We start from the raw sequence: 112,412 nt of genomic DNA, 5'->3' as shown, positions 1-112,412 counted from the left end.
TACAGAGAGGGGGCCTCGTAAGCCGTCTGCACGCGGGCCAGGCGTTCGGCGCTGTGCTCGTGCGGCTTGAGCATGGCGGCGTTTTTGTTGCCCAGGCTGAATTCGATGCAGCGGTACTGGAAGCTCTGGAAGCCGCTGGAGCGGCCCAGATAGGGGCGGATGGCGCTGTACTCGGGCGGCGTCATGGTGGCCAGCACGTCCCAGGCGTGCACCAGCTGTTCCATGATGCGGCTGACCCGTGCCAGCTGTTTGAATGCCGGGTTGAGGTCGTCCGTGGCGATGTGGCGGATGGCGGCGGTGAGCTCGTGCAGCATGAGCTTCATCCACAGTTCGCTGGTCTGGTGCTGCACGATGAAGAGCAGTTCGTCGTGCGCGGGCGACAGGGGTTTCTGCGCTTCGAGGATGGCGTCGAGCTGCAGGTAGTCGCCGTAGCTCATGTCGCGGCTGAAATCGAGCTGCGCCTTTTCTTCTTGGACGATGTGTTCGGGCGTGGTCATGGCGGTCGGGGGTCAGGAAAGGGCGCGCAGCACGGCGCGCACCGGGCTGGCGTCGGCGGTGGTGAGCTTCAGGGGCAGGGCGATGAGTTCGTAGTCGCCCTCGGGCACGTCGTCGAGCACGAGGTTTTCGAGTACGCGCAGGCCCCGGCGGCGGATCACCTGGTGGCTGGGCAGCTGTTTGCTGCTGGCCGGATCGATGCTGGCGGTGTCGATGCCGATCAGCAACACGCCCAGGTCGGCCAGGCGCTCCACGGTCTCGGGCGCGTAGGCGGTCAGCGCGTCGTCCCACCGGTCGACCGGCATGCGTGCACAGGTGCGCACCAGCACACGCGGTGGCAGCGCCGCAGGGCGGGTGTCGATGGCGTGGGCGATGTGCTGCCATGCGATCAGCGCACCGCAGCCGATGGCGTGGATCACGCGGCACGGGCCCAGGAACGGAGCCAGTGCAAGCGCCCCCACGGGCGCACCGTCGGCGTCGTAGTGCAGCGGGGCATCGGCGTGGGCGCCGACGTGCGGCGAGAGCGTGATCGCGCTCACGTTCACCGGGCAGCCCGGGCCGATGGTGGCGCCCCAGGTCTGGCTGTAGGGGGTGTCTCCGGGAAACACCGGGCTGCCGGCGTGCACCGGCGGCGAGATGTCCCAGATCGTGCGGGCGGCCTCAGGCATGGGGCGCGGGAATCATGGCGTAGGCCACGATCTCGATCTTCATGCCCGGTACCACCAGGCCGGCGACGGCCGCGCTCGACCGGTTGGGCCAGGGCGCTTCGAAGAATTCGCGGTACACGGCGTCGATGGCGGGCATGTCCTGCACGTCCGTCATGTAGATCAGCACCTGCGTGACGTCGGCCAGTGTGCCGCCCGCGGCCTGCACCGCGCGCTGCAGGTTGGCGAAGGTCAGGCGGGCCTGCTCTTCGATCGGGCCGGTGTCAATGCTGCCGTCGCTGCGCACGGGGCCGTGGGCGGTGAACAGCATGCCGGCCGATTTCACGGCCCAGGAGAACGGCTGCTTGAGGGGCGGCAGGCCGACGTCGATCACTTCTTTCATGGGCAGATTCCTTGCATATCCGATGCCAGCCTGGGCCGGGTGCTCTCAGTTCATCACCGCGGCCATGGCCTCGGCCACGCGCTCGACGTTGCGGCGCGACAGGCCCGACATGCACATCCGGCCCGAGCGCACGAGGTACACACCGTGCTGCTCGCGCAGCGTGTCGACCTGGACCTCGTTCAGGCCGGTGTAGCTGAACATGCCGCGCTGGGTCAGGAAGTAGCCAAAGTCGCGCTGATCGCCAAAGCGGGCCTGCAGCACCGCATGCAGGCGGGTGCGCATGTCCTTGATGCGCTCGCGCATGGCGGCCAGCTCCTGCTCCCACAGGGTGCGCAACTCGCCGGACTGCAGCACGGTGGTGATGACCCGTTCGCCATAGGTGGGCGGCGACGAGTAGTTGCGCCGCACGGTGGCCTTGAGCTGGCCCAGCACGGTCTGGGCCGCTGCCGCATCGCTGCAGACCACGCTCAGGCCGCCGCAGCGCTCGCCGTAGAGCGAGAAGTTCTTGGAGAACGAGTTGGCCACGAAGAACTGGGCGCCGGCATCGGCCAGGGCGCGCACGGCCCAGGCATCGTCATCGAGGCCGTCGCCGAAGCCCTGGTAGGCCATGTCGATGAAGGGGATCAGGCCGCCTTCGATCAGCACCGGAATCAGTTGCTGCCACTGCCCGCGCGTGAGGTCCACGCCGGTGGGGTTGTGGCAGCTGGCGTGCAGCAGCACCACGCTGCCGCGCGGCAGGCCGCGCAGGCTGGCCAGCATCGCGTCGACGTCGAGCTGGCCGGTGGCGGCGTCGTAGTAGGGGTAGGTGCGGACGGCAAAACCCGCGCCTTCGAACAGCGCGTGGTGGTTTTCCCAGGTCGGGTCGCTGACCCACACGCCGGCTTCGGGGAAGTAGCGGCGGATGAAGTCGGCACCGACCTTGAGCGCGCCCGAGCCGCCGAGCGACTGGATGGTGGCGATGCGGCCGCTGGCCACCGCTTCGTGCGCCGCGCCAAACACCAGTTTCTGCACCGCCGCACGGTAGTCGGCCGCCCCTTCCATCGGCAGGTAGGAACGTGGCCCGATGGCCTGGGCCAGCGCGGTTTCGGCCCGGCGCACCGATTCGAGCACCGGCAGGCGACCCTCTTCGTCGAAGTACAGGCCGATGCTCAGGCTCACCTTGTCGGTGCGCGGATCCTTCTGGAAGTCTTCCATCAGGCTGAGGATAGGGTCGCCCCCGTAGGCGGGCACGTGGCTGAACAGGGAAGAGACAGGCTGCGTCATGGTGTCGAGGTCGAAGAATCGGAAAGTGCGCAAATTCTAGAAAGCCCGCCCGATAGCGGTAAGTTCTATTTGCCATTTCTTCAAAAAAAGAATAATTTCATTCAAAAATCAACTTGAAACGGAAAACTTATGCCCGTTGAGCGCGATGCCACCGATCTCCGGCTGATGCAGGCCCTGCAGGACAACGCCCGCCTGACCTCGGGCGAGCTGGCCGACGTGGCGCACCTGTCGCAGTCGCCGAGCTGGCGGCGCGTGCGCCGGCTGGAAGACAGCGGGCTCATCCAGGGTTACCACGCGCGCCTGAGCCGCCAGGGGTTGGGTTATGGCGTGATGGCGTTCGTGATGGTCACCATCGACCACCAGAACGAAGCCAGTTCGGTGGAGTTCGAGCAGGCGGTGATGGCGATCCCCGAAGTGGTGCTGTTTCACGGCATCTCGGGGCCGCAGGACTTCATCCTCGTGGTCGTCGCGTCCGATCTGGGGGCGTATTCCGCGCTGCTGCAGAACAAGCTGCACCGCCTGCCGCGCGTGCGGCATGTGCACACCTATTTCTCGTTACAGGAATTCAAGGGTGCGGTGGGGCCTTTGCCGATACCGCCGGGGTAGGCCCGGGCACACGGCTGGCGAGGGCATGGGCCGGCACCGGCCCCCGTTGGAATTTCCTTGATGTGGCGCAAATGAGAAGTCATCGCATTCTCTACAGTGCGGTTTTTCCTTTTCCGGAGATGCCCCATGACCGATGCCTCGCTGGTGCTGCCGGCGCCCCTGGCCCAGGCGAGCCCCGGGCCGGTGAGCGACACCGGTCTTGATACCTGGCCGCTGCACCAGCCGGCCGTGCTGGTGCGCCTGGCGGCCGACCCCGACGGCACGCAGGCGGGCACCCTGCGCCGTCTGGCCGAGGTCGGGTGCCTTCCTGGGGAGACCTTGCGGGTGGTCTCGCGTGGCTGGCTCCGGGGCGGTCCGGTGGCGGTGCGCGTGGGGCAGGCCACTTTTGCCCTGCGGGCGCACGAAGCCGCCCTGCTGCGGGTGCGGCCCGTGCCTTCGTCGCAGGGCTGACCATGGATACCCCCGTTCCCCGCCTGGCCTTGCTGGGCCAGCCCAACTGCGGCAAGACCGCCCTGTTCAACCGGCTGACCGGCGCGCGCCAGAAAGTGGCCAACTACGCCGGCGTCACCGTCGAGCGCAAGACCGGGTGGCTGACCACCCCGGCCGGCCGCCGCGCCCAGGTGATCGATCTGCCCGGCACCTACAGCTTGGCGCCCCTGAGCCAGGACGAAGCGGTGACCCGCGATCTGCTCACCGGTCGCCTGGCGGGCGAGGCGCCGCCCGATCTGCTGGTGTGCGTGGTCGACGCCACCCATCTGCAGTTGCATCTGCGGCTGGTGCTGGAAGCGCGCGCGCTGGGGCTGCCGATGCTGCTGGTGCTCAACATGGCCGACGTGGCTGCGGCGCAGGGCGTGCGCATCGACACCGCCCGCCTGGCCGAGCGTCTGGGCCTGCCCGTCGTCACGGCCGTGGGGGTGCAGCGGCACGGCGCCCAGGCCCTGCTGGCGCAGATTGACGATGTGCTGGCTCACGCGGTGGCGCCGCACCCCGAAGGAGTGGCCGATCAGATCCCCGATCCGGCCGAACTGCACCGCCAGGTGCGTGCGCTGCTGGCCGATGCGGTGCACACCCCGGTGCAGCGCTGGGCGCTGAGCGACCGGGTCGACCGCTGGGTGCTGCATCCGGTCTGGGGCTATGTGGGGCTCGCGGCGCTGCTTTTTCTCATGTTCCAGGCGGTGTTTGCCTGGGCTGCCTGGCCCATGGAGGCGCTGGACACCGGCATGGCGGCACTGGGCGAATGGGTGGGCACGCGCCTGGCCGACGGGCCGCTGCGCAGCCTGCTGGTCGACGGCGTGATCGCCGGCGTCGGGGGCGTGCTGGTATTTCTGCCGCAGATCCTCATCCTGTTTCTGTTCATCTTCGTGCTCGAAGACTCGGGCTATCTGCCGCGCGCGGCCTTCCTGATGGACCGGCTGATGGGCACCGTGGGGCTTTCGGGCCGCTCGTTCATCCCGCTGCTGTCGAGCTTTGCCTGCGCGGTGCCGGGCGTCATGGCCACGCGCACCATCGGGCACTGGCGCGACCGCTGGCTCACCATCCTGGTGGCGCCGCTGATGACCTGCTCGGCGCGGCTGCCGGTGTACGCGCTGCTGATCGGGGCCTTCGTGCCCCGGCGCAGCGTGGCCGGCGTGTTCAACCTGCAGGGGGTGGTGCTGTTCGGCCTTTACGCACTGGGCATCCTGAGCGCGATGGGTGTGGCCTTCGCCGTCTCGCGGCGCACGGGGGGCGGTGCCCGCACGCCCCTGCTCATGGAACTGCCGGCTTACCGCCTGCCCCATCTGCGCAACATCGCGCGCGGCCTGTGGGAGCGCACCACGATCTTCCTGCGGCGGGTGGGGGGCGTCATCCTGGCGCTGATGGTGCTGCTCTGGTTCCTGTCGAGCTACCCGGCGCCGCCCGCTGGCTTCACCGGGGCGCCCATCGAAGTGAGCTGGGCCGGGCGGCTGGGGCACCTGCTGGCGCCGCTGTTCGCGCCGCTTGGTTTCGACTGGCGCATCGTGGTGGCGCTGATTCCGGCCATGGCGGCGCGCGAGGTGGTGGTGGCCGCGCTCGGGACGGTTTACGCCCTCAGCGCCAGCGGCGACCAGGTCGCCGACGCGCTGGGTGGGCTGATCGGCAGCCAGTGGTCATTGGCGACGGCGCTGTCGCTGCTGGTGTGGTTTGTCTATGCGCCGCAGTGCGTGGCCACGCTGGCTGCGATCCGGCGCGAGGCGGGCGGCTGGCGCCACGCCGCGGTCGTTGCCGTGTATCTGTTCGCCTTGGCGTACGGCGCGTCGTGGCTCACCTACCGGCTGGCGCTGGCCTGGGGCGCGGCATGAGCGCGCAGGGCCTGGTGGTGGGGGTGTGCGTCGTGGCCGCGCTGGGGTACCTGCTGTACCCGGCCTGGCGGCGCTGGCGCGCGCGGCGGTCGTTGGCGAACCCGCCGGCACCGGCGTCATCGCCCGCTTGTGGGGCTTGTCAGGGCTGCGGCCACCGCGGCGGCTGTCACTGAGCCGGTGCGAGCGGCGGCAGGCGCACCACCAGCACCTTGAGCGCGCGGTCGGGCGAAGCGTCGGCGAACGCGGGCGGGTTGGGCAGGCGCTGCTCGATCAGCAGCTCGGGGGCTTGGGCCGCCAGGTGTTCATGCAGGAACGCCTCGGGGATTTCGGGTGCGTTCAGACAGAGCAGGGCCCGGCCGCCGGGCTTGAGCAGGTCCGGCAGGCGGCGCAGCAGGCGGGGCCAGTCCTTGTTGGCCACGAAGCTGCCCTTCTGGTAGCTCGGCGGGTCGGCCACCACGAGGTCGTAAGGCCCCATGCGCGTGACCTTGCCCCAGGAGCTGAACAGGTCGTGGGCGAGAAATTTGGCGCCACTGGTGAACCCGTTGAGCGGGTGGTTCTGCTGGCCGGTGGCCAGCGCGCCCTGGGCCATGTCGATGTTGATGACCTCCCGCGCACCGCCTTGCAACGCGGCGACAGAAAAGGCGCAGGTGTAGGCAAACAGGTTCAACACCTTGGCGTTTTGCGCGTGGGCGCGCACCCAGCGCCGGCCTTCGGCCATGTCGAGGAACAGACCGTGGTTCTGGCCGCGTTGCACCTGCACGCGGTAACGCGCGCCGTCTTCGGTGACGGTGTGCGGTTCGGGCACCGTGCCGGCCATCAGGGTGGTGACCGGGCGGCTGACCGGGCCGTCGGGCTGGCGGCGCTGGAACACCCAGTTCAGCGGCAGCTCCGGTGCGAGTTGCGCCTGCCGCGCGGCGAGCGCCTCGGCGATGCGTTGCGTCTCTTCGTCCGTCGCCTCGCCGAACTTGGTCAGCAGCCAGACCGGCGCGAACCAGTCCAGCGCCCAGTCCTCGCAGCCAGGGAACAGGCCGCCGCGGCCGTGGAAGAGGCGTTGGGCGTCGGGGCCGGGCGTGGCCCGGGCAATGGCATCGAGCAGGGCTTGCATGGTCAGAAGAAAGGGGAGGCGTCTGTCAGCGGCGCCAGCCCGTGGCGGCGCCGTGCGGAAGCGCAGGCGTCGCTGCCTTCCTCAAATTCGCGGCAGGGGTTGGGGCGCCACTCGTAGATGCCGCAAGTGGCCTTTTCGCCGACCTTGCCAGAGAGCGCCGCGCAGCGCGGACGCACGTGGTCGGTGCCCCGCAGGCGCACCGTGCCCTCGGTCACCGGCACCCACAGGCCGTCGGGCACCGTGCCGCCTTCGGACTGCGTCTCGAAAACCGAGAAGTCGACGCGGAAGCTGGCGCAGCAGGCGCCGCAGGTGGTGCAGGCGCTCACGGCTGTGCAGCGTGGGCCAGCGCGGCGATGCGCCGGAGCAGGCGCTGGCGAATGAGGCCGCTGACCGGACGGATGGCGTACCAGTAGGGCGCAAAACGACGCCGTTGCAGAGCACTGGGGCAGTGCACGCGGGTGTGGGTCACCAGCTGGCAGCGGTGCGCTGCCAGCGGTTGCACGCCAACGGTCAGCACCAGCCGCGGCTGGTCGGTCAGGGCCATGAACGCGGCGGCATCGGCCAAGGGGAGCAGGCCGTAGTCCAGTTGCCAGAAGCGGCCGGCCAGGCCGAACGCGACCTCGCGTCCCGGTGTTTCGCCGAGCCACTGAAAGCTGTGGAAGCCGAAGGGCTGGGCGGGCAGGGCGTTGCGGGAAAGGCCCAGCGCCCGAAGCAGGCGGCCAGGCACTTCGCGCAGCGCTATGGCGCGGGCGATCAGCGGGTCTTCAGCGCTCAGGCCGGGCACGATGCTGGCGTAGGCCTGCGCGGGCGAGACGCCGTCCAGCACCAGCGCATGCCGCTCACCGAATTGCCACTCGGGCAGCAGGCGGTTCATCAGCTCCATGCAACCCGCCGGATGCCATCAGGCCAGGCGGCCCAGCAGCAGGTATTCCATCAGCGCCTTCTGCACGTGCATGCGGTTCTCGGCCTCGTCCCAGACCACGCTCTGCGCGCCGTCGATGACCTCGGCGGTCACTTCCTCGCCGCGGTGGGCGGGCAGGCAGTGCATGAACAGCGCGTCGGGCTGGGCCACGGCCATCATGGCCTCGTCCACGCACCACTGCTTGAACGCCGCGCGGCGGACTTCGTTTTCGGCCTCGTAGCCCATGCTGGTCCACACGTCGGTGGTCACCAGGTCGGCGCCGCGGCAGGCTTCCTTGGGGTCGCTGAAGACCTTGTAGCAAGCCGGGTTGCCGATGCCGGCGAGCTTCGTGTCGACTTCGTAGCCGCTGGGCGTGCTCACGTGCACGGTGAAGCCCAGCAGTTCGGCCGCCTGCAGCCAGGTGTTGGCCATGTTGTTGCCGTCGCCGACCCAGGCGACCACCTTGCCTTGGAGGGCGTCGAGCGGGTTGCCGCTGGCGGCCGGGCGGTATTCGACCAGGGTGAACAGGTCGGCCAGGATCTGGCAGGGGTGGAATTCGTTGGTCAGGCCGTTGATGACGGGCACGCGCGAGTACTCGGCGAACTTCTCGATCTTGTCCTGTCCGAAGGTGCGGATCATCACGATGTCGACCATGCGGCTGATCACGCGGGCGCTGTCTTCAATGGGTTCGGCGCGACCCAGCTGGCTGTCGCCGGTGGTCAGGTGCACCACCGAGCCGCCCATCTGGTACATGCCGGCCTCGAAGCTCACGCGGGTGCGCGTGCTGGCCTTCTCGAAGATCATGGCCAGCGTGCGGTCCGGGTCGGCAAAGGGCTGGTACTTCTCCACGGCCTTGAACTTGGCCTTGATGAACGCGGCGCGGCGCAACAGATAGCCGTATTCGTCGGCGCTGAAATCCTTGAACTGCAGGTAGTGGCGGATGGGCATGGCGAGGACTCGTCGATCAGGGGTGGGAGCGGCACCGGGCGAAATGCCCGCACGGCGCCGGCTTCACCGGGCCGCTGCGGCCCGGGGCTTTATTCCGCGAGGAAGGCGTCGATGAGGGGCAGCAGCTTGCCGAGGATTTCGTCGGCTTCGGCCATGCTGATGATCAGCGCCGGCACCAGACGGATCACGTTGTCGGCGGTGACCGACAGCAGCAGACCGGCGTCGGCCGCGCGCTGCGTGATCACGCCGCAAGGCTTGGTCAGCTCGATGCCGATCATCAGGCCCTGGCCGCGCACTTCCTTCACGCCCGGCTTGCCCAGCAGGGCGGTGCTCAGGCGGGTCAGCAGATGCTGGCCGACACGGGCTGCATTGGCCAGCAACTCCTCGTCTTCCATGATACGGATGGTCTCCACGCCCGCGCGCATGGCCAGCGGGTTGCCGCCGAAGGTGGTGCCGTGGTTGCCGGGCTGGAAGATGTTCGCCGCCTTGGGGCCCGCGACCACCGCGCCGATCGGCACGCCCGAGCCCAGACCCTTGGCCAGCGGCATCACGTCGGGCACGATCCCGGCCCACTGGTGCGCAAACCACTTGCCGGTGCGGCCCATGCCGCACTGCACTTCGTCGATCATCATCAGCCAGTCGCGCTGATCGCACAGCTGGCGCAGTTGCTGCAGGTACTCGACGCGCATCGGGTTGATGCCGCCTTCGCCCTGGATGGTCTCGAAGAACACGGCCACCACGTTCGGATTGCCTTCCGTGGCCTTCTTCAAAGCGGCGATGTCGTTGGCCGGCACGCGGACGAAACCTTCCACCAGGGGGCCGAAGCCGGCCTGCACCTTGGGGTTGCCGGTGGCGCTGAGCGTGGCGATGGAGCGGCCATGGAAGGCCTTTTCGTAGACGACGATTTCCGGGCGCTCGATGCCCTTGTCGTGCCCGTACTTGCGCGCCAGCTTCAGCGCGGCTTCGTTGGCTTCCAGACCGGTGGAGCAGAAAAACACGTTGCTCATGCCCGAGCGCTCCACCAGCATCTGGGCCAGCGCTTCCTGGCCGGGCACGTGGTAGTAGTTGCAGCAGTGGATCATGTTGGCGATCTGGTCCTGCAGCGCCTTGACCAGGCGCGGGTGGCCATGGCCCAGGGTGTTGACGGCGATACCGGCCAGCGCGTCCAGGTATTCCTTGCCGTTGACATCCCATACACGCAGGCCGCGCCCATGCGACATCGCGATCGGCAGGCGACCGTAGGTGTTCATCACGTGGGGGGATGCGGGGGCGGTGGACACGGCGGCGTTCATGGAAAGATCTCCGGAAGGAAGGGCCAAAAACAAAGCGGCTCAACGCAGGTTGAGCCGTTGAAAGGCGATTTTAGGCGCAGCGCCGGGCACGATCATTGCTGTTATCGCATCGCTGTCATGCCCGTTGGCCGGTGTGGCCCCAGCGCCAGGATGACCATGCCATACTGGCTTGACACCGGCATGACGGGGCTGCAGTGGGCTCGGGAAAACCCGGGGTCAAGTCTTATATAAGATAGAATTCTGCCATCCGCAACGACCTTTCATCCCTTGGTTGCCTGTCGGAAACCGACCCACACGCGCCCTCTACCCGAAGGCTTCTCACCCCATGGCCCACCCCTCAGCGAAACAGGTGTTCATCAAGGGCGTCACCCGCAGCGGGCGCACGTTCCGGCCCTCCGACTGGGCCGAACGCCTGGCCGGGGTGATGAGCCAGTTTCGTCCCGGCGGCACCAAGGCCGCCCTGGGAGGGCACATCGCCTATTCGCCCTGGTGCGTGCCCACCGTGCTCGATGGGGTGAAGGTCGTCATCGTCCACCGCGACCTGCGTGACGCCGAGCCCATGGCCTGGGACTTCGTCATGAACTTTGCCAAAGACAACGAACTGCAGGTTGAAGAAGGCCAGGCCGATGCGGCCTGACGCGCCGGTTGCGGCGCACCACCGTGTGCCGGGTAAGGGGTTCTCGTTGCTCAGGGTGGTCGCGTTCTGCGCCATGGCGTTGAGTCTGGGTGCCTGCCGCTCGCTGGGCACCGGGTACCGCTTCGTGGGCGCCGAGGAATGGCGCTCCTATATGGCTGCTGACCGTTTCCTGGCGGAGGAGGCGGTACGCCATGGGTCGGCGGGTCTGGACCGGCCGCTGGTGCCGATCAAGGTGATTGCGCCGGATTACCCGAATTGGATTGCCCGAGAGCATCAGGGGGATGTCCTGGTCGCTGTCGTCATCGAGAGCGATGGCACCGTGGGTTCGGCCACTGCGCGGCCCGATGACAACCCGGTGCTGGCCCAGTTGCTGACCGACGCGGTGAAACAGTGGCGTTTTGAGCCGATCACGAAGGCGGGGCAGCCTACTCGGCTTAGGCTGCGGGTGCCATTCTCTTTCCGGCGGAGCTGATGGCCTGACAGCCTGGCTTGGGAACTGGCCGGGCTATGCTGGCATCTGGATTCCTTTGCACTCACGACACCGTCCAAGCCACCATGCCCACACCGCACCACCTGTTCCTCGTTGCCTCCACCCGCGAACCCGGTCACATGGGCAATACCGAATGGCTCGCGCGCCAGGCCGCAGCCCATCTGCCTGTAGACGCCGCCCAGACCTGGGTGCACCTGGCACGCGCCGGCATGCCCGAGTTCGTCGACCAGCGCCACACCGCCGGCAGCTACCCCCTGCCCGAAACCGGCAGCGTGATGCGCCAGTTGCTGGACCAGACCCTGGCCTGCACCGATCTTGTCTTCGTCGCCCCCGTCTACTGGTTCAGTTTTCCGTCCACGCTCAAGGCCTACCTGGATCACTGGAGCGCCTGGCTGCGCGTGCCGGGGCTGGACTTCAAGGCACAGATGAGCGGCAAGCGCCTGTGGCTCATCACCACCAACGGCGAGCGCGCGAAGGCGCAACCCATGATCGATTCGACCGCGCTGTGCGCCAGGTTCCTCGACATGTCCATGGCCGGCGTGCTGTGGGGGAAGGGTGGGGCGCCGGAGGCGGTGCGGTCCGACGCTGCAGCGGTCGCCGCAGCGAACCAATTTTTCGCAGGCTGAATCAGACCTGTCACCCATCCCGCGCGCAACGGGCTTTGTCCGGGCTCAATGGCCACCGGAGACCCGAACCGGGCCGGGCGCCGTTGCCATGGCATGGCGACCTTTTGCATCCACCACAGCCCAGAAGAAGATGGCCAGTCCGCCCGCTGACAGTGCTGCTCCGACCCAGCCGGTGGATGTCCAGCCGAGGCCGGCGCTGATGGCCAGGCCCCCGAGCCAGGCGCCCAGAGCGTTGGCGACGTTGAAGGCCGAGTGGTGCAGGGCGGCGGCCAGCACCTGCGCATCGCCAGCCACATCCATCAAACGGATCTGCAAGGCGGGGCCGATGGCCACAATCGTGCCGATCAGGAGCACGTTGATGGCGCCCGCCACGGGGTGGCGTGCTGTGAAGGTGTAGGCCACGAGGACGGCGATGGCCCACACCAGCATGCCGCCAGCGGTGGGCATCAAGGCGCGATCAGCCAGCCTGGAGCCCAGCACGTTGCCCGCCACCATGCCCACGCCAAACAGGGCCAGCACGATGGGGATGCCATTCAATGGCATGCCAGCCACTTCGAGCATGGTCGGTTTGACATAGCTGAACACCGAAAACAGGCCGCCAAAACCGATGGCGCCGATGCCCAGGGTCAGCCACACCTGTTTGTTGCGCAGCGCACCCAGCTCGCGTATCGGGCTGGCGCCTGGTGGAGCGGGCAGCACGGGCAGCGCTTGCCGGACCATCACCGCCGCCAGCAGGGCGATCGCGCCGACCAGGACGAAAGCGCTGCGCCAGCCGAAGTGCTGGCCGAGCCAGGTGGCGAGCGGCACGCCTGCCAGCGTGGCCACGGTCAGGCCGGTCATCACGAGGCCCACCGCACGGGCTCTCTGCCCCGGAGGAGCCAGCGAGGCCGCCACGAGGGCGGCCACACCGAAATAGGTGCCATGCGGCATACCCGCCACGAAACGCAGCAGGTTGAGCGACACATAACCAGGTGCCGCGGCACTGGCGAAGTTGCCCAGGGCAAAGACCAGCATCAGGGCCATCAGAAGGGTCCGCCGTTCCCAGGTGGCTGCGGCCACGGCCAGCACGGGCGCTCCGAACACGACGCCCATCGCATAGGCGCTGATCACGTGGCCGGCCTGGGGGATGGTGACCCCGATGTTCTGCGCCACTTCGGGCAAGAGGCCCATGATGACGAACTCACCGGTGCCGATGGCGAAAGCGCCGAGAGCCATCGCCACGATGGCCCAGCCGCTGCGGAATGAAGAAGACGAGGAGCCGGAGGAGGCAGGGGTGTTCACGTTCAGGCGGCTGCTGGACAGCCCAGAAGGGGGCCGCCGATATTGGCACGGGCCGTCTGAAGGCGTAAAAAAACCAAGGGAAAACCCTTGGTTTCAAGAGGTTGCCAGCGAGCCGGCCAGGGGCTGCGCTGGCGAGGTGGTCAGGAGAAGAAATCCTTGGCCTTCTCGAACCAGCCTTTGTCGTTCGGGCTGTGCTTGTGGCCACCTTTCTTGAACGATTCGTCCAGTTCCTTGAGCAGCTTGCGCTGGTGTTCGGTCAGCTTCACCGGCGTTTCCACCGCCACGTGGCAGTACAGGTCGCCGGGGTAGCTGCTGCGCACGCCCTTGACGCCCTTGCCGCGCAGGCGGAAGGTCTTGCCGCTCTGGGTGCCTTCGGGCAGGTCGATGGTGGCTTTGCCTTGCAGCGTGGGCACATCGATCTCGCCGCCCAGGGCCGCTGTGGTCATGCTCACCGGCACCTGGCAGTGCAGGTCATCGCCCTCGCGTTCGAAGATCTCGTGCTTGCGCAGGCGGATCTCGATGTAGAGGTCGCCGGCCGGGCCGCCGTTCTGGCCCGGTTCGCCGTTACCGGTGGAGCGGATGCGCTGGCCGTCGTCGATACCCGCGGGGATCTTGATCTCCAGCGTCTTCTGCTTCTTGATCTTGCCCTGGCCGTGGCAGGTGCCGCAGGGGTCGGGAATGATCTTGCCGCTGCCGTGGCAGTGCGGGCAGGTCTGTTGCACGCTGAAGAAGCCCTGGCGCATCTGCACGACGCCTTGTCCGTGGCAGGTGGAGCAGGTCTTGGCGCTGGTGCCGGGCTTGGCGCCGCTGCCGCTGCAGGTTTCGCAGTCTTCCCAGGAGGGGATGCGGATCTGCGTTTCCTTGCCCTGGGCGGCTTCCTCAAGCGAAATTTCCATCGCGTAGGAGAGGTCGGCGCCGCGGTAGACCTGGCGCCCACCGCCGCCCCGGCGGGAGCCGCCGAAGATGTCCCCGAAGATGTCGCCAAAGGCTTCGCCGAAACCGGCAAAACCTTCGGCACCGGGTCCGCCGGGGCCGCGCATGTTCGGGTCGACGCCGGCGTGGCCGTACTGGTCGTACGCCGCTTTCTTCTGCGGGTCCGACAGCATCTCGTAGGCCTCTTTGACCTCCTTGAATTTCTCTTCGGCCTCCTTGGCGGCATCACCCTGGTTGCGGTCCGGGTGGTACTTCATCGCCAGCTTGCGGTAGGCCTTCTTGATCTCGTCGTCGGAGGCGTTCTTGGGCACGCCCAGCACTTCGTAAAAGTCGCGTTTGGCCATGGTCGTCTTGCGTGGTGCGTGAGGGGGTTGCGATTGAGCGCGAACGCCGCGTCAGGTTGCCCCGACGCGGCGGTGGTTGGTCAGCCGGGGCGGCCGATCAGCCCTTCTTCACTTCCTTGACTTCGGCGTCCACGATGTCGTCGTCTTGGGCATTGGACGAGGCACCGGCGCTGGCCTGTTCGGCACCACCGGCGGCACCCGCCGTGGCAGCGGCTTCTGCCTGGGACGCGGCGTAGACCTTCTCGCCCAGCTTCTGGCTGGCGGTCATCAGGGCCTCGGTCTTGGCGTCGATGGCGGCCTTGTCGTCGCCCTTGATGGCTTCTTCCAGGTCCTTGACCGCGGACTCGATGGCCTCCTTCTCGGCCGCCTCGAGCTTGTCACCGTGTTCGCCCAGGCTCTTCTTGACACTGTGCACCGAGGCTTCGGCCTGGTTGCGGGCCTGCACCAGCTCGACCTTCTTGTGGTCTTCGGCGGCGTTCAGCTCGGCGTCCTTGACCATCTGCTGGATCTCGGCCTCGGACAGGCCGGAGTTCGCCTTGATGGTGATCTTGTTTTCCTTGCCGGTGCCCTTGTCCTTGGCGCCCACGTGCAGGATGCCGTTGGCGTCGATGTCGAAGGTCACTTCGATCTGCGGCATGCCGCGCGGTGCGCTGGGGATGCCTTCGAGGTTGAACTCGCCCAGCAGCTTGTTACCCGAGGCGATTTCACGCTCGCCCTGGAACACCTTGATGGTCACGGCCGGCTGGTTGTCCTCGGCGGTCGAGAAGACCTGCGAGAACTTGGTCGGGATCGTGGTGTTCTTGGCGATCATCTTGGTCATGACGCCGCCCATGGTCTCGATGCCCAGACTCAGCGGGGTCACGTCCAGCAGCAGCACGTCCTTGCGGTCGCCGGAGAGCACCTGGCCCTGGATGGCGGCGCCGACGGCCACGGCTTCGTCGGGGTTGACGTCACGGCGCGGTTCCTTGCCGAAGAATTCCTTGACCTTGTCCTGCACCTTGGGCATGCGGGTCTGGCCGCCGACCAGGATCACGTCGTCGATGTCACCGACGCTGATGCCGGCGTCCTTGATGGCGGTGCGGCAGGGCGCGATGGAGCGCTCGATCAGCTCTTCCACCAGGGCTTCCAGCTTGGCGCGGGTCAGCTTGATGTTCAGGTGCTTCGGGCCGGTGGCATCGGCCGTGATGTAGGGCAGGTTGATGTCGGTCGCGGCCGAGCTGGACAGCTCGATCTTGGCCTTTTCGGCGGCTTCCTTCAGGCGCTGCAGGGCCAGCACGTCCTTGGACAGGTCCACGCCCTGTTCCTTCTTGAACTCGCCGATGATGAAGTCGATGATGCGTTGGTCGAAGTCTTCGCCGCCCAGGAAGGTGTCGCCGTTGGTCGACAGCACTTCGAACTGCTTCTCGCCATCGACGTCGGCGATCTCGATGATGGACACGTCGAAGGTGCCACCGCCCAGGTCGTACACGGCGATCTTGCGGTCGCCCTTTTCGCTCTTGTCCAGGCCGAAGGCCAGGGCCGCGGCAGTGGGTTCGTTGATGATGCGCTTGACGTCCAGGCCGGCGATGCGGCCGGCGTCCTTGGTGGCCTGGCGCTGGGCGTCGTTGAAGTAGGCCGGCACCGTGATCACGGCTTCAGTGACGGGCTCGCCCAGGTAGTCCTCGGCGGTCTTCTTCATCTTGCGCAGGATGTCGGCCGAGACCTGCTGGGCCGACAGCTTCTTGCCGCGCACTTCCACCCAGGCGTCGCCGTTGTCGGCGGGCACGATGGAATAGGGCATCAGGTCGATGTCCTTCTGCACTTCCTTTTCGGTGAACTTGCGGCCGATCAGGCGCTTGATCGCGTACAGCGTGTTCTTCGGGTTGGTCACGGCCTGGCGCTTGGCGGATGCGCCGACCAGCACCTCGCCGTCTTCCTGGTACGCCACGATCGAGGGCGTGGTGCGTGCACCTTCGCTGTTCTCGATCACCTTGGTGGTGTTGCCTTCCATGATGGACACGCAGCTGTTGGTCGTGCCCAGGTCAATGCCGATGATTTTTCCCATGATGTGTGGCTCCTGCGAAAGGAATGTTTGAATTGTTGAAGAGGTGTGGATAACTCTGGGGATTTCAAGTGGGCAGTCTGTGCGGACCGGCCACGAAAGCCCCTTTTTTATTTGGGTGCGGCGACGGTGACCAGGGCTGGGCGCAACACGCGCTCGGCGATCAGGTAGCCCTTTTGCAGCACATTGACGACCGTGTTGGTTTCCTGGTCGGCCGGGACCATGCTGATGGCCTGGTGCTGGTGCGGATCGAATTTGCTGCCCTGCTCGGGCGCGATGGCCACCACCTTGTTGCGCGCCAGCGCGCTTTGCAACTGCTTGAGCGTGGCTTCGGCACCTTCGCGCACCTGCTGAACGGTCGCTTCCTGCACGGCCAGGCCGGCTTCGAGGCTGTCGAGCACGGGCAGCAGGCTTTCGGCAAAGCTCTCCAGCGCGAACTTGCGGGCCTTGGCGATTTCGTCGTCGGCGCGGCGGCGGGCGTTTTCAGATTCTGCTTTGGCCCGCAGGTACTGGTCGGCCAGGTCGGCGTTCTTCGCCTTCAGGTCGGCCAACTCGTTGGTCAGCGCGGCCAGCGCATCGGCTTCACCGATGGCTGCCTGGGGCTCGGCGGCGCTGTCCGCGGCCTGGGGCGCGGTGGCGGACGGATCGATGGTGGGCGTGGTTCCCTCGGCTGGCGTGTTTTCTGGGCTCATGGGCGGTTCGGATGGTGCGGTGGCTTTGAACCACCGGTTGAAGACAGACATGATCGAGTGCCGGCAAGGGCCGACAACCTCCCGTGCGCGCTACTTGGGGGCATCGGCACGGAATTCAAGAGGCGGCCGCAAGGCGTTCAGCCCGCCGGGCGACAATGCGGGCTTTTGAGAACCCAACCCGCAGGAGACGACCCGATGAAACTGATCCGCCATGGCCTTCGCGGCGCTGAAAAACCCGGTCTGATCGATGCCAGCGGCACGCTGCGCGACCTCTCGGGCGTGGTGCCGGACATTGCCGGCACCGTGCTGGGACGCGATTCTATGCGCCGTCTGGCCGCGCTGGACCCGGCCGCGCTGCCGGCGTTGCCGACCGACACGCGCCTGGGCGCCTGTGTGGGGGCGGTGGGCAACGTGGTGTGTATCGGGCTCAACTACGCGGACCACGCGGCCGAGGCCGGCCTGAAAGCGCCGGGCCAGCCCATCGTGTTCAACAAGCACAGCGGTGCCATCAGCGGCCCGGCCGACGAGGTGTGGCTGGCGCCGGGCTCTACCAAGCTGGACTGGGAGGTCGAGCTGGGGGTGGTCATCGGCGAACCCGCGTTCCGGATCAGCGAGGCCGAGGCCCTGGACGTGGTGGCGGGCTACTGCCTGGTCAATGACGTGTCCGAACGCGCCTACCAGATCGAGTACGAAGGTCAGTGGACCAAGGGCAAGAGCTACCCCACCCACTGTCCCATCGGCCCCTGGCTGGTCACGCCCGATGAACTGGGTGATCCGCAGGCCGTGGACCTGTGGCTGGACGTGAACGGCCAGCGCCGCCAGACCGGCAGCACCCGCACCATGATCTTCGGCGTGGCCCGGATCGTCAGCTACCTCAGCCAGTTCATGGCCCTGCAGCCGGGCGACGTGATCCCCACCGGCACGCCGCCGGGCGTGGGCATGGGGCAGAAACCGCCGGTGTTCCTGCAGGTGGGCGACGTGATCACGCTGGGTGGTGCCGGCCTGGGGCAGCAGCGCCAGACCGTGGTGCCCACGCCCGGGCGCTGAGCGCTGTTTGGCCCGGCCGGCGTGGCGTCAGGCGCGGGCCTGGGCACCCAGGGCCGCGTGCACGGCAGGGCTGCTGGAGCGGGCCTGCTGCTGCGACCACTTGTGGGCGAAGGGCCGCACTTCGGCCAGCCGCCGCGCGAGCTCGGCCCCTTGCGAGGTGAGGCGGTAGCCGTCGCCGCCGTGGTCCAGCAGCCGCGCGGCGCGCAACTGCTTGAGGCGGGTGTTGAGGGTGTTGGGCGTGACGCCGCCCACACTGTCCTGCAGCAGCCGGAAAGTCTGGGGATGCCCGTCGCTCAGGGCCCAGATCACGCGCATGGCATAGCGCGATTCCAGCAGGTTGAACAACTGGCTCACGGCCGCCTGGTCTTTGGAATGCATGGATGTCTCCTGTCCGGCCCGCTTTCTTGTGTTCCGGTGCAGGCCTGCATGCAATATACGACCAAGCAGCGCCAGTCGCTAGCACTTTGCTAGCTGCGTTGACATGGCGTGTGTGGCGGCAATGCCAAGGCTCCGGGCTTTCCCGGATTGCATGGCCGTGGACTCAGGCGCGGTAGACGCGGCGCAGCAGCGACTTGAGCGTGTCGAGCTCTTCGTCCGAGAGCCGGCTGCCCACATCGGATTCGAGCTGGGTTGCGGTGAGTTGCGCGTTCTTCTGCAGCCGCTTGCCGGCGGGCGAGAGGTGCAGGCCCTGGGCGCGCCGGTCGGTGGGGTGCGGGCGCCGCTCGATCAGGCCACGCTGGTCCAGCGACTTGATCATGCCGACCAGATTCGGCGGCAGGATGTCCAGCGCCGCACAGACCTGGCGCGAGGTGATGCCCGGGTTGTGCGCGATCAGGGTGAGCACCGAAAAGTCGACCGGGCGCAGGCCGTAGGGGGCCATGCGGCGCAGGAACACGGTGATGACCGCCAGCGCCGCCCGCCGGGCGTTGTAGCCGAGCAGGGTTTCGAGGTAGGACGTGTCGATACCGGTGCCGGCCTCTGCCACCACCGCTTCGGGGGCGACAGCGGCTTTGCGCGGGCCCCGGGGGCGGCGCAGGGTGTTGGCAACGGATGGGGCGGTCATGGCGCAAGCATAACGGGTGGCATCGGCGTTACCGCCGCTCAGGCGCTGGCCAGGGTCTGCGCCATCATGGACAGCCGCATGTCGAATTCCGGCCAGACCCAGCGCCAGAACCCCTGGTGGGCCGTCTGCCAGCGTGGCGTGTCGGCGCCGGGTGTGGCAGCGATGCGGGCCCAGCCCCAGGCCATCAGCAGCATGGCCGTGGCACGCAGGAAGTCGTCGGCCAGCCAGTGCGGCAGGTCGGCTGCGGCGCCATCGGCCTGGGTGGCGGGCACCAACTGTTCGCGCACGAAGTGGGCGAAGCGGTCGATTTCGCCGCGCACGCGCGCCGAGTTGGCGTCGCCGTCGGGCAGTTCGGCCGACAGGTCCTTCAGCAGGGCTTGCAGCGCGCCGCCGCCGTCGGGCAGGGTTTTGCGCAGCAGCAGGTCGATGGCCTGGATCTCATTGGTGCCTTCGTAGATCATGGCCACGCGCGAGTCGCGCACGATTTGCTCGATGCCCCATTCGCGCACGAAACCGTGGCCGCCGAAGACCTGCAGGCAGGCGCTGGCGCCGTGGAAGGCCTGGTCGGTCCAGGCGGCCTTGAGCACGGGGGTGACGAGCGTGCACCAGCGGTTGGCCCGCGCCTGGCGGGCGGGGTCGCTGTGGTGCTTGATGACGTCGAGCTCCAGCGCGGTGCGGTAGGCGATCACACGGCCGGCATCGATCCAGGCGCGCTGCGCGTCGAGGATGCGGCGCATTGCCGGGTGCTGTTCGATCAGGTCCGCCTCGCCAGCCTTGGCGGCGCCGCCTGGGGCGCGCATCTGGCGGCGTTCCTTCGAATAGGCGTCGGCCTTCTGCCAGGCCGCTTCGAGCAGGCCCACGCCTTGCAGGCCGACATGCAGCCGGGCCGCGTTCATCATCACGAACATGGCGTTCAGGCCCTTGCCGGGCTCGCCGACGATCCAGGCGGCGGCCTCGTCGAAACGCATCACGCAGGTGGGGCTGCCGTGCAGGCCCATCTTTTCTTCGATGCGCTCGCACACCACGGCGCTGCGCGTGCCGTCGGCGTAAAACTTGGGCACCAGGAACAGCGACAGGCCCTTGGGGCCGGGCGGGGCGTCGGGCAGGCGCGCGAGCACCAGGTGCACGATGTTGTCGGTCAGGTCGTGTTCGCCGCCCGAGATGAAGATCTTCGTGCCGCTGAGGGCGTAGCGGCCCTCGGGGTCGTTGGCCAGCGGCACGGCCTTGGTGCGGCACAGGCCGAGGTCGGAGCCGGCGTGCGGTTCGGTCAGGCACATGGTGGCCAGCCATTCGCCGGTGGCCACCTTGGCGAGAAACTGCGCCTTCAGCGCATCGGACGCGTGGTGCTTGATGCACTCGTAGGCGCCGTGCAACAGACCGGGCGCCATGGTCCAGCCGTGGTTGGCCGCGCTCAGCCATTCGTAGAGCATGGCCTCCAGCGCAGCGGGCAGGCCCTGCCCGCCGTCTTCCGGTGCCGAGGACAAGGCGGGCCAGCCAGCTTGCCAGAAGGCCTGGTAGGCGTCGCGGAACCCGGGCGGCATGGTCACGGCACCCGCCTTCCACTGGGCCCCGATTTCGTCACCGTCGCGATTGAGCGGGGCCACCACCTCACCCACGAACTTGCCCGCCTCTTCGGCGACCTGGCGGATCAGGTCGGGGTCGGCGTTGTCGGCCAGGGCGGGCAGGGCTGCGAGCGTTTCGGGCGCGCGCAGCACGTCGAGGAGGATGAAGCCGGTGTCGGCGGCGTTGGGCTGGAAGGCGTTCATGCAGGTCAGTCTTTTTTGCGGGCGCTGCCCAGATAGGTTTCGATCACGCGCGGGTCGTTGGCGAGCTGGTCGGCAGGCCCCTGCGCGCTGAGTTCGCCCATTTCGAGCACGTAGCCGTGATCGGCCACCTGCAGCGCGGCGCGCGCATTCTGTTCCACGAGCACGATGGTCACGCCGGTCTGGCGCAGGCTCTGGATGATGGAGAAGATCTCGCGCACGATCAGCGGCGCCAGGCCCAGGCTGGGTTCGTCGAGCATGAGCAGGTCGGGGCGGGCCATCAGCGCGCGTCCCACGGCCAGCATCTGGCGCTCGCCCCCCGAGAGCGTGCCGGCCAGCTGCACGCGCCGCTCTTTCAGGCGCGGAAAGAGGTCGTACACGTCGTCCAGGCGGGCGCGCCACTGGGCGTTGCCGATGCGCATCTGGCGGAAGCCGCCCAGCAGCAGGTTGTCTTCCACCGGCATGGAGCCGAACAGCTCGCGTTTTTCGGGCACCAGGGCGATGCCTTGCATGACGCGCTCTTCGAGCGTGAGCGTGCCGATGTCCTGGCCGTTGAACTCGATGAGGCCCTTGCCGGGCAGGATGCCCATGAGGGTGTTGAGCAGGGTCGACTTGCCGGCGCCGTTGGGGCCGATCACGGTGATCACGCTGCCCTTGTCGGCGCGCAGGCCGATGCCGTGCAGCACCTCCGCCTTGCCGTAGCCGGCGCGCAGGTCCTTGACGTGAAGAATCGGGGTGTTCATCAGTGTTCCGTTCCGAGGTAGGCGGCGCGCACCTTCGGGTCTTGCTGGATCTGTTCGGGCGTGCCTTGCGTGAGCAGGGTGCCGAACTCCATCACCACGAGGTGGTCGCAGACCTGCATGACCAGGTCCATGTCGTGTTCCACGAGCAGGATGCTCATGCCTTCGTCGCGCAACTGGCGCAGCACCCCGGCCAGGGCCTGCTTTTCCTTGTGGCGCAGGCCGGCGGCAGGTTCGTCCAGCAGCAGCAGGGCCGGGTCGGCGCACAGCGCGCGCGCGATTTCCATCAGGCGCTGCGGACCCATGGCCAGGTTGCCGGCCTGTTCGTGCAGGTACTCGCCCATGCCGATGCGTTCGAGCTGGCGCTGCGCTTCGCGGAACAGACGCCGCTCCTCGTCGCTGTTGGTGCGGATCATGGCCGCGGCGACGCCCTTGTGGCCCCGGGTGTGGGCGCCCAGCGCCACGTTCTCCAGCACCGTCATGTCGGGAATCATCTTGACGTGCTGGAAGGTGCGCGAGACGCCCTCGCGGGCGATGGCGCGTGCTGGCAGACCGCTGACGCGGCGGCCCCGGTAGCTGACCGTGCCGCTGGTGAGCGAGAGCACCCCGGTGATGAGGTTGAAGGTGGTCGATTTGCCGGCACCGTTGGGGCCGATCAGGCCAACGATCTGGCCGGCGCGGATCTGGAAGCTGATGTCGTTGACGGCGGTCAGTCCCCCGAACTGCTTGCGGATGCGGTCCACGTCCAGCACCAGCTCACCCAGAGCGGGTTTGTTCCGTTCAGGCAACGGCGCAGCCTGCTGCCAGTCGACGGCGCGCGGACGGCGGGGCAGCTTCTTTTCGACCATGGACCACAGGCCGTCGGGCAGGTACTTGAGCACCAGCACCAGCATGACGCCGAACACGATCACCTCGTAGCTGCCGCTGGTGCCGAGCAGCCGCGGCAGCAGCACCTGCAATTGGTCGTCCATCAGCTTGATGAGACCTGCGCCGACGAAGGCACCCCAGACGTAGTTGACGCCACCGACCACCGACATGAACAGGTACTCGATGCCCATCTTCAGGCCGAAGGCCGACGGGTTCACGGTGCGCTGGAAATGCGCCAGCAGCCAGCCCGCGACCGACGCGGACAGCGCGGCCAGCACGAAGATCGTGACCTTGTAGCGGAAGGTGCTGATGCCCATGGCTTCGGCCATCTGCGGGCCGCTCTTGATGGCGCGGATGGCGCGGCCGGCGCGCGAGTCCAGCAGGTGCAGCAAGGCGGCCGCAAAGGCCAGCAGGATGAACCAGGTGAGCACGAAGAAGGCGCGGCCCTGGCCGATGTCGAAGTTGCCGATGCTCAGGCTCTGGATGCCCAGCAGGCCATCGTATTTGCCCAGCGCGTCCAGGTTGCCCATCAGGTAGTACAGCGACAGGCCCCAGGCGATGGTGGCCAGCGGCAGGTAGTGGCCCGACATGCGCAGCGTGATCACGCCGACCACGAGCGCGCTGGCAGCGGTGAGCACCATGCCGATGAACAGCGTGATCCACGGCGAGACACCGAGGTTGAGCGTGAGCCAGGCTGTGGTGTAGGCGCCGATGCCCACGAAGGCCGCCTGGCCGAAAGAGGTGAGACCGCCCACACCGGTGAGCAGCACCAGGCCCAGCGCCGTCATGGCGTACATGCCGATGTAGTTGAGCTGGGTGATCCAGAAGTCGGGCAGCGGCAGCACGGCCACCAGCGGCACGGCGGCTGCCAGCACGAGCAGGCCGAGGGATTGGGGTTTCAGGGCCATGGAATCAATGCTCCTCGTCGGCGTTGTGGCCGTAGATCGACCGCACCAGCAGCACCGGCAGGATGAGTGTGAACACGATCACTTCCTTGAAGGCGCTGGCCCAGAAAGAGCCGAAAGCCTCGATCACGCCCACGAAAGCGGCCGCGATGAGGGCGCCCGGGTAGCTCGACAGGCCGGCGGCGACGGCCGCCACGAAGCCCTTGAGGCCGATCAGGAAGCCCGAGTCGTAGAACACGGTGGTGGTGGGCCCGATCAGCAGGCCCGAGAGCGCGCCGATGAAGGCCGCCATGGTCAGCGTGAGCTGGCCGGAGGCGTGGGTCGAGATGCCCATCAGGCGGGCACCGGTGCGGTTGACCGCGGTGGCGCGCAGCGCCTTGCCGCGCAGCGTGCGCTCGAAATACAGCCACAGCAGCACGATCAGCGCGATGGCGGTCAACCCGATGATGATGGTCTGGCCCGAGATCGCGACCGGGCCGAGGTTGAAGCGGTCGTCCCAGAAGCTGGGGTTGCGGAAGCCCTCGGCGCCGAAGAACAGCAGGCCCAGGCCGGTGAGGGCGAAGTGCACGCCCACCGAAACGATCAGCAGCACCAGCGGGGTCGCGCTCTCCAGCGACTGGTAGGCCACGCGGTAGACCAGCGGACCATACACGGTGACGATGGCCACGCTCATGGCGGCCTGGGCCAGCAGCGGCCACTGCTGCGGGGCGGCCCAGATCGCCAGCAGGCTCACGGCCACCGGCGCGGCCAGGGTCTTGAGGGCGGCCTTGAGGGCGATCGGCAGGCTGCGGTGGTGCTGCCAGCGCGAGAACAGTTCCATGACTGCGGCCACGCTGGCCAGCAACAGCAGCAGCCAGACGGTGCCCGGCACCTTGCCGGTCTGGAAGATGGCCAGGGTGAGGGCGCCATAGGCGACGAACTCCCCCTGGGGAATGAAGATGATGCGTGTGACCGTGAAGACGAGCACCGTGGCCAGCCCGAGCAGGGCGTACACGGCACCGTTGGTCAGGCCGTCCAGCAGCAGGATGCTGGCGATCGTGGAGTCCATGGGAGGGCCTTGTCAGTCTGGAGAAACCCGGGCCGGTCATGCGCGGCAGGCAGGAGCTGCGCATGACCGGCCCGGGCAGGGGCCGGAAGGGGCGGGTTTATTCGACCTTGAACTTGCCGTCGACCACCTTGAGCATCACGCCGGTTTCCAGCGTGTAGCCCCAGTGGTCGGCCGGAGTCCAGTTCATGACGCCGTGCGAGAACACGGTGCGGCCCATGGTTTCCATGGTGTCGCGCAGCGCAGCGCGGAACTCGGGCGTGCCGGGCTTGGCCTTCTTCAACGCCACCGGGAGGATCTTCTCCAGCACCACCTGGGCGTCGTAGGCGTGACCCGCGAACTGGTTGCGCGAGTTCGGACCGTAGGCCTTTTCGTACTTCTGCACGAAGTCGATCGCGACCGGCTTGGACGGGTGCTTGTCGGGCAGTTGCTCGGCAATCACCGCCGGGCCGGACACCACGAAAGCGCCTTCGACCGACTTGCCGCCGACGCGCATCAGATCCTGGGTGGCGGCCGCGTGGGTCTGGTAGATCTTGCCCTTGAAGCCGCGCTCGACCATGGCCATGTGCGGCATGGCGGCGCCACTGCCGGAAGCGACGATCAGCACCGCATCGGGGTTGGAGGCCGTGATCTTCAGGGCCTGCGGCGTCACGCTGGTGTCGGTGCGGGCGAAGCGCTCGGTGGCGATGATCTTGATGCCGGCCTTGTCCAGCAGCGGGGTGATTTCCTTGAGCCACTGTTCGCCGTAGGCGTCGGTGTAACCCAGGAAGCCGATGGTCTTGACGCCCTGTTCCTTCATGTGTTCCACAACGGCGTGGCCCATCACGGTGTTGGACTGGGGCAGGCGGAACAGCCACTTGTCCTTGCCGGCGGGCACGCCCACGGGCGAGCCGGCCAGTTGCACGGTGCCGGCTTCCGACGCGATGTCGGTCATGGCCGCAGCCACGGCCGTGATGCTGGAGCCGATGATCATGTCGACCTTGTCTTCGGTCACGAAGCGGCGGGCGTTGGCAGCGCCCTTGCCCGGGTCGGTGGCGTCATCGAGGATGATCAGTTGCACCTTCTCGCCGGCGATGGTGGACGGGAACAGCTTGAACTGGTTCTGCATCGGGATGCCCAGGCCGGAGCCCGGGCCGGTCAGCGAGATGCTCACGCCGATCTTCACGTCGGCTTGGGCAGCGGAGGCTGCCAGCGCCGTGACGGCCACGGCGATCAGGGTCTTGAAAGTCTTCATGCTCTATGTCTCCAGGGTGGTGGTTGCGGACTCGGGGAAAAGCCGCCTCAGCCGCCGCACAGGGCGCGGATGTCGGCGGGAATGGGGATCGCCTTGATGCGGTCCGGGTTGGCCGGATCGCGCATGCAGAACGCGCGGGTCTCGGTGCCTTCGCAGAGCACCGTGTCGCCACGCATGACCACATGTCGGTGAATCAGCACCTTCTCGCGCCACTCGGTGACGCTGGTGTGGACCTGGAGCCGTTCGCCATAGGTGGCGGGCTTCATAAACTTGGTGTGGATTTCCAGCAGCGGCGTGCCGATGATCCCGGTGGTCTTGGACAGCTCGCGCCAGGGCGGCACACCGCACTGGACGAAAAAGTTCAGCGACGAGGCGTCCATCCACTTGCTGAAATTGGGAAAGAAGACGATGCCGGCGGGATCGCAATCCCCGAACATCACTTCGACTTCATACACAACGGTTTTTGACATACATACCCAGATCGAAAATCGGCGCGAAACACGCTGGCCCGGGGCGCAGCGGAGCGGGCTTTGCCACACCGCCTGCGTCGCCCCCGGAGGCGGTGACGCCGCCGGAGGGGGTTACCGGGGAGCCATTCGCAGCGCGCCATCCAGCCGGATCACCTCGCCATTGAGGTGGCCATTGCTGACGATATGCGTGGCGAGTTGGGCAAACTCTTCGGGTTTACCCAGGCGTTGCGGGAAGGGAATGCTTTTGGCCAGCGATTCCTGCACCGGCTCGGGCAGGGTCTTCATCAGCGGCGTGGCGAACAGGCCGGGCGCGATGGTGCAGACACGGATGCCGTATTGCGCCAGGTCGCGTGCCATGGGCAGGGTCATGCCGACCACGCCGCCCTTGGACGCGCTGTAGGCCTGCTGGCCGACCTGGCCGTCGAAGGCGGCGACGCTGGCGGTGAACACCATCGCGCCGCGCTCGCCGTCTTCCATCGGGTCGAGCTTGGCGCAGGCTGCGGCGAACAGGCGCGCAGCGTTGTAGGTGCCGATGAGGTTGACGTTGACCACCTTGGCAAAGTCTTCCAGCGGTGCGGCGTTGCCGTCCTTGCCGATCACGCGCTTGGCCGTGCCGATACCGGCGATCTGCATCAGGATGCGTGCCGGGCCATGGGCCGCGGCCGCCGTATCGATGGCGGCTTGCATGCTTTCGGGGTTGCTCACGTCGCAGCGGATGGCCACGCCGCCGATCTCGCCCGCCACGCGCTGGGCGTTGTCGAGGTTGAGGTCGAGCACGGCGACCTTGGCACCCAGCCGGGCGAGTTCGCGGGCGGTGGCCTCCCCGAGGCCGGAGCCGCCGCCGGTGACGAGGGCGGCCTGTCCTTGGATGTTCATGTCAGTTTCCTTCCGGGTTCTCAATGAGGAGGGCGATGCCCTGGCCACCGCCGACGCAGGCGCTGGAAATGCCGTACTTCTTGCCGCTGCGCTGCAGCTCGCGGGCCAGCGTCAGCGTCAGGCGCACACCGGTGGTGGCCAGCGGGTGGCCCAGCGCGATGGCGCCGCCGTTGACGTTGAGCTTGTTGATGTCCATGCCCAGCTCCTTGGCGACCGCGAGGGTCTGGGCGCCCTGGGCTTCGTTGACCTCGAAGCGGGCGATGTCGTCCAGCTTCAGGCCGGTGCGCTCCAGCAGCAGGCGGATCGCCGGCGCCGGGCCGATGCCCATGATTTCGGGGGGCACACCCACCGCAGCGGCGCCGACCACGCGCGCCAGCGGCTTCTTGCCCTGGGCCTTGGCGTAGGCGCCGGAACTCACCACGCAGGCGGCGGCGGCATCGACCAGGGCCGAACTGTTGCCGCCGGTCTGCACGCCGCCGTCGAACACGGGCTTGAGCTTGGCCAGCACCTCGACCGGCGACAGGCGCGGGTGGGTGTCGGTCGCCACTTCGGTGACCTTGCCCTGCAGCCGGATGCCGCGTGTCTGGTAGCCGTCGATCTCGAACTTCTCGGTCACCACCGGCACGATCTCGCCCGCCAGGAACCCGCTTTCCTGGGCCGCCACGGCCTTGGCGAACGAGGCCGACGCAAACGTGTCGACTTCTTCGCGCGTGATGCCGTACTTCTTGGCCAGGTTCTCGGCGGTCTGGATCATGTTGATGCCGGCCGCGGGATCCTTGAGCGCTTCCCACATGTAGTCCTTGAAGCCGACCGGCGCGCCCAGCTTGAAGCCGGTGCGGTGGTCGAAGGCGGCGATGGGGTTGCGCGTCATGCTTTCCGTGCCCACCACCAGCGCCGCGTCGCAGGCGCCGCCCTGGATGTGTTCACCGGCCTGGCGGAAAAGCTCGAAGCCGGTGCCGCAGATGCGCTGCGCCATGATGGCGGGCACCTCGACCGGCACGCCGGCGTACAGGCCGATGTGGCGCGGCAGGAAGAACTGGTCGAAGTCGCCGGGCGCCATGTTGCCGGTGACCACCGAGCCGATCTCGCTCGGGGCGATGCCGGCACGCGCGAGCGCAGCGCGCGCGGCCTTGATGCCCAGGTCGGTCGGCGAGATGTGGCCCAGCGCGCCGCAGTAGTCGACCATCGGCGTGCGCACGCCGTCGACGATCACGACGTCCTCGAATGCTGTGAAGAAACCTCGTTGTGTCATGGCTGGGTCCTTTCCACCCGTTCGTATCGCTTTGCCGTGTCCGCCGCGTGCAGAGGCCTGGCGCCGCCGGCCTGTCGGCATGGCTGTGGAGGCCGTGCCGGTGATGGCGGGGTCAGATGTTCGGTTTGAGGATGTAGTGCAACTCGTCAGCGTGCAGCTTGGCCACGGTGTCGGCCCGGTGGCTGAGCACCGAACGCTGGTTGATCGAGCCCTTGTCGGTGATCTCGCCGCGGTCGATGGTGGGGGGATCGGCCAGCAGGCACAGGCGCGCAATGCGGTTGGCGCTGCCGGTGGCGGAGCGGGCCAGTTCGTTGACCACGGTCTGGAAATGGGCCAGCACACCCGGCGCGTCGAGCACGTCGTGCAGCGAGGCATCGGCCGGCAGGCCGCTGAGCTGGCGCACGGCGGCCGTGGGGAAGACCATGGCGCCGACTTCTTTCATGTTCAGGCCGGTCAGCACCACGTCCTGCACATAGGGCGCGCCGGCCGCGATGATCTTCGCGCGCAGCGGACCCACGCTCACGAAGGTGCCGGTGGCGAGTTTGAAGTCTTCGGCAATGCGACCGTCGAATTTCAGGCCCTGGTGCACGTCGGTCTCGTCGATCCACTTGACGGCATCGCCGGTCTTGAAGAAGCCTTCTTCGTCGAAGGCTTCGGCGGTTTCGGCCGGCATGCGCCAGTATCCCGGGGTGATGTTGGGACCGCGGTAACGCACTTCGGTCTTGCCGTCGATGTCCACCAGCTTGAGGTCCAGGCCCGGCGTGGGCAGGCCCAGGTCGCCGGCCTTCACGTTCGGGTTGGTCACGAAGATGCCGAACGGGCCCGATTCCGTCATGCCCAGGCCGGTGCTCATCACGATGCGCTCGCCGATTTCGCGCTCCTGGCTTTCGAAGAGGCTGTCCCACACGGGCTGGGCCAGGGCGGCGCCCGCATAGAAGAACATCTGCACCCGCGACAGCAGCGTCTTGCGCAGCAGGTCGTCGGTCTTCATGGCGTTGGCAATGGCTTCGAACCCGGTGGGCACATTGAAGTACACCGTGGGCGCGATCTCGCGCAGGTTGCGCAGGGTTTCCCCGATCAGGGCCGGCGTCGGCTTGCCGTCGTCGATGTACATGGAGCCACCGTGGTAGATCACCATGCCGAAGTTGTGGTTGCCGCCGAAGGTGTGGTTCCAGGGCAGCCAGTCGACCAGCACCAGGTTGCCTTCGCCCAGGACGGGCATTGACTGCGTCATTTGCTGCTGGTTGGCGCACCACATGCGCTGGGTGTTGATCACCGCCTTGGGCATCTTGGTCGAGCCGGAGGTGAACAGGAATTTGGTGATGGTGTCCGGGCCGGTGGCGGCCATTGCTGCGTCGACGGCGTCGGTCGGCTCGGTCTCGAGCAGCGCGGCGAACGAGGTGGTGGCCCGACCAGGCACCGTGCCTTCGGTGGCGACCAGTTCGACGTCGCTGTCCAGCGTGGCGAGCATGGCCCGGCTGTAACGGTTGGCGTCGCTGGCGAAGACCAGGCCCGGGGTCAGCGTCTTGACCACGTGGCGGAGCTTGTCGAAGTCCTGGCTGATGAGCGAATAGGCCGGCGACGTCGGGCAGTAGGGGATGCCGGCGTACACGCAGCCCAGCGCCAGCAAGGCATGTTCGAGGTCGTTCTCGCTGAGGATGAGCACTGGGCGCTCGACCGACAGACCCCGGTCGATCAGACCCTGACCGATACGGCGCGCGGCGTCCAGCGCCTGCGCGAAGCTGATGTGTTTCCAGTCACCGCTGCTGCCATCGGCCTGCTTCACGCGGCGCGCGAACAGCGTGCGCCCGGGTTCGGTGCGGGCCCAGTGGACGAGGCGGTCGGTGATGCGCTCGGGAAAGGCGTCGAGCGCCTGGTCGGCGCGCAGATAGTGGACGCCGGGGCTGCCGTCGCGCAGGGTGGCGCGCGTGACGCCGAACTTCAGAGGGCGGTATTTCGCTGTCGTGCTCATGTCTCTCTCGGGTCAACGGGTGTCGGGCGCTGCCGGTCTGCCGCCGGCTTGGCTCGTGGATACAGAAAGATCAGTCCTTGCTGACCTTGGCCGCCTTGCCTTCCAGGAAAGCGCGCACGCGGGCCTTGGCTTCGGGGGCCGACTGGGCGATCGCGGCCATCATGGCTTCGGTCAGGAAGCCGTGGTCGGCCGGCTGTTCGGCGATGCGGGGCAGGGCGTGCATGAGCGCGAAGTTGGTCATGCGGGCGTTGCCGGCGATGCGGGTGGCCAGGTCGATGGCCTTGTCCAGCGACGTGCCTTGCGGCACCACGTACTGCGACAGGCCGATGCGCTCGCCGTCCACCGCGTTGTAGACGCGGCCGGTCAGCATCATGTCGGTCATGCGGGCGGCGCCGATCAGCTTGGGCACGCGCACCGCGCCGCCGCCACCGACGAAGATGCCGCGCGTGCCTTCGGGCAGCGCGTAGAAAGTGCTGTCGTCGGCCACACGGATGTGGCAGGCGCTGGCCAGCTCCAGGCCGCCGCCGACCACCGCGCCGTGCAGGGCCGCGATCACCGGAACGTTGCCTTTTTCCACGCAGTCCAGCGCGGCGTGCCACATGCGCGAGTGGAAGACGCCTTCGCTGGCGTCGCGTTCGCTGAGTTCGGACAGGTCAAGCCCCGCGCTGAAGTGATCGCCTTCGCCGTGGATCACGGCGGCGCGCACGCTGGCGGGCAGGTTCTGGAACACGTCGCGCAGCGACAGGATCAGGCCATCGTTGAGCGCATTGCGCTTGGCCGCGCGGTTGAGCGTGACGATGGCGATTTCCGATTGTTCGCCATGCAGGCGCAGGCGCAGGTCCGGGTTGGAAGGGGTCATGGTCATCAGGGAATGCGGGCTTGTTGGGTGAGGGGATTATTGTTATAAACAATAACCAAATCAAGCAAAGCAGGCACCGATTGCATCGGTGTTTACCCTAGTCCCGGAGACCCCCATGGATCACCAGAACCTGATCGCCATCGACATTCATACCCACGCTGAAGTGAGCTGCTGGAACCCGTTCGACAACTACGGGGAGGAGTACGACCGCGCGGCCGACAAGTACTTCGGCAGCAACCGCCGACCGACCATCGCCGAGACCATCGCCTACTACCGCGAACGCAAGATCGGGCTCGTGATGTTTACCGTCGACAGCGAGTCCAAGCTGGGTCGCCGTCGCATCCCCAACGAGGAGATTGCCCAGGCGGCGCGCGAGAACAGCGACATGATGATGGCCTTCGCCAGCATCGACCCGCACAAGGGGAAAATGGGCGCACGCGAGGCTGAGCGCCTGATCCAGGAAGAAGGCATCAAGGGCTTCAAGTTCCATCCGACGGTGCAGGGCTACCACCCCTACGACAAGATGGCCTGGCCGATCTACGAAGTGATCAATGCGCACAAGCTGCCGGCCATCTTCCACACCGGCCACAGCGGCATCGGTTCGGGCATGCGCTGCGGCGGCGGCCTGCGGCTGGAATACAGCAACCCCATCCACCTGGACGACGTGGCGATCGACTTCCCCGACATGCAGATCGTGATGGCGCACCCCAGCTTCCCGTGGCAAGACGAGGCGCTGTCGGTGGCCACGCACAAGCCCAACGTGTGGATCGACCTCAGCGGCTGGAGCCCGAAGTATTTCCCCAAGCAACTCGTGCAGTACGCCAACACCCTGCTCAAGGACCGCGTGCTGTTCGGCAGCGACTATCCGCTGATCACGCCCGAGCGCTGGATGAAGGACTTCGAAGTGGCCGGCTTCAAACCCGAAGTGATGCCCGGCATCCTCAAGGGCAACGCGGTGCGGCTGCTGGGGCTGGACAAGGGTTGATTCCCGGAGTCGGCTGATCCGCGGCCGTCGCGGCCGTCGCGGCCGTCGCGGCCGTCGCGGCCGTCGCGGCCGTCGCGGCAGGGCGCGCAGTGGGGCCGACCGCTGGCCAACGCCGGCCCGGCTCATTGCGGCTCCGGCTGGCAGGTGGCTTGGACCAAGCGGTTTGTGCATTCCCGGATGCTGCATGCATGCCACGGGCGGTGGGCGCCTGCGCGCTTGAACGTCGCTGTAACAACAGCCGCGAGGCAGGAGATGGGGGGATGTCGAGGGCTTTGGTTCGGGTCGACCTGAAGCTGTGCACTGCCAAGGGTTGTGCACTTCAGGCGCAAGCAACCAGCGGATGGACGGTGGGGTATGCGGGGCTTCCGAGGGTTTACCCCGGGAGGGTGCTTTATTGGCTATTCCTATAATTGGTAGAACCAATAGACCCGGGCCAGAAAGCCAATCGATCAACGATCTGGCAGGGGTGGCCCGAGGAACGGCTTCTCTCAACCCCATCGATTCCTATTTGGAGACTGTCCCATGATGCAACGAAGAACGATCCTGCAGGCCGGTGCCCTCAGCCTGGGAGCACCTGCGCTGACAGGGTTTGCCCAGCCGCGTTTGAAGCTCCGTTTTCACACCTTTCTGCCGCAGCAGTCGACGGGCTGGCGCAATATCGTTCAGCCATGGATCGAACGGGTGGAAAAGGAGTCGGGCGACGCCATCAAGTTCGAGGCCTATCCGGCAATGCAGATGGGCGGAACACCCGCGCAGCTCTTCGACCAGGCTCGGGACGGGGTGGTCGACGTGGCGTGGACATTGCCGGGCAACACACCGGGGCGTTTCCCCCGCATCGAGGTCTTCGAGCTGCCGTTCATGATGAACAACGCGGAACGCACATCGCGGGCGCTCTGGGAGTACATGGAGAAAGAAGCGACCACGGAATTCCGCGAGGTTCAGGCGTTGGCCTTTCACGTGCACAGCCCCGGCGTCATTCACATGCGCAACAAACTGATCAAGCGCCCCGAAGACTTCGCGGGTTCCAAGGTGCGCGGTGCCACCCGACTCGTGACCAAGCTGTTGAGCAATCTGGGGGCCACCCCGGTCGGCATGCCGCTGCCCGCGATTCCGGATGCGCTGAGCAAGGGCGTGATCGATGGCGCGGTGATTCCCTGGGATGCCGCGTACCCGATCAAGGCGCACGAGCTTGCGCCGTTCCACTCCGAATTCGCGCCTGGCGTGAACTCGCTCTACACGGCCGCCTTTGTGTTGGCGATGAACAAGCGGAAGTACCAAGAGATGCCGGACGATCTGCGCAAGGTGATCGACCGGTGCTCGGGCCTGGAGCAGTCCGGTCGCATGGGCGCCGGAACCTTGCTCGGCGATCCGGTGGGCAAGAAGGCGGCTCAGGACCGGGGCAATACCATCCACCAGATCGATGGTGCAGACGCGCAGCAGTTCTATCGCAAGACGGCGCCGGTGGAAGTCGAGTGGATTCAGGAGATGGAAAAGCGCGGGCTGGATGGTCGTTCGCTGGTGCAGAGTGCGCGCCGCCTGATCGAAAAGCAGGGCGTCAAGTCCTGAAGCAGCAGGGCATGGCGCGCGAGCGCGTCATGCCTTTGGCGAGCCCCGGGGTATCGACAAGATCCCCGGGGCTTTCGTTTGGGCGTTGAGAGGCTTCGCACCGGAGGCATGGGCAGGCCGGTGCATGGCCGCCCCGAATCGACAGTCGCCGGCCCCACCGTGGGTTGGCAACCGGGGGCGGGGGTGAAGCAGGGGGTCAGGCGGATCGCATGAAGTCGGCCGCGCGCTCGCCGATCATCATTGAAGGTGCTGCGGTATTGCCCCCCACGATGTTCGGCATGATGGAGGCATCGGCCACTCGCAGGCCCTGGAGGCCGTGCACTTTCAATGTGGCATCGACCACCGCCATCGGATCGCTTGCGGGGCCCATCTTGCAAGTGCCGACAGGGTGGTAGATGGTGGATACCGAGTTGCGGATATAGGCTTCGAGGGCTTCGTCGGAGAGGGCAGCATCGCCAGGGGTCAGTTCCTGGCCGATATACCCGGCGATGGCGGGCATGCCGAGAATGCGTCGCGCCTCGCGCATTCCTTTGATCAGGGTGGCCACGTCGCGCGGATCTTCGAGGAACGCCGGCTCGATGAGGGGCTTCTCGTTGGGGAGGGCCGATTGCAGGCGAACCTGCCCGCGTGTGGATGGCCGCAGGAGACTGACGTGGCACATGAATCCGTGGCGACGCGGCAATGTGCGGGCGCTCTCCTTGAGGCCCACCATGAGCGTGTACTGGATGTCGGGTTCGGCCAGGCCCTCGTCGGTGCGGATGAACCCCCCGGCTTCCGCGGCATTGGACGCCAGCATGCCCTTGCCGCCGAGCAGATAGCGCCAAGGCGCGGCGATGGCACGGGGAGCGGTGCGCCACGTCAATGCATAGGACTCGGCGGAGGGGTTGGTCAGCGCGATGGAAGCGCTGGGGTGGTCCTGGAGATTGCGGCCGACGCCCGGAAGGTCGTGCACGACGGGAATGCCATGCTGCGCCAGGGCGGGTGCATCGCCGACGCCCGATAGCATGAGCAGTTGTGGTGAATTGATCGCTCCGCCGGAAAGCACGACCTCTTCGCTGGCACGCAGATCGAGCGTCTGCCCGTGGCGGTGGATGGAGACACCCACGGCACGGTTGCCGACGAAGAGCACACGGTGTGCGGTCGACTGGTCGAAGACATGAAGATTGGGGCGCGACAATGCAGGGTGCAAGAACGCCCGTGAACTGCTGAGGCGGACGGAGTTCCGCTGGTTGAGCTCGAAGAGGCCGAAGCCATCTTGGATCGCACCATTGAAGTCGTCGTTGCGAGCGTGCCCGGCTTCGCAGGCGGCTTCGACAAAAGCGTGCGAGAGGCGGTGGGGGTCTTTCAGCGGTTGCACATCGAGTTCACCCCCCCGAGCGTGCCATGGGGATGCACCCTGAGACCGGTTTTCGTGCCGGAGAAAGTAGGGCAGCACGTCGTCAAAGCCCCAGCCGTCGTTGCCTTCGGCGAGCCAGCGGTCGTAGTCGTTGCGGTGGCCGCGGATGTAGACGGTGCCGTTCACCGACGTGCAGCCGCCAAACAGCTTGCCCCGCGGGCAGGGAATTTGTCGGTGGCCGACACCGGCCCCGCCTTGAAAACTGTACTGCCAGTTGTACCTGGCGTGGGGCAACAGGAAGACGTTGCCAATCGGGATGGCGGTCTTCCAGTTCAGAGGAAATCGCCGGTCCGACGGACCCGCTTCGATCAGCGCAACGCGGACCTGCGGGTCCTGAGACAGGCGGTTGGCGAGCACACAGCCGGCTGCGCCGGCGCCCACCACGATGTAGTCGAATGAGAGAGATTGCTGGGTCATGCGCATGCCACGGGATCAACCCCGGCCCTTGAACCAAACCGCCTTGGTCTGGAGAAACTCCTCGATGTGCTCCGTACCGGACTCCCGGCCATAGCCACTCATCTTGTAGCCGCCGAACGGAACGGCCGGATCCATGGGACCGTAGCAATTGACCCAGACGGAGCCGCTGCGCAGACCGCGGGTGACTTGCTGCACCTTGTTCGTGTCGCGCGTCCACACCCCCGCGCCGAGGCCATAGGGCGTGTTGTTGCCGCGCTCGATGGCCTCTTCGGTGGTGTCGAAAGGAAGCACCGAGATCACGGGACCGAAAATTTCCTCTGCCGCGATCTTCATCTCGTCTCGCACGTCTGCGAAGACAGTGGGTGCCACGAAGTACCCCCGTTCCAGGCCGGCCCCCTGGAGCCGTTCGCCGCCCGCATGGGCGGTGGCGCCTTCCGAGCGGCCGATCTCCATGTAGCTCACGACACGCGACAGCTGCTCTTCGCTGACCAGCGGACCGAGCTGGGTTTGTGGATCCAGAGGGTTTCCCACGCGCAGACGCTTGGCAAACTGCGCCACGCGCTCGACGAACTCGTCGTGAATCCGGCGTTCGACAAACAGCCGTGTTCCAGCGCTGCAGATCTGCCCCGAATTGGCAAACACCGCCATGGCAGCACCGGGAACGGCGGCATCCAGATCGGCATCGGCGAAGACGATGTTGGGTGACTTGCCACCGAGTTCGAGCGAGACGCGCTTGAGGTTGCCAGCCGATGCACGAACGATGTGCTGGCCCACCTCGGTCGAGCCGGTGAAGGCTACCTTGTCCACACCCGGGTGGGCGGCCAGTGCGGCACCGGCGGCGCCCAGGCCTGGAACGATGTTCACGACGCCGGGCGGAATGCCGGCTTCGAGGCAGAGCTCACCAAACCGCATCGGGGACAGTGGTGCCTGCTCGGCCGGTTTGAGAACCACCGTGCACCCGGTGGCCAGGGCGGGGGCAATCTTCCAGATGGCCATGCCCAGTGGGCCGTTCCACGGGTTGATGGCGGCCACCACCCCGACAGGCTCCTTCAAGGTGTAGGTGAAGATGTCTCCGGGCTGGGAGTTGCCGATGGTCTGCCCGTGAATGGCGGTGGCGAGCCCGGCGTAGTAGCGCAGAAGCCCGATGCCGCGTCGACGGCGTGTCGTGGTGGCGCTGATGGGGGCGCCCATGTCGAGGGAGTCTAGGGTGGCCAGCTCATCGAAATGGCGGTCGAGCAGATCGGCCAGTTTGAGCAGGACCGCCTGGCGGTCAAAGGGGGTGAACCGGCTCCACGGACCTTGTTCAAACGCCTTGCGTGCTGCTGCCACCGCCCGGTCGATGTCTTCGGCACCGGCTTCGGCGACGTGGGCGTTGATGTCGCCGGTGGCGGGGTTGAGGGTGGCGAAGGTGCGGCCCGATAGCGCGGGAACGTGCTGTCCGTCAATGAGCAGGTGCTTGACGGTGCCGTCGAGATACGGATGGGGCAGGAGCGGTGGGTGGGAAGGTTGGGACATGGAACCTCGCAGCAAATGGGGAACGACCAGGCAAACGGCGGCAGTGCCGGCTTGAATTGATTGAACATCAGAAATATCCAATGGTTCTACCATTTTAAAAGAGGTTTGTGCCGGTAAATCGAGGGTTAACCCTTGTGTGGCCCGACCGGCGCGAGCGGGATGTCGGGCGAGTGCGGGTCAGACGGCCTGGCGGCGCGGCTTGCGGCTGACGCGTTTGGCGTGGTCGCGCAGGGCAACGAGGAGCGCGTTCAGCTCTTTGCAGGCGGCATCGGCATCGCGTGCCTGGAAATGCACCATGAAGCGGCATCGGGCCTGGAACAGCTTTTCCGGCGGGTAGCTGATGGTGCCAAGCAGGCGGACCACGGTCTCACCAATGGACGCGACCATCATGGCGAAAGCCCTGTTCTGCGTGGCGGCCGCCAGCAACCTGTAAAACTCCAGGGCGGCATCGAGACGTTTGCCCTCGGAGGCCGCATCGTTGGCATCCTTGGTGCTCTGGACAACGGCGTCGAGTTCGGCGATTTGTTGGGGGGTGGCACGTTCGCAGGCCAGGCGGACCACCGCATCGAGCAGGTGGATGCGCAGTTCCGTCAGATCGTCGAGCGAGACCGATCCCAGTGCGACCAGATCGGTCACGGCCTGGGTGATGCGCAGATTGCTGCCTTCGCGGATGAAGGCGCCGCCTTTGACGCCTCTCGTCAGGCTGAGGACACCAGCGTTTTCGAGGCTGCGAAGCGCCTCCCGCACCGTGTTGCGGCCAACACGCAGTTGCTCCGCCAACTCGCGCTCTGAAGGGAGCTTGTCGCCGGGCCGCAGGCGCCCGCTGGCAATCTGCTCTCGGATGCGTTGTTCCACGGCCTCGAAAGTCCGAACGGGCTGGATGGGTTGAAAGTCGAGCACGTTGGCGTCCACGGAGGGGCTCTGGGTCTGGGTAGAAAAAATCGCCGAGCAGTATGGCATGCAGGCCCGCCTGGACAGGCTGGCGAACATAAAATGCGGGCCGGTTGTGGCAAGTGTGACAAACAGGCATCTGCGGGAGGCGTGCATTGGGTCAGCCAGATTTTGAAGCCATCTCTTCGCTGCGGGCCGCAGACGAGATCGAGGCGCAGATCCGCGATCAGATCGCCCAGGGAAGATTGCGCCCCGGCGACAAGCTGCCTGCCGAGAGGGATCTTTCACAACGCTTCAATGTGAGCCGCAATACCTTGCGCGAGGCTCTCAGGGCGCTGGAACAGGCCAAGCTGATCGAGCTGCGCAAAGGCGCCCATGGCGGGGCCTTTGTCCGGCATGGCGACGCGGCCACGATCGCGAAGAGCATGCGCGATCTGTACCACCTTGGCGCGATCACGCCCAAACAATTGACGGACGCGCGCATCTGGTTGAGCCGGATGATCGTGGGCATCGTCTGCGAAATCGCGAGCGATGAGGACATCGATCAGTTGCAGGCCAATGTGGATGCCACGGCCCGAGCCGATGCGGCTGGCAATTTTGATGAACGGGCGCGACTCAACCGGGAGTTCCATCTGGTGTTGGCCGGACTGACCCGGAACCCGATCATCGAGAGCACGATCCAAGGTGTCATGAGCGTGCTGGCCGAGTTCATCCAGCAGATCGGCCCGAGCGAGAACTCATTCATACTGCCCTCGCGCCGCAGGCTCCTCAAGCACCTGCGGGCGCGGGACGCCGAAGCTGCCACGAAGGAAATGACCAAGGCGCTGGTGCGCCTGCACGATCAGTACCTGGCGCAGTGGACGGCCAGGCAGTCGATGCAGGCGGGCTGAAACGGCTCAGAGATCGAGCACCAGCGAGCTGGAAAGCGCGCCCGAGCAACAGGGGATGATGGCTTCGTTGCTCTGCCTTTCGGCTTCCGTCAGGCATTCGTCCCGATGGTCCGGGGTGCCGGAAATCACGCGCGTGCGGCAGGTTCCGCAGACGCCCTGCGAGCAGGCGTAGGGGATGTCGACGCCGGCATCGAGGATCGCGTCCAGGAGGGTCCTGCCTGCGCTCACCTTCACGGTCTTGCCCGAACGGGCCAGCAAGGCTTCGTAGCCCCCCTCTGTGGAGGCAGCGTGGCGGGCGGCAAAGCGCTCGTAGTGGACGCGTTCGGGTGGACGGTCCTGGGTTGCGGTGATGAAGTCGTCGATGAGGCCGGCGGGTCCGCAGCAATAGAGGTGTGCTTGCGGACCGGATGCGCGCACCACGGCGGCGATGTCCAGGCGCCTGTCCTCGCTGCTGCAGTAGGTGTGCAGGCTGCCGTGGCCGTCGGCGGCCAGTGCCTGCAGGCAATCCCGATAGGCCATGCGGTCGGGGCTGGGGGCGGCGTAGTGGAGCGACCAGCGGTGTCCCAGTCTGTTGAGGCGCCGAGCCATGGCCAGCAAGGGCGTGATACCGATCCCGCCGGCGATCAGGATGGACTCCGGCGCGTGCTCGTTCAGTGCGAAATCGTTGCGCGGGGCCTGGGCTTGCAGCGTCTGTCCCACGCGGGCCTGACTGTGTAACCACGCGGAACCGCCACGGCTCTGGGGTTCGCGCTTGACGGCGATGCGGTAGCAACCGCCGAGCCCCTCATCCAGCAAAGAGTAGCTGCGCTGTAGCGCGCCAGGGAGATGAAGCTCCAGGTGAGCGCCTGCCGGTGCGACCGGCAGCGGGTCCTGCGTGGGGCTGGCCAGCTCAAAGGACAGCACGTCATCAGTCTCCAGCCGGATCTGGCGAATCTGCAGGGTGAAGGTTTCTTGAGGCATGAGTGGAGGCACTGGGTGGGGGTGTCCGGGAAAGCCTGAGCACGTTGCTCGCGCATTCGTGGAAACCACTAGGTCCTGAGGGGTGAAATCGGGTACATTAACTCAATGGTTGAACCATTATAGGAGAGAAAATGCTGAGCCAAGAAGACAACCAGCGAATCACACGGGTGGGGCCTGGTACGGAAATGGGGCAGTTGATGCGCCAGTTCTGGATCCCCTTCCTGTTGTCCCGTGACGTCGCCGAAGACGGCCAGCCGTACCGTGTGCGCCTGCTGGGCGAGGACCTTATTGCGTACCGCGACAGCAGCGGGCGGGTCGGCCTGGTGGACCATGCGTGCCCGCACCGCGGATCGCCGATGGCCTTTGCGCGCAACGAGCAGGACGGTATCCGGTGCGTCTATCACGGATGGAAGTTCGACGTGAGCGGTGCCTGCACCGAGATGCCCGCAGAGCCCGCCAACTCGCCGATGCTGGCGCGCGTGAAGATCAAGGCCTATCCGGTGCAGGAGCGCAATGGTGTGCTCTGGACATACATGGGCGGCGACACCGAAAACCTGCCACCCTTGCCCAACATCGAGTGGAATCTGGTGCCGGAAAACCAGGTGGCCCTGACGATGCGCGTGCAGGAGTGCAACTGGCTGCAGGCGCTTGAAGGCGAGATCGATTCAGCCCATGCCGCCATCCTGCACGGCCGCGTGGATGTGGGTGGCACGATCAATCAATGGAAGCAGGCGCAGGATCTGGCGCCCAGTTTCGAATGCGTGCAACACGCCGCGGGTCTGAGCATCGGTGCCCGCCGCAAGGTGGGGGACGACAAGAACTACGTGCGTGTCAACCAGTTCCTGCTGCCGTTCTGGACGTTCGTGCCGCCCCAGGCCCAATACCCCGATCTTTCGGGGCATGCGTGGGTGCCGATCGACGACCATCACACGCTGTGTCTGATGTTCTCGTACACCCCGGCACAGCCGTTATACGAGAAGACGCGGAAGGTGTTCCGGGAGGGCTATGGCGGGCGCGAAACCGGGCATGCCTCGGAGGCATCGTTCGAAAAGCGTTCGCCCATGGATCCCTATCACACCTACTGGAGCGTGTTCAACCGCGGGAATGCCTACCAGTTCAGCTACCAGTTGCAGGTCGACAAATACAACTCGGGCCTGCCCGGGCTGTGGGTTCAGGACGCTGCATGCCAGTCGGGCGTTGCCACCATCTACGACCGTTCGAAAGAACACCTCGGCCTGAGCGACACCGGCATTGCACGCACGCGCCGGATGCTGCTCGACGCGAGCCGGAAGCTGCTTCACGAAGGCACTCGCCCACCGTCGTCCACCAATCCCGATCTGTTCATGCTGCGCGCGGTGTCGCTGACGATTCCGGCGGGCGCGGACTGGACCCAGGAAGGGGCTGAGCACATGAAGGCCGAAGTCGGCAAGGATTTCGGCTACGCCCCCTGAGCGATGGCGGCCCTCAGCCGCCATCTTCACCACACAAAAGGAGACAACCATGATCAAGAAAACCCTCGTTCGTACCTGGCTGCTCGCGGCCGGGGTTCTGGGCCTGACCGCTTCTGCACTGGCGCAGACCTATCCCGCGCGGCCCATCAAGGTCGTTGTGCCGTATGCCGCTGGGGGTTCGACCGATCAGATGGCGCGCGTGATCCAGCAGCCGTTGAGCGAGATCCTGGGCCAGCCGGTGATCATCGACAACCGCGCCGGCGCCGGTGGCGCCATCGGTACCGAAGCGGTGGTGCGCGCGGAGCCGGATGGCTACACCCTGGTGTTCGGCAACACCGGACCGAATGCCGTGGGGTCGCTGATGCGCAAGCTGCCGTACGACGTTCTGACCGATCTGAAACCGATTTCCACAGTGGCCATCACCCCGATGATGCTGGCTGTGCCCTCGAACACCCCGGCCAACAACGTCAAAGAGTTCCTGGCGCTGGCACGCGCCAATCCCGGCAAGTTCAACTATGGCTCGGTGGGCCCGGGGTCGCTGTCGCACCTCACCGGCGAGTACTTCAACGAACTGGCCGGTGTGCAGTTGCAGCACATTCCCTACAAGGGCGGCGCCCCCATGCTCACCGCCTTTCTGGGTGGCGAGATCCAGGCTGCGTTTGTCACCGGGCTTGACGGTGGTGCGATGCTGGCCACCGGGCGGGTGAAGTACCTGGCCGTGGGAACGGCGCAGCCGACACCCGTGGTAGAGGGCTTGCCCACGGTTGCGAAGGACGTGCCGGGCTTCCAGACCAGTGCATGGTTCGGGCTTCTGGCCCCCAAGGGCACCCCCGATGCCATCGTGGCGCGGCTGAATGCGGCGGTGGCGCAGGCGCTCAGCCGGCCCGATGTCCGCCAGTTCTTTGTGAGCCGGCACGTCGAGCCCAAGGGCAGCACGCCCCAGGAGCTGACGCAGATCATCCGCGCAGAACTCGAGCAGTGGCGACCTATCGTCGTCAAACACAAGATCGAACTGTGACCGCTTCTTTCGGCAACCATCCCGCGCAGCCAACCATGAATCCTGGCATTGAAGCAGACCTGCCCCCGCACCAGCCCCGTCCCGCCAACCGCCCCAAGGCGCTGGAAGGGGTCCGGATTGTCGATTTCACCCACTTCATCGCCGGCCCCTTCGCGACCATGATCCTGGGCGACATGGGGGCGGACGTCATCAAAATCGAGGCACCGGGCAAAGGGGACGATTTTCGGCAGTACCCGCCGGTGGCGCCTGCGCTGGAGGCCGGTGCGCCCTTCGTCTGGAGCAACCGCAACAAGCGCAGCATTGCGCTCGACCTCAAGAGCGAGGCGGGTCTGCGGATTGCCCGCGAACTGGTGGCCGGTGCCGACATCGTGGTCGAGAATTTTTCAACCGGGGTCATGGATCGGTTCGGCCTGGACTACGAGGCGTGCCGGCGCCTCAATCCCCGGCTGATCTACTGCTCCGTCTCGGCGTATGGCCGGACCGGCGCTTTCAAGGACCGGCTGGGCTTCGACCCGGTGGCGCAGGCTGAAAGCGGTTTCGTGTCCATGAACGGTTATGCCGACCGCGAAGGTGTCCGGGCGCTCTCGCCGGTGATGGACATCAGCACCGCCATGATGGCCGCCAACGCGATACTGGGCGCGTTGTACGCCCGGACGCACACGGGCGAAGGACAGGCCATCGAGGTGGCGCTGTTTGACACCGCGGTGCTGATGACCGGGTACGCCACCTTGCAGCACTTGTTCAGCGGTGCCGAACCGCAGCGGCATGGCAACACGAGCCCCGACACCTGCCCCTCGGGGGTATTCAGGGCGCAGGACCGTTCTTTCTACATCAACTGCGGCAACAACAAGATCTTCCAGCGCCTGATGGCGCAGGTCGTGGGGCAGCCCGAGGTGGCGGCCGATCCCCGGTTCGCCTCCGGCAAAGGCCGCACGGCTTGCCGGGACGAGCTGTTCGAACGCTTGCAGGCGGCCTTTGAACAGCAGCCCTGGGTGTACTGGCAACAGCGGATGCGCAGTGCGGGCGTGCCCTGCGGCGAGGTCCGGACCGTGGGCGAGGCGATTCGATCGCCCGAGGCGCGTGAGCGCGAACTGGTCACCCGCATTCCCCATCCCGATCAAGGCTGGCTGCCCAACGTGGCCTCGCCGATCCGGTACAGCGGTACGCCTCTGGCCGACCCGCAGGCCGCGCCCCGGGTGGGTCAGCACACGCACGAGGTGCTGGCCGCGTTGCTGGGCCGAAGCGCGGACGACATCGAGGCGCTGGCCGCCGAAGGTGCTTTCGGTCCCCAGCATCCGGTGGCCGCAGCATGAGCCCTCGGAGTTTGCGGGGGCGGGTGGCGATCGTCGGTATCGGCGAGACGGCGTACTACAAGCATGGCCGCTCACCCGATGCCGAATTCAAGCTGGCGGTGAAGGCGATTCTGGCCGCCTGCGAAGACGCGGGTATCCATCCCAGGGACATCGACGGGTTTGCTTCGTTCAGCGACGACCGCAGCGATGCCACCCGGCTGGCGGCGGCCCTGGGGATCAGGCGGCTGCGGTCGGCCACGATGCAGTGGGGCGGTGGCGGTGGGGGCTGCTGTGCCGCCGTGGCCAACGGTGCGGCCGCGATCGAGTCGGGCATGGCCGAATGTGTGGTGGCCTTCCGTTCGCTGGCCCAGGGGCAATACGGTCGGTTCGGTCGCACGACCGGCATCGAGCAGATATCGGGGGAGCGTGCCTACCTGATGCCCTACGGGGTGCTGGCTCCCCCGCAACGTTTTGCCATGCGCATTCGCCGCTTCATGCACGATCATGGCATCGGGCAGTCGGCGCTGCGTGCCATTGCCATGGCGTCCTACCACCATGCGCAGGCCAACCCGCGCGCGGTGATGCACGGCCGCCCGCTGGACACGAAGACCTATGACGAATCCCGCTGGATCGTCGAACCCTTGCATCTGTACGACTGCTGCATGGAAAACGACGGGGCCGCCGCGGTGGTGATGGTGCAGGCTGAGCGGGCGAGGGATGCGCGGCAGACGCCCGCCTATCTGCTCGGCGCCGCATCCGGGTCCGGCTACCGGGCTGGTGCGCACCCCCACAACGCACCGGACTACGCGAGCGCCAGTTTCAAGACCGTCGCGCCCGACCTGTTTGCGATGGCCCAGGTTGCGCCGTCGGAAGTCGGCGTGGTGCAGAGCTACGAGAACTTCACAGGGGGCGTGCTCATGGCCCTGATCGAGCATGGGCTTTTCGAGGCGGAGGAGGCCAACGAGGTGCTGCAACTCGACAACCTGCTGGCCCCGCATGGCCGCTTGCCGCTGAACACCAGTGGCGGCAACCTGGCGGAGTGCTACATGCACGGTTTTGAGCTCGTGCTGGAAGCCGTGCGCCAAGTCCGGGGAACGTCCACGAGCCAGGCCGTGCGCAACCAGGTGGCGCTGGTGATCGGCGGTCCCATGGTGTCACCGGTCAGCAGCCTGCTGCTGGGCCAGGAGAGTGTGTTGTGAATCCGCAAGCTGAAACCCCGTCCCCTTTCTACCTGCCCGAAGGTTTGCCCATTCCGGTCGCGGAGCCGGACGGCCTGTCGGCCCCGTTCTGGCAGGGTCTGACCGAAGAACGTCTTTTGGTGCAGCGTTGCACGCATTGCGGTACCTGGCAGCATGGGCCTGAATGGTTGTGTCACCGTTGCCACAGCTTCGACCTGGGCTGGAACGAGGTGCCGCCAAAGGGGCGCATCTACAGCTGGGAGCGGGTGTGGCACCCGGCGCACACCGCGCTTCGTGACCACGGTCCCTATCTGGCGGTGCTGGTGGAGTTGCCCCATGTCGGCCATGTGCGCATGGTGGGCAATCTGCTGGGCGATCCCTTGCAGGAGGTGGTGATCGGCGCGCAGGTCGAGGGGGTTTACGAACACCATCGGCAGGCGTTTCCCGTCTACAGCCTGTTGCACTGGAAAGCGGCCTGACCATGGCGAGCAAGTCGGCCTACGACCTGATCGTGGTGGGCGCGGGGGCGGGTGGCATGGCCACCGCCCTGTGTGCCGCGCACCGGGGGCTGGATGTCCTGTTGTGCGAGGCCTCCGATTTCGCCGGCGGCACGACGGCGTTTTCCGCCGGCACGCTGTGGGTGCCGGGCAACCGGGCGTCCCAGGCGCTGGGGACGGCAGACTCGGTGGCTCGGGCGCGCACCTATCTGGATGCCGTGATCGGGGCGCACGATCCGCGGGGGCTGCGGGCGGCCTTTCTGGAGAGCGCCGCGGACGCGGTGGATTTTCTGGCGCGGCACACACAGGTGCGCTTCGCTGCGGCCGGTCTGCATCCCGACTACCTGATCAGCGAGGGGGCCGCCACCGAAGGGCGGGCCGTGGCGGCGGTGCCTTATGACGGCCGCCTGCTCGGTGATGACTTTCGCCGGGTGCGCCCGCCGTTGCCCGACTTCATGGTGCTGGGCGGCATGATGGTGGGCAAGGCCGATGTGCAGGCCCTCATCGGTCGGTACCGGCACTGGCGGCATTTTCTGCATGTCGCCAAACTCGTGACCCGCCATGCAGTCGACCGCCTGACACATTCCCGGGGCACGCGGCTGGTGATGGGCAATGCGCTGGTGGCACGGTTCCTGGCCAGCCTGCAGGAGGCCGGTGTCCCGGTGCTCTATCGCAGCCGGATGCAGGCGCTGCGTCAGGTCGAGGGGCGCGTGGTGGGCGTGGAGTTGCTGACCGATGAGGGGCCGCTGTCGCTGACGGCCCGTTGCGGGGTGGTGCTGGCCTGTGGGGGGCTTGGACGTGACGAAGCCTGGCGCCGCCAGTTCGGCCCGAGCGAAGCGGGCGTTTCGCCTTCCCTTGTGGCGCCTGCCAACCTGGGAGAAGGGGTGCGCAGCGCCGCATCCCTCGGGGCCCACATCGATGCGCACGAAGGGGGTTACTTCTGGCAGCCGGTTTCGCGGGTGCCGACCGCCGATGGCGGCCATCGCCTCTTTCCGCACCTGTATCTCGACCGCGCCAAACCGGGTCTCATTGCCGTCAACCGGGCCGGGGATCGCTTCACCAACGAGGCGGATTCCTACCACCACTTCGCCGAAGCGCTGTGGCGCCAACCGCCAGGTCCCGGTGCCCCGGCCCACCTTGTGTGCGACGCGCGGTTCGTGCAGCGCTATGGGCTGGGCGTCATTCCGCCGGGCACCCGCCGGCTGAGACGCTACCGCGAGCAGGGGTACCTGCTGTCTGCCGAGACGCTGGACGGGCTGGCCGCGCAGATGGGCATCCCGGCCGCCACGCTGCGCGCGACCGTGGAGCGGTTCAACGCGCTGGCTCGCAATGGCACCGATACCGACTGGGGCAAAGGCAGGTCCGTGCTGAACCGCTTCAACGGCGACGCAGCACATGGCCCCAACCCCTGCCTGGCCCCCATCCAGGACGGACCGTTCTGCGCCCTGGCGATCTGGCAGGCCGATGCCGCCAGCAGCACCGGCCTGTCGTGCGACGCGCATGGGCGGGTGCTGAACGCGGAAGAACAACCCATCGCAGGCCTGTATGCGGTGGGCAACGACATGGCTTCCGTGATGCGTGGCACCTATCCGGGGCCGGGGATCACGCTGGGGCCCGCGATCACCTTCGGCTATCGCGCGGCGACACACGCTGCGGCGAGCCGGCCAACCGCCACCGAAACGGGTGCGGACACAGAAAGAACTCACTCATGAAAGAAACCCGCCAAGCGGCAGGAGGCCCTTTGCAGGGGGTGCGTGTGGTGGAGTTTGCCGGTCTCGGGCCCGCACCTTTTGCCTGCATGCTGCTGTCGGACATGGGCGCCGACGTGGTGACGGTAGACCGTCCGGGCCAGCGGCTGGCCGGCCCGCGCCACATTGCGGGCCGTGGACGCCGCGTGGTGCAGGCCGACCTGAAGGAGGCGATCCAGCGCGAGCAGGTCGTTTCCCTGGTGCAGAGCGCCGACGTGCTGGTGGAGGGCTTTCGTCCGGGCGTGATGGAGCGCCTGGGCCTGGGACCCGAGGTTTTCCAGGACACCCATCCCGGGCTGGTCTATGCGCGCATGACCGGGTGGGGGCAGGACGGCCCCCTGTCGCAGCGTGCCGGGCACGACATCAACTACATCGGACTGAGTGGTGCCCTGCATGCCATCGGTCCCCGGGGCGGCGCGCCCGTCCCGCCGCTCAACCTGGTCGGTGACTATGGTGGTGGCAGCCTGTACCTGGTGGTGGGCGTGCTGGCCGCCTTGCTGGAGCGCCAGCGCTCCGGCGTGGGACAGGTGGTGGATGCGGCCATCACCGATGGTACCCTGTCGCTGATGACGCAGTTCTTCGCCGCCTCTGCCCGGGGGCAGTTTACCGAGGCGAGGGGCAACAACCTGTTGGACGGCGGGGCGCCCTTTTACGGGGTGTACGAGACTGCGGATGCACGCCATGTGTGCGTGGGGCCGATCGAACCGCCTTTTTTTGCCTTGCTGGTGGAGGGCCTGGGCCTCGACGACGGCTTCAAAGACGCCCAGAACGACCGTGCCCGCTGGCCCGCCATGCGATCCGCGATGGAAGCGGCGTTTCGGCAGCGCACACGCGACGAATGGACCACCAGGTTTGAACACACGGATGCGTGCGTCACGCCGGTGCTGTCGTTGTCCGAGGCACAGGCGCATCCCCACCAGAGGGCCCGGCAGGCGGTGATCGACATTGACGGCGTGCGTCAGCCGGCACCGGCGCCCCGCTTTTCGCGCACGGCCTCCCGGGTGCAGGGGGCCGCACCGACCGAAGCCACCGCCATGGCGGCGGTGCTGGCGGCGTGGGGTGCCAGCGTTTCGGCGGGAGGGCATACCGCATGAGCGCACTGGCCGAAACTGCTGGCCTGGCGCCCGCCCTGCAATGGACCGACGACTGGTTGCTCGGCCATGACGGCATGGACGCCTGCCATCAGGAATGTGCGACGCTGCTGGGGCAACTGCTGGCGGCTGAAGACGCACAGTTGGCCACGGTGTTCGATCGTTTCATCGCCCACCTGACGGCGCATTTCGAGGCCGAGGCCGAGATGATGCGCCGCACCGACTTTCCGCCCCGGCAATGCCATCTGGATGAACACGCGGCCGTCATGAGCTCGGTGCTGGAGGTTCGACAGCGGCTGGCAGACGGCAACCGGCCGCTGGTGCGCGCGCTGGCGCGGGAGCTGGGGGCCTGGTTTCCGGCGCACACCCAGCACCTCGACTCCGCGCTGGCGCATTGGGTGAGCCGGCATCGGCTTGGCGGCAAGCCTGTTGTGCTCAAGCGCCGCGCGGCGCTCGGGTAACCCACCCATCCCTCCTCCCGCGCAACTCAGGTCGCCCTGGCCGCGCGGGAGGCTTTTGCCTGTCCGGGCGTTCCTGCGCACGAATGGGGCAGAGCGCCTACCGCCGCGGGCGTTGGTCTGCGGGGACTTTGAGCTGTGGCAGATCGTTCTTGTTCTGAGTTGTTCTGAGGCAGGCTGCCCTGCGCGCTACCGACAGTGCGCCCACACGGCTTCCCTGTGAGAAAACGTAGCGCCACCCCCTGCAGCGGTGCCTGGTTGGGGGCAGGTGTGTCCGGGTCGCGGTGTGTCGAAACTCAGGGTAAACACTGGTCAACTTTGTTTGATTGTTATAGAGAATAACTAAATACCGATCTGCAAGGCTCTGCCATCCGGGCACGGCCGCAGGATCCCTCAGCAACGTTTCAGGAGATTTCAGTGATTGCCAACATGAAGCGCCAGCTTGGCGTTCTTGCCTTGACGGCCACCGCGTGCGTGAGTGGCTGGGCGCAGGAAGTGACCCTGCGTTTGCACCAGTTCCTGCCGCCGCAAGCCACCATTCCGGCCAAGGCCATCACCCCCTGGATCAAGAAGATCGAAGCCGAATCGAACGGCCGCATCAAGATCCAGATGTTCAGTGCCATGCAGCTGGGGGGAACGCCGCCGCAACTGTTCGACCAGGCACGCGATGGCGTTGCCGACATCACCTGGACTGTGCTGGGCTACACACCGGGGCGGTTCATGAAGACCGAGGTGTTCGAGCTGCCGTTCATCACCGGCCTGTCTTCCGAAGCCTCTTCCAAGGCGCTCTGGGCCTATGTGCAGGCCTACGCACAGGATGAATTCAAGGATGTGCACCTGCTGACCGTGCACACCCACGGGCCCGGTCTGTTCCACACCAAGCAGCCGATCACCGGCCTGGAAAGCCTGCGTGGCATGAAGATCCGCGGCGGAACGCGCATCGTGAACAACATGCTGGTCAAGCTGGGTGCCACGCCCGTGGGCATGCCCGTGCCGGCTGTGACCGAAGCGCTGTCCAAGGGCGTGCTCGACGGCACCACGATCCCCTGGGAAGTGGGGCCGTCCCTGAAGGTGAACGAGCTGGTCAAGAACCACACCACGTTCGCCGGCGGCAATGGCCTGTACGTGACGACCTTTGCGTTGTCGATGAACAAGGCGGCTTACAGCAAGCTGCCGGCCGATCTGAAGAAGGTCATCGACAACAACTCGGGCATGAGCCTGGCGGCCGATTTCGGCAAGGCCATGGACGAGGGCGACAAGGTGGGGCGTGACCTTGCGATCAAGGGCGGCAACAAGATCACCGAACTCGACGTGGCCGAAGTCCAGCGCTGGAAGCGCACCGCTTCGTCGGTCGAGTCCGACTGGATCAACGAAGTCAAGGGCAAGGGCATCGACGGCGCCAAGCTCGCTTCGGAAGCCCGCGCACTCATGGACAAGTACGCCAAATAAGGCGCCTGTCCACCGGGTGACAGAGAGCCGCCTGCGGGCGGCTTTTTGTTGCCTATGGATTACCCTGAGCGCCCCCCTTGCGGGCGAGCGCAAGTCCGTCAGGGTGTTTACAGTGCAGGCTGCCCTGGCAGAGCGTGGGTCCTCTGCCCGGTATTCTTCAAGGAGACAGAGATGACGGTGATGAAACGACGGACCGCCCTGGGTGCGCTGGGCGCCTGGGCCGCTGGTGCACTGCCTGCCGGCGCGATGGCCCAGGCCGGCACCACCTTGCGGTTGCACCAGATGCTGCCCCCGCAGGCGACCATTCCTGCGCGGGCCATCGTGCCCTGGGCCCAGAAGGTGGAAGCCGAGTCCGGCGGCCGACTCAAGATCCAGCTGTTTCATGCGATGCAGCTGGGGGGTGCGCCACCGCAACTGTTCGATCAGGCCAAGGACGGGGTGGTCGACCTGACCTGGACGGTGCTGGGCTACACGCCGGGCCGCTTTCCGAAGACCGAGGTGTTCGAGCTGCCGTTCATGAGCGGTTCGGCCGAGCAGTCGTCCAAGGCCCTGCAGATGTATGTGGAGAAGTTCGCGCCTGACGAATTCAAGGACGTCAAGCTGATCTGCGTGCACACCCACGGTCCGGGGCTGTTCCACACCAAGCAGCCGGTGACCGGTCTGGAGAGCCTGCGCGGCATGAAGATCCGGGGTGGCTCGCGCATCATCAACAACATGCTGACCAAGCTGGGGGCGACGCCGGTGGGCATGCCGGTGCCTGCGGTGACCGAAGCGCTGTCCAAGGGCGTGATCGACGGAACGACGATTCCTTGGGAGGTCACACCGTCGCTGAAGGTCACCGAACTGGTGAAGAACCACACCACCTTCGCGGGCAAGGAAGGGCTGTACACGCAGACCTTTGCCTTCTCGATGAACCGCGCTGCTTACGAGCGCCTGCCTGCCGACCTGAAAAAGGTCATCGACGCCCATTCGGGTGTCGCTGCCGCAGCGCTGTTCGGCAAGGCGATGGACGACGGGGACCGCGTCGGGCGCGAACTGGCGGTCAAGGCCGGTAACCAGATCGTGGCGCTGGATGTGGCCGAGACCCAGCGCTGGCGTCGCACCGCTGCCACGGTGGAGACCGACTGGATCAACGAAGTCCGTGGCAAGGGGCTGGACGGCGCCAAGCTCGTGGCCGAGGCGCGGGCACTCATCGCCCAGCAGTCGGGTTGATCTGTCGCGTCGGTGACATGAGATGGGTGGGGTCTCGCCGCCCACGTTCGCTGCCCGGCAGCCACGCTGGCCCGGGCGCCGGGCCTGATGCAGCGCATCGGAGGCGTTGTTTTATGCTCAATTGTTATAGCTGAAAGTGTCGGCGGGCACTGGGCAGTCGGGGGCTGGGCGGGCACAGTCTGCCCGTTTTTCCATTGGAGTTCCAGAACATGCCTTCCATGAACCGTCGCCACGCCCTGCTGACGCTGGGCGCTACCGCCGCTTCCGTGGCATCGGGTACCGTCGCTGCCCAGCAGACGGTCACGCTGCGCCTGCACCAGTTCCTGCCGCCGCAGGCGCCGATTCCTTCGCGTGCCCTCGTGCCCTGGGCGCGCAAGGTGGAAGCCGAGTCGGGTGGCCGTCTCAAGATCCAGCTTTTCCACGCCATGCAGATGGGCGGCACGCCGCCGCAGCTGTTCGACCAGGCCAAGGACGGTGTGGTGGATCTGGCGTGGACCGTGCTCGGCTACACCCCGGGCCGTTTCAACAAGGCCGAAGTGTTCGAGTTGCCCTTCATGTGCGGGGGTGCGGAGTCGTCTTCCCGGGCCTTCCACGCCTACATCGAAAAGAACGCTGCCGACGAGTTCCGCAGCGTCAAGCTGCTGGCCGCGCACACGCACGGCCCCGGCCTGTTCCACACCAAGCAGCCGATTGCCGGTCTGGAAAGCCTGCGCGGCATGAAGATCCGCGGGGGCTCGCGCATCATCAACAACATGCTGGTCAAACTCGGCGCGACGCCGGTTGGTCTGCCCGTGCCGGCCGTGACCGAAGCCCTGTCCAAGGGGGTGATCGACGGTGCCACCATTCCCTGGGAAGTGGCGCCCTCCATCAAGATCACCGAGCTGGTCAAGAACCACACCAGCTTTGCCGGCAAGGACGGCCTGTTCACGCAGACCTTTGCCTTCGTGATGAACCGCGGTTCCTACGAAAAGCTGCCCGATGATCTGAAGAAGGTCATCGACGCCAACGCCGGCATCGAAGCGGCCGCGCTCTTTGGCAAAGCCATGGACGAGGGCGACAAGATCGGCCTGGAACTGGCCACGAAGGCCGGCAACCGCATCGTGGCGCTTGATGCGGCCGAAACGCAGCGCTGGCGCCGGACCGCTTCGGCGGTGGAATCCGACTGGATCAAGGAAGTCAAGGCCAAGGGCATCGATGGTGCCAAGCTGGTGGCCGAGGCGCGTGCCGCGATCGCCCAGCACGCCTGATCGCACCCCGAACCGATGGCCTGCACCGCGTGCAGGCCATCGTCTGTTCCGCCGGCGTCGCATCGCCAGGGTGCCTGCAATTGGTTATGAACCAAAACTATTGGGGTTTTTGCGGTGGAGGTGAGTATTCTCCATTGGTAAACTCATTCATGTATATGAAATTCTGACCGGCCCTGTTCCTTAAGCCTGTCAGTGCCCCGTTGAGAGACAATGCAAAGCAGGCAGGCTCACCTGCCACATGACAAAGGACCCGAGGATGATTGGCTGGATATATCGACTTGCGAGCTGGACCGCGATTGCGGGCGGCGTGGTGCTGCTGGTGCTGACCCTGATGGTGGTGGCCAGCGTGGCGGGGCGGGCCCTGATCGGGCTGGGCCTCGGGCCCGTGCCGGGCGACTTCGAACTGGTGGAAGTCGGGGTCGGTGTGGCGGTCTTTTTCTTCCTGCCCCTGTGCTATCTGCGCGGTGGGCACGCCACGGTGGATCTGCTCTACATGCACATGCCCAAGTGGGCGCAGCGCTCGGTGGTGATCGTCAGCGATCTGCTGATGCTCGCGATCTGGCTGGTGCTGACCTGGAAGCTCTGGGACGGCATGCTGGAGAAGAAGGAATACCTGGAAACCACGTTCATCCTGCAGATGCCGATCTGGTGGGCCTATGCCCTGTGCATGGTTGGCGCCGTGATCGGCTGTCTCTGCTACGCGGCCAAGACGCTGGTGCAGCTGGGCCTGGCCTCCGAGCCCAAGGGCTGGGATTCCGAGAGCCAGGTGGCTCATTGATCCACAACCACAACAAGAAACCTAAGGAATCCGAGACATGAGCACCATCGAGATGGCCCTGTGGTCTTTCCCGATCATGCTGCTGCTGATCTTCATCCGCGTACCGATCGGTCTGTCCATGCTGCTGTGCGGCGTGGGCGGCGCGTGGATGGTCTACGGCAGCATCGATCCGCTACTGAATCAGTTCAAGCAGGTCACGTTCACCACCTTCGCCAACTACAACCTGTCGGTCATCCCGCTGTTCCTGCTGATGGGGCAGTTTGCCGCACTGGGCGGCTTGTCGCAGGCGCTGTTCAAGGCGGCGGAAGCCTGGATCGGTCACCGCAAAGGCGGCGTGGCCATGGCGGCCGTGGGCGCCTGTGCCGGCTTTGGCGCGATCTGCGGTTCCTCGCTGGCCACGGCGGCCACGATGGGGCAGGTGGCCCTGCCCGAACTCAAGCGCGCCGGCTATGCCGGGGGCATCTCCACCGCCTGCCTGGCGGCCGGGGGGACGCTGGGCATTCTGATTCCGCCGTCGGTGGTGCTGGTGATCTACGCCATCCTGACCGAGCAGAACATCGCCAAGCTGTTCCTGGCCGCCTTCGTGCCCGGCATCCTGGCGGCGATTGGCTACATGATCGTGATTGCCATTTATGCGCGGTGGAAGCCCGAAGAAATGGGCACGATGAAGCCGCTGCCGATGAAAGAGCGCATCGCCGCCACGGTCCGCACCTGGCCCGTGATCGTCATCTTCCTGGTGGTGGTCGGCGGTATTTACACCGGCATCTTCACGCCGACCGAAGGCGCGGCCATCGGCGCTTTCAGCACCGGCATTGCGGCCTGGGCGGGTGGCGGCCTGAACCGCAAGACCCTGCTCGGGGCGGTGATTGGCACCGCGATCGCTTCCGGGATGATCTACATGATCGTGCTGGGGGCCGGTGTCTACAACACCTTCCTGGCGCTGTCCCAGCTGCCGCAGGAAGCGGCCACCACGGTGGCCGGCTGGGGGCTGAGCCCGTTGCTGGTGCTGGTGGCGATTCTGGTGCTCTACATCATCCTGGGCTGCTTCATGGACTCCCTGTCCATGATCCTGCTGACCATTCCGGTGTTCTACCCGATCATCTCCCACCTCGATTTCGGCCTGCCGCCGGAAGAGCTGGCGATCTGGTTCGGCATCCTGGTGCTCATCGTGGTGGAGGTCGGGCTCATCACGCCACCGGTGGGGATGAACCTGTTCGTGATCAACTCCATGGCCAAGGACGTCCCCATCACACACACCTACCGGGCCGTCATGCCCTTCGTGGTCAGCGACATGGTGCGCACGGCGATCCTGGTGCTCTTCCCGTCGATCACCCTGTTCGTGCTGCGCCTGTGATGGGCCTGCGCGCATGACAGACAGCAGGCCCGCGAACGATCGCGGGCCTTTTTCGTGGCCCCGCAACATGGCCAGCAGCCTTTCCACAGGAGACAAAGCATGACTTCTTTCCGTTCCGTTCGTCGCCAACTGCTGGCCGCCGCCCTGGTGCTGCCGGGCGTGCTCGTCGCGCCGGCCACCTGGGCCCAGGCCTTTCCGACCAAACCTCTGCGGGTGGTGGTGCCGTTCGGCGCTGGCGGCGTGGGTGACCTGACGGCGCGCATCGTCGCGGCCGAACTGAGCAAGTCGCTGGGCCAGCCGGTCACCATCGACAACCGGCCGGGCGCCGGTGGCGTGGTGGCTGCCGAGACGGTCGCGCGCGCCGAGCCCGATGGCCATACCCTGTTCCTCATGTCCAACGGCACGGCCGTCACGGCGGGCCTGTTCAAGACCCTGCCGTACGACACGGTGCGCGACTTCACCCCGGTCGCGATTCTGGGCACCTTCGACATCGCGGTCCTGGTGCCGGCCGAGTCGCCTTTCAAGACTCTGGGCGAACTGGTGGGCTATGCCAAGGCACACCCGGACAAACTCAATCTCGGCAGCATCAACATCGGCAGCACCCAGCACCTGGCGGCCGAGCTGTTCAAGTCCAGCGCTGACATGAACGTGCAGGTGGTGCCCTTCAACGGCACGCCCGCGCTCATCGGCGCACTGCGCGGCAAGCAGGTCGACGCCGGGGTCGAAATCCTCGCGCCCGCGCTCACCCACATCAAGTCGGGGGCGTTCCGCGCGCTGGCGGTCACGGGCAAGAAGCGTTCGACCGCGCTGCCCGATGTGCCGACGGCCGAAGAGCAGGGCGTCAAGGGGTTTGTGGCCTCGTCGTGGAACGCCTTTGCCGCACCGGCGAAAACGCCACGTGCCGTGATCGAGCGTCTCAACAAGGACATCAACGCCGCGCTGGCCAATCCCGAGGTGCAACAGAAGCTGCGCAACCTCAATATCGACCCGGCCGGCGGCACGCCGGAGCAGGCCGCCGAACTGCTGGCCGCCGACATCCGCCGCTGGGGCGCGGTCATCGAGCGCTCGGGCATTCCGAAGCAGTGACACCCGACTGACCACCTACCACCGGCCAGGCGCCATCCCGCGTCCGGCCGGTGCACTGCACTTTGGGGAGTTTGACCATGGACAGTCTGCGCCTGGGCCTGATCGGCTATGGCGAGGTCGGGCGCGTGTTCTCGGCCGGCCTGCGCGACGGGGTGGCCTGGACCGGGGCCTGGGACCTCAAGTTCGCCGAGCCCGCGTCGTCCGGTGAAGCGCTGGCACACGCCGCATCGGCCGGCGTGCACGCTTGTGGCAGCGTGGCCGAGTTGTGCGCGCAGGCGGATCTGCTGATTTCGGCCGTCACGGCGTCGAGCACGCTGGCCGTCGCGCAGGCGGTGGCGCCGCACATCCGTCCCGGCTGCCACTTCCTGGACCTGAACTCCGCGTCGCCGGGTACCAAGCAACAGGCGGCCGCCCTCATCGATGCGGCAGGTGGGCGCTATGTGGAGGCTGGGGTCATGACCTCGGTACCGCCTTATGGCATCCGCGTGCCCATGCTGCTGGGTGGGGCGCACGCGCCGGGCTTGCAACCGGTGCTGGCCCGGCTGGGCATGGATACGCGGGTGACCAGCGAGCGCCTGGGCGTGGCGTCGGCCACCAAGATGTGCCGCAGCGTGATGATCAAAGGCCTGGAGGCGCTGGTCATCGAGAGCTACACCGCCGCCCGCCAGTACGGGGTCGAAGACGCCATGATCGCCACGCTGCAGGAGACCTTTCCCGGCATCGACTGGACGAAGCAGGGCGCCTACTTCTTCAGCCGGGTGGCGCAGCACGGCCGCCGGCGTGCCGAGGAGATGCGCGAAGCGGCCAACACCGTGTGCGAAGCGGGCTTCGAGCCGTTCATGGCATCGGCCATTGCGGACAAACACGACTGGATGGCCGGACAGGCCCAGGCCGGGCACTTCGCCGACCTGGGGCCGAACCCGCCCTGGCAGGCCTACGCCGATGCCCTGCTGGCGGCGCGCCCGGCAGGGTCGGCCGACTGAGGGGCTGACCGATCATGCTCGATATCCTGGCCATCACCGGCCCGATCTACCTGTGCATCCTGGCGGGCTACGCGACCACCCGTGCCGGCCTGTTTGCGCCTGCCGACATGCGGGTGTTCGGCAAGTTCGTGATCAACCTGGCGCTGCCAGCGCTGCTGTTCAACGCGCTGTCCCAGCGCACCGTGGCCGAAATCTTCAACGGCCCCTACCTGCTGGCCTACACGCTGGCCAACCTGGCGGTGCTGACCATCGGGTTCGTCTGGATGCGTTTCGGGCAGCGCAGCAGCATGAGCCTCGCCGGCACGGTGGCCATGGGCATGACATGCCCGAACAGCGGTTTCGTCGGCTACCCGGTGGCGCTGCTGACCCTCGGCGCCTCCACGGCGGGCGTGAGCCTGGCGCTGAACATGGTGGTCGAAAACCTGCTGATCATTCCCTTGCTGCTGGCGCTGACAGATCTGGATGGTGATGGCCAGGGCGACTGGCGCCGTTCGGTGGCGCAGGCGCTCAAGGGGGTGCTGCGCAATCCGATGATCATCGCCATCGTGGCGGGCACACTCGTTTCGCTCGCAGGGTTGGCACTGCCTTCGGCGCTGTCGCGCACCGTCACCCTGTTCGCCCAGGCCAGTGGCGCGCTGTCGCTGTTCGTCATCGGCGGCAGCCTGGTGGGGCTCAAGGCGCCATCCGGCACGGGCGGTCAGATCGTCGGGATTGCCCTGGGCAAGCTGGTGCTGCACCCGCTGCTGATGCTGGGCCTGCTGTGGTGGGTGGTGCCGGTGGCGGACCCCGCGCTGCGCCAGGCCTTGGTGCTGACCTGCGCGCTGCCGATGTTTGGCATCTACGCCATCCTGGCGCAGCGCCACGGCCACGCCGGGCTGGCTTCGGCGGCGCTGCTGGTCACGACGCTGGCCGCCTTCTTCTCGCTCAGTGGATTGTTGTGGCTGCTGCAGCACGGCAGCGGCTGGCTGGGCTGAGCCGGTTCTAGGCGGCCTGGCCCAGGCGGGCCAGGGCTTCATGGATCAGGCGCTGTGCCGCTTCCTGCGTCAGCGTGGCCGGCCGTTGTGAACTGGTGGCCAGGCTCAGGCGGGTGCGCAGCGGCGGATCGATGCGGCGCAGCCGGTAGGCCGAAGGCCGGATCGAGCTGGCCACGGCGTTGGCCGACAGCAGCGCAGCGCCCATGCCCTCGGCCACCAGATCCAGGATGGCCGAGACGCCGTCGATTTCCAGGCTCACCTGAGGGCGGCAGCCGATGGCCGCCATCTCGGTTTCGACGTGCATGCGCAGCGCGTTCGGTCGGCTGGGAATCACCAGCGGCAGGCGGGCCACCTCGGCCAGCGGCAGCGGCGGCGGCGGCGGGTCCTCGGCCAGGCCGGGCGGGCGCGGCTGCACCAGCCAGATTTCCTCGTCCAGCAGCGGCGCGATCTCGATTTCGGGCACGGGCTGGGCGTTGTAGAGAACGGCCAGATCCAGCCGCCCGGTGATCAGCCATTCCTGCATGGTGGCCGACAGGCCTTCGGTGATGGACAGGCTGGCTTCGGGCAGCTGTTCGCGGAACAGGCGGGTCAGCGGCACGGTGAGCACCCGCGCCAGGCTCGGGGGCAGGCCGATGGCCACATGGCCCGCCAGCGCACCGCGCACCCGGCCGAGTTCTTCCTTGGCGCGTTCGACCTGGTGCAGGATGCCGCGTCCGTGGGCCAGCAGCAGCTTGCCGGCGTCGGTGGGGGTGGCGCCGCGGCCGTTGCGCAGCAGCAGGTTCTGCCGCAGCTCCACTTCCAGCAGCCGGATCTGGCGCGACAAAGCGGGCTGGGCCACGTTCAGGGCCACCGCCGCCCGGGTGAAGCTGCCCAACTCGGCCACGCGGACGAAGTATTCGAGTTGTTTCAGGTCCATGACCACCGCCTCAGGCTGCTCGCGAATAACTGCATCATAGATATAAACATCTGTTCTAGCTGATAGCGGGTGAACACGGTTGGTTCCTTTGGTCGTGCCGGCCACAATCCGAGGCTTCAAGAGGAGCCACCATGAGTCAGTCACAACCCCTGATCATCGATTGCCACGGCCACTACACGACGGCCCCCAAGGCGCTGGAAAACTGGCGCAACCAGCAGATTGCCGGGATCAAGGACCCGGCCGCCATGCCCAAGGTCAGCGATCTGAAGATCAGCGACGACGAACTGCGCGAGTCCATCGAGGCCAACCAGTTGCGGCTCATGAAGGAGCGCGGCTCCGACATCACCCTGTTCTCGCCGCGCGCCAGCTTCATGGCCCACCACATCGGCGATTTCAACGTGTCCAGCACCTGGGCCGCCATCTGCAACGAGCTGTGCTACCGCGTGAGCCAGTTGTTCCCCGACAATTTCGTGCCAGTGGCCATGCTGCCGCAGAGCCCGGGCGTCGACCCTGCCACCTGCATTCCCGAGATGGAGAAATGCATCAAGGAATACGGCAACGTCGGCATCAACCTCAACCCCGATCCTTCGGGCGGCCACTGGACCAACCCGCCGCTGACCGACCGCCACTGGTACCCCATCTATGAAAAGATGGTCGAGTACGACGTGCCGGCCATGATCCACGTGAGCACCAGCTGCAATGCGTGCTTCCACACCACGGGCGCGCACTACATCAACGCCGACACCACGGCCATCATGCAGCTCATCCAGGGCGACCTGTTCAAGGACTTCCCGACGCTGCGCTTCATCATCCCCCACGGCGGTGGCGCCGCGCCCTACCACTGGGGCCGTTACCGCGGTCTGGCGCAGGAGATGAAGAAGCCGTTGTTGAGCGAACACCTGCTCAAGAACATCTTCTTCGACACCTGCGTGTACCACCAGCCGGGCATCGACCTGCTGACCAAGGTGATCCCGGTCGACAACATCCTTTTCGCCTCCGAAATGATCGGCGCCGTGCGTGGCATCGACCCGGAGACCGGCAGCTACTACGACGACACCAAGCGCTACGTGCAGGCCACCGGCAATCTGAGCGACGCCCAGCGCTACCAGGTGTACGAAGGCAACGTGCGCCGCGTGTTCCCGCGCCTGGACGCCCGCCTGAAATCCCAAGGCAGGTAATTTGTAGGCACACCCACAAGGCATGCGGTGGGTGTGCGTTTTGCGTAGGTCAAGGAGGAGTCCGCGAAGCGGGCGGGGGACACGAAGCAAAACGCACGCGCACCGCAGGCCGCTCAGTCAAGGAGATACAAACATGTACGAACTCGGTGTCGTTTACCGCCACATCCAGCGCGCCGACCGCGCGACCGCCGAGGCGCTGGCCGCGCTCGGTTCTGCCACGGTGCATGAAGCCATGGGCCGCGTTGGCTTGATGAAGCCCTACATGCGGCCGATCCAGACCGGTGTGCAGGTGTCGGGCACCGCCGTCACGGTGCTTCTGCAACCGGGCGACAACTGGATGATGCACGTGGCGGCCGAGCAGATCCAGCCGGGAGACATCGTCGTCGCCACGGTCACGGCCGAGTGCAGCGACGGCTATTTCGGCGATCTGCTGGCCACCAGTTTCCAGGCGCGTGGTGCGCGGGCGCTGATCATCGAAGCCGGTGTGCGCGACGTGAAGACGCTCAAGGAGATGAACTTCCCGGTCTGGAGCCGCTACATCTCGTCCAAGGGCACGATCAAGGCGACGCTGGGCTCGGTGAACATTCCCATCGTCTGCGCTGGCGCCTATGTGACGCCGGGTGACGTGATCGTGGCCGACGACGACGGCGTGGTCTGCGTGCCCGCCGCCCGGGCGGTCGAGACGCTCGCTGCGGCCCAGAAGCGCGAGAGCTTCGAAGGCGAGAAGCGCGAGAAGCTGGCTTCGGGCGTGCTGGGTCTGGACATGTACAAGATGCGCGAGCCGCTGGCTGCGGCTGGCCTGCGCTACATCGACTGATTTTTCTCCGGCTGGCCCCGGCGGCGACGCCGGAAGCCAGCGGGGCTCATCAGTCGCTTCGCGCCAGCAAATCGCCCCGCTGGCTTCCGGCATCACCGCCTCGTTGGCGTAACCACAACCAAGGTTGAGACATGAGCAAACCTGTTTCCGGTGACTTCACCAAAACCGCCGGCTGGCTCGACTGGTACACCGGTCCGACCAAGCCCTCGTTCAAGCTGCCCGCAGGCGCCGTCGACGCGCACTGCCACGTGTTCGGCCCGGGGGCCGAATTCCCCTACGCCCCCGAGCGCAAGTACACGCCCTGTGACGCCAGCAAGCACGAGCTGTACGCGCTGCGCGACCACCTGGGTTTTGCGCGCAACGTGGTGGTGCAGGCCACCTGCCACGGTGCCGACAACCGCGCCATGGTCGACGCCTGCCTCTCCAGCGGCGGCAAGGCGCGTGGCGTGGCCACGGTCAAGCGCTCGGTGACCGACGAGGAACTGCAGGCCCTGCATGCCGCCGGCGTGCGCGGCGTGCGCTTCAACTTCGTCAAGCGCCTCGTCGACTTCACGCCCAAGGACGAGCTGATGGAGATCGCCGGTCGCATCGCCAAGCTCGGCTGGCATGTGGTGATCTACTTCGAGGCGGTGGACCTGCCCGAGCTGTGGGACTTCTTCACCAGCCTGCCGACCACGGTGGTGGTGGACCACATGGGCCGCCCCGACGTGAGCAAGCCCATCGACGGGCCGGAGTTTCAGCTGTTCCTGAAGTTCATGCGCGAGCATCCGAACGTCTGGAGCAAGGTGAGCTGCCCGGAACGCCTGTCCGTCACCGGACCCAAAGCCCTCAACGGCGAGCAGGCCGCCTACCAGGACGTGGTGCCGTTCGCGCGCAAGGTGGTCGAAGAATTTCCGGATCGCGTGCTCTGGGGCACCGACTGGCCGCACCCGAACCTCAAGGACCACATGCCCGACGACGGCCTGCTGGTGGACTTCATCCCGCAGATCGCACCGACGGCAGAACTGCAGCAGAAGCTGCTGGTGGACAACCCGATGCGTCTCTACTGGCCTGAAGAGTCCGCGTAAGTTTCGTCATGCCCGTGAAAGCGGGCATCCATTCGTCCCCGTCTGGATTCCCGCTTTCGCGGGCATGACCGTCACCGTAAAGGAAACCCATGGCACTCGACAAACCCTACCAGGACGTGCCCGGCACCATCATCTTTGATGCCGAGCAGAGCCGCAAAGGCTACTGGCTCAACCAGTTCTGCATGAGCCTGATGAAGGCCGAGAACCGCGAGAAGTTCAAGGCCGATGAGCGCGCCTACCTCGACCAGTGGCCGATGACCGAAGAGCAGAAGCAGGCCGTGCTGGCGCGCGACCTCAACTGGTGCATGCGTACCGGCGGCAACATCTACTTCCTGGCCAAGATCGGTGCCACCGACGGCAAGAGCTTTCAGCAGATGGCGGGCTCCATGACCGGCATGACCGAGCAGGAATACCGCGACATGATGATCAACGGCGGCCGCAGCGCCGAGGGCAACCGCCACATCGGCGAGGACGGTGACGCGCAGGCGCACCGCCAGCCGCAGGGCGCTGCCGGAAAGAAGGCTTGACCATGGCAAAAATCACCGCATCCGTCTTCACCTCCCACGTGCCCGCCATCGGCGCGGCCATGGACCTGGGCAAGACCCAGGAAGACTACTGGAAGCCGCTGTTCGCGGGGTACGAGTACTCCAAGCAGTGGATGAAGGACAACAAGCCCGACGTCGTCTTCCTCGTCTACAACGACCACGCCACGGCCTTCAGCCTGGAGATGATCCCGACCTTCGCCATCGGCACGGCGGCCGAGTTCACGCCGGCCGACGAAGGCTGGGGACCGCGCCCGGTGCCGAAGGTGATCGGTCACCCCGACCTGGCCTCGCACATCGCGCAGAGCGTGATCCAGCAGGACTTCGACCTCACCATCGTCAACAAGATGGACGTGGACCACGGCCTGACGGTGCCGCTGTCGCTGATGTGCGGCGAGCTGGATCCGAAGAAGGATGCCTGGCCCTGCCCGGTGATCCCGTTTGCCGTCAACGTGGTGCAGTACCCGGTGCCCTCGGGCAAGCGCTGCTTCATGCTCGGCCAGGCCATCCGCAAGGCGGTCGAGAGCTTCGACGAAGACCTGAAAGTGCACATCTGGGGCACCGGTGGCATGAGCCACCAGCTGCAGGGCGCGCGTGCTGGCCTGATCAACCGCGAGTGGGACAACCACTGGCTGGACCTGATGATCAACGATCCGGTGGCCTGCGCCAACGTGCCGCACATCGACTACGTGCGCGAAGCCGGCAGCGAAGGCATCGAACTCGTGATGTGGCTGATCGCGCGCGGCGCCATGTCCGATGTGGTCGACGGCAAGGTTGTCGGTCCGCTGCCCACGGTCAAGCACCGCTTCTACCATGTGCCCGCGTCCAACACGGCTGTGGGCCACGCCATTCTTGAGAACACGTAACCCGAGGAACACACCATGACCATCAAAGTCGCACTCGCCGGCGCCGGCGCCTTCGGCATCAAGCACCTGGACGGTATCAAGAACATTCCCGACGTCGAGGTGATCTCGGTCATCGGCCGTGACCTGGCCAAGACGCAGGAAGTGGCCGACAAGTACGGCATCCGGCACGTCACCACCGACCTGGCCGACAGCCTGGCCATCGAGGAGCTGGATGCGGTCATCCTGTGCACGCCCACGCAGATGCACGCTGCCCAGACCAAGGCCTGCCTGCAGGCCGGCAAGCATGTGCAGGTGGAGATTCCCCTGTGCGACGTGCTCAAGGAAGGCGAGGAAGTGCTGGCCCTGCAGAAGCAGGTCGGCAAGGTGGCGATGGTGGGCCACACCCGCCGCTTCAACCCCAGCCACCAGTTCGTGCACAAGAAGATCACGGCCGGTGAGTTCAATATCCAGCAGATGGATGTGCAGACCTACTTCTTCCGCCGCACCAACATGAACGCGCTGGGCCAGCCCCGCAGCTGGACCGACCACCTGCTGTGGCACCACGCTGCCCACACCGTGGACCTGTTCGCCTACCAGGCTGGCAGCCCGATCGTGAAGGCCAATGCCGTGCAGGGCCCGATCCACAAGGATCTGGGCATCGCCATGGACATGAGCATCCAGCTGCAGGCCGCCAACGGCGCCATCTGCACGCTGAGCCTGTCCTTCAACAACGACGGCCCGCTCGGCACCTTCTTCCGCTACATCGGTGACACCGCGACCTACATCGCGCGTTACGACGACCTGTTCAACGGCAAGGAAGAACAGATCGACGTGAGCAAGGTCGACGTGTCGATGAACGGCATCGAACTGCAGGACCGCGAGTTCTTTGCCGCCATCCGCGAAGGCCGCGAGCCCAACAGCAGCGTGGCCCAGGTGCTGCCCTGCTACCAGGTGCTGCACCAGCTGGAGCAGCAGCTCGGCGGCTGAGCCCGTCTGCGCAATCCGGGCCCCGGCCCTTCGATCCGCCTTTGGCATCGACGGCTCCATCCTTTGCGGCTGGAGCCGTTTTCATTCAGGAGTGTCCCCATGCAACAACGCCAACTCGGCCCCTTCAGCGTCAGCGCCATCGGCCTGGGCTGCATGAACATCTGCCACGCCTACGGTGCGCCCGTTTCCGAACAGCAGGCCGAGCGCGTGCTGCTGGCGGCGCTGGACGCGGGCGTGACGCACTTCGACACCGCCGCGCTCTACGGCTTTGGCACCAGCGAGACGCTGGTGGGCAAGGTCCTGTCGAAGCACCGCGCGAAGTTCACGCTGGCCAGCAAGTGCGGCATGACCGGTGTGCCCAACGAGCAGGGCGTGAAGGTGCGCGTGATCGACGGCCGCCCCGACACGATCAAGGCCACTTGCGAGGCCGCCCTGCGCCGCCTGCAGACCGACGTGATCGACCTCTACTACCTGCACCGCTGGGACAAGCAGGTGCCCATCGAAGACAGCGTGGGCGCGCTGGCCGAGCTGGTGCGCGAGGGCAAGATCCGCAGCATCGGCCTGAGCGAGGTGTCGGCCGGCACGCTGCGCAAGGCCCATGCGGTGCATCCCATCGCGGCGGTGCAGACGGAGTATTCGCTCTGGACGCGCAACCCCGAGATCGCGGTGTTGCAGGCCTGCCGCGAACTGGGGACGAGCTTTGTGGCGTTCAGTCCGGTGGCGCGCGGCTTCCTGTGCGGCCCGATGGACGTGACGGCCTTCGACCCCAAGGACATCCGCCGCGCCATGCCGCGCTTCTCGCCCGAAAACTACGCCCGCAATGCCGAGCTGCTGCCGCCTTACCTGGCCATCGCGCACGAAGTGGGTTGCTCGCCGGCGCAACTGGCGATCGCCTGGCTGCTGCACCAGGGCGAGCACATCCTGCCGATTCCCGGCACCACCAGCGTGGCGCATCTGCTCGACGACCTGGGGGCAGCCGATGTGCGGCTGTCGGCCGACGTGCTGGCGCGGCTGGACGCGCTGATCCACACCCGCACGGTGCACGGCAACCGCTACACCGCGCAGGCCAACACCGAGGTCGATACCGAGGTGTTCTGAGGACCGGCGCTCACCCGCGCCGACGCAGCCAGTCCAGCACGCTGGTGGCGTCGCCGGTGAACACGATGCGCCCGGCCTGCTGCTGGCGCTGGAAGCGGTACATCGGGTCGTAGTATTCCTGCAGCAGCGCCGCGATCCAGGCGCGGTGCGCCTGCACATCGCCGGCCTGGTGCTGCACCAGGGCATCCTGCAGGCAGGAGCGGATGCGCCGATGCCGTTCGCCGCCCAGCCGTTTGGCGGTCTTGTCCAGGCTTTGCAGCAGGTGGACCGACAGCAAGGCCAACGCCTGCTCGGGGCCGTGCTGCATCGCCAACGCGGTTTGCTGGCCGACCACGTAGTCGCGCAGGATGCGGTCGACGCGGGCTTCGAACGGGGCTTCCAGCCACACCAGCGGGGCGGCGGCGAGCCGGTCGCGCAGCGTGGGCGGCACCGCGCAGCGCCCGATGTGGCGGCCTTCGTCTTCCCACACAAAGTGTTCCATGCCGGCGGCGCGCTTGCGCAGCAGGTCGATGGCCAGGCGGTTCTCGAAATCGATCTGCGTGGGCTGGCCCTGAGGGTGCGCGCCGAAGCTGGAACCGCGGTGGTGTGCATGGCCTTCCAGGTCGATGCCGTGCGCCAGCTGGTTCAGCAGGTCGGTCTTGCCGGTGCCGGTCATGCCGCCCAGCACCGTCAGGCCGCACCCGGTCGCGGCCGCTTCCAGGGTCTGGATCAGTGTCTGGCGCAGCGCCTTGTAGCCGCCGGTGATCAGCGGGTAGCGCACACCGGCTTCGGCCAGCCACTGCTGGGCGATGTGCGAGCGCAGACCGCCGCGAAAACAGTACAGGAAACCGTCGGGGTGGGCCTGGGCGAAAGCGGCCCAGGCGGCAATGCGCTCGGCCTTCACCGGGCCGGCCACCAGCCGGTGGCCGAGCGCGATGGCGGCTTGCTGGCCGTGCTGGCGGAAACACAAGCCGACCGCATGGCGCTCGGCGTCGTTCATCAACGGCAGGTTGACCGCGCCGGGAAACGCGCCTTGGGCAAATTCCACCGGGGCACGCACATCGGCCAGCGGCAGGCCTTGCAGGAACAGTCGGTGGCAGTCGGCGGTTTCGAGCGCGGTGCCCGGGCCCATCAGCGCACCTGGACGCAGTGGGTCTGTCGCTCGGTCAGGTGACCGATGGGCGCCAGTTCAAGGCCGGCGGCGCGCGCGGTGACCAGGAACTCGGCTTCACCGTCCGGGCTGACGGCCACCAGCAGGCCGCCGCTGGTCTGCGGGTCGCACAGCAACTGCTTTTGCAGTGGGGTGATCGGCGCGACCTTGTGGCCGTAGCTGTCGAAGTTGCGCTGCGTGCCGCCGGGCACGGTGCCCAGCGTGAGGTAGTGGTCGATGCCCGGCAGGCGCGGCACGGCGTCGTCGTCGAGCACGGCGGTGAGACCGCTGCCTTCGGCCATCTCGACCAGGTGGCCGAGCAGGCCAAACCCGGTCACGTCGGTCATGGCCTGCACGCCGGCCAGGCGCCCGAAGGCGCGGCCGGGGCGGTTGAGGGTGCACATCCAGTCGCGGGCGACGCCCACGTCCTCGGGGCGCAGCTTGCTCTGCTTTTCGGCGGTGGTCAGGATGCCGATGCCCAGCGGTTTGGTGAGGTAGAGCCGGCTGCCGGCGCGGGCGGTGTCGTTGCGCTTGATGTGGCGTTTGTCGACCACGCCGGTGACGGCCAGGCCGAAGATCGGTTCGGGGGCGTCGATGGAGTGCCCTCCCGCGAGGGGAATGCCCGCGTCGTCGCAGACGGCACGGCCGCCGCGCACCACTTCGCGCGCCACCTCGGGCGGCAGCACGTTGATCGGCCAGCCGAGGATGGCGATCGCCACCAGCGGGTCGGCGCCCATGGCGTAGATGTCGCTGATGGCGTTGGTGGCCGCGATGCGCCCGAAGTCGAACGGATCGTCGACGATGGGCATGAAGAAATCGGTGGTGGAGACCACGCCCCGCTCGTCGTCCAGCGCGTAGACGGCGGCATCGTCGCGCGAGGCGTTGCCCACCCACAGGCGCGGGTCCAGGTGCTGCGCACCGCTGCCGGCGAGGATGACGTCGAGCACCTGGGGGCTGATCTTGCAGCCGCAGCCGGCCCCGTGGCTGTACTGGGTGAGGCGGATGGCGGCGGGGGCGTTGCTCATGGTCGGCGGGGGCTGCGGTGGCGAAGCCGTCACTGTAGCAACACCGCCGGCGAGCGGGTGGCCGGGCCGCCGCAGGCCCTGGCCACCGCAGGTGCTTCAGCGTGCCTGAAGGAAGTCGCCCACTTCCAGCAGCACCAGCTCGTTGTCGTCCGCCTGGTTGGGCGAGCGGCTGCTGGAGAACGGCAGGTTGTTGTCGTTGCCAACGACGATGTGCGTCGCATCGACGCGGTCGACGTTCTCGATGGTGAAGAAGGGGAAGGTGAACACGCCGTTGGTCAGCGGCTTCTTCGAGAGTTTGTTCGGATCGGCGATGTTCATCAGGTCGATGTAGGCGATCTTGCGCAGCGGGCCGTTCACGTTGGCCTCGCTCAGCTCCACCTTCACCACGCGCTTGAACTTCGCCAGGTCGTGGAAGCAGTCGGGGCGCTTCTGGCCTTCGGGGCAGGCCAGGTCGGCCGTGCCTTCGCCGTTGTCGCGCTCGATGACCAGGCCCTCGGTCGGGCTGATCATGTTGAAGTCGCCGATGGCGAGGTGGTTGGCTTCCAGCACGTATTTCCAGTGCCGGCCGGTCCATTGCTCGGTCTTCACGTCGAACTCCAGCACGCGCAGGTACTGCTTGCCGTCCTGGGTTTCGAAGCCTTTGGCGGCGTCGTCGTAGAGCGCGCCTTCGAGCATGGCGTAGAGCTTGCTGCCATCGGGCGAAGCCGCCATGCCCTCGTAGCCCTTGGAGCGGCGCACCTGGAACTTCACCTCACCGCCCGGGGCGCCGGGCGTGGTCACGGCCGGGTGGTCGGGCGAGCGCACCGCCTTGCCGTCGACCTGGGTTTCGAACACGGCCAGCACCTTGCCCTGGAGGTCGGCCTTGATCAGGAAGGGCCCGAACTCTTCGCCGATCCACAGGGCGCCGCCGGCAAACTGGAAGCTCTCCAGGTCCAGGTCGGCGCCGGTCAGGTAGCGCTGTTTGGTGCCTTCGTGGACGATGCGGAACGGCAGCTTCTTGTCGGGGTCGTGCAGGAGCACGGTTTCCAGCCGCTTGAACTGGCCGCCCTTGAAGTCCACCGCGTAGCGGTTGAGGAACAGCGCGAAATCGGGCGAGTTGGCCTTGGAGCCGGCGCCGTTGTCGGTCAGCAGCCAGAAGCTGCCGTCGGGCATGCGCTTGATGCCCGAGTGGCCCTGCACCGGCTGACCCTGGAACGGCAGCGAGACGCCGGTGGGGCGACCGGCCGACTTGCCTTCCACCGAACCGACCGCGTCAACGCGCTGGCCGGTGGTGAACTTGCCGCTGACCTTCAGGTCGGCCGGGGCGTCTTTGGGCGCAGGAATGAAGGTCTTGGCCGGCAGGATGGCGTGGCCTGCCAGGGTGGCGGGATAGGCGGTCTGGGCGTGGGCGCCGTGGAAGGCGATCAGCAGCAGGGCAGGCAGGAGCCGGAAGGTGGGGCGCATGGTGGTGGTGTCGAAAGTGGATCGGATGTGGGCGGGGGAAAACCGCACAGGCGCGCAGCATGGCGGCGTGCCGTGACACCGCCACGACAGCCGGATGAAAGCGGCGTGACGGCACACCTGAAACAAAGCGAAAAAAACCGCGACGGTTTCGACACCCCGGCAGCGGCCGGCGCCGGCACCATGAAGGCCATGTTCAACACCTTCCCCGAAGGAGCACCGTCATGAGAACCTGGACCAGACGCAGCCTTACCGGCCTGGCCGCCGCAACCGTCGTGCTCGGCGGACTGACCGCCTGTGGCGCGCGTGGCGAACACAGCCGAGGCTGGAGCGACGAGCGCATCACCGAGGTGCGTGGCAAGGTGGTCGACAGGATCAGCGGCAAGCTCGATCTCAACGCCGAGCAGAAAACCAAGCTCGCTGCGCTGGCCGACGAGGTGATCGCTTCGCGCAAGCTGATGCGGGGCGATTCGGTCAACCCGCGTGCCGACCTGCAGGCCCTGATCGCAGGCGACCGCTTCGACCGCAGCCGGGCCCAGCAACTGCTCGACCAGAAGCTGCAGGCCGCGCAGGCCAACGGCCCGAAGGTGCTGGCCGCCTTCGGCGACTTCTACGACAGCCTCAACCCCGAGCAGCAGAAACAGGTGCGCGAGCGCCTGGAGAAGCGCGGCCACCGCTGGTGGGGCCGTGGCTGACGCCATCCACGCGATCGCCCGGCAGGCCCGCCCGCACACGGCGGCCCTGCTGGCCGACGCCGACGACCCGCACGCCGAGCTGCTGACCCTGTTCTGGGGGCCGCAGTTCGACCGCGAATACGCCCTGGCGCTCTGGGCCCGCCTGTCGCAGCGCCAGCCGGTGGCGGCGGCGCCGCTGTTGCCCGCGCTGCTGTCCGTGGGCGACCGCTTCGACGCCCTCGCGCGGGGTGACAAAGCCCGGCTTCGCCGCTTGATTGCACGCCACCGCGCCCTGTCAGAATGAGCCGATGAACCGCATCCTGCTGATCGACGACGACGAAAACCTCGGCCCGCCGCTGGCGACCTACTTCCAGCGTTTCGAGCTGCAACTGGTGCACGCCACCCGGCCGAGCGCCGGCTTGGCCCTGTTGCGGGCCGGTGGTTTCGACGCCGCCATCCTGGACGTGATGCTGCCGGAAATGGACGGTTTCGAGCTGTGCCGCACCATCCGCAAGGAAAGCGACATCCCGGTGGTGATGCTGACCGCGCGCGGCGAGGTGATGGACCGCATCGTCGGCCTGGAACTGGGGGCCGACGACTACCTGCCCAAACCGTTCGAGCCGCGCGAACTGGTCGCGCGCCTGCAGACCGTGTTGCGGCGCCTCAAGCCGGCAGGCAACGGCCACGCCGCGGTGCTGAGCGCCGCGCCCACGCTGCGCTTTGACGGGCTGGAAATCGACACCGCGCGCCGCAGCGTGCGCCGCCTGGACGGCGAGGTCGAACTGACCGGCACCGAATACGAACTGCTGCTGATGCTGGCGCGTGAGCCCGGCAAGGTCTTCAGCCGCGACGACATCCTCAACCAGTTGCGCGGCCACGAGGCCGACCTCTACACCCGCGCGGTCGACATCGTGGTCAGCCGCCTGCGCCGCAAGCTGGAGCCGCTGGACTGCATCAAGACCCTGCGCAACGCCGGCTATTCGCTGGCCTTGCGGCGGGAGGGCGCATGAGCCGCCGGCAGCCCTCGGCCTGGCGGCGCGCCAAGCACCGTGTTGCGCATTCGATCAAGCTGCGCATGGTGCTGGTGTTCCTGCTGCTCGCGACGGCCATGACCTTCATCTTCGTCACCGGTGCCCAGAAGGCCTTCTCGGTCGGCTGGCGCGACGCCGCACGCCCCTTGCTGATGGACTATGTCGACCAGCTCACGCGCGAATGCACCGGTGCCAGCGGTACCCCGAGCATCGAGCGGGCCCAGGCCATCATCGGGCGGCTGCCGCTGACCGTCACCATCCAGGGGCCCACGGTCAACTGGTCGTCGCACCCGAACCAGACCCCGCCCGACTGGCTGCAGGACAAGGTCGATCATGGGGCCGCATCGCGCGGGCGCCAGGGCGACCGCGGTATCGACTGGCAGCAGGTCCTTCAGCGCACCACGGCCGACGGCCACGTGCTCACCTTCGGCATCAACGGCGAGGCGTTCGAACGCAAGCCGCGCATGATCGGCTACGCCCTGGTCTCGCTGCTGGTGCTGACCCTGCTGGCCTGGCTGTACGTCCGGCGCCTGCTCAAGCCGCTGGACGCCATCGGCGAAGGCGCACAGCGGTTCGGCCGGGGCGACTTCAGCCAGCCGATTCCCGAGCGCTGCATCCACGGCCCGGACGAGCTGGGCGAGCTGGCGCTGACCATCAACACCATGGGTCAGGACATCCACCAGATGCTGGAAGCCAAGCGCGCGCTGCTGCTCGCGATCAGCCACGAACTGCGCAGCCCGCTCACGCGGGCGCGCCTCAACGCCGAACTGCTGCCGGAAAGCGACGACGTGGACCCGCAGCGCAAGGCCCTGCTGCGCGACCTGCAGGAAATGGCCACGCTGATCAGCGACCTGCTGGAGAGCGAGCGCCTGTCGGGCGACCATGCCGCGCTGCAGCGTGCGCCCACCGACCTGCCGGCGCTGGCCGCGCAGGTCATTGAAGACCTGAAAGCCCGCCACCCCGGGGCAGCACGGGTGGCGGTGAGCGCCCCGGCAGGCATGCCCCCCGTGTCGGTGGACCCGTCGCGGGTGCGCCTGCTGCTGCGCAACCTGATCGACAACGCGTTGCGCCACGGCGCCGACGCCACCGAATCGCCGACCGTGACCCTCTCGGCCGATGGCGGGACGGTCACGCTGGAAGTGCGCGACCACGGCCCCGGCGTGCCCGAAGAGCAACTGGCCCACCTGGCGCAGGCGTTCTACCGCCCCGACAGTGCGCGCACCCGCGCTGCCGGCGGCGTGGGGCTGGGCCTGTACCTGTGCCGCCTGGTGGCGCAGGCCCACGGCGGCGTGCTGTCGGCACGCAACGCTGGGCCGGGACTGGTGGTGACGGTGACGCTGCGGCAGGCTTGACGCGGGCCGCCGACATCGCGCGCCCCGCCCCTAGAATGCAACAAGAGGAAACAACGACACCCCCAGACACATGACGCCCGAGGCACGCGCCCGCCAGACCATCGACGCGCTGCTCACCGCAGCCGGCTGGCACGTTTGCGATGTGGCCAGCGCCAACCTCCGCGCGGCCACCGGCATCGCCATCCGCGAATTCCCCCTCAACCCCGGCCACGGCTTTGCCGACTACCTGCTCTACGTCAACGGCAAGGCCTGCGGCGTCATCGAAGCCAAGAAAGAAGGCGCCACCCTCAGCGGTGTGGAAGTGCAAAGCGCCCGCTACGCCCAGGGCCTGCCGGCCAGCCTGCCCGCGTGGCGGCGCCCGCTGCCCTTCGTGTTCGAGTCCACCGGGGTCGAAACCCGCTTCACCAACGGGCTGGACCCGTTGCCCCGCGCCCGCCCGGTGTTCGCCTTTTTCCGGCCCGAACTGCTGGTGCAATGGCTCGCCTACCTGTCGCCACCTACGGCCAGCAACACGGGCGACATCAACGAAGCCCCCACCTTCCTGGCCCGCCTGCAACAGCGCCCCCCGCTGGTCACCGAATGGGGGCAGGGCGGCGCCCACTTCAAGCTCTGGCCGGCGCAGATACAGGCCATCACGAATCTGGAGGCGAGCCTGGCTGCCAACAAGCCGCGCGCCCTCATCCAGATGGCCACCGGCAGCGGCAAGACCTTCACCGCCATCAGTGCCATCTACCGGCTCATCAAGTTCGGCGGCGCGCGGCGCGTGCTGTTTCTGGTGGACCGGGGCAACTTGGCCCGCCAGACCAAGAAGGAATTTGACGCCTACGCCAGCCCGCACAACGCCTACAAGTTCGGCGAAGAGTTCATCGTCCAGCACCTGCAGGGCAACCAGCTCGACAAGAACGCCCGCGTGGTCATCTGCACCATCCAGCGCATGTTCAGCCTGCTCAAGGGCAAAGACCTGCCCGATGAGGCCGACGAAGAAAGCACCGAAGGCGCCGAAGCCCTGTTCAAAGACCCCGAACCCATTGGCTACAACCCGGCCATCCCCATCGAGAGCTTCGACATCGTCATCACCGACGAAGCCCACCGCAGCATCTACAACCTGTGGCGCCAGGTGCTGGAGTACTTTGACGCCTACCTGATTGGCCTGACCGCCACGCCCAACAAACAGACCTTCGGCTTCTTCAACCAGAACCTGGTCATGGAATACGGCCACGCCCAGGCCGTGGCCGACGGCGTCAACGTCAACTACGACGTCTACCGCATCCAGACCGAAGTGACCGAGCAAGGCGCCAAGGTGGACAAAGGCTACTGGCTGGAAACGCAAGACAAAGCCACCCGCCGCAAGACCGCCTGGCAGCTCGACGACGACTTTGAATACCGCCCCGAAGAGCTGGACCGCGCCGTACAGACGCCCGACCAGATCCGCACCGTCGTCCGCACCCTGCGCGACCGCTGGCAATCAGACCTGTTTCCCCTGCGCAGCGAGGTGCCCAAAACCCTGGTCTTTGCCAAAGACGACAACCACGCCGAAAAGATCGTCGAAATCCTGCGCGAGGAATTTGGCCGCGGCAACGAATTCGCGCAGAAGATCACCTACCGCAGTGCACAGGGTGGAGGCGCCAACCCCGAACAGCTCATCAAGGACTTCCGCACCAGCTACTACCCGCGCGTGGCCGTCACGGTGGACATGATCGCCACCGGCACCGACATCAAGCCGGTGGAAATCGTCATGTTCATGCGCAGCGTCAAAAGCCGCAGCTTCTTTGAACAGATGAAAGGCCGCGGCGTGCGCGTGTGCCGGGACGACGACCTGCGCAGCGTCAACCCCGGCGACCACGTGCGCAAAGACCACTTCGTCATCGTCGATTGCGTGGGCGTCTGCGAACGCGACAAGACCGACAGCCGCCCCATGGACAGCAAAAAGGCCGTGCCGTTGGACAAGCTGCTGCAGGCCGTGGCCCTCGGCAATGTGGAGGACGAGGTCATCAGCAGCGTGGCCGTGCGCCTGACCCGGCTGGACCGCGACGTGAGCGAGGCCGACCAGGCCCGGGTGATGGAGGCCAGCGGGGGCCACAGCTTGCGCGACATCGCCCGCGGCCTGGTGCAGGCGCTGGAAACCGCGCGCGACGAAGACACGCCGCCCCAGCAGGCCGAAGTGGCGCTGCAACACGCCACCGAACCCCTGGCCAACCCCGCGCTGCGCGAACTCATCCTCAAGCTCAAGCAGAAGGCCGACCTGATCATCGACACCGTCACGCAAGACGCGCTGCTGCACGCCGGCTTTGCCGAAGCAGCCAGCGACCGCGCCCAGCAGCTGGTGCAAAGCTTCGAAGCCTTCATCCAGCAGCACAAAGACGAAATCACCGCACTGCAAATCCTCTACAACCGCCCGGTGCGCGCGCCCCTGCGGTTTGAAGACATCAAGGCCCTGGCCGACGCGCTGCACGCCCCGCCGCACCTCATCGACGAAAGCGCCCTCTGGCAGGCCTACGCCGCGCTGCAAAAAGGCAAGGTCAAAGGGAGCAACCAGAAGCGGCTGCTGACCGACATCGTCAGCCTGGTGCGCTTTGCCATGCAGCAAGACAACGAACTCGTGCCCTACCCCGAACGGGTGCAGGCCAACTTCAATGCATGGCTCGCCCAGGCCCGCGATGCCCATGCCCGTCACTCCTCACAGGACCCCGTCCGTGATTCCCCACCGGACCCAGTCCATCATTCCCCATCGGACCCAGTCCGTCATTCCCGCGAAGGCGGGAATCCAGACCCCTTCACCCCCGAACAACTCCACTGGCTGGAAATGATCCGCGACCACATCGCCGCCAACCTCGGCATTGAACTGGAAGACTTCGACTACGCGCCCTTCAGCCAGCAAGGCGGCCTGGGCCGCGTGCACCAGCTGTTTGGCGAACAGTTGCCGCAGGTGATGGATGAGCTGAACCGGGAGTTGGTGGCGTGAGGGAGATGGTCCGGCTGAGCGACGTTGCGCAGATCAACCCGCGTTTCGACAAGACATCCCTGGCAGACGACGCGCAGGTCTCGTTCGTTCCCATGGCGGCGGTCGGCGCTGCGGACGGCCAGATCGACGCTTCGACCACACGCCCTTTTGGCGAAGTGAAGAAGGGCTACACCCCGTTCCGCGAGGGCGATGTGCTGTTTGCCAAGGTCACGCCTTGCATGGAGAACGGCAAGATGGCCGTGGCCCGTGGCCTCCAGAACGGTGTCGGTTTCGGCTCGTCGGAATTCCACGTGCTGCGCCCCTCCGAGCGCGTAGACGCCAAGTACCTGTACCACTTCGTTTCGTCCGAGTCTTTCCGCAAAGAGGCTGCACGCCACATGACTGGCGCCGTGGGGCTGCGCCGTGTGCCCACGGCGTTTCTGGCTGACGCTGAGTTGCCCTTGGTGGACTTGGACGAACAGCGCCGCATCGTTGCCGAGATCGACAAACAGTTCTCCCGCCTCGACGAAGCCGTCGCCAACCTCCAGCGCGTCAAGGCCAACCTCAAACGCTACAAAGCCACTGTCCTCAAAGCCGCCGTCGAAGGTCGCCTAGTCGAAACCGAAGCCAGCCTCGCCCGCCGCGAAGGGCGCGGCTATGAGACTGGCGACCAACTCCTGCAACGCATCCTCGACGCGCGCATGCTTCAGTGGCAAAAAAAGGGCGCTTACATAACGCCAACTGGACCTCAGCCTGGTGACCGAAAGGAACTGCCGGAAGGTTGGGCGTGGGCAACTGTTGAACAACTGAATCCGGGAAATCGGCCGTGCGCGTATGGCGTTTTGCAGCCTGGTGATGACCTCTTAGAAGGTATTCCGTTTGTACGGGTGGGTGACATCAACGATGGCGTAGTTAATTCCATCGAGATGAAGAGAATTCACCCGGAGATTGCGGGTGCCTACCCGCGAACCAAGCTGTCTGGTGGGGAAGTCCTGTTGACCTTGGTTGGGGCAATTGGACGGACTGCCGTTGTCCCTGCAAACTTGGCGGGCGGAAATGTCGCACGTGCGGTGGGAGTCTTGCCGATCAACGATCTGGTCGATCCACATTGGGTGGAGGTTTGGTTTCGAAACCCCGCAAAAATCCTCGAAATGACCGAAAAGTCTCATGAGGTGGCGCGCAAGACGCTCAACTTGGAGGACGTGAGGCTTGCAGCTGTTGCAGTGCCACCGAAGGCAGAGCAGGCGCGCATCTTCGCCGAAGTCGACCGCCGCCTGTCCGTCATCCGCGAAGTCGAAGCCGAGGTCAATGCCAACCTCCTGCGCGCTCAAGCCTTACGACAGTCGGTTCTCCAAAGTGCGTTTTCGGAAAGTGACCGGTTCGATGCAAGCAACTCGGTTGTGGCTAGAACGGCCCGTGCTCAGGAGGCTGCGTCCGTCGTCATCGCTGCCCGAGTCATCGCGCAGAACTGCGAAGCAGCCACCTTCGGGCGGGTCAAACTTCAGAAGCTGTTGTTCCTGTCAACCCATTACGCACGCGTCGAAGCGAGCAATGACGAATACGCGCGCCTGCGGGCTGGACCGGCAGACCTTGAAAGACTCCAGGGTGTTCTGAAACGATTGGATCAATTGCGGTGGTTTCGGGAGCGGTCACGAGAGCGGGGCAATCGACCGGAAGGCGCAGGCTACACCTATGAGCGGCTCACGCTCGCCGATGACTACAAGAATCATCTGAGTGCGATCACGGGCGATCAGCTCAATGCGGTCGATTACGTTTGCCAGTCTTTGCGGACCTGGTCCACCGATGACTGTGAGTTGCTGGCAACGGTGTACGCCGCCTGGAATGACCTCTTGCTGTTGCGTCGCCCGATTTCAGATGAGGCCCTCGTGGAGGAACTGCATGAACACTGGCATGAAAGCAAGAGGCGATTCACTGTTCAGGAGATCAGTGCCATGCGGAGGCGAATAGTCGAACTTAGGCTGGAACCTACTGGTTTCGGGAAACCTACCCGAGGAACGGCTGCCGATGTCCTGACCAAAGATTTTTTTGATGAGTAAGGTGAGCACAGCTTTCGCCCTTTGCGTCCCCCTCGCCGCCACGGGTGACTTAGTTGCTTTGAACGACCATGCGCCAACTTGATCTGTTCTCCTCCCTTCAGTCCAGCACCGAGGGCATCGACACCGAGTTCAAGTCGGCGCGGGGCGGGTTGCCGGGCAGTTTCTGGGAGTCGTATTCCGCGTTCGCCAACACGCAGGGCGGCACCATCGTGCTGGGGGTGGCCGAGAAGCCGGCCGGTCTGGTGTGGGAGGGCGTGCCCGACGCGGCGCAGTTGCGCACGGTGCTGTGGGCGCAGCTGAACGACCGCAACAAGATCAGCGCCAACCTGTTGCGCGACGACGATGTGCGCACGGTGGACGACGAGGGGCGCCAGTTTGTGGTGGTGAACGTGCCGCGCGCTTCGCGCTTGCAGCGCCCGGTGTTTGTGGGGCCCAACCCCATGAATGGCACCTTTCGCCGGGCGGACGAGGGCGACTACCGCTGCTCGGACGACGAGGTGCGCCGCATGCTGGCCGACCAGTCGGACACGCCGGCCGATTCGCAGATCGTGGAGCATTTCGGCCAGGCAGACTTTGATCCGGAGACGGTCAAGCAGTACCGCAACCGTTTCGCGTCCCGTGCGCCGGACCACCCCTGGCTGTTGCTGGACGATGCCGCGCTGCTAACCAAGCTGAGTGCCCTGCGCCGCGACCGCGCCACGGGTCTGGAGGGTGCCACGGTGGCCGGCCTGCTGATGTTCGGCCGGTTCGAGGCCTTGCGGGAGGCTTTGCCGGGGTTCCATGTGGACTACCGCGAGCGTTTGTCCGACGACCCGGCCGTGCGCTGGACGGACCGCGTGGTGCCCGACGGCACCTGGGAAAACAACCTGTTCCAGTTCTACCTGCGGGTGATGCAGCGCCTGTCGGGCGACTTGAAGATGCCGTTTCAGTTGGACCGGGAGCTGTACCGCAAGGACGACTCGGCTGTGCACGAAGCTTTGCGTGAGGCGGTGGTCAATGCCCTGGTGCATGCGGACCACCGGGGCCAGGGCGGGGTGGTGATCGAGCGCTATCTGGATCGCATCGAGCTGTCCAACCCGGGTTCGCTGCTGGTGTCGCGGGTGCAACTGCTGCAGGGTGGTGTGAGCGAGTGCCGCAACAAGAGCCTGCAACTGATGTTTCAGCTCATGGGCGGTGGCGACAAGGCCGGGTCGGGGATGGACAAGATCCGCGCCGGCTGGCGGTCGCAACACTGGCGTTCGCCTCGGCTGGAAGAGTTCTTGCAGCCGGACCGCGTGAAGCTGGTGCTGCCCATGGTCAGCCTGATTCCGGACGAGGTGGAAAAGGCGCTGCGCCAGCGGTTTGGCGACCGGTTTGCACGGTTGGACAAGACGGCGGTGCAGGCGGTGGTGACGGCGCAGGTGGAAGGCAGCGTGACCAATGGCCGCATGCAGGAAATCACCGGGGAGCATTCGAAAGACATCACCGCCGTGTTGCAGGGGCTGGTGCGTGACGGTCTGCTGACCCAGCAGAACCAGCGCCGGTGGGCCAGCTACCGGGTGGCGGAGGACTCCCCCCAATCGGACGGGGACTCCCCTCATTTGGCGGGAAACTCCCCCCAAGACTCCCCCCAATGGGCCGGGGACTCCCCCCAATCGACTCCGAACTCCCCCCAACCGGGTCGCCTGGCAGGACTCTCGCCCGAGGTTCAAGCGCTGCTGCCACTCGCCGAGCCTGCCCGCAAGAACAAGAATTTGCCCAGGGATCAACTCAAAGCCATCGTCTTGAAGCTCTGTGTGGGGCGCTGGCTGGCCGCCTCTGAACTGGCGGCGTTGGTGGATCGCGATGCGGAAAAGTTGCAGTCCCGCTTTCTCACTGCGATGGTGCGAGAGGGGTTGTTGGAGTTGCGCCACCCGGAAGTTCGCAACCGGCCCGATCAGGCGTATCGCACCGTGAAGTCAGGCCAGCCGTGAACGCCCGCACCATGACCCCTTTCTCCCTCCGCATCTTCGTCGCCGACGGCGACCCCGACGGCCTGCGCATCGTCGAGAAGTCCAACTGGATTGGCAAGGCGCTGGTGTTTCCTCGGGCGCTGCTGCCGCAGGTGAAGGCGCGGCCGGAGCTGGCGCAAACGGGTGTCTACCTGCTGCTGGGGCCGCGGCCGGACGGCGAGGGCGAGATGCTTTACGTGGGTGAGGGCGACCCCATCCGCCCCCGGCTGGAGAGCCACTACGCGCAGAAGGATTTCTGGACCCGCGCCATCGGCTTCACCACGGCCACGGCCGGGCAGCTGAACAAGGCGCATGTGCAGTTTCTGGAGGCGCGGCTGATCGCGCTGGCCCGCGCGGCCAAGCGCATGCCGCTGGACAACGCCAACCAGCCCGCGGAACCCAGCCTGAGCGAGGCCGACCGGGCCGACATGGAGGTGTTTCTGGCCCACATGCTGGGCATGCTGCCGGTGCTGGGGGTGCATGCGTTTGAGCAGGCGCCGGCCCCCACGGCCAAGGCCAGCCCGGTGCTCACCTGCAAGGGCAAGGGCGTGTTGGCCACGGGTTACGAGGCGAGCCAGGGTTTTGTGGTCAAGGCCGGTTCGCAGGCGGTGGCCGAGTCGGTGCCGTCGATGGCGCAGCACGTGCGGGGCATGTACGACGTGCGGCAGGAGCTGATCGCCAACGGCGTGCTGACGCTGGAGGCCGGCCTGTACCACTTCACGCAGGACTACAGCTTCAGCTCACCCAGCACGGCCGCTGCCGTGGTGCTGGGCCGCAGCGCGAACGGGCGCATCGAGTGGAAAGACGCGCAGGGGCGGACGCTGAAGGCGCTGCAAGAGGCGGAGGCAACCCAGTCCGTTTAGTCATTACAGGGAGGAGTTGTGATGAGCGAGCTGCATGTGCTGGTGGATTTCGAGAATGTCCAACCCACCATGGACGATCTGATTGCGCTGGCGCCTGAATTGAAAGACGTCTGGCTGTTCCATGGCCCAACGCTGGCCAAGCGGGCCGCCAAGGTCAAGGGCGACGACGCACGAGTGACGCTGGTGCCGCATTCCGGCAAGGGCAAGAACGCCTTGGACTTTCACCTGACGTTCTATCTGGGCTACCTGGCGGCCAAGCGGACCGAGCCCCGGCTGCTGGTGGTGTCCAACGACCAAGGCTATGACTCGATGCTGGACCATGCCAAGAGCCAGGGCCTCGAAGCTTCCCGGGTTGGCTTCAAGGGGAAGGAGAAGCCTGCAGCGAAGAAGGTTGCCGCTGCCAGGAAAGCGGTTTCGTTGGAGAAGCCTTTGGCGGCGCCTGTGCCGGCCAAGAAGGCCGCGGCGAAGAAGCCACCTGCCAAGAAGGTGGCTGCGAAAACGCCTGCGCCAGCAACGCCAGCAACGCCAGCAACGAAGAAGAACGTTGCCAAAAAGGTGGCGGCCAAAAAGGCGGCGGCAAAGCAGGTTCCGGCCAAGGCGGTCCCTGCGAAGAAGACGGCTGCAAAGAAGGCAGCTCCCAAGAAGGCTCCTGCCCAAAAGTCAACGGCGGTGAGCAGTGCGCCGGCTGCCAAGCCTGCGTCGAAGGCGGCCGCACCAAAGGCGCCGGTAAAGGCAGCCTCAGCAGACAAAGTGCTGGCGCGCGCCAAGGCTTCGTTGTCCAAGATGGGCAAGAACCGGCCGACCAAACTGTCCAAGCTGCTTCGTCACCTGACATCCATCGTTGGGCAGGGAGCCACCCTGGAGCAGGCGGATGCGCTGTCGCGCCAGCTGGAAGAGGCCAAGGTCATCCAGGTGGTGGGTGATCTGGTGCTGTATCCCTGACGGGTTGAAACAAACCCGTTGCCGATTCGTATGTACCTTGATATATTCAATATTCGCAAATCGCGAATATTGAATAAATGCAACTCAAACCCCAGGACTTTCTCGTGGCCCTCAAGCTGGTGGCTTGGGGTGATCAGCGCTGGACGTATGCGCGCCTGGCGCAGGAGCTGGGGCTGAGCGCGTCGGAGGCGCATGCCGCGGTGAAGCGCGGCATACAGGCAGGTTTGCTGGTGGACGCTGCGTTGCTGGCGCCACCGCCTGCCAGTGTTCCAGGCGTTCAAGAGTCGCCGTCGATCTACCGGGTGCGTGCCAAGCCGCGCCGTGCTGCCGCCGGTGAGGCCAGCGGGGCGGACAACCCGGCGCGGGTGAACAGCCGCAACCTGGCGGAGTTTGCGGTGCACGGGGCCAAGTACGCCTTTGCCGCAGATCGGTTGCCGGTGGCGGTGGGTGTGCCCACGAGCCACAGCGCGCCAGCGTTTGCGGGCGTGTTTGCGCCCGGCTCTGAAGACTGGGTGTGGCCGCACCCCAATGGCACTGCGCGCGGGCAGGGGTTGGAGCCTTTGCACCCCAGTGCGCCGTTCGCGGCCATGCAGGATGCCAAGTTGTACGAGATGCTGGCCCTGTTTGATGCCCTGCGCGTGGGCCGCGCCCGGGAGCGCGGAATGGCGCTCAAGCGGCTGCCGCTGCTGATCTACCCGGACGGCCCCAAGCCCGAAGAAAGGCCCATGCATGGCTGACCCCAACCTTGAATTGCTATCTGGCATGGCCCACGCCATGGGGCCGCTATGTGAGCAGGTGGTGTTTGTGGGCGGCTGTGCCACCGGCTTGCTGATTTCGCGGCCGTTGGTTGCTGACGCGCGCGCCACCGAAGATGTCGATGCCATCGTGGAGGTGACGTCTTTGGTCGCCTATCACGCGCTGGCCGATCAGTTGATGGCCCGTGGCTTCCAGCAGACCATGGCCGACAACACGCCACCGTTTCGTTGGTTCTGGAACCGGATGCAGCTGGATCTGGTGCCGCTGGATGAGAAGGTGCTGGGGTTTGCCAATCGGTGGTACCAGCCTGGCTATGCGGCGGCACAGGTCGCCACGCTGCCCACGGGTTTGACGCTCAGGCATCTGTCGGCTCCCTACTTTGTGGCCACCAAGCTGGAGGCCTTCAACGACCGCGGAAATGGCGACATTCTGTTGAGCCACGACCTGGAAGACATCATCACCGTGGTGGATGGGCGGGAGGAGTTGCTGGCAGAACTGGCCGCAGCGCCTGGCGAGGTGCGCCGCTTTGTCGCCGATCAGTTTCAGTCGGTGTTGAATCACACCGACTTTTCCAACACGTTGCCGGGCATCGTCGCGCAGAGCACACGCGCCGGTCTGGTCCTGCAGCGGTTCACCGAAATCGCCAAACTCTAAACACAATGAACACCCACACCCTTGTCCAGAAACTCTGGAACTACTGCAACGTGCTGCGCGACGACGGCATGAGCTATGGCGACTATGTGGAGCAGCTGACTTACCTGCTGTTCCTGAAGATGGCCGACGAGCGCTGCCAGCCGCCGTACAACCAGCCCAGCATCGTGCCGCCGGCCTATGGCTGGCCCGAGCTGCTCAAGCGCGACGGCGACAGCCTGTTCGACCACTACCGCCACACGCTGGAGCGGCTGGGCATGGAGCGCGGCACGCTGGGGCTGATTTTTGCGAAGGCGCAGAACAAGTTCCAGGACCCGGCCAAGCTGCGCCGCGTGGTGGCGGACCTGATCGACACCGAGACCTGGACCATCCTGGGCGCGGACGTGAAGGGCGATGCCTACGAAGGCCTGCTGGAGCGCAATGCGCAGGACACGAAGAGCGGCGCGGGTCAGTACTTCACACCGCGCGCGCTGATCCAGGCCATGGTGGACTGCATTGCGCCGCAACCGGGCGAGACGATTTGCGACCCGGCCTGCGGCACGGGCGGCTTTCTGTTCACGGCGCACAACCACATTACCCGTGAGCACAAGAACCTGACGCGCGACCAGCTCAAGCACCTGAAGGAAAAGGCCTTCACCGGTTACGAACTGGTGCAGGCCACGGCGCGGGTCTGCGCCATGAACCTGATGCTGCACGGCATCGGCTCTGAAAAGTCGGTGCCGGTGGTGGTGGGCGACGCGCTGGGCTCAGACCCCGGCGAGCGTTACGACGTGGTGCTGGCCAACCCGCCGTTCGGCAAGAAGAGCAGCACCGTGATCGTGGGCGAAGACGGCCGTACCAGCACCGAAAAGGACATCATTGAGCGCGACGATTTCTGGGCCACCACCAGCAACAAGCAGCTGAACTTTGTGCAGCACATCAAGACGCTGCTGGCCACCCACGGCCGAGCGGCTGTGGTGCTGCCGGACAACGTGCTGTTCGAAGGCGGGGCGGGCGAGACGATTCGCCGCAAGCTGCTGCACGAGTGCGATCTGCACACCCTGTTGCGCCTGCCCACGGGTTTGTTCTATGCGCAGGGCGTGAAGGCCAATGTGCTGTTCTTCGACAAGAAGCCGGCCAGCGAAACGCCGTGGACGAAGCAGCTGTGGATCTACGACCTGCGCACGAACCAGCACTTCACGCTGAAGACGAATCCGCTCAGGCGCGAACATCTGGACGAGTTTGTTGACTTGTACAAGGTGGGTCAACGGCACCTGCGCCAGGCCACCTGGTCCACCGAAAACCCGGATGGCCGCTGGCGCGTGTATGGCTACGACGAGTTGGTGGCGCGCGACAAGGCCAGCCTGGACATCTTCTGGCTCAAGGACGAGTCGCTGGCCGACAGCGACAACCTGCCCGCGCCGGAAGTGATTGCGCAGGAGATCGTGGAAGACCTGCAGGCGGCGCTGGAGCAGTTCAAGCTGATCGCGGGCGATCTTGCGGGTGCCGGGGTCACAGCCGACTGAGACCTCGTGCTGGGCTGCGAAGCCACCCAGGCCGCGTTACTTCAGCAGACTGCCCAGATCAACCCCCCCATCGGCCGCCTGTTCGGTGCTGGGCGATACCCCCGCATCCAGCAGCTTGCGCGCCTGCAGATGGTCTTTGGCGGCATTGACGCTGTCGACCGCGATCAGGCGGCCGTCCTTGAAGTGGTAGACGCTGAAGCCGGTGCCGGCGGCCATGTCGCCGCGCACGGCCCAGCGGTCGGCGCCGGTGGACAGGCCCGCCATCTGCAGCTTGCGGTCGTACTGGTCGCTCCAGAACCAGGGGGTGGCGGTGAAGGGGCGGTCCTGCCCGAGCAGGGCCGCCGCCGCGCTCTTGCCCTGTTCGGTGGCGTTCTGCACCGATTCCAGGCGCAGCAAGGTGCCGTCGGGCAGACGCCGTGCCGTGCAGTCGCCGGCCGCGACGATGTGCGGATCGCTGGTGCGGCCGCAGGCGTCGACCACGATACCGCGGTCGCAGGCGAGCCCCGCCTGCAGCGCCAGCGCGTCGTTGGCGCTGACGCCAATGCCGACCACGACCAGCCCGGCGGGCAGCACCTGGCCGTCGGCCAGCTTTACGCCGCGCACGCCGTTCGCATCGGTGTCGATGGCCGCGATCTGCGTGCCAAAGACCAGCTCAACGCCGTGGCTGCGGTGCAGTTCGGCATACCAGTCGCTGAGCACCGGCGCCAGCACTCGGCCCAGCAGGCGCGGGGCGGCTTCGAGCACGGTCACCCGCGCCCCTTTCTTGCGTGCAGTGGCCGCCACTTCCAGGCCGATGAAGCCGCCACCGATGACCACCACGGGCAGGTTCTTCTCCACACACCCGGCCATGCGTTCGGCGATGGCGCTGGCGTCCGCGCGCGAACGCAGCGGCAGCACACCCGCCGCGTCGGCACCGGGCAGCGGCAGGGCACGCGGGGTGGCGCCGGTGGCCAGCACCAGGCCGCTGTAGGGCAGGCGGCTGCCATCGGCCAGTTGCACGGTTTTTTTGGCGCGGTCGATGGCTTGCACGGCGGCGTCGGTGCGCAGTTCGATGCCTTTTTTCGCCAGCATCTCGGGCGCGCGCATCACGAGTTGGGCCGCGTCCATCTCTCCGGCCAGCCAGGCTTTGGACAGCGGCGGGCGGTGGTAGGGGCCGTGGGGTTCGTCGCCCAGCAGGGTGATGGGGCCTTCAAAGCCGCCGCTGCGCAGGGCCTCGGCCGTCTGCAGGCCGGCTTGGCCGGCGCCGACGATGACCACGCCCGGGGTGCTCGCTGCGGCCGTCATTCCTGGCACTCGGGCAGGGTGACCACACCGCCTTCGAGCGCGGCGCTGGCCTTGATCTGGCAGGCCAGCCGGCTGTTCGGGCGGCGCTCGGCGGTCACGTTGTCCAGCATGTCCAGCTCGCCTTGCGCGGGGGCGGGCAGCACGCTGGCGAGGAAGTCGTCCACATAGCAGTGGCAGGTGGCGCAGGCGCAGGATCCGCCGCATTCGCCGATGATGCCTTCGACGCCGTTGGCCGTGGCGCCTTGCATCAGGCTCCAGCCGTCGGGCAGGTTCAGGGTGGTGGACTGGCCGCTGGCTTCGATGAAAGTGATGTTTGCCATGGTGGGACCTAAGGACCTCAGAGGTCAAAAGCTGCCGGCGGCGGGGCCGGCGGCAGCAGGAGAACGGGGGCAGGGGCGGGGGGCTTACTGCACCTTGAGCTGCAGCACCAGCGGGCTGCGGAAGGTGGACGAGGGCATCCAGGGCAACTGGTCGGCCACGCGGGTGTAGTCGGGCACGACCTTGTGGAATTCTTCGAAGGCGATCTTCACCGCCAGGCGCGCGATGGCCGTGCCCAGGCAGGCGTGCACACCGCCACCGAAGCCCAGGTGGCCGCGCGGCTTGCGGGCGATGTCGTAGACGTCGGGGTTCGGGTACTGGCGTTCGTCGCGGTTGCCCGAGCCGTAGGCCAGGCAGACGAAATCGCCTTCCTTCATGGTCTGGCCGTGCAGGGTCACGTCCTTCATCAGGCGGCGGCGGAAGCGCTGGGCCGAGGTGTTGAAACGCAGGCTTTCTTCCACCGCGTCGGGCAGCAGGGCCGGGTTGGCGACCACGGCGCGGCGGGCCTCGGCGTAGGTGGCGAGGTTGTAGGCCATCATCATCATGAAGCCGCCCAGGGACTCGACGCCGGCCATGATCAGCGTGGTGGTGGTCAGCAGCACCTCGCGGTCGTCCAGTCGGTCGCCGTCGATCTCGGCCAGCGCGAAGTGGCTGATGAGGTCGTTCTTGGGCTCGGCGCGGCGCATGGCGATGACCTTGCTCGCGTATTCCTGCATCCAGTTGTAGGCGGCGATGTGCTCGGGGCCCTTGGCGCGGGTGCGGGCGTCGCTCTGCACCATCAGCACCGCGTTGTCGCGCACCTCCTGCTCGGGCACCAGGGCGTCGGCGCCCATGGGCAGGCCGAGCGCGGCCATCAGCACCTTGACGGTGAACTGCGAGGACACGTCCTTGAAGTCGAATTCGTCAATGCCCTGGAGCTGGCCGAACACCTCTTGCGCCACGGCGCGAATGGGCTCTTCCAGCGCCAGCAGGTTGCGCTTCATGAACGCGTGCTGGATCAGGCCGCGCAGGCGGTCGTGCTTCGGTGGGTCGGAGCTGCCCAGCGTGGCGCCGGCGCGCCCGGGCAGTTCGGTCATCAGGTTGCCGCTGGCGCTGGAATAGGTCTGCCAGTCCTGGCCGGCGGTGACGATGTCGCTGTAGCGCGAGAGCACCCACATCTGGGCTTCCTCGCTCCAGTAGCAGGGGAATTCGTCGCGCAGACGCTGGTAGGTGGGGAAGGGATCGGCGTCGATGGCCGGTGAATAGGGATCGAAATGGAAGCTGCCAAGGCCCATGTCTTGTCTCCTGTGGGGTGGATCGGGAGCCTGAACTGTAGGGTTCGGATCACTTCAAGACACTGCACAAAGCAGGGATAATCTGGGTACTTTTTGATCAAGATAATGCCGATGGCAGCCACCGCATCCCGCCGCCCATCCTCGACAGCCACCCGCCGGCCGGTAGCGGCCATTCCCCGTTTTGCGCTGTACGGCGAAGCGGCGCGGCCGGGTGAAGAGCTGCTGCATATCGAGGAAGTCCAGTCGCGCAGCCGGCTTTACCACTGGGAAATCGATGCCCATGTGCACCAGGGGCTGTACCAGATTCTGTGGATCGGCGCGGGTGAGGCCGAGGTGATGCTGGACGAATGGCGGGCCCGGGTGCAGGGGCCCGCAGCCATCGTGGTGCCACCGGGCGTGGTGCACGGCTTCCGGTTCGAGCCCGAAACCCAGGGGCGGGTGCTCACGCTCAGCGCGCGGTTTCTGGTGGAAGGCGAGTTCGAAGGCATCGGTGCGGCTTTCCGGTCGCTGTTCATGGCGCCGGGTGTCTTGCACTTTTCCGAAGACGACGGCGAGGCGCAGCGGCTGAACGTGCAACTGGCGGAGCTGTCGGCAGAGTTCGCGCTGCCGGGTGCGGCGGACGCGCCGGTGCTGCGCTGGCTGGCGCGTGCGGTGGTCTGGCGCCTGGCCCGTGCCAGCGACCAGGGGCAGCGCGAGGGCGGTGAATCGCGGGCCCACCGCGCGCTGTTCACGCGCTTTTTGCTGCTGGTCGAGCAGCACTTTCTGGCCCACTGGCCCATGGAGCGATATGCCTCGCGGCTGGGGTTGTCCACCCAGCGGCTGAACCGGCTGGTGCGTGGTGAGCGCGGCTGCACGGCGCTGGAACTGGTGCACGAGCGGTTGACGCGCGAGGCCTGCCGGCGCCTGATCTACGTGGCCGCGCCGGCGGCCAGCCTGGCGCTGGAGCTGGGCTTCGAAGACCCGGCCTACTTTTCGCGCTTCTTCAGGCGGCGTACCGGGGCCAGTCCCCAGCAATGGCGGCGGGCGCACGCCGAAGGCCGGGTGCAGGCCGAGCCGGCACCCGAGGGCGCCGCCCCGGGGGTCATGACGCCGGACGGCGGGCCACGTCGGCCAGCTTGATCTCGAACACGCCGTAGCCGTCGGTGGAGACGCCCAGCCGCTCCCCGGGCAGGGCCACGAATTCGCGCAGACGCATGTCGACGCTGAGGCGTTCGAGCGACACCACGCGGTGCTGGTCATCGATCAGGCCGACGGACAGCGACATGCCGCGCAAGGACGTGATGAGCACGCACTGCAAGGGCGCGTAGCGCTCGGCCAGTGCGCTCGGGCAGGCCAGGATGTCGCTGGGCGCGACGGCCGGAATGAACGAAAACAGCGGCTCGTCGAACCGCGCCGGATCGCCCACGGGTTCGTGCGGCTGGCCCTGGTAGGTGGAGCCGAGCGAATACAGCGGCCAGCCGTAGTTGTGACCACGCTGCAGCAGGTTGATCTCGTCGCCGCCCTTGGGGCCGTGGTCGGTGGCGTAGAGCGCACCGCCCACGCGCACCAGGCCCTGCGGGTTGCGGTGGCCGCTGGAATGCACCACGAAGGTCTCGCGCGCCGGGCCTTCACCGCGCAGCTGGGCATCAGGGAAAAACAGCACCTTGCCGTAGGGCGAGGCCGGGTCCTGTGCCAGGCCGGCGATGCGCAGGTCGTCCGACGGCGTGCCCAGGCTCATGAGGATGCCACCTTCGTCGGCCACCCAGCCGCCGCCGATGGCGCTGAAATCGATCTCGTCCACCGGTGGCAGGCAGGGCGCACGGAACACCTCGCGCCGTGCCGTCACGTTCACCAGCGACGCGAAGCGGCAGCCCTCGGGCAACGCCTGCATGGACACCAGCGCCAGCGTCTGGCCCTGGTAGCGGAACACCTGCTTGATGCCGCCGCCGCGGAAGGTGGAGGGCTTGGCGTCGGTGATCACGCTGCCCAGTTGCCAGCGTGCCCAGTGCACGTCCACATCGTTCTGCTCAATCTTCACCGGCAGGGCGCCGCCCTCGTCGATGAAGCCGGCGGTCTTTTCGGTGCTGCCGTACGCGGGCAGGTGCAGCAGTTCGAGCGAAAAGTCGTTGGCGGTGAAGACCTTGATCTCGTCGGACTGGAGCGCCTGGCCTTGCGGGGCACCGCCACTGAGTTTTTCGCGCAGGGTCACCCACTGGTGCACCGCGGCGATTTTCAGCTCCTTGATGCCGTAGTAGGCGAAGTCCTTCTGGGTGGCCGAACGCAGGCCCATGAGGAAACCGGCCAGGGCACCGCCGAGCAGCAGCACCCCGATGAGTGCGCGACGGCGCAACGACGACAGACGTTTCATGGCAGGGAGGGTGGGGGTCTCAGGGGGTGCGCTGGGCACGCTGGTCGAGCCAGCCCAGTGCGAAGGCCAGCGCGTCGCCGCCCATGGAGCTCAGCCGCATCACCAGGCTCAGGCCCAGCACGACCGAAATGCCCAGTTGCGGCGCCAGCAGCTTGAGCATGACGGCTTCGCGCACGCCCAGGCCACCGGGCGCCCCGGGCACGATGTAGCCGGCGGTCCAGGCCAGGGTGAACAGCAGCGTCAGTTGCAGCCAGTCCACCTCGGGGTGGCCGAACACCACGGTGGCCTGCAGCCAGAGCACCGAGCCGAGGATGGCAAAACACAGCATCATCAGCGCGGAGACGAACAACGCCGTGCCCAGGCGTGGCGCGGCCACCAGGTCGCCCTTGCCCAGCTTGCGGCTGAGGCCCGGGGCCACGGCGTTGAGCAGGTGCACCCCGAAAAAGGGCGCAAACAGCATCAGGCCACCCAGCAGCGCCAGGTAGCCGGGGTGGGTGTTGTCGACCAGGCCTTCGTGCAGGTCGTCCACGTACAGCAGCAGCGCCACCACGGTGAATGCCGAGCTGATCGCCAGGGTCCACACCACCTCCACGGCCATGGTGGTCACGGTCTTGCCGGTGGGAACGCCTTCTTTGGCGGCCAGCAGGGCGCGGCCGGTGTAGTGGCCGATGTTGCCCGGGAGGTATTTGCCGAACTGCGAAATGGCCACGATGCGCAGGGCCTGGCGGTAACCCAGATGCACCCCCTGGTCGCGCAGCAGGCACTGCCACATGAGCGCGATCAGGGCCACGGTGAGCAGCGTGCCCAGCACCGAGGCCAGCAGCACAGCCAGCGTGGCACCGCTCCAGTCGATATCCGGCAGGTGGTGAAGGTTGGTCCAGAGCTGGTAGACGAAATACGCGCTCGCCAGCGCCAGCAGCGTCAGCGCCAGCCCATGAGCCAGACGCCGCGCCAGCGGTACCGGCGGAAGAGGGGGGGCGGTGGGCAAACTCATGCGAATGGACGTCGAAGCTCTCACCATTCTAGGAAGCGAAGCTTAAATTCCAGGGGCTTCCTCTGCGGTTGTGGCGGGGAAGACGCCATCGACCACGGATTCGATGCGCGCGCGCAACCAGCGGTGCGCGTCGTCCTGCTGGTGCCGGCGGTGCCAGATCAGGTACATCGGCAGGCCCGGGCAGGGCAGCGGCATGGCGACGCTGGCGAAATCGCGCAGCAGACCCCGGGCCATCAAACCCGGGGCTGCGGCCAGCAACGGGCTGCCACGCAGGAAGGCGGGCACCCCGGCGAAACCCGGCACCATGACCGCGAAGCGGCGCTGAACGCCCCGAGCCAGCAGCGTGTGGTCCAGATCGAGCAGGCGCCGGGGCTCGTAGACCACGCTCACATGGTCGGCCGCCAGCCACTCCGCCAGCGACTGCGGCGCGTCGCGCACGGCCGGGTCGTAGAACACGCGGTAGCGGTCTTCGAACAGGCGCTTTTGCACGATGTCGCTGCCCTCGGGCGGGCGGGGGCTGATCGCCAGATCGCAGGCCCCGTCGCGCAGCATCTCCAGGCTGGGAATGTCCGACGGGATGATCCGCAGCGCCACGCCGGGGGCCTCGCTGCGCAGGGTGGTGGCCAGCGCTGGCAGCAGCACGTCGCGCTGGAAGTCGTTGGCCGCGATGGTCACCGTGGCGCGCCAGCGTCCCGGCTCGAAGGCGCCGGCGTGGGCGAACCCCTGCAACTGGCGCAGCAGTTCGCGGGCGCGCTCGGACAACGCCAGCGCACGCGCGGTGGCCACGATGCCGCGCCCGCTTTTGACGAACAGTGGGTCGCCCGTGATGGCGCGCAGCTTGTCCAGCTGGTGGCTGACCGCCGATTGCGTGACGCCCAGCGCCTGTGCCGCCCGGGTGATGCTGCCCGCGTCGATCACCGCCACCAGCAACTGCAGCAGGCGTGCGTCCAAATCTGACCAATCGAAATCATTCATGTATCAAATGATCATTGATCTGTTTATCTTTGGCAATTCCGGCGGAATACTCGCCCCAGATTTCCGCCCATTCCATCCCACGCAGGAGGCATTCGTGAGCCAGACCATCCCCGGCACCACCCCGTTCGACGGCGACGTCGCGCAGAAGGGCTACGCCCTGAACAAGATGTGTTTTTCCTTCAACCACCAGGCCAACCGCGATGCCTTCGTGGCCGATCCCGAGGCCTACATGCAGCAATACGGTCTCAACGCGCAGCAGGCCGAGGCGATCCGATCCAAGCAGGTGCTGGCGCTGCTGGCTGCGGGCGGCAATGCCTACTACCTGGCCAAGTTCGCCGGCATCTTCGGGCTGGACATGCAGGACATCGGTGCCCAGCAGACGGGCATGACCAAAGACCAATTCAAGGCCAAGCTGGTTGCGGCCAACGAGCAATGCTGATTCGCAAGGAAGACTGACATGGCACAACTCATCGGTGGCCTGGCCACATCGCACATCCCCGCCATCGGCGGCGCCATCCACAAGGGCAAGCAGAACGAGCCTTACTGGAAGCCCTTCTTCGACGGCTTTCCGCCCATCCACCAATGGCTGGGCCAGGTCCAGCCCGACGTGGTCGTGGTGTTCTACAACGACCATGGGCTGAACTTCTTCCTCGACAAGATGCCGACCTTCGCGGTGGGGGCCGCAGCCACCTACAGCAATGCCGACGAGGGCTGGGGCATACCCACGCTGCCGCCGATCCCGGGTTGCCAGGATCTGTCGTGGCACCTGATCAATGAGCTGATCGCCAAGGAGTTCGACATCGTGACCTGCCAGGAAATGCTGGTGGACCACGCCTGCACGCTGCCGTTCAAGCTGTTCTGGCCCGACCACGAGGTGGCGCCGGTGCAGATCGTGCCCATCAGCATCAACACGGTGCAGTTCCCGCTGCCGACGGCCAAGCGCGTCTACAAGCTGGGCAAGGCCGTGGGGGAAGCGATCGTGAACTGGCAGAGCGACAAGAAGGTGGCGGTGATGGCCACGGGCGGCCTGTCGCACCAACTGGAAGGCGAGCGCGCCGGATTCATCAACAAGGCGTTTGATCTGCAGTTTCTGCAGAGCATGGAAACGAATCCGGAGTGGGCGACGCAGTTCACCGATCTGGAGCTGGTCGAGAAGGCGGGCACGCAGGGGGTGGAACTGCTGATGTGGCTGGCCATGCGTGCAGCGCTGACCGCGGGTGGGGCCGGTGTGCGCAAGGTGCACAGCAACTACCACATCCCGATTTCCAACACGGCCACGGGTGTGCTGGCGCTGGAGACGGTCTGACGGCTTTTCGGCGCCTGGCGCGTGTCAAGAAGGGAGCCTTTGGCTCCCTTCTTGTTTTTTGTGTGCCGGCGTGTGGGCGTTGCCGTGATCGCCGGGTATCCGACTCCGCGAATGTCCCCCGGCTTGGGCTGCGCCCAAGCCTCCTCCTTTATTTCGCTGCGTCGGACACCCGACACTCACGGCATTTCGGGCGGTGTGGGCAAGCCGGCGGTCGGGAGCCCACACGCCACTGCGGCGGGAGTATCCGGTGCCTGCCGCAGCGAAATAAAGGAGGAGGCGGCCGCAGGCCGCCGGGGGACATTCGCGGAGGCAGGTGCCGGGTGCTCCCGCTGCCGCCCGATGCCTCTGAACGAAACCTGCAGAGCAAAAAAACGGGGACCCGAAGGTCCCCGCCATGTCGAAGCGAAACGCTGAAGTCAGATCACAGCGAATCGATGAAGCTGCGCAGCTTGTCCGAACGGCTCGGGTGCTTGAGCTTGCGCACGGCCTTGCTCTCGATCTGACGAATCCGCTCGCGCGTCACGTCGAACTGCTTGCCCACTTCTTCCAGCGTGTGGTCGGTCGACATCTCGATACCGAAACGCATGCGCAGCACCTTGGCTTCGCGCGGCGTCAGGCTGTCCAGGATTTCCTTGACCACCTCGCGCAGACCGGCCTGCATCGCGGCCTCGATCGGCGCGGTGTTGGCCTGGTCCTCGATGAAATCGCCCAGGTGCGAATCGTCGTCGTCGCCGATCGGCGTCTCCATGGAGATCGGCTCTTTGGCGATCTTCATGATCTTGCGGATCTTGTCCTCGGGCATCTCCATCTTCTCGGCCAGGATGGAGGCGTCGGGTTCGAAGCCGTGCTCCTGCAGATGCTGGCGCGAGATGCGGTTCATCTTGTTGATCGTCTCGATCATGTGCACCGGGATGCGGATGGTGCGGGCCTGGTCAGCGATCGAGCGGGTGATGGCCTGACGAATCCACCAGGTGGCGTAGGTCGAGAACTTGTAGCCGCGGCGGTATTCGAACTTGTCCACCGCCTTCATCAGGCCGATGTTGCCTTCCTGAATCAGGTCCAGGAACTGCAGACCGCGGTTGGTGTACTTCTTCGCGATCGAGATCACCAGACGCAGGTTGGCCTCGATCATTTCCTTCTTCGCGTCGCGCGACGAGGCCTCGCCCTCGTTCATGCGCTTGTGGATGTCCTTGAGCTGGGGCAGCGGCACCACCACGCTGTTCTGGATGGTGAGCAGGCCCTGCTGCAGTTCCTGGATCGGCGGAATGTTGCGTTCCAGCACGGTGCTCCAGGGCTTGCCGGCGGCCGATTCCTTCTCCACCCACTTGAGGTTCAGCAGGTTTTCGGGGAAGGCAGCGATGAACTTTTCCTGCGGCATGCCGCACTTGTCCACGATGATGCGGCGCAGCTCGCGTTCCTTCTTGCGCACCTCGTCAACCTGGCCACGCAGCGTGTCGCACAGCTTCTCGATCGCCTTGGCCGTGAAGCGGATGGTCATCAGCGTTTCGGTGATGTTGTGCTGGGTCTTGTGGTAGGTGGGGCTGCCGTAGCCTTCCTTGTCGTAGACCTTGTGCAGCTTTTCGAACTGCGCGCGGATCTTGTCGAAGCGCTCCAGCGCTTCGCGCTTGAGTTCTTCGAGCTTGCGCGTCAGGGCCTTGGAGCCGCCCTTGCCATCGTCGTCGTCGGCTTCGTCGTAGTCGTCGAAGTCTTCTTCGGCCACATAGTCGTCGGCCGCGTCGGCGTCGGCGAAACCGTCGACCACGGTGGAGATCACCACCTTGCCTTCGCGGATTTCTTCCGACATGGCCAGCAGTTCGGCGATGGTGGCCGGGCTTTCGCTGATGGCCGCCATCATGTCGTTGAGGCCACCCTCGATGCGCTTGGCGATCTCGATTTCGCCTTCGCGCGTCAGCAGCTCCACGGTGCCCATTTCGCGCATGTACATGCGCACCGGGTCGGTGGTGCGGCCGAATTCGCTGTCCACGGTGGACAGCGCGGCTTCGGCCGCTTCTTCGGCCTCTTCTTCACTCGAACCGGTGGGGGCGTTGTCGGTGATGATCAGCGCTTCGGCGTCGGGTGTCTGCTCGTACACCGCCACACCCATGTCGTTGAGCAGGGCGATCACCACCTCCAGCGTCTCGGCATCGATCAGCTTGTCGGGCAGGTGGTCGTTGATTTCGCCGTGCGTCAGGTAGCCGCGCGTCTTGCCCAGCTTGATCAGCGCCTTCAGATGTTCGCGCCGGGTTTTGGATTCCTCTTCGGACAGGACGGTGTCGTCCAGGCCGAATTCCTTCATCAGCGCCCGTTCCTTGGCCTTGCTGATCTTCATGCGCAGCGGCTTGACCTTCTCCACCGGCTGCACTTCGTCGGCGACCTCCTCGACCACTTCTTCGGTGAGGTCTTCCTCGACGTCGCTCAGGTCGGCATCGTCGAGGTCGGCGTCTTCCTTGCCCTTGGGCTTGCGGCCGCGCTTGGCCGCGGGCTTGTCGCCGCTGGTCGCCTTGGCGGGGCGGCCGGGCTTTTTCTTGGCGGCCGGGGCGGCTGCGGTATCCAGTTCGTCAGCGGCGGCGGCCTTGGTTTTGGCGGCCTTGGCCGGCTTGGCGTCGTCCTTGGCTGCGGGTTTCGCGGGGGTCTTGGCGGTCACGGAAGTCGAGGCTTTCTTTTTCGTCGGCTCCGGAGCGGCCGCGGCGGCGGACTTCTTGGCGACTTTGGTGCTGGAGGCGGGCGTACTGGCTTTCTTCGCGGGCATGAGAACCTCAAAAAAAACGGCAGGAAGGTAACCGGCTGAGACACACAAAAACGCCAGAAATTCACCGCAGGCGGTGCTTTCCGGGGGTTCTTGTCGGGCACGATGCCCACCCTGGGCCGGTCAGGGGCGGGCCTGCAAGCTGGTGGGCGAACATTTGGTGTGCAGTCCTTGCGGGGTGTCCGTCAGGCCCGTGGCGGGCGCTGAGGTGGCCGGGATCATGTGAGTCCACGTGGCCCCTGTGCTGGGGTCGGGCCGGTGCCGGAGGTGCTGCTGTCGCGCTTGCGGTGCAAAAGCCCTCAATTATACCAACGGGATCGTTTTCAGGGTGCGCAGGCGCTCGTGGATCTCGCGCAGTCGCTCGCGCGCTACAGGATCCAGGGCCGCCCGGGCGCTCAGCGCCTGGCTTTCGCGCTCGAGCTCGTCGCAGCGCAGCCGGTTCATCACGCCGTCGAGTTCCTGCAGTTCGGCCTCACTGTCGGCGGCGACGGTCGCCTGTTCGACTTCGGCGCACACGTAGGCCTCGAAGCTCTCCCCGCGCAGGGCTTCGCGCAGGGCGGCCCAGGGCAGGGGGCCGTGTTCGTGCAATTGCGCCTCCAGCCAGGCGAACACCGGGCCGTGGGGCGCTGGCAGGTGGGCCAGCATGGCGTGGTCGTCGGCCGACAGCCGGTCCCAGGCTGCGGCATTGGCCAGCAGCAGGCCCACGGCACGGTCGACCCGGCTGCGGCTGGCCCGCTGCTGGCCGAGCATGCGCGGTGGCGGCGGTGGCGAGCGCCGCCAGTTGCCGCTGCCACTGCGACCGCTGCCCGACCAGGGCTGGCGGGCGGGCGAACCGCCGCGCGCCGTGCTGCCCGGCACACCCGATGGGCCGGCTGTGTGGGGCGCAGCGGCCGCGTTGGCCGGTGCGGTGTTCGGAGCGTGGGCCGCGTCTGCCGAACGGGCCCGCGCAGGGCGCTGGCCCGGGCCGGGTTTGAGCCAGATCTGGTGCAGATCGGCGCTGCCGATGCCGATGTCGCGGGCCAGTTCGGCCAGCAACTGCTGTTTGAGAGCACCTTCCGGCAGCGCTGACCACAGGGGCTGAGCCTGCGCGGCGAGCCGGGCACGGCCCTCGGCGCTGCCGAGGTCGCAGTCGGCGCTGGCGGCGTCCACGAGGAACCGCGAGAGCGGGGTGGCGCCCTGCACGAACTGGGCGAAGGCGTCGGCACCATGAGCACGGATGTAGCTGTCCGGGTCGTGCTCGGGCGGCAGGAACAGAAACTTCACGCTGCGCGTGTCGGTCGCCAGCGGCAAGGCGGCGTCCAGCGCCTTGCGCGCGGCACGTCGGCCCGCGGCGTCGCCGTCGAAGCTGAACACCACCGCGTCGGTGAAGCGGAACAGCTTGTGCACATGGTCGGGCGTGCAGGCCGTGCCCAGCGTGGCCACCGCGTTGGCAAAGCCCAGTTGGGCCAGGGCCACCACGTCCATGTAACCTTCGGTCACCAGGGCATAGCCGTGCTGGCGGATGGCGGTGCGGGCCTCGAACAGGCCGTACAGTTCGCGCCCCTTGCTGAACACCGGGGTTTCGGGCGAGTTCAGGTATTTGGGTTCGCCCTTGTCGAGTACGCGGCCGCCGAAGCCGATGCAATCGCCTTTGACGTTGCGGATCGGGAACATGATGCGGTCGCGGAAGCGGTCGTAGCGCTTGGCCTGACCGTCCTGGCCTTTTTCGTCCTCGTGCTCGATCACCAGGCCCGACTCGACCAGCAACGGTTCGCTGTAGTCCGGAAACACCCCGGCCAGGTGGCGCCAGCCTTCCGGGGCGTAACCCAGGCCGAAGGCCTTGGCGACCTGGCCGGTCAGGCCCCGGCCCTTGAGGTAGTCCACGGCGCGGGGCGCATCCTTGAGGTCCTTCTGATAGGCCTTGGCGGCTTTCTCCAGCACGTCGGTCAGGGTGGCCTGCTTCTGGCGCTGCTGGGCGGCGCGCTCGCGCTCCTGCGGGGTCACGTCGTCTTCGGGTACCTGCAGACCCACTTGCTGGGCAAGGTCCTTGACGGCTTCGATGAAGCTCATGCCCGTGTGTTCCATCAGAAAGCCGATGGCGTTGCCGTTGGCACCGCAACCGAAGCAGTGATAGAACTGCTTGCTGGGGCTCACGCTGAACGACGGCGACTTTTCCCCGTGGAAGGGGCACAGGCCCATGAAGTTGGCGCCGCCTTTCTTGAGCTGCACGTAGCGTCCCACCACATCGACCACGTCGACGCGGGCGAGCAACTCCTGGATGAAAGACTGGGGGATGGCCACGCGCTATTCTCTCGCATGCGCTGGCCGCAGGCCGGCACCGCAACGGAGCCCCCATGACGAGCATTTACGACCAGGACCTTCCCCGCAACGAGGCCAATTTCGCCCCGCTGACCCCACTGGCTTTCATCGAGCGTTCCGCCGAGGTCTACCCCGACCGGCTGGCCATCGTGCACGGCGCGCTGCGCCAGACCTGGGCGCAGACCTATGCCCGTACTCGCCAGTTGGCCAGTGCCCTGCGCAAGGCCGGCATCGGCAAGAACGACACGGTGGCGGTGATGCTGCCCAACACACCGCCCATGGTGGAGGCCCATTTCGGCGTGCCCATGGCCGGGGCCGTGCTCAATACCCTGAACACCCGGCTGGACCCGGAGGCGATTGCTTTCATGCTCGACCACGGCGAGGCCAAGGCAGTGATCGTCGATCCGGAATTCGCCGGCACCCTGGCCAAGGCGCTGCCGCTGCGCCAGTCGGCCACGCCGCTGCTGGTGATCGACGTGAAAGATGCGTTGTTCACCGGTGATACCCAGCCCGTGGGCAGTACCACCTACGAAGCCTTCCTGGCCGGCGGCGATCCGGCCTTCGACTGGGCCTGGCCGGCCGACGAGTGGGATGCCATCGCCCTCAACTACACCAGCGGCACCACCGGCAACCCCAAGGGCGTGGTCTACCACCACCGCGGCGCGGCGGTGAACGCCATCAGCAACATCCTCGAATGGGACATGCCCAAGCACGCGGTCTACCTGTGGACGCTGCCCATGTTCCACTGCAACGGCTGGTGCTTTCCCTGGACCGTTGCGGCCCGCGCCGGGGTGAACGTGTGCCTGCGCCGTGTCGAAGCGCAGGCGATCTTCGACCTGATGCGCGAGCACGGGGTGACCCACTACTGCGGGGCCCCCATCGTGCAGGGCTTGCTGGTCAACGCCCCGGCGACCATGAAGGCGGGCCTGCCTGCCGGCATCAAGGCCATGGTGGCCGGCGCCGCGCCGCCGGCCTCGATGATCGAGGGCATGGAACAGATGGGGTTCGACCTCACGCACGTCTATGGCCTGACCGAGGTCTACGGTCCGGCCACCGTGTGCGCCAAGCACGAATCCTGGAACGAGCTGGACATCGGCGAGCGCGCCCGGCTCAATGCGCGCCAGGGCGTGCGCTATCACCTGCAGCGTGGCGCGCGCGTGCTCGATCCCGAAACCATGCAGCCCGTGCCCGAAGACGGCGAGACCATGGGCGAGATCATGTTCAAGGGCAACATCGCCATGAAGGGGTACCTGAAAAACCCCAAGGCGACGCAGGAGGCCTTTGCCGGCGGCTGGTTCCACAGCGGTGACCTGGCCGTGCAGTACCCCGACGGCTACCTCAAGATCAAGGACCGCAGCAAGGACATCATCATCTCGGGCGGCGAGAACATTTCCAGCATCGAGGTCGAGGACGTGCTCTACCGCCACCCCGACGTGCTGGCCGCTGCCGTGGTGGCCAAGCCCGATGCCAAGTGGGGCGAAACGCCGTGCGCCTTCGTGGAGCTGAAGTTTGGCGCCCAGACCACGCCGGAAGGTATCGTGGCCCACTGCAAGCAGCACCTGGCCGGTTTCAAGGTGCCGCGTTACGTGGTGTTCGGCGAACTGCCCAAGACCAGCACCGGCAAGATCCAGAAGTTCGAGCTGCGCAAGCGCGCCGGATCGGCCACCGCGATCGACGTGTAACCCCGTGGTCGCATGCAAGCGCCCGTAAGGGGGGCGTCAACGAAGCGCAGTCAGTGCCGTGGCGCTGGCGCTGCCAGGCCACAGGTGCGCTCCCCCTCGAAGCGCCGAAGGCGCGCTGCAGCGGGGAATACCGCACAGCGCGCTGTGGTGTTTTCAGTCCCCCGCCACAACCCCCTCACGGCGCGGGTCGGCGCCGCCGAACAGCACCGGCTGCCCGTGTACCTGGCCGCGCGCAATCGCCTGCAGGCCGCTGGTCATGGCCGTTTCACGCACCTCGTGACCACGCGCCTTCAGTGCCTCGATGGTGGCCGGCGGAAAGCGCTTCTCTTCCAGCAGCGTCGGAGCGCCAGTGGCGCCGAAGTTCGGCAGGCTGATCGCCTGCTGCGGCAACAGGCCCCATTGATAGAGGCCGTACAGGGTCTTGGCCGTGTAATGGATGATGAGTGCCCCGCCTGGGCTGCCAGCGCTGGCGAGCAGTTGGCCACTGGCCTTGTCGAACACCAGCGTGGGCGCCATCGACGACCGCGGGCGCTTGCCGGGCTGCACCCGATTGGCGATGGGGCGGCCCTGGGCGTCGGCGGGCGCAAAGCTGAAATCGGTCAGTTCGTTGTTGAGCAGGAAGCCCTTGACCATCTGGCGCGCGCCGAAGGCGTCTTCGATGGTGGTGGTCATGGCCAGTGCGTTGCCTTGGGCGTCGATGATGCTGATGTGGCTGGTGCCGAACTCGGGTTGTTCGGCCATGGGGCCGAACGCCGTTCGCACCATGCCCGGCATGCCGGGCTGGGCGGCGGGCATGCGCTGGGTGCCGATCAGCGCGGCGCGTTCCTTCAGGTAGGCCGGGTCCAGCAGGCTCAGCCAGTTGCCGGCTGGCGCGGTCACAAAGTCCGGGTCGGCCACGTACTGGGCTCGGTCGGCGAAGGCCAGGCGCGCGGCTTCGGTGTACAGGTGCAGCCATTCGGCGCCAGGCAGGCCGTCGGTCAGCGGGAGGGTGGCGGCCGGTGTGTGCGCCAGGATGCCGAGGATCTGGCCCACGGCGATCGCGCCCGAACTTGGCGGTGGGAATCCGCAGAACGACAGCGTCCGGCCCTGGGCGCTGAAGTCGTGGCATAGCGCGGAGCGCTTCTTGGGTTGGTAGCCGGCCAGATCGGTCAGGGCCAGCTTGCCGGGGTTGGTCGGGTGGCCGGTGACCTTGGCGACGATGGCCTGAGCGACCTCGCCTTGGTACAGAGCGTCCGGGCCGCGCCGAGCGATGTCGCGCAGCACGGCAGCCAGCTCGGGGTTCTTGAGCACGTGCCCGACCGGGTGTGGCGTACCGTCGGCCTGGTAGAAATAGGCGCGCGCGACCGGGTCTTTCTTCAGGTGTGGCTCAGCCGCCAGCATGGCGTGCAGGCGCGGGCTGACCTTGAAGCCCTGTTCGGCCAGCACGATGGCGGGCTCGAACAGCGCGGCCCAGGGCAGCTTGCCGTGTTCGCGGTGCACGAGGTCGAGCATGCGCACGGTGCCGGGTGTACCCACCGAGCGGCCGCCGACAACGGCATCGTGAAAGGCCAGCGGTTTGTTATCCGGTCCGAGCAGGAGCTTCTCGTCGGCTGCGGCCGGCGCGGTTTCGCGGCCGTCATAGGCTTCGGTCCGGAGACCATCGTGGTGCAGCAGGAAAGCACCGCCGCCGATACCGCTGGACTGGGGTTCGACCAGGGTGAGCACCATCTGCACGGCGACCGCCGCGTCCACGGCGCTGCCACCCGCCTTGAGGATCTGGTAACCAGCGTCGGTTGCCAGCGGATTGGCCGCAGCCACCGCAAAACGTTGTGTGACCCAGCCGGGTTTGTCCTGGTAGCCGGTGGCGCCCTCGGGCTGCTCGGGCGGCTGGTAGGCAAAGCGGCTTCCATCGTTTCGAGGCTGGCTGCTGCAGGCGGCCAGCAGCAGGGCGATGGCGGTGGCGCCCAGCAGGCGTCGGCTTGGGTGGATGCGCATGATGGTCTCCCCAGGTTGGAGAGGCCATCATAGGGGCAAGGCGTGCGGTTGTGGTGCCCGCAAGGCGCTCAGCGCGGCGCCAGGCGGATCGCGCCGTCCAGGCGGATCACCTCGCCGTTGAGCATGTCGTTTTCGATGATGTGCTTGGCCAGCTTGGCGTAATCGGCCGGGGTACCCAGGCGGCTGGGGAACGGCACGCCGGCCGCCAGGGCATCCTGCACTTCCTGGGGCATGCCGAACAGCATCGGTGTGCCGAAGATGCCGGGCGCGATGGTCATGTTGCGGATGCCGTTGCGCGCCAGGTCGCGTGCGATGGGCAACGTCATGCCGACCACGCCGCCCTTGGTGGCGCTGTAGGCGGCCTGGCCGATCTGGCCGTCGTAGGCGGCCACGCTGGCGGTGCTGATCAGCACGCCGCGCTCGCCGGTGGCCTCGGGCTCGTTCTTGCACATGGCGTCGGCCGCCAGGCGGATCATGTTGAAGGTGCCGACCAGGTTGACCATGATGGTTTTGGTGTAGACGGCCAGCGAGTGCGGGCCGTTCTTGCCCACGGTCTTTTCGGCGGGGGCGATGCCGGCGCAGTTGACCAGACCCATGAGCTTGCCCAGGGACACCGCCTTGGCGACCACGGCCTGGCCGTCGGCTTCGCTGCTGACGTCGCACTGGACGAAGGCGCCGCCGATCTCCTGGGCGATCGCTTCGCCTTTTTCGGCCTGCATGTCGGCGATGACCACCGTGCCGCCGTTGGCCGCCAGCATGCGCGCTGTGCCTTCGCCCAGGCCCGATGCGCCGCCGGTAACGATGAATACCTTGCCTGCAATGTCCATGAAATGCTCCTCGTTGGGTGGATTGACGTTAACGTAAACGTCAATTATGGCCGAGCCCGGTCTGTCTTCGTCGGGGCTGCCTCGGGGTGTCATGGTGTTTTCATCGTGGTGTCACAGAGTCCGCCTAGGCTGGCCGGTCTTTCACCGATTTCCGGAGCCCCGATGTTCGACGACCGAGACGCCCTCATGCACCGCATCCATGCCGATCTGATGGATGGGTACGACGAAGAGCTGGAGATGGAGATCGAGGACCGCCACGTCGACGAACTGGCCGGCGATCTCAGCCCGGAAGCCCTGCTGCAGCACAAGGAAAGCCGCCGCATCTACTTCCGTGAGCTGTTCCGGCTGCAGGCCGAACTCGTGAAACTGCAGGACTGGGTGCAGGCCACCGGGCACAAGGTGGTGATCCTGTTCGAGGGGCGTGACGCGGCCGGCAAGGGCGGAGCGATCAAGCGCATCACCCAGCGGCTGAACCCGCGCGTGTGCCGTGTGGTGGCACTGCCCGCACCCAGCGATCGCGAGCGCACGCAGTGGTATTTCCAGCGCTACATCCAGCACCTGCCGGCAGCTGGCGAGATCGTGCTGTTCGACCGCAGTTGGTACAACCGCGCCGGGGTGGAGAAGGTCATGGGCTTTTGCTCCGACGAGCAGTACGAGGCGTTTTTTCGCGACGTGCCCGAGTTCGAGAAGATGATCATCCGCTCGGGGGTGCAGCTCATCAAATACTGGTTCTCGCTTTCGGACCAGGAGCAGGAACTGCGCTTCCTCGGGCGTATCCACGACCCGCTCAAGCAGTGGAAGCTCAGTCCGATGGACCTGGAAAGCCGCCGCCGCTGGGAGCTTTACACCAAGGCCAAGGAAGTGATGATCGAGCGCACGCACATTCCGGAATCGCCCTGGTGGGTGGTGCCGGCCGACGACAAGAAGAAGGCGCGCCTGAACTGCATCCACCACCTGCTGTCACAGATGCCCTATCACGAGATCGAACGCCCGGCGATCACGCTGCCCGAGCGGGTGCGGCATGAAGGCTATCGCCGCCACCAGGTGCCCGGCGAAATCTACGTGCCGCAGGTGTATTGAAGACAAAGGCCCGCATTTGCGGGCCTTTGTCTTCAATCTCAAATCGAGAGCTTGGCGTTACTGGCTTGACCGGGATGCCTGCGGTGTCCCCTCAATGAGGTGACGTGCCGCAGATACGGCACGGGGGGCTTTACTTGTAACCGACGCGGTCCAGCATCTGCTGCACCTTGGTCAGGTTTTTGGCCACCACGCCCAGCGGGATCTGTTCGGCCTTGAAGTGGTCGCCACCCATGGCCTTGAGGGCCGGGTTGTCGATCTTCACGCCTTTGGCGGCCGCAAATTCGTTGTTGCCGTTGGCGAAGTAGTCCTGCGCGAACGGGCTGGACAGGTATTCCATGAACGCAATGGCGTTGTCCAGATGCTTGGCGTTCTTGGCCACGGCAGCACCCGCGATGTTGACGTGCGTGCCGGTCGTTCCCTGGTTGGGGAAGACGATGCGCACCTTTTCCATGACGGCCCGGTCTTCCGGTTTGGTCGACTTGAGCAGGCGCGCCACGTAGTACGAGTTGCTCAGTGCCACGCCGCACTCACCCGACGCCACGGCCTTGATCTGGTCGGTGTCGCCACCCTTGGGCGCGCGGGCCATGTTGTCCACGACACCCTTGAGCCAGGCTTCACCCTTGGCGTCACCCATGCGCTCCACCACGGTGGCAAACAGCGACAGGTTGTAGGGGTGCGAACCCGAACGCGTGCAGACCATGCCCTTGAGTTTGGGATCGGCGAGCTGTTCGTAAGTGGCCACGTCTTCGGCCTTGAGGCGGGACGGGTCGTACACGATCACGCGGGCGCGGGTCGAGAAGCCGGTCCAGGTCACGCCGTCCTTGGTCGCATCGGCACGCAGGTTGGCGGGGATGGCGTCATCGAGCTTGGCCGACTTGATCGGCAGGAACAGGCCCTGGCTGTCGGCCGAGGCCAGACGGGCAGCATCGACCAGCAGAATCACGTCGGCGGGCGAAGCGGCGCCTTCGGCCTTCAGCCGGGCGATGATGCCGGCGTCGTCCGCGTCCACGCGGTTGATCTTGATCCCCGTGGTCTTCGTGAACTGCTCGTACATCGCCTCGTCCGTCTGGTAATGACGGGCCGAATACAGATTCAGAACCTTTTCCTGGGCCTGGACACCCAGGGAGGTCGCGATGGCGGCGAAGACAATGGAGAGCTTGGCAAACTGGCGCATGAAAGGCTTTCTGCGTGACAGGAAATGATCCGGTCGGGTGCGTCGACACCCCCGGTGTGGATGATGATTCATGCTAACACAAACACGAATTGTTCTTAATAAAATGGCGGGTTGGAGTGGGGTTTTGCTGCTCGCTCTGTGGCTGGCCGGTTGTGGCTCGACACCGCCGGTCCAGCCGGCTCAGCCCGCCCCGCCTCCGGCGGTGACCGCGCCCGAAGGGCGTCCGCCCCGCCTCGGTCTGGCGCTGGGTGGCGGGGCCGCACGGGGGTTTGCCCACGTTGGGGTGATCCAGGTGCTGGAAGCCCAGGGGATCCATCCCGACCTGATCGTGGGCACCTCGGCGGGCAGCCTGGTGGCGGCGCTTTACGCCACGGGGCGCAGTGCGGCCGAGCTGGAGAAGCTGGCGCTGTCGATGGACGAGGCGGCCCTGACCGACTGGAGCATGCCGCTGGTCAGTCGCGGCATGTTGCGCGGCGAGGCGCTGGCGCGGTTTGTGCGCCAGGCGGTGGATGGCCGGGTCATTGAACAGATGGCGCTGCCGCTGGGCATCCTGGCCACCGATCTGCAGACCGGCCAGGGGGTGCTGTTCCGCCGGGGCGACACCGCGCAGGCGGTGCGGGCCTCCAGCGCGGTGCCCGGCGTGTTCGCGCCGGTCTCGATCGGTGGCAAGGATTACGTCGATGGCGGGCTGGTGGCGCCGGTGCCGGTGCGTCAGGCTCGGGAGATGGGGGCCGAAGTGGTGATCGCCGTGGACATTTCCGCCGACCCGGCAGACATTCCGGCGGGCGGGCTGTTCAGCCTCTTGCCCAAGACCACGGCCATCATGGGGCAGAGCATCAACCGGCTGGAGCTGGCCAGCGCCGATGTGGTGTTGCGGCCGACGTTGCCCGGCGTCGGCAGTGCGGACTTCCGTTCCCGCCAGCGCAGCATCGAGGCGGGCCGGGCCGCGATGCAGGCGGCGCTGCCGCGCCTGAAGGCCGAGCTGGCCCGTTTGCGTGTGGTCACTCGGCACTGATGTACGCTGAACGCGAGCGCGCTGTCAGCAGGCGCTCGGTCGGCGTGGCCAGAAAAAAAGCCCCAACCTTGCGGCTGGGGCTTGAAGGGGTCCGATGAAATCCGATTTCGAAAAGGACCCGAGGAGACAACCAGAAAAAACGGTCTTGGAGGACCAAGTGCCGCCCCTTCGAGGTCGGACTTGATCTTCCGGGATTTCGACCGCGCCAGACTTGATCGACATCAAGCCGGGTGCGGACAGCCCGATCAGCGCTTCTTGGCAGCAGCCTTGGTGGCGTTCACGGCCTGGCTGGTCACGGCGTTGAAGTTGGCTTCGGCCAGTTCGGTGGCTTGCTTGACAGCCTTTTGCACCGATTCCAGCGCGTTGTTGGAGGCAGAGATGGCGCTCTTGATCACGGCCACGGCGGTTTCTGAACCGGCGGGGGCGTTCTTGGCGGCGCTGTCCACCAGGGCGGCAAACTTCTTCTGGGCATCGGCGGCCTGGGCTTCAGCAGCCTTGCCGAATTCGCCGGTGGTGCCCGAAGCGATGTCGTACAGGTGGCGGCTGTAGGCGGCGGTCTTTTCGGCCAGGGGCTGGACCAGGCTGGCTTGCAGGGCCACGAGTTCCTGAGCGTCCTTGACGGACATCAGGGCCTGGGCGCTGTTGGCGGATTCGGCCAGAGCGGCCTTGGTGGCCTGGATGTTCAGCTCGACCAGCTTTTCCACGCCTTCGAAGGCTTTCTGGGTCAGGCCGAACAGGGTTTCGATGTTGGCTTTCTGGGCGGCAACGATTTGGTCAGCGGTCAACATGGTTTTAACTCCTGTGTTCAGTGTTGAAAAGGTAGTTGAAGGCTGCTTGGGAACACCGCGCTGTACTTGGACGCTGTTGTTCTTCGTTCGCTTTGCTGCGCTGCAACATGATTTGAATTATAGGGATGCCTTTGTCTGGTGCAAGCCCTTTTTGTTGCATTGCAGCATATTAGGGCCCTCGCTCTAAATCCTGGCTGCTCCGAGCCCGGCGGTTGGCGGGCCACAATGGCCCGGGTGAATGTCTACTACGCCGACCACTTTGTTTTGCCTTTGCCGGACGGACACCGTTTTCCGATGGCCAAGTACAGCCGCCTGCGTGAACGGTTGAGCGCAGAGTTCCCGACCCTGCGGTGGGGCGAGGCTAGGCCGGCCAGTGACGAGGAGTTGGCCCTGGTGCACGAGCGGGCCTATATCGCGGCCGTGGCCGAGGGCACGCTGGCGCCGGCTGCGCAGCGCGAGATCGGCTTTCCGTGGAGCCCGGCCATGGCCGAGCGGGCCCGGCGCTCCGTGGGGGCCACGTTGCAGGCCTGTCGCGCCGCGTGCGCGCACGGCGGCCTGGCAGCCAACATCGCGGGGGGTACCCACCACGCCTATGCCGACAAAGGCAGCGGCTTCTGTGTTTTCAACGATGTGGCCGTGGCGGCCCGGCTCATGCAGGCCGAATGGGCGCGGAGGCAACCAGGGCGGGCGCGGCTGCGGGTGGCCATCGTCGATCTGGACGTGCACCAGGGCAATGGCACGGCGCGCATCTTTGCCGACGACGAATCGGTGTTCACGCTGTCCCTCCATGGCGCCAAGAATTTCCCGTTCCGCAAAGAAGCCGGGGATCTGGATGTGCCCCTGCCCGATGGTTGCCGGGACGACGAGTACCTGGCGGCGCTCGATCACGCGCTGGCCGAACTGGACCGGCGATTCGATGCCGATCTGGTGCTCTACCTGGCCGGCGCCGACCCGCACGAAGGCGATCGTCTGGGCCGGCTCAAGCTCAGTTTCGATGGGCTGGAGGCGCGCGACCGCCGTGTGATGGAGTGGGCGTGGCAGCGGCGCCTGCCGCTGGCTTTTGCCATGGCCGGTGGTTACGGCAACGACCTGGAGGCGACCGTGCAGGTGCAGGTCAACACCTACCGGGTGGCGCTGGGCTACCACGCCCGCTGGCAGGCGCTGGCCGCGACGCCGGCGACAGGTTCCGGCACAGGCGGCTGGCAGAATGCCGCCGCATGAACGCCCCCGCTGCCCGCCCCCAGGCCTTGCCCCGCGACCACTACCGCGTGTTCCGTGCGATCGGCACGCGCTGGATGGACAACGACATCTATGGCCATGTCAACAATGTCGTCTACTACAGCTGGTTCGATACGGCGGTCAACGCCTGGCTCATCGAGCAAGGGGCGCTGGACATCCATGCGGGGGCGGTCATTGGCCTGGTGATCGAGACCCAGTGCAACTACTTTGCCCCGCTGGCATTTCCGCAGACGGTGGAAGCGGGCCTGCGGGTGGCGCATCTGGGGAAGTCCAGCGTGCGTTACGAAGTCGGGCTGTTTGCGCAGGGAGACCCCTCCGCCGCCGCATGCGGCCATTTCGTGCACGTGTATGTGGACCGCGAAACCCGCCGGCCCGTACCTCTGCCGGACCGGTTGCGCGAGACGTTGCAGACCCTGCTTTGACCCGCTGCCGGCAAGCCGGTACGGGGGCCGCCATAATGCTTTGGAGTTGACGTATACGTCAATCAAAAAACAGGAGACCTGCATGATCCCCAATCCCCCGGATGCCACCCAAGCCATCGACGCGGCGAGCGTGGACGCCGCCATTCAGAGCCGGCTTTCGGCACGCGCCTTCCTGCCAACGCCGGTGTCGCGCGACACGCTGGAACACATTCTGCAAGTGGCTGCCCGTGCGCCTTCGGGCACCAACACGCAGCCGTGGAAGGTCTACGTGCTCCAGGGGCCCAGCCGTGACCGTCTGGTTGACAAGGTCTGCGCTGCGCATGACGCGCTGCGCGCCGATCCATCGCTGGCCGACCAGTATCGCGAAGCGTACGACTACTACCCCACCCAATGGGTCAGTCCCTACATCGACCGGCGGCGCGAGAACGGCTGGGGGCTGTACGGGCTGCTGGGCATCGGCAAGGGCGACAAGGACAAGATGCACGCCCAGCACCAGCGCAACTTCCGGTTCTTTGATGCGCCGGTGGGCCTGATGTTCACCATCGACAAAATCATGGGCCGGGGCTCGCTGGTGGATTACGGCATGTTCCTGCAGAACATCATGATCGCCGCACGCGCCCAGGGCCTGCACACCTGCCCCCAGGCCGCGTGGAACGGTTTTGCCCGGATCATCCTGCCGCACATCGGTGCGGGCGAGAGCGAGATGCTGGTCTGTGGCATGGCGCTCGGTCACGCCGATCCGGACGACAAGGTCAACGGCTTCATCACCCCGCGCGAAAGCGTCGCCAGCTTCACGCACTGGCTCGGCTGACGGCGCGGGGACTCCGCATGGCGGTCAGCGCGGGTCGGGCACCCAGCGACCGCGGCGTTCGCCTGGGAACGGGCGGGGCGGATGGCGGTCGGGCGGGATGATGCCCATGGCCACCAGGTTGGCACGGCTGTCGTAGCGGATCAGCACGACGTCGTCGGGCCGGTCCGAGCGGCGGTCGAAGCGGGTCTGGGCCACGCGATCGTATTCCCGGTCGCCGTGGCCGGTACCCAGTTGTGGGCCGGGTTCGGCGCGCAGCGAACGCCCGTGCAGCTCGGCCGGTGGTGCGTTCTGCGGGGCCGGTGCCGGAGCGTTGCGGCCATACGGGGTGTCGTAGGGGCGTGCGTCGGGGTTGCGCCAGGGCGTGTTGTCGCGCTCCTCGCGGAAGACCGCGATGCCGATCACGCCGACGTCGTCCGGGCGGCCGGTGCGCGCAGCGTAGGAGCGTGACAGGCGGGTGAATTCAAAGGCCGCGATTTCCCGGCGGCTCTTGCGCCAGCCGTTGACCTCGTAGCGCTGCCAGGGGGCGATGACGTAGCCCGCTTGGTCGAAGGCCGCGGTTTCGCCGGTGACCACGTTGACGCCGTCGACCGACACGACGTTGAGCAGGCGCTCATCCGAGCGGTTGCGCAGCTCGATCGCGTAGCGTGCCCCGGGCTCGCCCGGGACCCACAGTTCACCGCGGTATTCGTAGACCGGGAGGATGTCGTCCGTGTCGCGGTTGACGACGCGCACGTCGACCAGACGTCCGGCCGCGTGGGCCGACAGCGGGGCCAGCAGGCCGACGCCAGCGGTCAGGCCCAGGGTTGCGCCCAGCGTGGTCCTGAGAACCGAGCGGCGGGAGAGGAAAGGGGTTGCGGAGGTCATGAAGCGTCTCCTGAATCCAAGAGGTGAATCGGAGCCTGCAGTACACCGGCTGGCTGTCAAGCCCAGGCTGCATGAGTGAAAACGGTGTGTAAAGAGTGGTTCGAAGCTGTTCGTGCGCTGCTGCTCGATGCTCCCGTGTTCTGGTACAAACCCGGCCTTGCCCCCGAAGGAGTGAATTCATGGCCCAGTTTCGCCAGGTGGTGCTGTTCACCGATACCGATGGCCGAGCCCGTTTCCGGGAGGACTCGCTGCCCCTGACCGAAGGCTCCCCAGCCGCCCGGCTGTCGCCGCTGTTGCCCGCATCGGGCCTGCAACTGCGCCAGAGCCCGGTGGGTTTTCGCAGCGACTTCCATTGCACCACCGCCCCGCAGTGGCTATTTGTCCTTCAGGGCCAGATGGAGATCGGCCTGCAGGACGGCAGCGCGCGCGTGTTTGGCCCGGGCGAGCATTTTTTCTCTGCCGACACCTTGCCGGAAGGCGCGACGTTCGATCCCTCCCTGCATGGCCACCGCAGCCGCCAGGTGGGGGACGAGCCACTGGTGACGGCGTTCGTGCGCGTCTGAGTCCGCGTTGCGGCTGCGTCAGCGGGCCAGGGCCTGTTCGACGGCCTTGCGGGTGTAGTCCGTCAGGTAGTCGAGGAAGACGCGGGTGCGTTGGGGCAGGTACTTGCGGCTGGGCAGGGCGGCATAGAGCGACAGGCGGGCGCTGATCCAGGGGCTGAGCACCCGGACCAGGGCGCCGCTGTTGATGTGCGCGGCCGCCAGTTCGGCTGTGGTCGAGGTGATGCCGGCACCGTCCAGGGCAGCCCGGATCAGGGTGTCGGTGTGGTTGCTCCACAGCACCGGGGGCACGTCCACGTCAAACACCTCGTCGGGGGCATCGGTGCGGAACACGCGCCAGGGGTCGGTGCGCATCACCTCGGCAACGCGCAGGCAGTCGTGGTGAACCAGATCACGGGGGTGTTGGGGCGTGCCCCGCCGGGCGAGATAGGCCGGCGAGGCCACCAGGATGGCTTCGGTGCCACTGATGAGCCGGCGCGCGACGACGGCGGCGTCGTAGTCCTCGCGCACGCCCAGCAAGGTCACGTCATGGTCTTCGATCGGCGGGTCGGTGCGGTTGTCCACGTCGATGACGAGCCGGATACCCGGGTAGGCGCTGCGAAAACCCGCCAGCACCGGGCCCAGCACGTGCGTCGCCAGGGCGGGCACCGTCTGGATGCGCAGCGTGCCGCAGGGCTCGTTGTTCTGTGCACTGACCAGGGCATGGGCGTCGTCCAGGTCCTGGAGGATGGGGCGGATGCGCTCCAGATAGGTCTGGCCGGCTTCGGTCAGCGCCAGGCGCCGGGTCGTGCGCTGGATCAGGCGGGTGCCCAGGTAGGCCTCCAGGTCGGCCACCAACCGGGTCACGACCGCCGGTGACAGATCGAGCGACCGGGAGGCCGCTGCAAAACTGCCCTCGTCGGCGACGCGCTGAAAAACACGCAAGGTCTGTAGACGGTCCATGGCGATCCGGTGGTGGCCGAAAGATTGTTTCCGATATGGAAATTATCTATTGGGGATGTGGTTGTTTTTCTCTATCAAAAGAAATTTTACAGTTCAACCCAAGGCAGCGATACACACCCGTTCCGCCGTGAAACACAGCGAAACGCAGCGATACCGCACCGAGAAGACCGCCGGGTGATGGCCCGGCACCATGCAACCCGTACCGCAACTCTCCAAGGAAAACATCATGAACACCTCCCGCACCCTCGCTTCCGCTCTCGCCGCTGCTGTGCTGGCCGTTTCGGCCGGTCAAGTGCTGGCGGCCGATCCCGCGCCGCAGGGCAAGACCCGCGAACAGGTCAAGGCCGAACTGGCCGAAGCGCTGCGCACCGGCGACATCGTCGCTGGTGGCGACAGCGGCATGAAGCTCAACGAGCTGTTCCCGAACCGCTATCCGGTCAAGACCAGCAAGTAAGCGCGCACTTTGCGCAACAGGCGGGGATGTGCCCCGCACAACCTCCCCAGTCTGTTTGAAGGAACCATCATGAACACCCAACGTCGCTTCACTTCCGTTTTTGCTGCTGCCGTGCTGGCCATCGCCGCCGGTCAGGCCGTGGCCGCCGACCAGGGCCTGAGCCGCGAGCAGGTCCAGGCCGAACTGCAACAAGCCATTCGCAATGGTTCGCTGGTCGCCGGCGGCGACAGCGGCCAGACCCTGGCTGAACTCTCGCCCAACCGCTACCCGGCCGTGCAGGCCCAGGGCCTGAGCCGTGAACAGGTCAAGGCCCAGCTGCAACAGGCCCTGCGCGACGGTTCGCTGGTCGCCGGTGGTGACAGCGGCCAGACGCTGGCTGAGTTGAGCCCGGCGCAGTACGCGGCCAAGGGCGACGTGGTGAAGGTCCAAGCGGCCGCACCGGAGCAAGGCAAGACGCGCGCCGAAGTGAAGGCCGAGTTGCGCGAAGCGCTGCGCACGGGCGACATCGTGGCCGATGGCGACAGCGGCATGAAGCTCAACGAGCTCTTCCCCGGTCACTACCGCAACGTGCAGTGACGTTGGGTGGGCGCCTGAAAGGGCGCTCCTTTCCCTCCAAAAAAAAGAGAGCGGATGATCCGCTCTCTTTTTTTGCCTGACCGTTTCGAAGGGTTCAGGACTTCACAACGTCGTGCGTTTCGTGGCGCTTCTTCGAGGCTGCCACGTGCTTCTTCTTGGCTTTTTTCTTGTGTTCCTGGGCCATCGGGGTAACCGCTTTGTGGGCGGGCTTCTCGGCCGTGGTCGGGACCGCCGGTGCCGGGGCGGCAGCGGTACTCGCCATCTCGGTCGCCGGTGTGGCCGGCGCCGTCGCGGCAGCCGGGGTGTTGGTGGCCGCGTGGGCAGCACCTGCGGTGAGCAGGGCAGCAGACAGCAGGGCGATCAGGTTCTTGCTCATGAGGACTCCTTGGAGGGTTGTGGATCGGTGGCAACCGCCACCGACGCCGCCATTCTTGGCGCCGACACTTAGAACAGGTTTAAACGTCCGGGACGGGCGCATCCAGCCGCAGACGCAACAGCGCGCGCACGAACCCATGGTCGCTGCGCCAGCGTTCACGGCCTTCGTGCAGGTGGTCGTTGAAAGCCTCCACGCGCCGCACATCGCCGATGCTGGCGCGGCTGGTGGCGACGAATTCTTCGCTGACCAGCACCTGGTCCAGCACCTCGGGGTAGCCCTGGTGGATGTGCGAGAAGGCCACGTCGCGGCGCAGGGCGCCTTCACCCTGCACATCCCAGGCGTTGTACAGCGCGGTGTCGCGCGCGCCCTTGTCGTAGGCCGCTTGCGAGGTGGCGGCGATCAGTTGCGTGGTGACGCTGTGCGGACTGTCGTTGAGATCGCCCATCACGATCAGTGGCAGCCGCGTGCGGTGCAGCAATTCCACCACCTTCAGCCGCAGCGCCAGGGCTTCGCCTGCGCGCATGATCAGCGATCGCAGCGAAGCCACCGCCTGCACCGCCGGGTCGTTGGGGTCTTCGAGCGGCCGACCTTCGGCGTCCTGCAGGAATTTCGGTCGCTTGCTCTTGAGGTGAGCGACCAGCACCGCCACGGGTTGTCCGTGTTTGAGGCGCAGGGTGGCCAGCAGGGGCGGGCGCTCGAACCGGCCATGGGCGCCCAGGCCGGGGACCTGCACGACGGCGGCGGGCGGAAAG

The 112,412-nt window shown here is 66.5% G+C and carries 106 protein-coding genes (2 of these 106 running past the window's edge); 57 read left to right on the top strand and 49 right to left on the bottom strand.

What is annotated here, in order from left to right; translation table 11 throughout:
• The 4 genes in view from kynA to L0977_RS04465 are tightly spaced (at most 45 nt apart) and all read right to left on the bottom strand, a layout consistent with a single transcriptional unit that may run on beyond the window.
• On the bottom strand, nt 1-497 hold the 5' portion of the coding sequence (kynA, locus tag L0977_RS04480; protein WP_234263571.1) for a tryptophan 2,3-dioxygenase. The gene continues 343 nt to the left of window position 1, outside the view; 497 of the gene's 840 nt are visible here — the first part of the coding sequence; it begins with the start codon at nt 495-497; its stop codon lies off the left edge, out of view.
• Between the two features lie 12 nt (nt 498-509).
• Complete coding sequence (gene kynB / locus L0977_RS04475) at nt 510-1,163, bottom strand: arylformamidase (protein WP_234263569.1); 654 nt, start codon at nt 1,161-1,163, stop codon at nt 510-512.
• Nucleotides 1,156-1,542, bottom strand: coding sequence for a RidA family protein (locus L0977_RS04470; RefSeq protein ID WP_234263568.1), 387 nt, complete (start codon nt 1,540-1,542; stop codon nt 1,156-1,158). The genes kynB and L0977_RS04470 overlap by 8 nt, the downstream gene beginning before the upstream one ends.
• Nucleotides 1,543-1,587: 45 nt before the next feature.
• On the bottom strand, nt 1,588-2,784 hold the full coding sequence (locus tag L0977_RS04465) for an amino acid aminotransferase (protein ID WP_234263639.1): 1,197 nt from the start codon (nt 2,782-2,784) through the stop codon (nt 1,588-1,590).
• 150 nt (nt 2,785-2,934) lie between these two features.
• Between L0977_RS04465 and L0977_RS04460 the strand changes: the two genes are divergently transcribed.
• The 3 genes from L0977_RS04460 (at nt 2,935) to feoB (ending at nt 5,729) form a co-directional block, all read left to right on the top strand.
• Complete coding sequence (locus L0977_RS04460; RefSeq protein ID WP_234263566.1) at nt 2,935-3,411, top strand: Lrp/AsnC family transcriptional regulator; 477 nt, start codon at nt 2,935-2,937, stop codon at nt 3,409-3,411.
• Nucleotides 3,412-3,537: 126 nt separating this feature from the next.
• Nucleotides 3,538-3,861: a FeoA family protein gene (locus tag L0977_RS04455; RefSeq protein ID WP_234263564.1), complete on the top strand. Its 324-nt coding sequence runs from the start codon at nt 3,538-3,540 to the stop codon at nt 3,859-3,861.
• 2 nt (nt 3,862-3,863) lie between these two features.
• A complete protein-coding gene (feoB, locus tag L0977_RS04450; protein ID WP_234263563.1) occupies nt 3,864-5,729 on the top strand; it encodes a ferrous iron transport protein B in 1,866 nt (621 codons plus the stop codon).
• A 166-nt stretch (nt 5,730-5,895) separates the two neighbouring features.
• Here feoB and L0977_RS04445 read toward each other — a convergent pair whose 3' ends face one another.
• The 5 genes from L0977_RS04445 to L0977_RS04425 all read right to left on the bottom strand — a co-directional run bounded on the left by L0977_RS04445 (nt 5,896) and on the right by L0977_RS04425 (nt 9,975).
• On the bottom strand, nt 5,896-6,834 hold the full coding sequence (locus tag L0977_RS04445; RefSeq protein ID WP_234263562.1) for a class I SAM-dependent methyltransferase: 939 nt from the start codon (nt 6,832-6,834) through the stop codon (nt 5,896-5,898).
• 2 nt (nt 6,835-6,836) lie between these two features.
• The gene (locus L0977_RS04440; protein ID WP_234263561.1) at nt 6,837-7,160 is read right to left on the bottom strand and encodes a YkgJ family cysteine cluster protein; all 324 of its coding nucleotides are present in this window, start codon (nt 7,158-7,160) and stop codon (nt 6,837-6,839) included.
• Complete coding sequence (locus L0977_RS04435; RefSeq protein WP_234263560.1) at nt 7,157-7,717, bottom strand: hypothetical protein; 561 nt, start codon at nt 7,715-7,717, stop codon at nt 7,157-7,159. Before L0977_RS04435 ends, L0977_RS04440 begins: the two co-directional genes overlap by 4 nt.
• Before the next feature lie 18 nt (nt 7,718-7,735).
• Nucleotides 7,736-8,683, bottom strand: coding sequence for an ornithine carbamoyltransferase (gene argF / locus L0977_RS04430; protein ID WP_234263559.1), 948 nt, complete (start codon nt 8,681-8,683; stop codon nt 7,736-7,738).
• A gap of 89 nt (nt 8,684-8,772) precedes the next feature.
• Nucleotides 8,773-9,975 (bottom strand): aspartate aminotransferase family protein, encoded by a 1,203-nt coding sequence (locus L0977_RS04425; RefSeq protein WP_234263558.1) that lies wholly within the window; start codon nt 9,973-9,975, stop codon nt 8,773-8,775.
• A gap of 325 nt (nt 9,976-10,300) precedes the next feature.
• On the opposite strand from L0977_RS04425, the gene L0977_RS04420 reads away from it, so the two are divergent.
• The 3 genes from L0977_RS04420 to L0977_RS04410 all read left to right on the top strand — a co-directional run bounded on the left by L0977_RS04420 (nt 10,301) and on the right by L0977_RS04410 (nt 11,728).
• Nucleotides 10,301-10,612 carry a DUF3579 domain-containing protein gene (locus L0977_RS04420; RefSeq protein ID WP_234263557.1) on the top strand — a complete coding sequence of 104 codons (312 nt, stop codon included), beginning with the start codon at nt 10,301-10,303 and terminating at the stop codon, nt 10,610-10,612.
• 73 nt (nt 10,613-10,685) lie between these two features.
• On the top strand, nt 10,686-11,084 hold the full coding sequence (locus L0977_RS04415) for an energy transducer TonB (RefSeq protein ID WP_234263555.1): 399 nt from the start codon (nt 10,686-10,688) through the stop codon (nt 11,082-11,084).
• Between the two features lie 83 nt (nt 11,085-11,167).
• Complete coding sequence (locus tag L0977_RS04410) at nt 11,168-11,728, top strand: NAD(P)H-dependent oxidoreductase (RefSeq protein ID WP_234263553.1); 561 nt, start codon at nt 11,168-11,170, stop codon at nt 11,726-11,728.
• A 45-nt stretch (nt 11,729-11,773) separates the two neighbouring features.
• On the opposite strand, the gene L0977_RS04405 is transcribed toward L0977_RS04410, so the two are convergent.
• The 4 genes from L0977_RS04405 to grpE all read right to left on the bottom strand — a co-directional run bounded on the left by L0977_RS04405 (nt 11,774) and on the right by grpE (nt 17,019).
• A complete protein-coding gene (locus L0977_RS04405) occupies nt 11,774-13,015 on the bottom strand; it encodes an MFS transporter (RefSeq protein WP_267966339.1) in 1,242 nt (413 codons plus the stop codon).
• A 134-nt stretch (nt 13,016-13,149) separates the two neighbouring features.
• Nucleotides 13,150-14,286 carry a molecular chaperone DnaJ gene (gene dnaJ, locus L0977_RS04400; protein ID WP_234263551.1) on the bottom strand — a complete coding sequence of 379 codons (1,137 nt, stop codon included), beginning with the start codon at nt 14,284-14,286 and terminating at the stop codon, nt 13,150-13,152.
• 97 nt (nt 14,287-14,383) lie between these two features.
• On the bottom strand, nt 14,384-16,363 hold the full coding sequence (gene dnaK / locus L0977_RS04395) for a molecular chaperone DnaK (protein ID WP_326491047.1): 1,980 nt from the start codon (nt 16,361-16,363) through the stop codon (nt 14,384-14,386).
• 74 nt (nt 16,364-16,437) lie between these two features.
• Nucleotides 16,438-17,019, bottom strand: coding sequence for a nucleotide exchange factor GrpE (gene grpE / locus L0977_RS04390; protein WP_234263549.1), 582 nt, complete (start codon nt 17,017-17,019; stop codon nt 16,438-16,440).
• Between the two features lie 195 nt (nt 17,020-17,214).
• On the opposite strand from grpE, the gene L0977_RS04385 reads away from it, so the two are divergent.
• Nucleotides 17,215-18,066, top strand: a complete 852-nt coding sequence (locus L0977_RS04385; RefSeq protein WP_234263548.1) for a fumarylacetoacetate hydrolase family protein — start codon at nt 17,215-17,217, stop codon at nt 18,064-18,066.
• A gap of 27 nt (nt 18,067-18,093) precedes the next feature.
• On the opposite strand, the gene L0977_RS04380 is transcribed toward L0977_RS04385, so the two are convergent.
• From L0977_RS04380 to L0977_RS04325, 12 genes are all read right to left on the bottom strand, one after another.
• A complete protein-coding gene (locus tag L0977_RS04380; protein ID WP_234263547.1) occupies nt 18,094-18,444 on the bottom strand; it encodes a winged helix-turn-helix transcriptional regulator in 351 nt (116 codons plus the stop codon).
• 163 nt (nt 18,445-18,607) lie between these two features.
• Entirely contained in the window at nt 18,608-19,129 is a 522-nt protein-coding gene (locus L0977_RS04375) for a MarR family winged helix-turn-helix transcriptional regulator (protein ID WP_234263545.1), read from the bottom strand.
• Nucleotides 19,130-19,167: 38 nt separating this feature from the next.
• Nucleotides 19,168-20,895, bottom strand: a complete 1,728-nt coding sequence (locus L0977_RS04370) for an acyl-CoA dehydrogenase family protein (protein WP_234263544.1) — start codon at nt 20,893-20,895, stop codon at nt 19,168-19,170.
• A gap of 5 nt (nt 20,896-20,900) precedes the next feature.
• The gene (locus L0977_RS04365) at nt 20,901-21,635 is read right to left on the bottom strand and encodes an ABC transporter ATP-binding protein (RefSeq protein ID WP_234263542.1); all 735 of its coding nucleotides are present in this window, start codon (nt 21,633-21,635) and stop codon (nt 20,901-20,903) included.
• On the bottom strand, nt 21,635-23,407 hold the full coding sequence (locus L0977_RS04360) for a branched-chain amino acid ABC transporter ATP-binding protein/permease (RefSeq protein WP_234263540.1): 1,773 nt from the start codon (nt 23,405-23,407) through the stop codon (nt 21,635-21,637). The genes L0977_RS04365 and L0977_RS04360 overlap by 1 nt, the downstream gene beginning before the upstream one ends.
• Before the next feature lie 4 nt (nt 23,408-23,411).
• On the bottom strand, nt 23,412-24,452 hold the full coding sequence (locus tag L0977_RS04355; protein ID WP_234263538.1) for a branched-chain amino acid ABC transporter permease: 1,041 nt from the start codon (nt 24,450-24,452) through the stop codon (nt 23,412-23,414).
• Between the two features lie 97 nt (nt 24,453-24,549).
• Nucleotides 24,550-25,683: an ABC transporter substrate-binding protein gene (locus L0977_RS04350; protein ID WP_234263536.1), complete on the bottom strand. Its 1,134-nt coding sequence runs from the start codon at nt 25,681-25,683 to the stop codon at nt 24,550-24,552.
• 47 nt (nt 25,684-25,730) lie between these two features.
• Nucleotides 25,731-26,153, bottom strand: a complete 423-nt coding sequence (locus tag L0977_RS04345; protein WP_234263534.1) for an acyl-CoA thioesterase — start codon at nt 26,151-26,153, stop codon at nt 25,731-25,733.
• 111 nt (nt 26,154-26,264) lie between these two features.
• Complete coding sequence (locus L0977_RS04340) at nt 26,265-27,029, bottom strand: SDR family NAD(P)-dependent oxidoreductase (protein WP_234263532.1); 765 nt, start codon at nt 27,027-27,029, stop codon at nt 26,265-26,267.
• Nucleotide 27,030: 1 nt separating this feature from the next.
• Complete coding sequence (locus tag L0977_RS04335) at nt 27,031-28,281, bottom strand: thiolase family protein (protein WP_234263530.1); 1,251 nt, start codon at nt 28,279-28,281, stop codon at nt 27,031-27,033.
• Between the two features lie 112 nt (nt 28,282-28,393).
• Nucleotides 28,394-30,253, bottom strand: coding sequence for a feruloyl-CoA synthase (locus L0977_RS04330; RefSeq protein WP_234263528.1), 1,860 nt, complete (start codon nt 30,251-30,253; stop codon nt 28,394-28,396).
• A gap of 70 nt (nt 30,254-30,323) precedes the next feature.
• Nucleotides 30,324-31,118, bottom strand: coding sequence for a crotonase/enoyl-CoA hydratase family protein (locus tag L0977_RS04325; protein ID WP_234263526.1), 795 nt, complete (start codon nt 31,116-31,118; stop codon nt 30,324-30,326).
• A gap of 109 nt (nt 31,119-31,227) precedes the next feature.
• Here L0977_RS04325 and L0977_RS04320 point away from each other — a divergent pair, with 109 nt between their 5' ends.
• On the top strand, nt 31,228-32,097 hold the full coding sequence (locus L0977_RS04320; protein ID WP_234263524.1) for an amidohydrolase family protein: 870 nt from the start codon (nt 31,228-31,230) through the stop codon (nt 32,095-32,097).
• 603 nt (nt 32,098-32,700) lie between these two features.
• Entirely contained in the window at nt 32,701-33,663 is a 963-nt protein-coding gene (locus tag L0977_RS04315) for a TRAP transporter substrate-binding protein (protein WP_234263522.1), read from the top strand.
• Between the two features lie 196 nt (nt 33,664-33,859).
• Here the strand turns inward: L0977_RS04315 and L0977_RS04310 are convergent, their stop codons facing one another.
• The 3 genes from L0977_RS04310 to L0977_RS25395 all read right to left on the bottom strand — a co-directional run bounded on the left by L0977_RS04310 (nt 33,860) and on the right by L0977_RS25395 (nt 37,903).
• Nucleotides 33,860-35,482 (bottom strand): GMC family oxidoreductase, encoded by a 1,623-nt coding sequence (locus tag L0977_RS04310; RefSeq protein WP_234263520.1) that lies wholly within the window; start codon nt 35,480-35,482, stop codon nt 33,860-33,862.
• A gap of 9 nt (nt 35,483-35,491) precedes the next feature.
• Nucleotides 35,492-36,991 (bottom strand): aldehyde dehydrogenase family protein, encoded by a 1,500-nt coding sequence (locus tag L0977_RS04305; RefSeq protein WP_234263518.1) that lies wholly within the window; start codon nt 36,989-36,991, stop codon nt 35,492-35,494.
• A 177-nt stretch (nt 36,992-37,168) separates the two neighbouring features.
• Entirely contained in the window at nt 37,169-37,903 is a 735-nt protein-coding gene (locus tag L0977_RS25395) for a FadR/GntR family transcriptional regulator (RefSeq protein WP_326491046.1), read from the bottom strand.
• A 134-nt stretch (nt 37,904-38,037) separates the two neighbouring features.
• Between L0977_RS25395 and L0977_RS04290 the strand changes: the two genes are divergently transcribed.
• Nucleotides 38,038-38,772, top strand: a complete 735-nt coding sequence (locus L0977_RS04290) for a FadR/GntR family transcriptional regulator (protein ID WP_234263516.1) — start codon at nt 38,038-38,040, stop codon at nt 38,770-38,772.
• Between the two features lie 6 nt (nt 38,773-38,778).
• Here the strand turns inward: L0977_RS04290 and L0977_RS04285 are convergent, their stop codons facing one another.
• On the bottom strand, nt 38,779-39,732 hold the full coding sequence (locus L0977_RS04285) for a PDR/VanB family oxidoreductase (protein WP_234263514.1): 954 nt from the start codon (nt 39,730-39,732) through the stop codon (nt 38,779-38,781).
• A 131-nt stretch (nt 39,733-39,863) separates the two neighbouring features.
• Between L0977_RS04285 and L0977_RS04280 the strand changes: the two genes are divergently transcribed.
• From L0977_RS04280 to L0977_RS04205, 16 genes are all read left to right on the top strand, one after another.
• Nucleotides 39,864-41,183, top strand: a complete 1,320-nt coding sequence (locus tag L0977_RS04280; RefSeq protein WP_234263512.1) for a Rieske 2Fe-2S domain-containing protein — start codon at nt 39,864-39,866, stop codon at nt 41,181-41,183.
• 49 nt (nt 41,184-41,232) lie between these two features.
• Nucleotides 41,233-42,201, top strand: a complete 969-nt coding sequence (locus L0977_RS04275; RefSeq protein ID WP_234263510.1) for a Bug family tripartite tricarboxylate transporter substrate binding protein — start codon at nt 41,233-41,235, stop codon at nt 42,199-42,201.
• 35 nt (nt 42,202-42,236) lie between these two features.
• Nucleotides 42,237-43,514, top strand: a complete 1,278-nt coding sequence (locus tag L0977_RS04270; RefSeq protein ID WP_234263508.1) for a CaiB/BaiF CoA transferase family protein — start codon at nt 42,237-42,239, stop codon at nt 43,512-43,514.
• Nucleotides 43,511-44,692, top strand: coding sequence for a thiolase C-terminal domain-containing protein (locus L0977_RS04265; protein WP_234263506.1), 1,182 nt, complete (start codon nt 43,511-43,513; stop codon nt 44,690-44,692). The genes L0977_RS04270 and L0977_RS04265 overlap by 4 nt, the downstream gene beginning before the upstream one ends.
• A complete protein-coding gene (locus L0977_RS04260; protein WP_234263505.1) occupies nt 44,689-45,150 on the top strand; it encodes a Zn-ribbon domain-containing OB-fold protein in 462 nt (153 codons plus the stop codon). Before L0977_RS04265 ends, L0977_RS04260 begins: the two co-directional genes overlap by 4 nt.
• Before the next feature lie 2 nt (nt 45,151-45,152).
• The gene (locus L0977_RS04255) at nt 45,153-46,880 is read left to right on the top strand and encodes an FAD-dependent oxidoreductase (protein ID WP_234263504.1); all 1,728 of its coding nucleotides are present in this window, start codon (nt 45,153-45,155) and stop codon (nt 46,878-46,880) included.
• Nucleotides 46,877-48,010, top strand: coding sequence for a CaiB/BaiF CoA transferase family protein (locus tag L0977_RS04250; protein ID WP_234263502.1), 1,134 nt, complete (start codon nt 46,877-46,879; stop codon nt 48,008-48,010). Before L0977_RS04255 ends, L0977_RS04250 begins: the two co-directional genes overlap by 4 nt.
• Nucleotides 48,007-48,468, top strand: coding sequence for a bacteriohemerythrin (locus tag L0977_RS04245; RefSeq protein ID WP_234263501.1), 462 nt, complete (start codon nt 48,007-48,009; stop codon nt 48,466-48,468). The genes L0977_RS04250 and L0977_RS04245 overlap by 4 nt, the downstream gene beginning before the upstream one ends.
• A gap of 414 nt (nt 48,469-48,882) precedes the next feature.
• Complete coding sequence (locus L0977_RS04240; protein ID WP_234263500.1) at nt 48,883-49,914, top strand: TRAP transporter substrate-binding protein; 1,032 nt, start codon at nt 48,883-48,885, stop codon at nt 49,912-49,914.
• 180 nt (nt 49,915-50,094) lie between these two features.
• Entirely contained in the window at nt 50,095-51,126 is a 1,032-nt protein-coding gene (locus L0977_RS04235; RefSeq protein WP_234263499.1) for a TRAP transporter substrate-binding protein, read from the top strand.
• A gap of 209 nt (nt 51,127-51,335) precedes the next feature.
• Complete coding sequence (locus L0977_RS04230) at nt 51,336-52,373, top strand: TRAP transporter substrate-binding protein (protein WP_234263498.1); 1,038 nt, start codon at nt 51,336-51,338, stop codon at nt 52,371-52,373.
• A gap of 256 nt (nt 52,374-52,629) precedes the next feature.
• A complete protein-coding gene (locus L0977_RS04225; protein WP_234263497.1) occupies nt 52,630-53,151 on the top strand; it encodes a TRAP transporter small permease in 522 nt (173 codons plus the stop codon).
• 37 nt (nt 53,152-53,188) lie between these two features.
• Entirely contained in the window at nt 53,189-54,505 is a 1,317-nt protein-coding gene (locus L0977_RS04220; protein WP_234263496.1) for a TRAP transporter large permease, read from the top strand.
• Between the two features lie 99 nt (nt 54,506-54,604).
• Nucleotides 54,605-55,591: a Bug family tripartite tricarboxylate transporter substrate binding protein gene (locus L0977_RS04215; protein ID WP_234263495.1), complete on the top strand. Its 987-nt coding sequence runs from the start codon at nt 54,605-54,607 to the stop codon at nt 55,589-55,591.
• Between the two features lie 77 nt (nt 55,592-55,668).
• Nucleotides 55,669-56,574, top strand: coding sequence for an NAD(P)-dependent oxidoreductase (locus L0977_RS04210; protein ID WP_234263494.1), 906 nt, complete (start codon nt 55,669-55,671; stop codon nt 56,572-56,574).
• A gap of 14 nt (nt 56,575-56,588) precedes the next feature.
• The gene (locus tag L0977_RS04205) at nt 56,589-57,548 is read left to right on the top strand and encodes an AEC family transporter (RefSeq protein WP_234263492.1); all 960 of its coding nucleotides are present in this window, start codon (nt 56,589-56,591) and stop codon (nt 57,546-57,548) included.
• A gap of 7 nt (nt 57,549-57,555) precedes the next feature.
• Here L0977_RS04205 and L0977_RS04200 read toward each other — a convergent pair whose 3' ends face one another.
• Nucleotides 57,556-58,464 carry a LysR substrate-binding domain-containing protein gene (locus L0977_RS04200; protein WP_234263491.1) on the bottom strand — a complete coding sequence of 303 codons (909 nt, stop codon included), beginning with the start codon at nt 58,462-58,464 and terminating at the stop codon, nt 57,556-57,558.
• A 131-nt stretch (nt 58,465-58,595) separates the two neighbouring features.
• Here L0977_RS04200 and L0977_RS04195 point away from each other — a divergent pair, with 131 nt between their 5' ends.
• The 7 genes from L0977_RS04195 (at nt 58,596) to L0977_RS04165 (ending at nt 64,998) form a co-directional block, all read left to right on the top strand.
• Complete coding sequence (locus L0977_RS04195) at nt 58,596-59,642, top strand: amidohydrolase family protein (protein WP_234263490.1); 1,047 nt, start codon at nt 58,596-58,598, stop codon at nt 59,640-59,642.
• 133 nt (nt 59,643-59,775) lie between these two features.
• Nucleotides 59,776-60,459 carry a 4-carboxy-4-hydroxy-2-oxoadipate aldolase/oxaloacetate decarboxylase gene (ligK, locus tag L0977_RS04190; RefSeq protein ID WP_234263489.1) on the top strand — a complete coding sequence of 228 codons (684 nt, stop codon included), beginning with the start codon at nt 59,776-59,778 and terminating at the stop codon, nt 60,457-60,459.
• 131 nt (nt 60,460-60,590) lie between these two features.
• On the top strand, nt 60,591-61,526 hold the full coding sequence (locus L0977_RS04185; protein ID WP_234263488.1) for an amidohydrolase family protein: 936 nt from the start codon (nt 60,591-60,593) through the stop codon (nt 61,524-61,526).
• Nucleotides 61,527-61,615: 89 nt separating this feature from the next.
• Complete coding sequence (gene ligA, locus L0977_RS04180; protein ID WP_234263487.1) at nt 61,616-62,053, top strand: protocatechuate 4,5-dioxygenase subunit alpha; 438 nt, start codon at nt 61,616-61,618, stop codon at nt 62,051-62,053.
• A gap of 2 nt (nt 62,054-62,055) precedes the next feature.
• Complete coding sequence (locus L0977_RS04175) at nt 62,056-62,934, top strand: class III extradiol dioxygenase subunit beta (RefSeq protein ID WP_234263486.1); 879 nt, start codon at nt 62,056-62,058, stop codon at nt 62,932-62,934.
• Nucleotides 62,935-62,949: 15 nt separating this feature from the next.
• Entirely contained in the window at nt 62,950-63,900 is a 951-nt protein-coding gene (locus tag L0977_RS04170; protein WP_234263485.1) for a Gfo/Idh/MocA family oxidoreductase, read from the top strand.
• A gap of 99 nt (nt 63,901-63,999) precedes the next feature.
• Complete coding sequence (locus L0977_RS04165; RefSeq protein ID WP_234263484.1) at nt 64,000-64,998, top strand: aldo/keto reductase; 999 nt, start codon at nt 64,000-64,002, stop codon at nt 64,996-64,998.
• A 10-nt stretch (nt 64,999-65,008) separates the two neighbouring features.
• Here the strand turns inward: L0977_RS04165 and mnmH are convergent, their stop codons facing one another.
• The 3 genes from mnmH to L0977_RS04150 all read right to left on the bottom strand — a co-directional run bounded on the left by mnmH (nt 65,009) and on the right by L0977_RS04150 (nt 68,595).
• The gene (gene mnmH / locus L0977_RS04160) at nt 65,009-66,109 is read right to left on the bottom strand and encodes a tRNA 2-selenouridine(34) synthase MnmH (RefSeq protein ID WP_234263482.1); all 1,101 of its coding nucleotides are present in this window, start codon (nt 66,107-66,109) and stop codon (nt 65,009-65,011) included.
• On the bottom strand, nt 66,109-67,152 hold the full coding sequence (gene selD / locus L0977_RS04155; protein ID WP_234263481.1) for a selenide, water dikinase SelD: 1,044 nt from the start codon (nt 67,150-67,152) through the stop codon (nt 66,109-66,111). Before selD ends, mnmH begins: the two co-directional genes overlap by 1 nt.
• A gap of 96 nt (nt 67,153-67,248) precedes the next feature.
• The gene (locus L0977_RS04150; RefSeq protein WP_234263480.1) at nt 67,249-68,595 is read right to left on the bottom strand and encodes an esterase-like activity of phytase family protein; all 1,347 of its coding nucleotides are present in this window, start codon (nt 68,593-68,595) and stop codon (nt 67,249-67,251) included.
• A 221-nt stretch (nt 68,596-68,816) separates the two neighbouring features.
• Between L0977_RS04150 and L0977_RS04145 the strand changes: the two genes are divergently transcribed.
• The 12 genes from L0977_RS04145 to L0977_RS04090 all read left to right on the top strand — a co-directional run bounded on the left by L0977_RS04145 (nt 68,817) and on the right by L0977_RS04090 (nt 83,334).
• A complete protein-coding gene (locus tag L0977_RS04145; protein WP_234263479.1) occupies nt 68,817-69,287 on the top strand; it encodes a Spy/CpxP family protein refolding chaperone in 471 nt (156 codons plus the stop codon).
• The gene (locus L0977_RS04140) at nt 69,280-69,570 is read left to right on the top strand and encodes a hypothetical protein (RefSeq protein ID WP_234263478.1); all 291 of its coding nucleotides are present in this window, start codon (nt 69,280-69,282) and stop codon (nt 69,568-69,570) included. Before L0977_RS04145 ends, L0977_RS04140 begins: the two co-directional genes overlap by 8 nt.
• Before the next feature lie 4 nt (nt 69,571-69,574).
• Nucleotides 69,575-70,276 carry a response regulator transcription factor gene (locus L0977_RS04135; protein ID WP_234263477.1) on the top strand — a complete coding sequence of 234 codons (702 nt, stop codon included), beginning with the start codon at nt 69,575-69,577 and terminating at the stop codon, nt 70,274-70,276.
• Nucleotides 70,273-71,649, top strand: a complete 1,377-nt coding sequence (locus tag L0977_RS04130; RefSeq protein WP_234263476.1) for a HAMP domain-containing sensor histidine kinase — start codon at nt 70,273-70,275, stop codon at nt 71,647-71,649. Before L0977_RS04135 ends, L0977_RS04130 begins: the two co-directional genes overlap by 4 nt.
• A 70-nt stretch (nt 71,650-71,719) precedes the next feature.
• Nucleotides 71,720-74,611: a type I restriction endonuclease subunit R gene (locus tag L0977_RS04125; protein ID WP_234263475.1), complete on the top strand. Its 2,892-nt coding sequence runs from the start codon at nt 71,720-71,722 to the stop codon at nt 74,609-74,611.
• A 5-nt stretch (nt 74,612-74,616) separates the two neighbouring features.
• Nucleotides 74,617-76,647, top strand: a complete 2,031-nt coding sequence (locus L0977_RS04120; protein ID WP_234263637.1) for a restriction endonuclease subunit S — start codon at nt 74,617-74,619, stop codon at nt 76,645-76,647.
• Between the two features lie 68 nt (nt 76,648-76,715).
• Nucleotides 76,716-78,599: an ATP-binding protein gene (locus L0977_RS04115; protein WP_234263474.1), complete on the top strand. Its 1,884-nt coding sequence runs from the start codon at nt 76,716-76,718 to the stop codon at nt 78,597-78,599.
• An 11-nt stretch (nt 78,600-78,610) separates the two neighbouring features.
• On the top strand, nt 78,611-79,480 hold the full coding sequence (locus tag L0977_RS04110; RefSeq protein WP_234263473.1) for a GIY-YIG nuclease family protein: 870 nt from the start codon (nt 78,611-78,613) through the stop codon (nt 79,478-79,480).
• 21 nt (nt 79,481-79,501) lie between these two features.
• Nucleotides 79,502-80,422 carry a PIN domain-containing protein gene (locus tag L0977_RS04105; protein ID WP_234263472.1) on the top strand — a complete coding sequence of 307 codons (921 nt, stop codon included), beginning with the start codon at nt 79,502-79,504 and terminating at the stop codon, nt 80,420-80,422.
• A gap of 77 nt (nt 80,423-80,499) precedes the next feature.
• Entirely contained in the window at nt 80,500-81,159 is a 660-nt protein-coding gene (locus L0977_RS04100) for a hypothetical protein (RefSeq protein ID WP_234263471.1), read from the top strand.
• Nucleotides 81,152-81,832 (top strand): hypothetical protein, encoded by a 681-nt coding sequence (locus tag L0977_RS04095; RefSeq protein ID WP_234263469.1) that lies wholly within the window; start codon nt 81,152-81,154, stop codon nt 81,830-81,832. Before L0977_RS04100 ends, L0977_RS04095 begins: the two co-directional genes overlap by 8 nt.
• Before the next feature lie 5 nt (nt 81,833-81,837).
• Entirely contained in the window at nt 81,838-83,334 is a 1,497-nt protein-coding gene (locus tag L0977_RS04090; protein WP_234263468.1) for a type I restriction-modification system subunit M, read from the top strand.
• A gap of 36 nt (nt 83,335-83,370) precedes the next feature.
• On the opposite strand, the gene L0977_RS04085 is transcribed toward L0977_RS04090, so the two are convergent.
• From L0977_RS04085 to L0977_RS04075, 3 genes are all read right to left on the bottom strand, one after another.
• Entirely contained in the window at nt 83,371-84,618 is a 1,248-nt protein-coding gene (locus tag L0977_RS04085) for an NAD(P)/FAD-dependent oxidoreductase (RefSeq protein WP_234263467.1), read from the bottom strand.
• Nucleotides 84,615-84,938 (bottom strand): 2Fe-2S iron-sulfur cluster-binding protein, encoded by a 324-nt coding sequence (locus L0977_RS04080; protein WP_234263466.1) that lies wholly within the window; start codon nt 84,936-84,938, stop codon nt 84,615-84,617. Before L0977_RS04080 ends, L0977_RS04085 begins: the two co-directional genes overlap by 4 nt.
• A gap of 84 nt (nt 84,939-85,022) precedes the next feature.
• Complete coding sequence (locus L0977_RS04075; protein ID WP_234263465.1) at nt 85,023-86,210, bottom strand: cytochrome P450; 1,188 nt, start codon at nt 86,208-86,210, stop codon at nt 85,023-85,025.
• A gap of 111 nt (nt 86,211-86,321) precedes the next feature.
• Here L0977_RS04075 and L0977_RS04070 point away from each other — a divergent pair, with 111 nt between their 5' ends.
• A complete protein-coding gene (locus tag L0977_RS04070; protein WP_234263464.1) occupies nt 86,322-87,329 on the top strand; it encodes a helix-turn-helix domain-containing protein in 1,008 nt (335 codons plus the stop codon).
• On the opposite strand, the gene L0977_RS04065 is transcribed toward L0977_RS04070, so the two are convergent.
• From L0977_RS04065 to L0977_RS04055, 3 genes are read right to left on the bottom strand one after another with little or no spacing between them, the layout of a single operon-like run.
• A complete protein-coding gene (locus L0977_RS04065) occupies nt 87,292-88,557 on the bottom strand; it encodes a PQQ-dependent sugar dehydrogenase (protein WP_234263463.1) in 1,266 nt (421 codons plus the stop codon). The two genes, L0977_RS04070 and L0977_RS04065, sit on opposite strands and share 38 nt — an antisense overlap.
• A 19-nt stretch (nt 88,558-88,576) precedes the next feature.
• The gene (locus L0977_RS04060; RefSeq protein ID WP_234263462.1) at nt 88,577-89,551 is read right to left on the bottom strand and encodes a lysylphosphatidylglycerol synthase transmembrane domain-containing protein; all 975 of its coding nucleotides are present in this window, start codon (nt 89,549-89,551) and stop codon (nt 88,577-88,579) included.
• A 42-nt stretch (nt 89,552-89,593) separates the two neighbouring features.
• The gene (locus L0977_RS04055) at nt 89,594-90,526 is read right to left on the bottom strand and encodes a LysR family transcriptional regulator (RefSeq protein ID WP_234263461.1); all 933 of its coding nucleotides are present in this window, start codon (nt 90,524-90,526) and stop codon (nt 89,594-89,596) included.
• A gap of 94 nt (nt 90,527-90,620) precedes the next feature.
• Between L0977_RS04055 and L0977_RS04050 the strand changes: the two genes are divergently transcribed.
• Nucleotides 90,621-90,965: a protocatechuate 4,5-dioxygenase subunit alpha gene (locus L0977_RS04050; protein ID WP_234263460.1), complete on the top strand. Its 345-nt coding sequence runs from the start codon at nt 90,621-90,623 to the stop codon at nt 90,963-90,965.
• 18 nt (nt 90,966-90,983) lie between these two features.
• Entirely contained in the window at nt 90,984-91,832 is an 849-nt protein-coding gene (locus L0977_RS04045) for a class III extradiol dioxygenase family protein (RefSeq protein WP_234263458.1), read from the top strand.
• A 421-nt stretch (nt 91,833-92,253) separates the two neighbouring features.
• On the opposite strand, the gene rpoD is transcribed toward L0977_RS04045, so the two are convergent.
• Both rpoD and dnaG read right to left on the bottom strand, forming a co-directional pair.
• Complete coding sequence (gene rpoD, locus L0977_RS04040; protein WP_234263457.1) at nt 92,254-94,581, bottom strand: RNA polymerase sigma factor RpoD; 2,328 nt, start codon at nt 94,579-94,581, stop codon at nt 92,254-92,256.
• Between the two features lie 300 nt (nt 94,582-94,881).
• Nucleotides 94,882-96,858, bottom strand: a complete 1,977-nt coding sequence (gene dnaG, locus L0977_RS04035) for a DNA primase (RefSeq protein WP_234263455.1) — start codon at nt 96,856-96,858, stop codon at nt 94,882-94,884.
• A 53-nt stretch (nt 96,859-96,911) separates the two neighbouring features.
• Between dnaG and L0977_RS04030 the strand changes: the two genes are divergently transcribed.
• A complete protein-coding gene (locus L0977_RS04030; protein ID WP_234263454.1) occupies nt 96,912-98,558 on the top strand; it encodes an acyl-CoA synthetase in 1,647 nt (548 codons plus the stop codon).
• 153 nt (nt 98,559-98,711) lie between these two features.
• Here L0977_RS04030 and L0977_RS04025 read toward each other — a convergent pair whose 3' ends face one another.
• Both L0977_RS04025 and L0977_RS04020 read right to left on the bottom strand, forming a co-directional pair.
• Nucleotides 98,712-100,532, bottom strand: coding sequence for a gamma-glutamyltransferase family protein (locus L0977_RS04025; protein WP_234263451.1), 1,821 nt, complete (start codon nt 100,530-100,532; stop codon nt 98,712-98,714).
• A 68-nt stretch (nt 100,533-100,600) separates the two neighbouring features.
• Nucleotides 100,601-101,359 (bottom strand): 3-hydroxyacyl-CoA dehydrogenase, encoded by a 759-nt coding sequence (locus L0977_RS04020; RefSeq protein WP_234263449.1) that lies wholly within the window; start codon nt 101,357-101,359, stop codon nt 100,601-100,603.
• Nucleotides 101,360-101,521: 162 nt separating this feature from the next.
• Between L0977_RS04020 and ppk2 the strand changes: the two genes are divergently transcribed.
• The gene (gene ppk2, locus L0977_RS04015; protein WP_234263447.1) at nt 101,522-102,439 is read left to right on the top strand and encodes a polyphosphate kinase 2; all 918 of its coding nucleotides are present in this window, start codon (nt 101,522-101,524) and stop codon (nt 102,437-102,439) included.
• Nucleotides 102,440-102,569: 130 nt separating this feature from the next.
• Here the strand turns inward: ppk2 and L0977_RS04010 are convergent, their stop codons facing one another.
• Nucleotides 102,570-103,613 carry an extracellular solute-binding protein gene (locus L0977_RS04010; protein ID WP_234263446.1) on the bottom strand — a complete coding sequence of 348 codons (1,044 nt, stop codon included), beginning with the start codon at nt 103,611-103,613 and terminating at the stop codon, nt 102,570-102,572.
• A 103-nt stretch (nt 103,614-103,716) separates the two neighbouring features.
• Between L0977_RS04010 and L0977_RS04005 the strand changes: the two genes are divergently transcribed.
• Entirely contained in the window at nt 103,717-104,628 is a 912-nt protein-coding gene (locus L0977_RS04005; RefSeq protein ID WP_234263444.1) for a patatin-like phospholipase family protein, read from the top strand.
• 245 nt (nt 104,629-104,873) lie between these two features.
• Here the strand turns inward: L0977_RS04005 and L0977_RS04000 are convergent, their stop codons facing one another.
• A complete protein-coding gene (locus tag L0977_RS04000; RefSeq protein ID WP_234263443.1) occupies nt 104,874-105,416 on the bottom strand; it encodes a phasin family protein in 543 nt (180 codons plus the stop codon).
• A 234-nt stretch (nt 105,417-105,650) separates the two neighbouring features.
• On the opposite strand from L0977_RS04000, the gene L0977_RS03995 reads away from it, so the two are divergent.
• From L0977_RS03995 to L0977_RS03985, 3 genes are all read left to right on the top strand, one after another.
• The gene (locus L0977_RS03995; RefSeq protein ID WP_234263442.1) at nt 105,651-106,637 is read left to right on the top strand and encodes a histone deacetylase family protein; all 987 of its coding nucleotides are present in this window, start codon (nt 105,651-105,653) and stop codon (nt 106,635-106,637) included.
• Entirely contained in the window at nt 106,634-107,077 is a 444-nt protein-coding gene (locus L0977_RS03990) for an acyl-CoA thioesterase (protein WP_234263441.1), read from the top strand. Before L0977_RS03995 ends, L0977_RS03990 begins: the two co-directional genes overlap by 4 nt.
• An 82-nt stretch (nt 107,078-107,159) precedes the next feature.
• Nucleotides 107,160-107,888 carry a nitroreductase gene (locus L0977_RS03985; protein ID WP_234263440.1) on the top strand — a complete coding sequence of 243 codons (729 nt, stop codon included), beginning with the start codon at nt 107,160-107,162 and terminating at the stop codon, nt 107,886-107,888.
• Nucleotides 107,889-107,912: 24 nt separating this feature from the next.
• Here the strand turns inward: L0977_RS03985 and L0977_RS03980 are convergent, their stop codons facing one another.
• Nucleotides 107,913-108,752 (bottom strand): hypothetical protein, encoded by an 840-nt coding sequence (locus tag L0977_RS03980; RefSeq protein WP_234263439.1) that lies wholly within the window; start codon nt 108,750-108,752, stop codon nt 107,913-107,915.
• 179 nt (nt 108,753-108,931) lie between these two features.
• On the opposite strand from L0977_RS03980, the gene L0977_RS03975 reads away from it, so the two are divergent.
• Nucleotides 108,932-109,315: a hypothetical protein gene (locus L0977_RS03975; protein ID WP_234263438.1), complete on the top strand. Its 384-nt coding sequence runs from the start codon at nt 108,932-108,934 to the stop codon at nt 109,313-109,315.
• Between the two features lie 18 nt (nt 109,316-109,333).
• Here the strand turns inward: L0977_RS03975 and L0977_RS03970 are convergent, their stop codons facing one another.
• A complete protein-coding gene (locus tag L0977_RS03970) occupies nt 109,334-110,254 on the bottom strand; it encodes a LysR family transcriptional regulator (protein ID WP_234263437.1) in 921 nt (306 codons plus the stop codon).
• Nucleotides 110,255-110,480: 226 nt separating this feature from the next.
• On the opposite strand from L0977_RS03970, the gene L0977_RS03965 reads away from it, so the two are divergent.
• Nucleotides 110,481-110,708 (top strand): DUF4148 domain-containing protein, encoded by a 228-nt coding sequence (locus L0977_RS03965; RefSeq protein WP_234263436.1) that lies wholly within the window; start codon nt 110,481-110,483, stop codon nt 110,706-110,708.
• 69 nt (nt 110,709-110,777) lie between these two features.
• Nucleotides 110,778-111,284 carry a DUF4148 domain-containing protein gene (locus L0977_RS03960; protein WP_234263435.1) on the top strand — a complete coding sequence of 169 codons (507 nt, stop codon included), beginning with the start codon at nt 110,778-110,780 and terminating at the stop codon, nt 111,282-111,284.
• Nucleotides 111,285-111,378: 94 nt separating this feature from the next.
• Here the strand turns inward: L0977_RS03960 and L0977_RS03955 are convergent, their stop codons facing one another.
• Nucleotides 111,379-111,660 carry a hypothetical protein gene (locus L0977_RS03955; protein ID WP_234263434.1) on the bottom strand — a complete coding sequence of 94 codons (282 nt, stop codon included), beginning with the start codon at nt 111,658-111,660 and terminating at the stop codon, nt 111,379-111,381.
• A 79-nt stretch (nt 111,661-111,739) separates the two neighbouring features.
• Nucleotides 111,740-112,412: the 3' portion of an endonuclease/exonuclease/phosphatase family protein gene (locus tag L0977_RS03950; protein WP_234263433.1), read on the bottom strand. The gene runs 383 nt beyond the window's last position; 673 of the gene's 1,056 nt are visible here — the last part of the coding sequence; its start codon lies off the right edge, out of view — the gene reads right to left on this strand; it ends in the stop codon at nt 111,740-111,742.

The organism is Hydrogenophaga sp. NFH-34, from assembly GCF_021401345.1.
GTDB lineage: Bacteria > Pseudomonadota > Gammaproteobacteria > Burkholderiales > Burkholderiaceae_C > Hydrogenophaga > Hydrogenophaga electricum.
This window is presented reverse-complemented; position numbering and strand designations above follow the sequence as displayed.

What these genes read in the sequence shown, in the direction of transcription:
- kynB (WP_234263569.1), bottom strand. Translation starts at nt 1,163, where the DNA reads ATGCCTGAGGCCGCCCGCACGATCTGGGACATCTCGCCGCCGGTGCAC.
- L0977_RS04470 (WP_234263568.1), bottom strand. Translation starts at nt 1,542, where the DNA reads ATGAAAGAAGTGATCGACGTCGGCCTGCCGCCCCTCAAGCAGCCGTTC.
- L0977_RS04460 (WP_234263566.1), top strand. Translation starts at nt 2,935, where the DNA reads ATGCCCGTTGAGCGCGATGCCACCGATCTCCGGCTGATGCAGGCCCTG.
- L0977_RS04455 (WP_234263564.1), top strand. Translation starts at nt 3,538, where the DNA reads ATGACCGATGCCTCGCTGGTGCTGCCGGCGCCCCTGGCCCAGGCGAGC.
- feoB (WP_234263563.1), top strand. Translation starts at nt 3,864, where the DNA reads ATGGATACCCCCGTTCCCCGCCTGGCCTTGCTGGGCCAGCCCAACTGC.
- L0977_RS04445 (WP_234263562.1), bottom strand. Translation starts at nt 6,834, where the DNA reads ATGCAAGCCCTGCTCGATGCCATTGCCCGGGCCACGCCCGGCCCCGAC.
- L0977_RS04435 (WP_234263560.1), bottom strand. Translation starts at nt 7,717, where the DNA reads ATGGAGCTGATGAACCGCCTGCTGCCCGAGTGGCAATTCGGTGAGCGG.
- argF (WP_234263559.1), bottom strand. Translation starts at nt 8,683, where the DNA reads ATGCCCATCCGCCACTACCTGCAGTTCAAGGATTTCAGCGCCGACGAA.
- L0977_RS04425 (WP_234263558.1), bottom strand. Translation starts at nt 9,975, where the DNA reads ATGAACGCCGCCGTGTCCACCGCCCCCGCATCCCCCCACGTGATGAAC.
- L0977_RS04420 (WP_234263557.1), top strand. Translation starts at nt 10,301, where the DNA reads ATGGCCCACCCCTCAGCGAAACAGGTGTTCATCAAGGGCGTCACCCGC.
- L0977_RS04415 (WP_234263555.1), top strand. Translation starts at nt 10,686, where the DNA reads ATGGCGTTGAGTCTGGGTGCCTGCCGCTCGCTGGGCACCGGGTACCGC.
- L0977_RS04410 (WP_234263553.1), top strand. Translation starts at nt 11,168, where the DNA reads ATGCCCACACCGCACCACCTGTTCCTCGTTGCCTCCACCCGCGAACCC.
- dnaJ (WP_234263551.1), bottom strand. Translation starts at nt 14,286, where the DNA reads ATGGCCAAACGCGACTTTTACGAAGTGCTGGGCGTGCCCAAGAACGCC.
- grpE (WP_234263549.1), bottom strand. Translation starts at nt 17,019, where the DNA reads ATGAGCCCAGAAAACACGCCAGCCGAGGGAACCACGCCCACCATCGAT.
- L0977_RS04385 (WP_234263548.1), top strand. Translation starts at nt 17,215, where the DNA reads ATGAAACTGATCCGCCATGGCCTTCGCGGCGCTGAAAAACCCGGTCTG.
- L0977_RS04380 (WP_234263547.1), bottom strand. Translation starts at nt 18,444, where the DNA reads ATGCATTCCAAAGACCAGGCGGCCGTGAGCCAGTTGTTCAACCTGCTG.
- L0977_RS04375 (WP_234263545.1), bottom strand. Translation starts at nt 19,129, where the DNA reads ATGACCGCCCCATCCGTTGCCAACACCCTGCGCCGCCCCCGGGGCCCG.
- L0977_RS04370 (WP_234263544.1), bottom strand. Translation starts at nt 20,895, where the DNA reads ATGAACGCCTTCCAGCCCAACGCCGCCGACACCGGCTTCATCCTCCTC.
- L0977_RS04365 (WP_234263542.1), bottom strand. Translation starts at nt 21,635, where the DNA reads ATGAACACCCCGATTCTTCACGTCAAGGACCTGCGCGCCGGCTACGGC.
- L0977_RS04360 (WP_234263540.1), bottom strand. Translation starts at nt 23,407, where the DNA reads ATGGCCCTGAAACCCCAATCCCTCGGCCTGCTCGTGCTGGCAGCCGCC.
- L0977_RS04355 (WP_234263538.1), bottom strand. Translation starts at nt 24,452, where the DNA reads ATGGACTCCACGATCGCCAGCATCCTGCTGCTGGACGGCCTGACCAAC.
- L0977_RS04350 (WP_234263536.1), bottom strand. Translation starts at nt 25,683, where the DNA reads ATGAAGACTTTCAAGACCCTGATCGCCGTGGCCGTCACGGCGCTGGCA.
- L0977_RS04345 (WP_234263534.1), bottom strand. Translation starts at nt 26,153, where the DNA reads ATGTCAAAAACCGTTGTGTATGAAGTCGAAGTGATGTTCGGGGATTGC.
- L0977_RS04340 (WP_234263532.1), bottom strand. Translation starts at nt 27,029, where the DNA reads ATGAACATCCAAGGACAGGCCGCCCTCGTCACCGGCGGCGGCTCCGGC.
- L0977_RS04335 (WP_234263530.1), bottom strand. Translation starts at nt 28,281, where the DNA reads ATGACACAACGAGGTTTCTTCACAGCATTCGAGGACGTCGTGATCGTC.
- L0977_RS04330 (WP_234263528.1), bottom strand. Translation starts at nt 30,253, where the DNA reads ATGAGCACGACAGCGAAATACCGCCCTCTGAAGTTCGGCGTCACGCGC.
- L0977_RS04325 (WP_234263526.1), bottom strand. Translation starts at nt 31,118, where the DNA reads ATGACCATGACCCCTTCCAACCCGGACCTGCGCCTGCGCCTGCATGGC.
- L0977_RS04320 (WP_234263524.1), top strand. Translation starts at nt 31,228, where the DNA reads ATGGATCACCAGAACCTGATCGCCATCGACATTCATACCCACGCTGAA.
- L0977_RS04310 (WP_234263520.1), bottom strand. Translation starts at nt 35,482, where the DNA reads ATGCGCATGACCCAGCAATCTCTCTCATTCGACTACATCGTGGTGGGC.
- L0977_RS04305 (WP_234263518.1), bottom strand. Translation starts at nt 36,991, where the DNA reads ATGTCCCAACCTTCCCACCCACCGCTCCTGCCCCATCCGTATCTCGAC.
- L0977_RS04285 (WP_234263514.1), bottom strand. Translation starts at nt 39,732, where the DNA reads ATGCCTCAAGAAACCTTCACCCTGCAGATTCGCCAGATCCGGCTGGAG.
- L0977_RS04280 (WP_234263512.1), top strand. Translation starts at nt 39,864, where the DNA reads ATGCTGAGCCAAGAAGACAACCAGCGAATCACACGGGTGGGGCCTGGT.
- L0977_RS04275 (WP_234263510.1), top strand. Translation starts at nt 41,233, where the DNA reads ATGATCAAGAAAACCCTCGTTCGTACCTGGCTGCTCGCGGCCGGGGTT.
- L0977_RS04270 (WP_234263508.1), top strand. Translation starts at nt 42,237, where the DNA reads ATGAATCCTGGCATTGAAGCAGACCTGCCCCCGCACCAGCCCCGTCCC.
- L0977_RS04265 (WP_234263506.1), top strand. Translation starts at nt 43,511, where the DNA reads ATGAGCCCTCGGAGTTTGCGGGGGCGGGTGGCGATCGTCGGTATCGGC.
- L0977_RS04255 (WP_234263504.1), top strand. Translation starts at nt 45,153, where the DNA reads ATGGCGAGCAAGTCGGCCTACGACCTGATCGTGGTGGGCGCGGGGGCG.
- L0977_RS04250 (WP_234263502.1), top strand. Translation starts at nt 46,877, where the DNA reads ATGAAAGAAACCCGCCAAGCGGCAGGAGGCCCTTTGCAGGGGGTGCGT.
- L0977_RS04245 (WP_234263501.1), top strand. Translation starts at nt 48,007, where the DNA reads ATGAGCGCACTGGCCGAAACTGCTGGCCTGGCGCCCGCCCTGCAATGG.
- L0977_RS04235 (WP_234263499.1), top strand. Translation starts at nt 50,095, where the DNA reads ATGAAACGACGGACCGCCCTGGGTGCGCTGGGCGCCTGGGCCGCTGGT.
- L0977_RS04230 (WP_234263498.1), top strand. Translation starts at nt 51,336, where the DNA reads ATGCCTTCCATGAACCGTCGCCACGCCCTGCTGACGCTGGGCGCTACC.
- L0977_RS04225 (WP_234263497.1), top strand. Translation starts at nt 52,630, where the DNA reads ATGATTGGCTGGATATATCGACTTGCGAGCTGGACCGCGATTGCGGGC.
- L0977_RS04220 (WP_234263496.1), top strand. Translation starts at nt 53,189, where the DNA reads ATGAGCACCATCGAGATGGCCCTGTGGTCTTTCCCGATCATGCTGCTG.
- L0977_RS04215 (WP_234263495.1), top strand. Translation starts at nt 54,605, where the DNA reads ATGACTTCTTTCCGTTCCGTTCGTCGCCAACTGCTGGCCGCCGCCCTG.
- L0977_RS04210 (WP_234263494.1), top strand. Translation starts at nt 55,669, where the DNA reads ATGGACAGTCTGCGCCTGGGCCTGATCGGCTATGGCGAGGTCGGGCGC.
- L0977_RS04205 (WP_234263492.1), top strand. Translation starts at nt 56,589, where the DNA reads ATGCTCGATATCCTGGCCATCACCGGCCCGATCTACCTGTGCATCCTG.
- L0977_RS04200 (WP_234263491.1), bottom strand. Translation starts at nt 58,464, where the DNA reads ATGGACCTGAAACAACTCGAATACTTCGTCCGCGTGGCCGAGTTGGGC.
- L0977_RS04195 (WP_234263490.1), top strand. Translation starts at nt 58,596, where the DNA reads ATGAGTCAGTCACAACCCCTGATCATCGATTGCCACGGCCACTACACG.
- ligK (WP_234263489.1), top strand. Translation starts at nt 59,776, where the DNA reads ATGTACGAACTCGGTGTCGTTTACCGCCACATCCAGCGCGCCGACCGC.
- L0977_RS04185 (WP_234263488.1), top strand. Translation starts at nt 60,591, where the DNA reads ATGAGCAAACCTGTTTCCGGTGACTTCACCAAAACCGCCGGCTGGCTC.
- ligA (WP_234263487.1), top strand. Translation starts at nt 61,616, where the DNA reads ATGGCACTCGACAAACCCTACCAGGACGTGCCCGGCACCATCATCTTT.
- L0977_RS04175 (WP_234263486.1), top strand. Translation starts at nt 62,056, where the DNA reads ATGGCAAAAATCACCGCATCCGTCTTCACCTCCCACGTGCCCGCCATC.
- L0977_RS04170 (WP_234263485.1), top strand. Translation starts at nt 62,950, where the DNA reads ATGACCATCAAAGTCGCACTCGCCGGCGCCGGCGCCTTCGGCATCAAG.
- L0977_RS04165 (WP_234263484.1), top strand. Translation starts at nt 64,000, where the DNA reads ATGCAACAACGCCAACTCGGCCCCTTCAGCGTCAGCGCCATCGGCCTG.
- mnmH (WP_234263482.1), bottom strand. Translation starts at nt 66,109, where the DNA reads ATGGGCCCGGGCACCGCGCTCGAAACCGCCGACTGCCACCGACTGTTC.
- selD (WP_234263481.1), bottom strand. Translation starts at nt 67,152, where the DNA reads ATGAGCAACGCCCCCGCCGCCATCCGCCTCACCCAGTACAGCCACGGG.
- L0977_RS04150 (WP_234263480.1), bottom strand. Translation starts at nt 68,595, where the DNA reads ATGCGCCCCACCTTCCGGCTCCTGCCTGCCCTGCTGCTGATCGCCTTC.
- L0977_RS04145 (WP_234263479.1), top strand. Translation starts at nt 68,817, where the DNA reads ATGAGAACCTGGACCAGACGCAGCCTTACCGGCCTGGCCGCCGCAACC.
- L0977_RS04135 (WP_234263477.1), top strand. Translation starts at nt 69,575, where the DNA reads ATGAACCGCATCCTGCTGATCGACGACGACGAAAACCTCGGCCCGCCG.
- L0977_RS04130 (WP_234263476.1), top strand. Translation starts at nt 70,273, where the DNA reads ATGAGCCGCCGGCAGCCCTCGGCCTGGCGGCGCGCCAAGCACCGTGTT.
- L0977_RS04125 (WP_234263475.1), top strand. Translation starts at nt 71,720, where the DNA reads ATGACGCCCGAGGCACGCGCCCGCCAGACCATCGACGCGCTGCTCACC.
- L0977_RS04120 (WP_234263637.1), top strand. Translation starts at nt 74,617, where the DNA reads ATGGTCCGGCTGAGCGACGTTGCGCAGATCAACCCGCGTTTCGACAAG.
- L0977_RS04115 (WP_234263474.1), top strand. Translation starts at nt 76,716, where the DNA reads ATGCGCCAACTTGATCTGTTCTCCTCCCTTCAGTCCAGCACCGAGGGC.
- L0977_RS04110 (WP_234263473.1), top strand. Translation starts at nt 78,611, where the DNA reads ATGACCCCTTTCTCCCTCCGCATCTTCGTCGCCGACGGCGACCCCGAC.
- L0977_RS04105 (WP_234263472.1), top strand. Translation starts at nt 79,502, where the DNA reads ATGAGCGAGCTGCATGTGCTGGTGGATTTCGAGAATGTCCAACCCACC.
- L0977_RS04100 (WP_234263471.1), top strand. Translation starts at nt 80,500, where the DNA reads ATGCAACTCAAACCCCAGGACTTTCTCGTGGCCCTCAAGCTGGTGGCT.
- L0977_RS04095 (WP_234263469.1), top strand. Translation starts at nt 81,152, where the DNA reads ATGGCTGACCCCAACCTTGAATTGCTATCTGGCATGGCCCACGCCATG.
- L0977_RS04090 (WP_234263468.1), top strand. Translation starts at nt 81,838, where the DNA reads ATGAACACCCACACCCTTGTCCAGAAACTCTGGAACTACTGCAACGTG.
- L0977_RS04085 (WP_234263467.1), bottom strand. Translation starts at nt 84,618, where the DNA reads ATGACGGCCGCAGCGAGCACCCCGGGCGTGGTCATCGTCGGCGCCGGC.
- L0977_RS04080 (WP_234263466.1), bottom strand. Translation starts at nt 84,938, where the DNA reads ATGGCAAACATCACTTTCATCGAAGCCAGCGGCCAGTCCACCACCCTG.
- L0977_RS04075 (WP_234263465.1), bottom strand. Translation starts at nt 86,210, where the DNA reads ATGGGCCTTGGCAGCTTCCATTTCGATCCCTATTCACCGGCCATCGAC.
- L0977_RS04070 (WP_234263464.1), top strand. Translation starts at nt 86,322, where the DNA reads ATGGCAGCCACCGCATCCCGCCGCCCATCCTCGACAGCCACCCGCCGG.
- L0977_RS04065 (WP_234263463.1), bottom strand. Translation starts at nt 88,557, where the DNA reads ATGAAACGTCTGTCGTCGTTGCGCCGTCGCGCACTCATCGGGGTGCTG.
- L0977_RS04060 (WP_234263462.1), bottom strand. Translation starts at nt 89,551, where the DNA reads ATGAGTTTGCCCACCGCCCCCCCTCTTCCGCCGGTACCGCTGGCGCGG.
- L0977_RS04055 (WP_234263461.1), bottom strand. Translation starts at nt 90,526, where the DNA reads ATGAATGATTTCGATTGGTCAGATTTGGACGCACGCCTGCTGCAGTTG.
- L0977_RS04045 (WP_234263458.1), top strand. Translation starts at nt 90,984, where the DNA reads ATGGCACAACTCATCGGTGGCCTGGCCACATCGCACATCCCCGCCATC.
- rpoD (WP_234263457.1), bottom strand. Translation starts at nt 94,581, where the DNA reads ATGCCCGCGAAGAAAGCCAGTACGCCCGCCTCCAGCACCAAAGTCGCC.
- L0977_RS04030 (WP_234263454.1), top strand. Translation starts at nt 96,912, where the DNA reads ATGACGAGCATTTACGACCAGGACCTTCCCCGCAACGAGGCCAATTTC.
- L0977_RS04025 (WP_234263451.1), bottom strand. Translation starts at nt 100,532, where the DNA reads ATGCGCATCCACCCAAGCCGACGCCTGCTGGGCGCCACCGCCATCGCC.
- L0977_RS04020 (WP_234263449.1), bottom strand. Translation starts at nt 101,359, where the DNA reads ATGGACATTGCAGGCAAGGTATTCATCGTTACCGGCGGCGCATCGGGC.
- ppk2 (WP_234263447.1), top strand. Translation starts at nt 101,522, where the DNA reads ATGTTCGACGACCGAGACGCCCTCATGCACCGCATCCATGCCGATCTG.
- L0977_RS04010 (WP_234263446.1), bottom strand. Translation starts at nt 103,613, where the DNA reads ATGCGCCAGTTTGCCAAGCTCTCCATTGTCTTCGCCGCCATCGCGACC.
- L0977_RS04005 (WP_234263444.1), top strand. Translation starts at nt 103,717, where the DNA reads ATGGCGGGTTGGAGTGGGGTTTTGCTGCTCGCTCTGTGGCTGGCCGGT.
- L0977_RS04000 (WP_234263443.1), bottom strand. Translation starts at nt 105,416, where the DNA reads ATGTTGACCGCTGACCAAATCGTTGCCGCCCAGAAAGCCAACATCGAA.
- L0977_RS03990 (WP_234263441.1), top strand. Translation starts at nt 106,634, where the DNA reads ATGAACGCCCCCGCTGCCCGCCCCCAGGCCTTGCCCCGCGACCACTAC.
- L0977_RS03985 (WP_234263440.1), top strand. Translation starts at nt 107,160, where the DNA reads ATGATCCCCAATCCCCCGGATGCCACCCAAGCCATCGACGCGGCGAGC.
- L0977_RS03980 (WP_234263439.1), bottom strand. Translation starts at nt 108,752, where the DNA reads ATGACCTCCGCAACCCCTTTCCTCTCCCGCCGCTCGGTTCTCAGGACC.
- L0977_RS03975 (WP_234263438.1), top strand. Translation starts at nt 108,932, where the DNA reads ATGGCCCAGTTTCGCCAGGTGGTGCTGTTCACCGATACCGATGGCCGA.
- L0977_RS03970 (WP_234263437.1), bottom strand. Translation starts at nt 110,254, where the DNA reads ATGGACCGTCTACAGACCTTGCGTGTTTTTCAGCGCGTCGCCGACGAG.
- L0977_RS03965 (WP_234263436.1), top strand. Translation starts at nt 110,481, where the DNA reads ATGAACACCTCCCGCACCCTCGCTTCCGCTCTCGCCGCTGCTGTGCTG.
- L0977_RS03960 (WP_234263435.1), top strand. Translation starts at nt 110,778, where the DNA reads ATGAACACCCAACGTCGCTTCACTTCCGTTTTTGCTGCTGCCGTGCTG.
- L0977_RS03955 (WP_234263434.1), bottom strand. Translation starts at nt 111,660, where the DNA reads ATGAGCAAGAACCTGATCGCCCTGCTGTCTGCTGCCCTGCTCACCGCA.